General features: G+C 61.2%; 109 protein-coding genes and 2 tRNA genes (2 of these 111 cut by a window edge). 47 read left to right on the top strand and 64 right to left on the bottom strand.

Features of this window, described 5'->3' with window-relative positions; all coding sequences use genetic code 11:
* The 5 genes from AB1E33_RS12165 to AB1E33_RS12145 all read left to right on the top strand — a co-directional run.
* Positions 1–422: the final stretch of a sodium:solute symporter family protein gene (locus AB1E33_RS12165; protein ID WP_372577548.1), read on the top strand. The gene continues 1,369 nt to the left of window position 1, outside the view; only the last 422 of its 1,791 coding nucleotides appear in the window; its start codon lies beyond the left edge, outside the window; the stop codon is at positions 420–422.
* Between the two features lie 109 nt (positions 423–531).
* Positions 532–2,355, top strand: a complete 1,824-nt coding sequence (locus AB1E33_RS12160; protein WP_372577547.1) for a DUF294 nucleotidyltransferase-like domain-containing protein — start codon at positions 532–534, stop codon at positions 2,353–2,355.
* Positions 2,356–2,388: 33 nt separating this feature from the next.
* On the top strand, positions 2,389–2,910 hold the full coding sequence (locus tag AB1E33_RS12155) for a hypothetical protein (RefSeq protein ID WP_372577546.1): 522 nt from the start codon (positions 2,389–2,391) through the stop codon (positions 2,908–2,910).
* A complete protein-coding gene (locus AB1E33_RS12150; RefSeq protein WP_372577545.1) occupies positions 2,910–4,322 on the top strand; it encodes a 3'-5' exonuclease in 1,413 nt (470 codons plus the stop codon). Before AB1E33_RS12155 ends, AB1E33_RS12150 begins: the two co-directional genes overlap by 1 nt.
* 83 nt (positions 4,323–4,405) lie before the next feature.
* Entirely contained in the window at positions 4,406–5,248 is an 843-nt protein-coding gene (locus AB1E33_RS12145) for an alpha/beta fold hydrolase (protein WP_372577544.1), read from the top strand.
* Between the two features lie 78 nt (positions 5,249–5,326).
* Here AB1E33_RS12145 and AB1E33_RS12140 read toward each other — a convergent pair whose 3' ends face one another.
* From AB1E33_RS12140 to AB1E33_RS12100, 9 genes are all read right to left on the bottom strand, one after another.
* Entirely contained in the window at positions 5,327–6,388 is a 1,062-nt protein-coding gene (locus AB1E33_RS12140; protein ID WP_372577543.1) for an Mrp/NBP35 family ATP-binding protein, read from the bottom strand.
* Complete coding sequence (locus tag AB1E33_RS12135) at positions 6,385–6,582, bottom strand: DUF6494 family protein (RefSeq protein WP_372577542.1); 198 nt, start codon at positions 6,580–6,582, stop codon at positions 6,385–6,387. The genes AB1E33_RS12140 and AB1E33_RS12135 overlap by 4 nt, the downstream gene beginning before the upstream one ends.
* 142 nt (positions 6,583–6,724) lie before the next feature.
* Complete coding sequence (locus AB1E33_RS12130) at positions 6,725–7,492, bottom strand: inositol monophosphatase family protein (RefSeq protein WP_372577541.1); 768 nt, start codon at positions 7,490–7,492, stop codon at positions 6,725–6,727.
* 111 nt (positions 7,493–7,603) lie between these two features.
* The gene (locus AB1E33_RS12125) at positions 7,604–8,590 is read right to left on the bottom strand and encodes an ABC transporter substrate-binding protein (RefSeq protein ID WP_372577540.1); all 987 of its coding nucleotides are present in this window, start codon (positions 8,588–8,590) and stop codon (positions 7,604–7,606) included.
* Between the two features lie 64 nt (positions 8,591–8,654).
* Entirely contained in the window at positions 8,655–9,500 is an 846-nt protein-coding gene (locus tag AB1E33_RS12120; RefSeq protein WP_372577539.1) for an ABC transporter permease, read from the bottom strand.
* Positions 9,497–10,411 carry an ABC transporter permease gene (locus tag AB1E33_RS12115; protein ID WP_372577538.1) on the bottom strand — a complete coding sequence of 305 codons (915 nt, stop codon included), beginning with the start codon at positions 10,409–10,411 and terminating at the stop codon, positions 9,497–9,499. Before AB1E33_RS12115 ends, AB1E33_RS12120 begins: the two co-directional genes overlap by 4 nt.
* Positions 10,408–11,199 carry an ABC transporter ATP-binding protein gene (locus tag AB1E33_RS12110; RefSeq protein ID WP_372577537.1) on the bottom strand — a complete coding sequence of 264 codons (792 nt, stop codon included), beginning with the start codon at positions 11,197–11,199 and terminating at the stop codon, positions 10,408–10,410. The genes AB1E33_RS12115 and AB1E33_RS12110 overlap by 4 nt, the downstream gene beginning before the upstream one ends.
* Before the next feature lie 14 nt (positions 11,200–11,213).
* Positions 11,214–12,668, bottom strand: coding sequence for a dihydropyrimidinase (gene hydA / locus AB1E33_RS12105; protein WP_372577536.1), 1,455 nt, complete (start codon positions 12,666–12,668; stop codon positions 11,214–11,216).
* A 93-nt stretch (positions 12,669–12,761) separates the two neighbouring features.
* On the bottom strand, positions 12,762–14,012 hold the full coding sequence (locus tag AB1E33_RS12100) for a Zn-dependent hydrolase (protein ID WP_372577535.1): 1,251 nt from the start codon (positions 14,010–14,012) through the stop codon (positions 12,762–12,764).
* Between the two features lie 164 nt (positions 14,013–14,176).
* Here AB1E33_RS12100 and AB1E33_RS12095 point away from each other — a divergent pair, with 164 nt between their 5' ends.
* On the top strand, positions 14,177–14,785 hold the full coding sequence (locus AB1E33_RS12095) for a TetR family transcriptional regulator C-terminal domain-containing protein (protein ID WP_372577534.1): 609 nt from the start codon (positions 14,177–14,179) through the stop codon (positions 14,783–14,785).
* Positions 14,786–14,879: 94 nt separating this feature from the next.
* Here the strand turns inward: AB1E33_RS12095 and AB1E33_RS12090 are convergent, their stop codons facing one another.
* The 7 genes from AB1E33_RS12090 to AB1E33_RS12060 form a co-directional block, all read right to left on the bottom strand.
* The gene (locus AB1E33_RS12090) at positions 14,880–15,413 is read right to left on the bottom strand and encodes a hypothetical protein (protein WP_372577533.1); all 534 of its coding nucleotides are present in this window, start codon (positions 15,411–15,413) and stop codon (positions 14,880–14,882) included.
* 108 nt (positions 15,414–15,521) lie between these two features.
* Positions 15,522–15,740, bottom strand: coding sequence for a tautomerase family protein (locus AB1E33_RS12085; protein WP_372577532.1), 219 nt, complete (start codon positions 15,738–15,740; stop codon positions 15,522–15,524).
* A gap of 178 nt (positions 15,741–15,918) precedes the next feature.
* The gene (locus AB1E33_RS12080; protein ID WP_372577531.1) at positions 15,919–16,377 is read right to left on the bottom strand and encodes a carboxymuconolactone decarboxylase family protein; all 459 of its coding nucleotides are present in this window, start codon (positions 16,375–16,377) and stop codon (positions 15,919–15,921) included.
* A 32-nt stretch (positions 16,378–16,409) separates the two neighbouring features.
* Positions 16,410–16,901, bottom strand: coding sequence for an RrF2 family transcriptional regulator (locus AB1E33_RS12075; RefSeq protein WP_372577530.1), 492 nt, complete (start codon positions 16,899–16,901; stop codon positions 16,410–16,412).
* 119 nt (positions 16,902–17,020) lie between these two features.
* Positions 17,021–18,325 carry an NAD-dependent dihydropyrimidine dehydrogenase subunit PreA gene (preA, locus tag AB1E33_RS12070; RefSeq protein WP_372577529.1) on the bottom strand — a complete coding sequence of 435 codons (1,305 nt, stop codon included), beginning with the start codon at positions 18,323–18,325 and terminating at the stop codon, positions 17,021–17,023.
* 15 nt (positions 18,326–18,340) lie between these two features.
* Positions 18,341–19,177, bottom strand: coding sequence for a class I SAM-dependent methyltransferase (locus tag AB1E33_RS12065; RefSeq protein WP_372577528.1), 837 nt, complete (start codon positions 19,175–19,177; stop codon positions 18,341–18,343).
* A gap of 61 nt (positions 19,178–19,238) precedes the next feature.
* A complete protein-coding gene (locus AB1E33_RS12060; protein WP_372577527.1) occupies positions 19,239–20,573 on the bottom strand; it encodes an NAD(P)-dependent oxidoreductase in 1,335 nt (444 codons plus the stop codon).
* 283 nt (positions 20,574–20,856) lie between these two features.
* On the opposite strand from AB1E33_RS12060, the gene AB1E33_RS12055 reads away from it, so the two are divergent.
* Both AB1E33_RS12055 and AB1E33_RS12050 read left to right on the top strand, forming a co-directional pair.
* Positions 20,857–21,864 (top strand): GT-B fold glycosyltransferase domain-containing protein, encoded by a 1,008-nt coding sequence (locus AB1E33_RS12055; protein WP_372577526.1) that lies wholly within the window; start codon positions 20,857–20,859, stop codon positions 21,862–21,864.
* A gap of 106 nt (positions 21,865–21,970) precedes the next feature.
* Positions 21,971–23,263, top strand: a complete 1,293-nt coding sequence (locus tag AB1E33_RS12050; RefSeq protein WP_372577525.1) for an O-acetylhomoserine aminocarboxypropyltransferase/cysteine synthase family protein — start codon at positions 21,971–21,973, stop codon at positions 23,261–23,263.
* A 57-nt stretch (positions 23,264–23,320) separates the two neighbouring features.
* On the opposite strand, the gene AB1E33_RS12045 is transcribed toward AB1E33_RS12050, so the two are convergent.
* Positions 23,321–24,019, bottom strand: a complete 699-nt coding sequence (locus AB1E33_RS12045) for an SIMPL domain-containing protein (RefSeq protein WP_372577524.1) — start codon at positions 24,017–24,019, stop codon at positions 23,321–23,323.
* Positions 24,020–24,183: 164 nt separating this feature from the next.
* Here AB1E33_RS12045 and AB1E33_RS12040 point away from each other — a divergent pair, with 164 nt between their 5' ends.
* Entirely contained in the window at positions 24,184–26,370 is a 2,187-nt protein-coding gene (locus AB1E33_RS12040; protein ID WP_372577523.1) for a hypothetical protein, read from the top strand.
* A gap of 249 nt (positions 26,371–26,619) precedes the next feature.
* On the opposite strand, the gene AB1E33_RS12035 is transcribed toward AB1E33_RS12040, so the two are convergent.
* Both AB1E33_RS12035 and hppD read right to left on the bottom strand, forming a co-directional pair.
* Positions 26,620–27,279, bottom strand: coding sequence for a CHAP domain-containing protein (locus tag AB1E33_RS12035; protein WP_372577522.1), 660 nt, complete (start codon positions 27,277–27,279; stop codon positions 26,620–26,622).
* A gap of 276 nt (positions 27,280–27,555) precedes the next feature.
* Positions 27,556–28,650 carry a 4-hydroxyphenylpyruvate dioxygenase gene (hppD, locus tag AB1E33_RS12030; RefSeq protein WP_372577521.1) on the bottom strand — a complete coding sequence of 365 codons (1,095 nt, stop codon included), beginning with the start codon at positions 28,648–28,650 and terminating at the stop codon, positions 27,556–27,558.
* Between the two features lie 148 nt (positions 28,651–28,798).
* Here hppD and AB1E33_RS12025 point away from each other — a divergent pair, with 148 nt between their 5' ends.
* Positions 28,799–29,254: an Lrp/AsnC family transcriptional regulator gene (locus AB1E33_RS12025; RefSeq protein WP_372577764.1), complete on the top strand. Its 456-nt coding sequence runs from the start codon at positions 28,799–28,801 to the stop codon at positions 29,252–29,254.
* Between the two features lie 16 nt (positions 29,255–29,270).
* Positions 29,271–31,142, top strand: a complete 1,872-nt coding sequence (locus tag AB1E33_RS12020) for a monovalent cation:proton antiporter-2 (CPA2) family protein (protein ID WP_372577520.1) — start codon at positions 29,271–29,273, stop codon at positions 31,140–31,142.
* Between the two features lie 10 nt (positions 31,143–31,152).
* Here the strand turns inward: AB1E33_RS12020 and cobT are convergent, their stop codons facing one another.
* The gene (cobT, locus tag AB1E33_RS12015; RefSeq protein WP_372577519.1) at positions 31,153–32,166 is read right to left on the bottom strand and encodes a nicotinate-nucleotide--dimethylbenzimidazole phosphoribosyltransferase; all 1,014 of its coding nucleotides are present in this window, start codon (positions 32,164–32,166) and stop codon (positions 31,153–31,155) included.
* A gap of 79 nt (positions 32,167–32,245) precedes the next feature.
* On the opposite strand from cobT, the gene cobS reads away from it, so the two are divergent.
* Positions 32,246–33,010 (top strand): adenosylcobinamide-GDP ribazoletransferase, encoded by a 765-nt coding sequence (gene cobS, locus AB1E33_RS12010; RefSeq protein WP_372577518.1) that lies wholly within the window; start codon positions 32,246–32,248, stop codon positions 33,008–33,010.
* Here cobS and AB1E33_RS12005 read toward each other — a convergent pair.
* From AB1E33_RS12005 to AB1E33_RS11980, 6 genes are all read right to left on the bottom strand, one after another.
* Entirely contained in the window at positions 33,007–33,777 is a 771-nt protein-coding gene (locus AB1E33_RS12005; protein WP_372577517.1) for a potassium channel family protein, read from the bottom strand. The genes cobS and AB1E33_RS12005 overlap by 4 nt on opposite strands.
* A gap of 118 nt (positions 33,778–33,895) precedes the next feature.
* A complete protein-coding gene (locus tag AB1E33_RS12000) occupies positions 33,896–34,411 on the bottom strand; it encodes a CarD family transcriptional regulator (protein WP_372577516.1) in 516 nt (171 codons plus the stop codon).
* 308 nt (positions 34,412–34,719) lie between these two features.
* Positions 34,720–35,058: a ferredoxin FdxA gene (fdxA, locus tag AB1E33_RS11995; RefSeq protein ID WP_372577515.1), complete on the bottom strand. Its 339-nt coding sequence runs from the start codon at positions 35,056–35,058 to the stop codon at positions 34,720–34,722.
* A gap of 64 nt (positions 35,059–35,122) precedes the next feature.
* Positions 35,123–35,494, bottom strand: a complete 372-nt coding sequence (locus AB1E33_RS11990) for an Hsp15 family ribosome-associated heat shock protein (RefSeq protein WP_372577514.1) — start codon at positions 35,492–35,494, stop codon at positions 35,123–35,125.
* 6 nt (positions 35,495–35,500) lie between these two features.
* Positions 35,501–38,377 (bottom strand): helicase-related protein, encoded by a 2,877-nt coding sequence (locus tag AB1E33_RS11985; protein ID WP_372577513.1) that lies wholly within the window; start codon positions 38,375–38,377, stop codon positions 35,501–35,503.
* 28 nt (positions 38,378–38,405) lie between these two features.
* The gene (locus tag AB1E33_RS11980; protein WP_372577512.1) at positions 38,406–38,975 is read right to left on the bottom strand and encodes a tetratricopeptide repeat protein; all 570 of its coding nucleotides are present in this window, start codon (positions 38,973–38,975) and stop codon (positions 38,406–38,408) included.
* Positions 38,976–39,045: 70 nt separating this feature from the next.
* Here AB1E33_RS11980 and AB1E33_RS11975 point away from each other — a divergent pair, with 70 nt between their 5' ends.
* The 3 genes from AB1E33_RS11975 (at position 39,046) to AB1E33_RS11965 (ending at position 42,216) form a co-directional block, all read left to right on the top strand.
* Positions 39,046–39,336, top strand: a complete 291-nt coding sequence (locus AB1E33_RS11975; protein WP_372577511.1) for an SCP2 sterol-binding domain-containing protein — start codon at positions 39,046–39,048, stop codon at positions 39,334–39,336.
* Positions 39,336–40,301 carry an alpha/beta hydrolase gene (locus AB1E33_RS11970; RefSeq protein ID WP_372577510.1) on the top strand — a complete coding sequence of 322 codons (966 nt, stop codon included), beginning with the start codon at positions 39,336–39,338 and terminating at the stop codon, positions 40,299–40,301. The genes AB1E33_RS11975 and AB1E33_RS11970 overlap by 1 nt, the downstream gene beginning before the upstream one ends.
* A 94-nt stretch (positions 40,302–40,395) precedes the next feature.
* On the top strand, positions 40,396–42,216 hold the full coding sequence (locus AB1E33_RS11965) for a M3 family oligoendopeptidase (RefSeq protein ID WP_372577509.1): 1,821 nt from the start codon (positions 40,396–40,398) through the stop codon (positions 42,214–42,216).
* Between the two features lie 45 nt (positions 42,217–42,261).
* On the opposite strand, the gene AB1E33_RS11960 is transcribed toward AB1E33_RS11965, so the two are convergent.
* Both AB1E33_RS11960 and AB1E33_RS11955 read right to left on the bottom strand, forming a co-directional pair.
* Entirely contained in the window at positions 42,262–42,912 is a 651-nt protein-coding gene (locus AB1E33_RS11960) for a hypothetical protein (RefSeq protein ID WP_372577508.1), read from the bottom strand.
* An 85-nt stretch (positions 42,913–42,997) separates the two neighbouring features.
* Positions 42,998–43,267, bottom strand: a complete 270-nt coding sequence (locus AB1E33_RS11955) for a DksA/TraR family C4-type zinc finger protein (protein WP_372577507.1) — start codon at positions 43,265–43,267, stop codon at positions 42,998–43,000.
* Between the two features lie 139 nt (positions 43,268–43,406).
* Here AB1E33_RS11955 and AB1E33_RS11950 point away from each other — a divergent pair, with 139 nt between their 5' ends.
* From AB1E33_RS11950 to AB1E33_RS11940, 3 genes are all read left to right on the top strand, one after another.
* Positions 43,407–44,585, top strand: coding sequence for a dipeptidase (locus AB1E33_RS11950; RefSeq protein ID WP_372577506.1), 1,179 nt, complete (start codon positions 43,407–43,409; stop codon positions 44,583–44,585).
* Positions 44,586–44,635: 50 nt separating this feature from the next.
* A complete protein-coding gene (locus AB1E33_RS11945; RefSeq protein ID WP_372577505.1) occupies positions 44,636–45,751 on the top strand; it encodes a THUMP domain-containing class I SAM-dependent RNA methyltransferase in 1,116 nt (371 codons plus the stop codon).
* Positions 45,752–45,943: 192 nt separating this feature from the next.
* Positions 45,944–47,011, top strand: a complete 1,068-nt coding sequence (locus AB1E33_RS11940) for a fasciclin domain-containing protein (protein WP_372577504.1) — start codon at positions 45,944–45,946, stop codon at positions 47,009–47,011.
* A gap of 66 nt (positions 47,012–47,077) precedes the next feature.
* On the opposite strand, the gene rpoH is transcribed toward AB1E33_RS11940, so the two are convergent.
* Together rpoH and AB1E33_RS11930 are read right to left on the bottom strand one after the other, a co-directional pair.
* Entirely contained in the window at positions 47,078–47,974 is an 897-nt protein-coding gene (rpoH, locus tag AB1E33_RS11935) for an RNA polymerase sigma factor RpoH (protein ID WP_372577503.1), read from the bottom strand.
* Positions 47,975–48,119: 145 nt separating this feature from the next.
* The gene (locus AB1E33_RS11930) at positions 48,120–49,154 is read right to left on the bottom strand and encodes an RluA family pseudouridine synthase (protein ID WP_372577502.1); all 1,035 of its coding nucleotides are present in this window, start codon (positions 49,152–49,154) and stop codon (positions 48,120–48,122) included.
* Between AB1E33_RS11930 and AB1E33_RS11925 the strand changes: the two genes are divergently transcribed.
* Positions 49,153–49,455 (top strand): DUF6476 family protein, encoded by a 303-nt coding sequence (locus AB1E33_RS11925; protein ID WP_372577501.1) that lies wholly within the window; start codon positions 49,153–49,155, stop codon positions 49,453–49,455. The two genes, AB1E33_RS11930 and AB1E33_RS11925, sit on opposite strands and share 2 nt — an antisense overlap.
* 546 nt (positions 49,456–50,001) lie before the next feature.
* On the opposite strand, the gene AB1E33_RS11920 is transcribed toward AB1E33_RS11925, so the two are convergent.
* Together AB1E33_RS11920 and AB1E33_RS11915 are read right to left on the bottom strand one after the other, a co-directional pair.
* Positions 50,002–50,172, bottom strand: coding sequence for a hypothetical protein (locus tag AB1E33_RS11920; RefSeq protein WP_372577500.1), 171 nt, complete (start codon positions 50,170–50,172; stop codon positions 50,002–50,004).
* An 824-nt stretch (positions 50,173–50,996) separates the two neighbouring features.
* Positions 50,997–51,644 (bottom strand): LuxR C-terminal-related transcriptional regulator, encoded by a 648-nt coding sequence (locus AB1E33_RS11915; protein ID WP_372577499.1) that lies wholly within the window; start codon positions 51,642–51,644, stop codon positions 50,997–50,999.
* Between AB1E33_RS11915 and AB1E33_RS11910 the strand changes: the two genes are divergently transcribed.
* From AB1E33_RS11910 to AB1E33_RS11900, 3 genes are all read left to right on the top strand, one after another.
* Positions 51,609–52,091 (top strand): hypothetical protein, encoded by a 483-nt coding sequence (locus AB1E33_RS11910; protein WP_372577498.1) that lies wholly within the window; start codon positions 51,609–51,611, stop codon positions 52,089–52,091. The two genes, AB1E33_RS11915 and AB1E33_RS11910, sit on opposite strands and share 36 nt — an antisense overlap.
* An 88-nt stretch (positions 52,092–52,179) precedes the next feature.
* Positions 52,180–54,111, top strand: coding sequence for a sensor histidine kinase (locus AB1E33_RS11905; protein ID WP_372577497.1), 1,932 nt, complete (start codon positions 52,180–52,182; stop codon positions 54,109–54,111).
* Between the two features lie 99 nt (positions 54,112–54,210).
* Positions 54,211–57,741, top strand: coding sequence for a hypothetical protein (locus tag AB1E33_RS11900; protein ID WP_372577496.1), 3,531 nt, complete (start codon positions 54,211–54,213; stop codon positions 57,739–57,741).
* Positions 57,742–57,896: 155 nt separating this feature from the next.
* On the opposite strand, the gene AB1E33_RS11895 is transcribed toward AB1E33_RS11900, so the two are convergent.
* From AB1E33_RS11895 to AB1E33_RS11885, 3 genes are all read right to left on the bottom strand, one after another.
* Positions 57,897–57,974 (bottom strand) — tRNA-Arg (locus tag AB1E33_RS11895).
* Between the two features lie 248 nt (positions 57,975–58,222).
* Positions 58,223–58,299 (bottom strand) — tRNA-His (locus AB1E33_RS11890).
* Between the two features lie 47 nt (positions 58,300–58,346).
* On the bottom strand, positions 58,347–58,829 hold the full coding sequence (locus tag AB1E33_RS11885; RefSeq protein ID WP_372577495.1) for a GNAT family N-acetyltransferase: 483 nt from the start codon (positions 58,827–58,829) through the stop codon (positions 58,347–58,349).
* 77 nt (positions 58,830–58,906) lie between these two features.
* Between AB1E33_RS11885 and AB1E33_RS11880 the strand changes: the two genes are divergently transcribed.
* Positions 58,907–59,095, top strand: coding sequence for a DUF6324 family protein (locus tag AB1E33_RS11880; protein WP_372577494.1), 189 nt, complete (start codon positions 58,907–58,909; stop codon positions 59,093–59,095).
* 3 nt (positions 59,096–59,098) lie between these two features.
* On the opposite strand, the gene AB1E33_RS11875 is transcribed toward AB1E33_RS11880, so the two are convergent.
* Entirely contained in the window at positions 59,099–59,536 is a 438-nt protein-coding gene (locus tag AB1E33_RS11875; protein ID WP_372577493.1) for an MmcB family DNA repair protein, read from the bottom strand.
* A 115-nt stretch (positions 59,537–59,651) separates the two neighbouring features.
* Between AB1E33_RS11875 and AB1E33_RS11870 the strand changes: the two genes are divergently transcribed.
* Positions 59,652–59,972 carry an ArsR/SmtB family transcription factor gene (locus tag AB1E33_RS11870; RefSeq protein ID WP_372577492.1) on the top strand — a complete coding sequence of 107 codons (321 nt, stop codon included), beginning with the start codon at positions 59,652–59,654 and terminating at the stop codon, positions 59,970–59,972.
* Positions 59,969–60,409, top strand: coding sequence for an SRPBCC family protein (locus AB1E33_RS11865; RefSeq protein WP_372577491.1), 441 nt, complete (start codon positions 59,969–59,971; stop codon positions 60,407–60,409). Before AB1E33_RS11870 ends, AB1E33_RS11865 begins: the two co-directional genes overlap by 4 nt.
* Positions 60,410–60,646: 237 nt before the next feature.
* Here AB1E33_RS11865 and AB1E33_RS11860 read toward each other — a convergent pair whose 3' ends face one another.
* On the bottom strand, positions 60,647–60,955 hold the full coding sequence (locus AB1E33_RS11860; protein ID WP_372577490.1) for a hypothetical protein: 309 nt from the start codon (positions 60,953–60,955) through the stop codon (positions 60,647–60,649).
* Between the two features lie 92 nt (positions 60,956–61,047).
* Between AB1E33_RS11860 and AB1E33_RS11855 the strand changes: the two genes are divergently transcribed.
* Positions 61,048–61,806 (top strand): helix-turn-helix transcriptional regulator, encoded by a 759-nt coding sequence (locus tag AB1E33_RS11855; protein WP_372577489.1) that lies wholly within the window; start codon positions 61,048–61,050, stop codon positions 61,804–61,806.
* Positions 61,807–62,001: 195 nt separating this feature from the next.
* Here the strand turns inward: AB1E33_RS11855 and nusB are convergent, their stop codons facing one another.
* Genes nusB through ribB form a run of 3 tightly spaced genes read right to left on the bottom strand, consistent with a single transcriptional unit; the run spans position 62,002 to position 64,155 of the window.
* Positions 62,002–62,484 carry a transcription antitermination factor NusB gene (gene nusB, locus AB1E33_RS11850; protein WP_372577488.1) on the bottom strand — a complete coding sequence of 161 codons (483 nt, stop codon included), beginning with the start codon at positions 62,482–62,484 and terminating at the stop codon, positions 62,002–62,004.
* Complete coding sequence (locus AB1E33_RS11845; protein ID WP_372577487.1) at positions 62,481–63,032, bottom strand: 6,7-dimethyl-8-ribityllumazine synthase; 552 nt, start codon at positions 63,030–63,032, stop codon at positions 62,481–62,483. The genes nusB and AB1E33_RS11845 overlap by 4 nt, the downstream gene beginning before the upstream one ends.
* Before the next feature lies 1 nt (position 63,033).
* Entirely contained in the window at positions 63,034–64,155 is a 1,122-nt protein-coding gene (gene ribB, locus AB1E33_RS11840) for a 3,4-dihydroxy-2-butanone-4-phosphate synthase (RefSeq protein WP_372577486.1), read from the bottom strand.
* Between ribB and AB1E33_RS11835 the strand changes: the two genes are divergently transcribed.
* A complete protein-coding gene (locus AB1E33_RS11835) occupies positions 64,154–64,357 on the top strand; it encodes a hypothetical protein (RefSeq protein WP_372577485.1) in 204 nt (67 codons plus the stop codon). The two genes, ribB and AB1E33_RS11835, sit on opposite strands and share 2 nt — an antisense overlap.
* A 10-nt stretch (positions 64,358–64,367) precedes the next feature.
* Positions 64,368–65,453, top strand: a complete 1,086-nt coding sequence (locus AB1E33_RS11830; protein WP_372577484.1) for a phosphatase PAP2 family protein — start codon at positions 64,368–64,370, stop codon at positions 65,451–65,453.
* Positions 65,454–65,485: 32 nt separating this feature from the next.
* Here the strand turns inward: AB1E33_RS11830 and AB1E33_RS11825 are convergent, their stop codons facing one another.
* The 5 genes from AB1E33_RS11825 to AB1E33_RS11805 all read right to left on the bottom strand — a co-directional run bounded on the left by AB1E33_RS11825 (position 65,486) and on the right by AB1E33_RS11805 (position 71,256).
* Positions 65,486–66,529 (bottom strand): ABC transporter ATP-binding protein, encoded by a 1,044-nt coding sequence (locus AB1E33_RS11825; protein WP_372577763.1) that lies wholly within the window; start codon positions 66,527–66,529, stop codon positions 65,486–65,488.
* A 117-nt stretch (positions 66,530–66,646) separates the two neighbouring features.
* Positions 66,647–68,035, bottom strand: a complete 1,389-nt coding sequence (locus tag AB1E33_RS11820; protein ID WP_372577483.1) for a sodium:proline symporter — start codon at positions 68,033–68,035, stop codon at positions 66,647–66,649.
* A 243-nt stretch (positions 68,036–68,278) separates the two neighbouring features.
* A complete protein-coding gene (locus AB1E33_RS11815; RefSeq protein WP_372577482.1) occupies positions 68,279–69,145 on the bottom strand; it encodes an NAD(P)-dependent oxidoreductase in 867 nt (288 codons plus the stop codon).
* 209 nt (positions 69,146–69,354) lie between these two features.
* Positions 69,355–70,473, bottom strand: coding sequence for a YhaZ family DNA alkylation repair protein (locus tag AB1E33_RS11810; RefSeq protein WP_372577481.1), 1,119 nt, complete (start codon positions 70,471–70,473; stop codon positions 69,355–69,357).
* A 3-nt stretch (positions 70,474–70,476) separates the two neighbouring features.
* Positions 70,477–71,256 carry an SDR family oxidoreductase gene (locus tag AB1E33_RS11805; RefSeq protein ID WP_372577480.1) on the bottom strand — a complete coding sequence of 260 codons (780 nt, stop codon included), beginning with the start codon at positions 71,254–71,256 and terminating at the stop codon, positions 70,477–70,479.
* A 149-nt stretch (positions 71,257–71,405) separates the two neighbouring features.
* Here AB1E33_RS11805 and AB1E33_RS11800 point away from each other — a divergent pair, with 149 nt between their 5' ends.
* The 5 genes from AB1E33_RS11800 (at position 71,406) to AB1E33_RS11780 (ending at position 78,532) form a co-directional block, all read left to right on the top strand.
* The gene (locus tag AB1E33_RS11800; RefSeq protein WP_372577479.1) at positions 71,406–72,395 is read left to right on the top strand and encodes a Hint domain-containing protein; all 990 of its coding nucleotides are present in this window, start codon (positions 71,406–71,408) and stop codon (positions 72,393–72,395) included.
* A 142-nt stretch (positions 72,396–72,537) separates the two neighbouring features.
* Positions 72,538–74,145, top strand: a complete 1,608-nt coding sequence (locus AB1E33_RS11795) for a peptide chain release factor 3 (RefSeq protein WP_372577478.1) — start codon at positions 72,538–72,540, stop codon at positions 74,143–74,145.
* Between the two features lie 28 nt (positions 74,146–74,173).
* The gene (locus AB1E33_RS11790) at positions 74,174–75,853 is read left to right on the top strand and encodes a glycosyltransferase family 2 protein (protein ID WP_372577477.1); all 1,680 of its coding nucleotides are present in this window, start codon (positions 74,174–74,176) and stop codon (positions 75,851–75,853) included.
* 144 nt (positions 75,854–75,997) lie between these two features.
* Positions 75,998–76,954, top strand: a complete 957-nt coding sequence (locus AB1E33_RS11785; RefSeq protein ID WP_372577476.1) for a glycosyltransferase family 2 protein — start codon at positions 75,998–76,000, stop codon at positions 76,952–76,954.
* Positions 76,955–77,134: 180 nt separating this feature from the next.
* Positions 77,135–78,532, top strand: coding sequence for a DEAD/DEAH box helicase (locus tag AB1E33_RS11780; protein ID WP_372577475.1), 1,398 nt, complete (start codon positions 77,135–77,137; stop codon positions 78,530–78,532).
* 7 nt (positions 78,533–78,539) lie between these two features.
* Here AB1E33_RS11780 and AB1E33_RS11775 read toward each other — a convergent pair whose 3' ends face one another.
* The 3 genes from AB1E33_RS11775 to AB1E33_RS11765 are packed head-to-tail and all read right to left on the bottom strand — an operon-like array spanning position 78,540 to position 80,565.
* A complete protein-coding gene (locus AB1E33_RS11775) occupies positions 78,540–79,442 on the bottom strand; it encodes an EamA family transporter (protein WP_372577474.1) in 903 nt (300 codons plus the stop codon).
* Between the two features lie 21 nt (positions 79,443–79,463).
* On the bottom strand, positions 79,464–80,369 hold the full coding sequence (locus tag AB1E33_RS11770; RefSeq protein WP_372577473.1) for a fatty acid desaturase: 906 nt from the start codon (positions 80,367–80,369) through the stop codon (positions 79,464–79,466).
* Positions 80,362–80,565, bottom strand: a complete 204-nt coding sequence (locus AB1E33_RS11765; protein ID WP_372577472.1) for a DUF2061 domain-containing protein — start codon at positions 80,563–80,565, stop codon at positions 80,362–80,364. Before AB1E33_RS11765 ends, AB1E33_RS11770 begins: the two co-directional genes overlap by 8 nt.
* Positions 80,566–80,679: 114 nt before the next feature.
* Between AB1E33_RS11765 and AB1E33_RS11760 the strand changes: the two genes are divergently transcribed.
* Positions 80,680–81,543 (top strand): helix-turn-helix domain-containing protein, encoded by an 864-nt coding sequence (locus tag AB1E33_RS11760; RefSeq protein WP_372577471.1) that lies wholly within the window; start codon positions 80,680–80,682, stop codon positions 81,541–81,543.
* A 149-nt stretch (positions 81,544–81,692) separates the two neighbouring features.
* Here the strand turns inward: AB1E33_RS11760 and AB1E33_RS11755 are convergent, their stop codons facing one another.
* The 4 genes from AB1E33_RS11755 to bcoG form a co-directional block, all read right to left on the bottom strand.
* Complete coding sequence (locus AB1E33_RS11755) at positions 81,693–82,307, bottom strand: DUF6854 domain-containing protein (RefSeq protein WP_372577470.1); 615 nt, start codon at positions 82,305–82,307, stop codon at positions 81,693–81,695.
* A gap of 297 nt (positions 82,308–82,604) precedes the next feature.
* Entirely contained in the window at positions 82,605–83,366 is a 762-nt protein-coding gene (locus AB1E33_RS11750; protein WP_372577469.1) for an SDR family oxidoreductase, read from the bottom strand.
* Positions 83,363–84,829, bottom strand: a complete 1,467-nt coding sequence (locus tag AB1E33_RS11745; RefSeq protein WP_372577468.1) for a carnitine 3-dehydrogenase — start codon at positions 84,827–84,829, stop codon at positions 83,363–83,365. Before AB1E33_RS11745 ends, AB1E33_RS11750 begins: the two co-directional genes overlap by 4 nt.
* Positions 84,830–84,911: 82 nt before the next feature.
* Positions 84,912–85,823: a 3-dehydrocarnitine:acetyl-CoA trimethylamine transferase BcoG gene (gene bcoG / locus AB1E33_RS11740; protein ID WP_372577467.1), complete on the bottom strand. Its 912-nt coding sequence runs from the start codon at positions 85,821–85,823 to the stop codon at positions 84,912–84,914.
* 134 nt (positions 85,824–85,957) lie between these two features.
* Between bcoG and AB1E33_RS11735 the strand changes: the two genes are divergently transcribed.
* The gene (locus tag AB1E33_RS11735) at positions 85,958–86,938 is read left to right on the top strand and encodes a GlxA family transcriptional regulator (RefSeq protein ID WP_372577466.1); all 981 of its coding nucleotides are present in this window, start codon (positions 85,958–85,960) and stop codon (positions 86,936–86,938) included.
* Between the two features lie 80 nt (positions 86,939–87,018).
* Here the strand turns inward: AB1E33_RS11735 and AB1E33_RS11730 are convergent, their stop codons facing one another.
* The 3 genes from AB1E33_RS11730 to AB1E33_RS11720 all read right to left on the bottom strand — a co-directional run bounded on the left by AB1E33_RS11730 (position 87,019) and on the right by AB1E33_RS11720 (position 90,129).
* Entirely contained in the window at positions 87,019–88,065 is a 1,047-nt protein-coding gene (locus AB1E33_RS11730) for an aldo/keto reductase (protein ID WP_372577465.1), read from the bottom strand.
* Positions 88,066–88,136: 71 nt separating this feature from the next.
* Positions 88,137–88,991 carry an EamA family transporter gene (locus tag AB1E33_RS11725; RefSeq protein ID WP_372577464.1) on the bottom strand — a complete coding sequence of 285 codons (855 nt, stop codon included), beginning with the start codon at positions 88,989–88,991 and terminating at the stop codon, positions 88,137–88,139.
* Positions 88,992–89,196: 205 nt separating this feature from the next.
* Positions 89,197–90,129 (bottom strand): hydrogen peroxide-inducible genes activator, encoded by a 933-nt coding sequence (locus AB1E33_RS11720; RefSeq protein WP_372577463.1) that lies wholly within the window; start codon positions 90,127–90,129, stop codon positions 89,197–89,199.
* A 139-nt stretch (positions 90,130–90,268) separates the two neighbouring features.
* On the opposite strand from AB1E33_RS11720, the gene AB1E33_RS11715 reads away from it, so the two are divergent.
* Both AB1E33_RS11715 and AB1E33_RS11710 read left to right on the top strand, forming a co-directional pair.
* Positions 90,269–90,514 (top strand): DUF465 domain-containing protein, encoded by a 246-nt coding sequence (locus AB1E33_RS11715; protein ID WP_372577462.1) that lies wholly within the window; start codon positions 90,269–90,271, stop codon positions 90,512–90,514.
* A 134-nt stretch (positions 90,515–90,648) separates the two neighbouring features.
* Positions 90,649–90,837, top strand: a complete 189-nt coding sequence (locus AB1E33_RS11710) for a hypothetical protein (RefSeq protein ID WP_372577461.1) — start codon at positions 90,649–90,651, stop codon at positions 90,835–90,837.
* A 179-nt stretch (positions 90,838–91,016) separates the two neighbouring features.
* Here the strand turns inward: AB1E33_RS11710 and AB1E33_RS11705 are convergent, their stop codons facing one another.
* Positions 91,017–92,210: a phosphoglycerate kinase gene (locus AB1E33_RS11705; protein WP_372577460.1), complete on the bottom strand. Its 1,194-nt coding sequence runs from the start codon at positions 92,208–92,210 to the stop codon at positions 91,017–91,019.
* A 134-nt stretch (positions 92,211–92,344) separates the two neighbouring features.
* Between AB1E33_RS11705 and AB1E33_RS11700 the strand changes: the two genes are divergently transcribed.
* The 7 genes from AB1E33_RS11700 (at position 92,345) to AB1E33_RS11670 (ending at position 98,224) form a co-directional block, all read left to right on the top strand.
* The gene (locus AB1E33_RS11700) at positions 92,345–92,851 is read left to right on the top strand and encodes a peptidylprolyl isomerase (protein ID WP_372577459.1); all 507 of its coding nucleotides are present in this window, start codon (positions 92,345–92,347) and stop codon (positions 92,849–92,851) included.
* Positions 92,844–93,392 (top strand): peptidylprolyl isomerase, encoded by a 549-nt coding sequence (locus AB1E33_RS11695; RefSeq protein ID WP_372577458.1) that lies wholly within the window; start codon positions 92,844–92,846, stop codon positions 93,390–93,392. The genes AB1E33_RS11700 and AB1E33_RS11695 overlap by 8 nt, the downstream gene beginning before the upstream one ends.
* A gap of 170 nt (positions 93,393–93,562) precedes the next feature.
* Positions 93,563–94,525 (top strand): DUF3179 domain-containing protein, encoded by a 963-nt coding sequence (locus AB1E33_RS11690; RefSeq protein WP_372577457.1) that lies wholly within the window; start codon positions 93,563–93,565, stop codon positions 94,523–94,525.
* Between the two features lie 41 nt (positions 94,526–94,566).
* The gene (locus tag AB1E33_RS11685; protein WP_372577456.1) at positions 94,567–95,775 is read left to right on the top strand and encodes an MFS transporter; all 1,209 of its coding nucleotides are present in this window, start codon (positions 94,567–94,569) and stop codon (positions 95,773–95,775) included.
* A gap of 100 nt (positions 95,776–95,875) precedes the next feature.
* Positions 95,876–96,472 (top strand): YceI family protein, encoded by a 597-nt coding sequence (locus AB1E33_RS11680; protein WP_372577455.1) that lies wholly within the window; start codon positions 95,876–95,878, stop codon positions 96,470–96,472.
* An 81-nt stretch (positions 96,473–96,553) separates the two neighbouring features.
* Positions 96,554–97,822, top strand: a complete 1,269-nt coding sequence (locus AB1E33_RS11675; protein WP_372577454.1) for an MFS transporter — start codon at positions 96,554–96,556, stop codon at positions 97,820–97,822.
* A gap of 30 nt (positions 97,823–97,852) precedes the next feature.
* The gene (locus AB1E33_RS11670; RefSeq protein ID WP_372577453.1) at positions 97,853–98,224 is read left to right on the top strand and encodes a cupin domain-containing protein; all 372 of its coding nucleotides are present in this window, start codon (positions 97,853–97,855) and stop codon (positions 98,222–98,224) included.
* Positions 98,225–98,268: 44 nt separating this feature from the next.
* On the opposite strand, the gene AB1E33_RS11665 is transcribed toward AB1E33_RS11670, so the two are convergent.
* Together AB1E33_RS11665 and AB1E33_RS11660 are read right to left on the bottom strand one after the other, a co-directional pair.
* Positions 98,269–99,945, bottom strand: coding sequence for a flotillin family protein (locus AB1E33_RS11665; RefSeq protein ID WP_372577452.1), 1,677 nt, complete (start codon positions 99,943–99,945; stop codon positions 98,269–98,271).
* 33 nt (positions 99,946–99,978) lie between these two features.
* Positions 99,979–100,701, bottom strand: a complete 723-nt coding sequence (locus AB1E33_RS11660) for an OB-fold-containig protein (RefSeq protein ID WP_372577451.1) — start codon at positions 100,699–100,701, stop codon at positions 99,979–99,981.
* A 256-nt stretch (positions 100,702–100,957) separates the two neighbouring features.
* Between AB1E33_RS11660 and metG the strand changes: the two genes are divergently transcribed.
* A complete protein-coding gene (metG, locus tag AB1E33_RS11655; protein WP_372577450.1) occupies positions 100,958–102,676 on the top strand; it encodes a methionine--tRNA ligase in 1,719 nt (572 codons plus the stop codon).
* A 64-nt stretch (positions 102,677–102,740) separates the two neighbouring features.
* On the opposite strand, the gene AB1E33_RS11650 is transcribed toward metG, so the two are convergent.
* From AB1E33_RS11650 to AB1E33_RS11640, 3 genes are all read right to left on the bottom strand, one after another.
* A complete protein-coding gene (locus AB1E33_RS11650) occupies positions 102,741–104,066 on the bottom strand; it encodes an aspartate aminotransferase family protein (RefSeq protein WP_372577449.1) in 1,326 nt (441 codons plus the stop codon).
* Positions 104,063–104,827, bottom strand: a complete 765-nt coding sequence (locus AB1E33_RS11645) for a beta-keto acid cleavage family enzyme (RefSeq protein WP_372577448.1) — start codon at positions 104,825–104,827, stop codon at positions 104,063–104,065. Before AB1E33_RS11645 ends, AB1E33_RS11650 begins: the two co-directional genes overlap by 4 nt.
* 71 nt (positions 104,828–104,898) lie before the next feature.
* Complete coding sequence (locus AB1E33_RS11640; protein WP_372577447.1) at positions 104,899–105,855, bottom strand: GlxA family transcriptional regulator; 957 nt, start codon at positions 105,853–105,855, stop codon at positions 104,899–104,901.
* A gap of 215 nt (positions 105,856–106,070) precedes the next feature.
* Here AB1E33_RS11640 and AB1E33_RS11635 point away from each other — a divergent pair, with 215 nt between their 5' ends.
* Together AB1E33_RS11635 and AB1E33_RS11630 are read left to right on the top strand one after the other, a co-directional pair.
* Positions 106,071–107,249: an efflux RND transporter periplasmic adaptor subunit gene (locus AB1E33_RS11635; RefSeq protein WP_372577446.1), complete on the top strand. Its 1,179-nt coding sequence runs from the start codon at positions 106,071–106,073 to the stop codon at positions 107,247–107,249.
* Positions 107,250–107,252: 3 nt separating this feature from the next.
* Positions 107,253–110,405: an efflux RND transporter permease subunit gene (locus tag AB1E33_RS11630; protein WP_372577445.1), complete on the top strand. Its 3,153-nt coding sequence runs from the start codon at positions 107,253–107,255 to the stop codon at positions 110,403–110,405.
* A 121-nt stretch (positions 110,406–110,526) separates the two neighbouring features.
* Here AB1E33_RS11630 and AB1E33_RS11625 read toward each other — a convergent pair whose 3' ends face one another.
* The 3 genes in view from AB1E33_RS11625 to AB1E33_RS11615 are tightly spaced (at most 23 nt apart) and all read right to left on the bottom strand, a layout consistent with a single transcriptional unit that may run on beyond the window.
* Positions 110,527–111,441, bottom strand: coding sequence for a ribokinase (locus AB1E33_RS11625; RefSeq protein WP_372577444.1), 915 nt, complete (start codon positions 111,439–111,441; stop codon positions 110,527–110,529).
* A 3-nt stretch (positions 111,442–111,444) separates the two neighbouring features.
* The gene (locus AB1E33_RS11620; protein ID WP_372577443.1) at positions 111,445–111,891 is read right to left on the bottom strand and encodes an RbsD/FucU family protein; all 447 of its coding nucleotides are present in this window, start codon (positions 111,889–111,891) and stop codon (positions 111,445–111,447) included.
* 23 nt (positions 111,892–111,914) lie between these two features.
* Positions 111,915–112,345 carry the 3' portion of an ABC transporter ATP-binding protein gene (locus tag AB1E33_RS11615; RefSeq protein WP_372577442.1) on the bottom strand. Its footprint extends 604 nt past the window's final position, so only the last 431 of its 1,035 coding nucleotides appear in the window; its start codon lies beyond the right edge, outside the window; its stop codon occupies positions 111,915–111,917.

Below are 112,345 nucleotides of genomic sequence, written 5' to 3'. Positions count from 1 at the left end.
CCATCGTGGTTGCCACCTATCTGGGTCTCAACCCTCCGGGCTTTGCGGCACAGACGGTTGCCCTGGCCTTTGGTCTGGCGGCTGCCTCGATCTTCCCGGCGCTGATGATGGGTATCTTCTCGAAGAAGATTAACAATGTCGGTGCTGTCGCGGGTATGCTCGCGGGTCTGATCGTGACGCTGGTCTATATCTTCCTGCACAAGGGCTGGCTGTTCATTCCGGACACCAACTCCTTCACCGATGCCGATCCGCTGCTGGGTCCGATCAAGTCGACCTCGTTCGGTGCCGTCGGTGCTGCGGTCAACTTCGGTGTGGCCTATCTGGTCGCCGGCATGACCAAGGAGACCCCTCAGGAGATCAAGGATCTGGTCGAAAGCGTGCGCATCCCCCGTGGGGCAGCGGCCGCGACGGCGGATCATTGATATGCCGGGCGGGCCTTTCACCCTCCCTGTAACGGTTCGCCTGCATTAAACTGGTCCCGCCTGGCCTTGGCCCGGCGGGACTTTTTACATATTTCCAAGGCATTGCCTCATGTCCCTGACCCAAGATCAGATCATTCGCTTCCTCAGATCGGTGCATCCCTATGACGCGCTGCCGCCCGAGGTGCTGGCCGATATCGCCGTGCGGGCCGAGACCCGCATATGTGCTGCGGCTGAGGCGATCTACCGGTTTGGCGAAGCTCTGCCCGGCCTTTTTGTGATACATGACGGATCGGTCGACGTGGTCGACGAGAATGGCGCGGTGGTCTCGCATCTGGGGCTGCGCAACAGCTTTGGCGAGCGCGGCTTGCTGCGCGATGGCAAGGCCGCGACAAGCGCCACGGCAACCGCTGAGACCACCCTGCTGATGCTGCCCGCCAAGCTGATCGCGGATCTGCAACGCGACCACGCGGGTGTTGCCCGATTTTTCAACCGCGCGCGTCAGGACCGGGCACCCCGCAACGATCTGGCCACGAGCCCGATCGAGACGCTGATGGCCCGTGATCCGGCCACCTGTGCGCCAGACCTGCCGGTGCAGCACGCCGCACGGTTGATGCGCGACCGGCGCATCTCGTCGCTCTGCGTGGTCGAGGACGGGCTGCTGCGCGGGATCGTCACCATTCGCGACCTGTCCGGCAAAGTGGTGGGTGAGGACCTGCCCGGCACCACCCCGGTAGCTGACGTAATGACTGCAGAACCTCTGACGCTGCCGCCATCGGCCATCGGTTCTGACGTGTTGCACATGATGATGGAACATCGTATCGGCCACGTCCCGATCACCGAGGCTGGCAGATTGGCCGGTATCGTCACCCAGACCGACCTGACCCGTTTTCAAGCGGTGAGTTCGGCGGAACTGGTGACCGCCCTTGCCCGCGCCGACACGGCGGAAGAGATGGCCACTGTAACAGCTGAGATCCCGCGCCTACTCGTGCAACTGGTGGCGGGCGGCAACCGGCATGACGTGGTGACCCGTCTGATCACCGATATCGCCGACACTGCGACCCGGCGCCTGCTGGCCCTGGCCGAGGCCGAACTTGGACCCCCGCCAGTGCCTTACCTGTGGCTGGCCTGCGGCTCGCAGGGGCGGCAGGAGCAGGCCGGGGTCAGCGATCAGGACAATTGCCTGATGCTGGATGACAGCGCGACCGAGGCCGATTTGGTATATTTTGCGGCGCTGGCAAAGATCGTCTGCGATGGCCTCAACACCTGCGGCTATGTCTATTGCCCCGGTGAGATGATGGCGACCAATCCGCGCTGGTGCCAGCCGGTGCGGGTGTGGCGCGGCTATTTCGCGGGCTGGATCGCCAAGCCCAACCCCGAAGCGCAGATGCTGGCCAGTGTCATGTTCGACCTGCGCCCCATCGGCGGAGATTTCGATCTGTTCCGCGACATTCAGGCCGAAACCCTGCGCGCCGCCAGCGCCAATTCGATCTTTGTGGCGCATATGGTCTCGAACGCACTCAAACACAGCGTGCCGCTGGGCCTGTTCCGGGGTCTGGCCACCATCCGCTCGGGGGAGCATCGCGATACCGTGGACATGAAACATAACGGCGTCGTGCCGGTGGTTGATTTGGGTCGGCTCCATGCGCTGCGCGCGCAGCTCACGCCGGTCAATACCCGTGCCCGCCTGGATGCCGCCGAACGCAGCGGCGCGCTCAGCCCCTCGGGCGCGCGCGATCTGCGGGACGCTTATGATCTGATCGCCGACTCGCGGCTGGAGCATCAGGCCGCGCAGGTCAAGGCGGGTGTTGCCCCGGACAACTTCCTGTCTCCCAGCCGCCTGTCGGATTTTGAGAGAAGCCATCTGCGCGATGCGTTTGTGGTAATAAAGACAATGCAATCGGCCATCGGGCACGGCAAGGGCATGTTGGGGTAAGACGCGGTAGCGGGCTTGCATGGGAGGTAAGAGATGTTTCTGGAACTGATCGCAACGGTGTTTGCAGGGGTCGCAACGGCGGGTTTGGTGATGCTGTTGAACCGGGTGCTGGGCGGGCGGCTGCCGAAATGGCTGGCCCCGGTCGGGGCCGGTCTGGCGATGATCGCGGTCACCATCTCCAGCGAGTACAGTTGGTATGGGCGCACCAGCGCTGCCCTGCCCGAGGATGTCGAGGTGATCGAGACCGTAGGCAGCCGCGCGATCTACCGGCCCTGGACCTATGTCGCGCCATATATCGACCGGTTCGCGGCGCTGGATCGTGCCTCGGTCCAGACCAACCCGACTTTGCCCGACCAACGCCTGGCCGACCTTTATTTCTTTGGCCGTTGGGCGGCGGTGTCGAAATTGCCAGTTCTGGTGGATTGCGCCGGATCGCGGCGCGCCAATCTGGTGGATGGTGCACAATTTGGAGACGACGGCGCGGTGCTGGATGCCGACTGGGTCGCCGCCGATGAAGGCGATGCGGTGATCCGGGCGCTCTGCGAGGATGCGTGATGTTGCGCGGTCTCAGCCTGCGTCTGCGTGTGTTTCTTTTCTTTTGCCTGTTGGCGGTGGGCGGGCTGGGACTGACCGGCGTGGCGCTTTATCTGGGATCGGCGCGGGCACCCGTCTCAGGCGTGCCACAGGCGTTCGTCTTTTCGGGCCTGCTCATCGGCTTCGGCCTGCTGGCGCTGATTGCCGGTGTCTGGCTGCTGTTTGACGAAAACGTCGCCAAGCCGATCGAACGGCTCGCCGCGTCGCTGCGGGCCCGCGAGGCGGCAGTGCTGGATCTGGAGATCGACACCGACGCCGCGCGCTATCTGGGCGATCTGGCCCCCGCCGCCGCCGGGCTTGCGGGTCGGGTTTCCGAACAAACCTTGGCGACCGCCCAGGCCGTCGCATCGGAAACGGCGCGACTGAAGGCCGAAAAGGACCGCCTGACCGCATTGCTGACCGATATTCCGGTCGCGATGGTTCTGGTCAGCCCTACCCATCAGATCGTGCTCTATGACGGACAGGCCGCAGAGGTTCTAGCTCAGATTGCCCCGCCCCGCTTAAATGCCCCTCTCTTTGACTATCTAAACCGGGACGAGCTTGAGGCTGCCCATTCCCGCCTGAGCAAGACCGGACAGGATGTCAGCGCCCAGATCGCAAGCGTCGATGGCAGGCAAAGCTACGCCGCGCGCCTGCGCCCCCTGGGCGCGGCAGCCGGATACCTGCTGATCTTTGACGAAAGCGTGGCCCAGATCGCCCCGGAAGCGGCCCGCCCGCTGGTCTATGATTTCGATCTGCTCGAAACACCCGGAGACCTGGCCATCGAGGCGCGCTGTCTGGACGAGCTGTGTTTTGTCGTCTTCGACACCGAGACCACCGGATTGCTGCCGCACAAGGACGCGGTGGTGCAGATCGGAGCGGTGCGCGTGCTACGTGGACGGCTTGTCGCGGGTGAGGTCTTTGACACGCTGGTTGATCCCGGCAGGCCCATTCCGCCCGCCTCGACCCGGGTGCACCGTGTGACGGATGCGATGGTTCAGTGCGCGCCGGATTTCGCCGAAGCCGGGCGGCAGTTTCACCATTTCTCCCGCGATTCGGTGATCGTGGCCCATAACGCCCCGTTCGACATGGCTTTCCTGCGCCGCGACGCCAAGGCAATGGGAGTGGCATGGGATCATCCCATTCTGGATACCGTGCTGCTGTCGGCGGTGCTGTTCGGGGCCAGCGAAACCCATACTCTGGACGCTCTATGTGACCGTCTCGGCGTGACAATCCCCGAGAACCTGCGGCACACCGCTCTGGGCGACGCACGGGCCACGGCGGAGGTTCTGGTGGCGATGCTGCCGATGCTGAGGGCGCGCGGGTTCAACACCTTTGGCGATGTCATCGCCCAGACCCGCAAATACGGACGGCTGATTGAAGACCTCAACTAACGTCGCGGCGGCATTTTCAGAGCGTTTTCCCGTCAGATCATGTAGCCTTGCATCCATCCGATGCAAAAAAGGAAAGGTCCGGGATGTTCAAGATACTGACCCTCACGAGCTTTGTGTTGTCAGCAGGTGCGGCCTGCGCAGACGAAAAGTGGCTGACCCTTCCGCCAGCGCCGTCGATGCCCGAAGCTGCCGAATCTGGTGCCGCACCGGTGAACGGGATCGATATGTACTACGCGCTTTATGGCCCAGCAGAAGGAATACCGGTGCTGATGATCCATGGCGGGTTGGCGCATGGTGATATCTGGGCGGATCAGGTCGCGGAACTGTCCACGGATCATCGCGTTATCGTCGCCGATACGCGCGGTCACGGTCGGTCTTCGAATGACGGCAGCGCCTATTCCTATGATCTTCTGGCGCAGGATTATCTTGCATTGCTCGACAATTTGGGCGTCGACAAGGTGCATCTGGTGGGCTGGTCTGATGGTGCCAATATCGGTTTTGCGATCTCGACCTCAGCGCCGGAACGTCTGGCCAGCCATTTTGCGCATGCGGGCAATGTGACGCTGGACGGGATCGACCCTACGGTGGAAACCAATGAACTTTTTGGCACCTATGTCAGCATGATGGCGGCAGACTATGCCGCCATGTCACCCGCCCCAGATGGGTTCGATGCGTTTCTCGCAGGTGTCGTGGAAATGTGGGGAACCGAGAAGCCGGGCGGGTTCGAGGCTCTGGCAGATGTGACTGTGCCTACTGTTGTTGTTCAAAGCGAGCATGACGAGGCAATCTTGCCGGATCACGCCAAAAAGATAGCGGACACCATCCCGAAGGCCGAGTTGCTAACCCTGAAAGACGTAAGCCATTTTGCAAACTTGCAGGACCCCGACGCCTATTCGGCAGCGATACGCGAATTTCTGAGCCAGTAGACACCAGCCCCGCACCGGATGATATCCGAAGCCCTTGCAACAAAGTCGCGCTACCGTGCGCGGCCCTGTTGCGTTCGCTCAGGCCTGTCCTTTGGCGATCAGGTCGCGGGCGATCCTGCGGAAGCTCTCGGCCTGCGGGCTGTCGGGTTTGCTGACCACGATCGGCGCACCGCCATCGGCGGCGACCCGGATATCGAGATGCAGCGGGATCTCTCCCAACAACGGCACTCCCAGCGCCTCGGCCTCTGCCGCGACTCCGCCATGGCCGAACACATGCTCCTCATGGCCGCAATTGGAGCAAATATGGGTGGACATGTTCTCGATCATGCCATGGATCGGTGTCTTGAGCTGGCGGAACATGTCGATCCCCTTGCGGGCATCGATCAGCGCAACATCCTGCGGGGTGGATACGATGATGGCCCCGTCGACCACGAATTTCTGGCTGAGCGTCAGTTGCACGTCGCCGGTACCTGGCGGCAGATCGACGATCAGCACGTCCAGCGCGCCCCACTGCACCTGTCCCATCATCTGCTGCAACGCACCCATCAGCATCGGGCCGCGCCAGACCACCGCCTGATCTTCGTTGGTCATCAGCCCCATCGACATCATGGTCACGCCATGGTTGCGCAGCGGTAGGATGGTCTTGCCATCGGGGCTGGCCGGACGACCCGAAACCCCCAGCATGCGCGGCTGCGACGGGCCATAGACATCGGCATCCAGCAGCCCCACGCGCCGCCCCTCGGCGGCCAGAGCGCAAGCCAGGTTGGCCGAAACGGTCGATTTTCCGACCCCGCCCTTGCCGCTGGCAACAGCGATAATCTGGCCCACGCCCGCCACCGGTTGCGGTCCGGTTTGCGAGGGCTTGGGTTTTGGTTTCAACTCGGGGGGGGCTTTCTCGGCATGCGCGGTCAGCATGGCCGAGACGTTCTCTACGCCGTCAACTGCCTGCGCCGCGCGCTCGGCAACGGCGCGCACCGCCTCCATCTGCTCGGCCAGCTTGGGGTCAATCTCCATCACGAAGCGCACGGTGCCGCCATCGACGTTCAGCGCCCGCACAATGCCCGCGCTGACGATGTCCTGCCCCGAGACCGGATCGGTGATCTTCTTGAGGTTGGCCAGGACCGCGTCGCGAATGCTCATGCGTCGCCATCCTTGATGGTACCGGTGACCACATGTTCCACCTCAAGCCCGTCGACGGTCAGCACCATCTTGACCTCGAACGCGCCGCCTGTGGGCGTGCCCGCCTTGCGCAGGCCGTCCTCGATCGCCTGCTGGCTGGTCACGCCGACCTGCTTGAGGAATTTGCGCATCGACATGTTGTAATTGCCGCTCATGGCTGTGCTCTCCTTGATCGTGTGCGAAGCAAAACCCCCTGCCCGCCGGGCCGAGGCATCGGTCGCGCCCATATGTGCCTGACCCTCAAGCTGTTCACCACCCCTTCTCTGCATCAATGGGCAGAAAGGGCAGGTTGAGGCGTCAATTTCGGCAAAGGGTGGCAAGTCTGTCCATGTTGCGATTGGCAGCCATCACCTCACCGGGGGTTTGCAGGAAATCGGGAAAGGCCGGGGCGGAAACCGATCCGCCTGCGGCGCGGACAATCACAAGACCGGCGGCTGCGTCCCAAGCGTTCAGAGATGGTTCGTAATAGGCCTCGACCCGCCCTATGGCCACGGACATCAACCCGATGGTTGCCGCCCCCTGCCTGCGATATTCGCATCCCGATTCAAGCAGGCGGCCAATCCGATCGAGATGATCGCTCAGGCCAACCCGCTGCGAATAGCCCAGAACAACCAAACTGTGACCAAGATCAGAGCGATCCGAAACGCTGATCTGTGCGCCGTTCAGTCGCGCGGGCTGGCCGTTCCGCGCGCTGGCCAATGCCCCAAGATCCGGGGCGAAGATCACCCCATGGGTCAGTTCCATCCCGTCGAAATAGCCAATCGAGACCGCCCAATCGGGTATCCCACGCATATAATTCGCGGTGCCGTCAATCGGATCGATGATCCAGCAGGCAGCGGCGTCTCCGCTCAGGCCGCCCTCTTCGCCCAGAACCGCGTCTTCGGGAAAGCGGGCTGCAATCGCCTCACGGATCAGCGTTTCAACAGCAAGATCGGCGGCGGTGACGAAATCCTGCGGCCCCTTGGTGTCGATTTCCAACCCGTCCGGATGCTGCCGCAGATCAACCGCAAGCTGCCCCGCCTGTCGCGCGATGGCTTCTGCAAATTCCAGCCTTGTGTCGCCCATGAGGAGTTCCTTCCGAAGCGAGGTGCACCTGACAGGTGGCAAAACCATTGTCAGTGCCGCAATAGAAAACGGGGCCAGCTCGGCCCCGTTTCGTGTTGTATCAGAACCGTTTCAGTTCAACGCCTTGTCGGTGATGTCATGGGTCCAGGCCCCTTCCGGCGCCTTGGTGATCACCGGGTCCGAGCCACCGGCCAGAAGCGTGTTCACCGTGCGGTCGAAATCCGCCGGGTCCAGCGCGCCGTTGCTGCCCGCAGTCAGCTTGGCAATCTCACCCATCATCCGGACCTGATGCGCTTCGGTCTGGGCACCGGTCTCATCATTGTCCAGAACGATGCCCGCAGCTTCCTCGGGATGCTCCTCGGCATATTTCCAGCCCTTCATCGACGCCTTTACAAACCGCGCCATCTTGTCGGCAAACGCTGCATCGGCAAGGTTCTCCTCCAGCACGTAGATGCCGTCTTCCAGCGTGGCGACGCCCATGTCTTCGTATTTGAAGGTCACAAGTTCATCCTCGGAGACACCGGCATCCAGCACCTGACCGTATTCGTTATAGGTCATGGTCGAAATGCAATCGGCCTGCCGCTGCAACAGCGGATCGACATTGAAGCCCTGCTTCAGCACCGTGACTCCGTCGTCACCGCCATCGGTGGGGATGCCTTCCTGGCTCATCCAGCTCAGGAACGGGTATTCATTGCCAAAGAACCAGACGCCAATGGTCTTGCCCTTGAAGTCCTGCGGCCCAGTGATGCCGGTATCCTTCCAGCAGGTCAACATCAGGCCCGAGGTCTTGAAGGGCTGCGCGATATTCACCACCGGCAGGCCTTTTTCCCGTGCCGCCAGCGCCGAGGGCATCCAGTTCAGCATCGCATCCGCGCCGCCACCGGCCAGGACCTGCGGCGGGGCAATATCGGGGCCACCGGGCAGGATCGTCACATCCAGCCCTTCTTCCTCGTAGAACCCCTTGTCCAGCGCCACGTAATAGCCAGCGAATTGTGCTTGGGTCACCCATTGCAGTTGCAGCTTCACCTCATCGGCTGCCAGCAGCGGGCTGGCGGCCAGTGACAATGCCAGCGCGGCCCCACTCAGTAGCTTTTTCATTCTCTTCTCTCCTTGTTGAACTCTTTCGCCCCGTTTCCGAGGTCCTTTTCATTTTTTTCCCCGACTACCCACGCTGCGACGGATGCCAGAAGGTCACCGCCTTCTCGATCATCGCCACCGCCCCATAAAACAACGTCCCTGCCAATGCGGCCACCACAATCTCGGCCCAGACCATGTCCAGCGCCAACTGCCCCACACTGGTCGAGATGCGGAACCCCATGCCAACGGTCGGCGAGCCAAAGAACTCTGCCACGATCGCCCCGATCAGCGCCAGCGTGGTTGAAATCTTCAGCCCGTTGAAGATGAACGGCATCGCCGCAGGCAGGCGCAGCTTGAAAAAGCTCTGCCAGTAGCTTGCCGCATAGGTCTCCATCAGATCGCGCTGCATCGCGGTTGTCTCGCGCAGGCCCGCCACAGTATTCACCAGCATGGGAAAGAACACCATGACCACCACTACCGCCGCTTTCGACTGCCAATCGAAGCCGAACCACATCACCAGGATGGGCGCAGTGCCGACGATCGGCAGGGCAGCCACGAAATTGCCAACCGGTAGCAAGCCCATCCGCAGGAAATTCGACCGATCAACTGCAATCGCCATCACAAAAGCGGCGCAGCAGCCCAAGACATAACCGGTGAGCGCGCCCTTGACGAATGTCTGCACGAAATCCGCCCAGAGAATCTCAGTACTGCTCGCAAACCGCCCCGCAATCATCGTCGGCGGTGGCAGAATGACCAGCGGCACCTGCAAGCCGCGCACCAGCAACTCCCAGACGATCAGAATGGTCAGCCCAAAGATCAGCGGCACCGTCACCTGAATAGCCCGCGTTTGCGCATAAGGCCCCTCGGCCAGCCGCAGGTTCAGCCACCAGCCAAATGCCCAGAGAAGCATCGCGGCGAGGATCAACATCATGCTATCCCCATCCGTTTCAGCACCGCCCGCTCGATCAGCCCTAGCAGCCCGACCAGACAGGCTGCCAGGATCGCCGCTGCAAACAGCGCCGACCAGATCTGCACCGTCTGCCCATAGTAGCTGCCCGCCAGCAACCGCGCGCCCAGCCCGGCCACCGCACCGGTCGGCAACTCTCCGACGATGGCGCCCACCAGAGATGCGGCAATCCCGATCTTGAGCGAGGCAAACAGATACGGCATCGAGGCCGGCAGCCGCAGCTTCCAGAAGCCTTGGGCCTTGCTCGCGCTATAGGTCCTGAGCAGATCAAGCTGCATTGCATCCGGGCTGCGCAGACCTTTGACCATGCCAACAACCACCGGAAAGAAGCTCAGGTAAGCCGAGATAACAGCCTTGGGGATGATCCCCTGTACGCCAACCGAATAGAGGACGACAATGATCATTGGCGCCAGCGCAATGATCGGAATGGTCTGGCTGACAATCGCCCAGGGCATCACCGACATGTCCATCACTTTCGAATGCACGATCCCCACGGCCAGCAAAATGCCCAGCCCGGTGCCAATGGCAAATCCCAGCAATGTCGCGCTGAGCGTCACCCAGGCGTGATAGACCAGAGAACGTTTCGAGGTGATCTTCTTTTCAACCGTGGTGTCCCACAGCTCTTCTGCCACCTGATGCGGGGCCGGCAGGCGGGGCCGCTCCTGATCCCACGTTTCGTCAATGGCAAAGGGGTTGTCGATGATCAGCTCAAATTCACCGATCTGACGCCGATCTGCCGCTTTGGGAGGGTCAACGGCCTCGCCTGCTCGTTCGGCCTCGACCAGCACGCCCCGGATATTCATCGGCACGCTGGCGGCGTACCAGAAGGCAATGATCACGGTGACAACTGTGAGGACCGCGAGAAGTGGTTTCATTCCACGTGCCCCGCCCTCAAGCCTTCGCGTACCCGATGCGCCACCTCGATGAATTCCGGTGTATCGCGGATATCCAGCGGACGCTCTTTCGGCAGTGGGCTTTCGATCACATCGGTGATCCGGCCCGGACGCGGGCTCATCACCACGATCCGGGTGCTCAGATACACCGCCTCGGGGATCGAGTGGGTGACGAATCCGATGGTCTTTTCCGTCCGCGCCCAGAGCGCAAGAAGCTGTTCGTTCAGGTGATCGCGCACGATCTCGTCCAGCGCGCCGAAAGGTTCATCCATCAACAGGATATCGGCGTCAAAGGCCAGCGCCCGCGCGATGCTGGCCCTCTGCTGCATCCCACCCGAAAGTTGCCAGGGGTATTTGCCTCCAAATCCTTCCAGATCAACCAGTTGCAGAACGTTCCTGATCCGATCCTCCTGTTCGGATTTTGAGAATCCCATGATCTCCAGCGGCAGCTTGATATTGCGGGCAATCGTGCGCCACGGATACAGCCCCGCCGCCTGAAACACATAACCATAGGCCCGGTTCCGCCGCGCCTCATCCGGGGTCATGCCATTGACGCTCAGGCTACCACCCGTGGGCTGCTCCAACGCTGCGATACAGCGTAGAAAGGTGGTCTTGCCGCAGCCCGAGGGGCCAATGAAACTGACGAAATCGCCCTTGTTGATAGTCAGGCTCACATCCTTGAGCGCATGCACCGGTCCATCATTGGTTTCAAAAGTCAGATCAAGATTTTGCGCTTTGATAACGGCATCGGCGCCGGGGTGTTCAGTCATTCATTCTGCCTTGCTCATACGCCCGTTGCCGGAATCCCCGTCCGCTCCACCGGACGTGGTGCGGTCAGTTCTTTCCATGTACTCAGCGCCTTGTTCACCGTAGCATTCGCCTCGCGTGCGACGAACTTGCCGTGACCTTCCTGCGTACGGGTTTCGCCGTCATGCACCGCCACCTGTCCCCGTGTCAGAGTAAAGCGCGGCAGACCCTTGACCTGGTGACCTTCGAACACGTTGTAATCGATTGAGGATTGCTGCGTATAGGCTTGAATGGTCTTGGTTTTCTCCGGATCCCACACTACCAGGTCCGCGTCCGCCCCGATCAGCACCGCACCCTTCTTCGGATAACAGTTCAGGATTTTGGCGATATTGGTCGAGGTCACGGCCACGAACTCGTTTGGCGTCAGCCGCCCGGTGGCGACGCCATTGGTCCAGAGCATCGGCATCCGGTCCTCCAGCCCGCCGGTGCCATTGGGGATCTTGGTGAAATCCCCGACGCCAGAGCGTTTCTGATCGGTGGTAAAGGCGCAATGGTCGGTTGCCACGACGGACAGCGAGCCAGATTGCAACCCGGCCCACAGACTGTCCTGATGCTGCTTGTTGCGGAAGGGCGGGCTCATCACCCGGCGCGCGGCATGGTCCCAGTCTTGGTGGAAATACTCGCTCTCATCCAGCGTCAGATGCTGGATCAGCGGCTCGCCCCAAACCCGCTTGCCCTGCATCCGAGCCCGCCGGATCGCTTCGTGGCTGTCTTCACACGAGGTATGCACCACATAGAGTGGGACGCCCGCCATATCGGCGATCATGATGGCACGATTGGTGGCCTCGCCCTCGACCTGCGGCGGGCGGGAATAGGCGTGCGCCTCGGGGCCGGTATTGCCCTCGGCCAGCAGCTTGGCGGAAAGCTCTGCCACCACATCGCCGTTCTCGGCGTGCACCATCGCGATGCCACCCAACTCGGCCAGCCGCTGAAACGACGCATAAAGCTCGTCATCATTGACCATCAGCGCGCCCTTATAGGCCATGAAATGCTTGAACGTGTTGATGCCGCGGGTCTCGATCACCGTCTTGATATCGTCAAAGACCTGCTCGCCCCACCAGGTCACCGCCATGTGGAAAGAGTAATCGCAATTGGCGCGGGTCGACTTGTTGTCCCAGCGCTTGAGCGCATCCAGCAGGCTCTCACCGGGATTGGGCAGAGCGAAATCCACCACCATCGTGGTGCCCCCCGCTAGAGCCGCGCGGGTGCCAGATTCGAAATCATCGCTGGAGTAGGTGCCCATGAAGGGCATTTCCAGATGGGTATGCGGATCGATCCCACCGGGCATCACGTAACAGCCGGTCGCATCCAGTTCCTGATCCCCGCGCAGATCCGGCCCGATCTCGGCGATGACCCCACTCTCGACCTTCACATCCGCCTTATAGGTCAGATCGGCGGTAACGATGGTTCCGTTCTTGATGACCGTGCTCATTTTCATCTCCCTGTGCGGCAGGTGCCGCTTGCTTCATCTGGCAAAAAAAATATCCCCGGGGGAGTCGCTGCAAGGCAACGAGGGCAGCGCCCCCTATTCGACAATCTCCGCCGTCTCGACCACCGCATGGAACAGAACATCCGTTCCCGCTGCAGCCCAGTCCTTGGATATCTCCTCGGCTTCGTTATGACTCAGCCCGTCCACGCAAGGACACATTACCATCGCCGTGGGCGCCACCCGGTTAATCCAGCAGGCATCATGCCCCGCGCCTGAGATGATGTCGGTGTGCGAATAGCCCAGCCGCTCGGCCGCGTCCCGTACCGCTGCAACACAGCCTGCGTCGAAGGTCACCGGATCGAACCCGCCGACCTTCTCGAATTCCACGTTCAGACCCATCTCGTTCACGATATCCTCTGCGGCGACGCGCAGGCGGTTCTCCATATCGGTGATCACCGACAGGTCGGGGGATCGGAAATCAACCGTGAACACGACTTTGCCCGGGATCACATTGCGTGAATTGGGATAAACATCGATATGCCCGGCCGCGCCCACCGCATGGGGCGCGTGGCTGAGCGCGATCTCATCGACCTTCTCCAGTATCCGCGCCATGGCCAGCCCTGCATTCTTGCGCATCGGCATCGGCGTTGATCCGGTATGGGCATCCTTGCCCGTGACGGTGATCTGCGTCCAGCTCAGCCCCTGACCATGGGTGACCACGCCGATATCCTTGCCCTCGGCCTCCAGAATGGGCCCTTGTTCGATATGCAGCTCAAAGAACGCGTGCATTTTGCGCGCGCCGACCTCTTCCTCACCGCGCCAACCAATGCGCTGCAGTTCATCGCCGAATTTTAGCCCTTCGGCATCTTCGCGCGCGTAAGCCCAGTCCTGCGTGTGCATGCCCGCGAAAACGCCCGAGGACAGCATCGCGGGCGCATACCGCGTGCCCTCTTCGTTGGTCCAGTTGGTCGCCACGATGGGACGTTTGGTCTTGATGCCCAGATCGTTGAGCGTGCGGATGATCTCGAGCCCGCCCAAAACGCCCAGCACCCCGTCATACTTCCCTCCGGTGGGCTGGGTATCCAGATGCGAACCCACATAGACCGGAAGCGCCTCGGGGTCGGTGCCCTCGCGTCGGGCGAACATGTTGCCCATCTGATCCAGCCCCATCGAACAGCCCGCCGCCACGCACCAGTCCTGAAATAGGGCACGGCCCTCACCATCCTCGTCGGTCACCGTCTGGCGGTTGTTGCCACCAGCAACACCCGGGCCGATCTTGGCCATCTCCATCAGGCTGTCCCACAGCCGGTCCCCATTGATCCTGAGATTCTGCGCCGGAGCTGCCATGTCTTTCCCCTGTTGCTCGCGATTTGGCTCGCTTGATGGATCCTGATTTGACCAACTGGTCAAAGTCACGCTATCACGGGGGCCGCACCAGTCAAGAAATTGCATCACCTTCATCCCGGTCCAAACGAAAATCCGGCAACTTCGAGGAAAAAACAGACACGCCCATGCCTGCGGACCGCCCCCCCACGCGTATCCAGAAAAAGAACCGCGCCGCAATCTTGGAAGCGGCGCTGAATGTCTTTTCCGCACAAGGCTTTCGCGGCGCGACCGTCGACCAGATCGCAAGTGAAGCAGGCCTGAGTAAACCTAACCTGCTTTATTATTTCCCGTCCAAAGAGGCGATGCACAACGCCCTGCTTGAGCGGCTGCTCGACACATGGCTTGACCCGCTGCGGAAATTGGACGCCGAGGGCGAGCCGCTGGAAGAACTGATGGGTTATGTGCAGCGCAAATTGCAGATGAGTCGCGACTATCCCCGCGAGAGCCGGCTTTTTGCTAACGAAATCGTGCAAGGTGCGCCGCGCATCCATGCGGCGCTGACGCAGGAGCTGAAAGCGCTGGTCGATGAAAAGGTGTCGGTTCTGCAAGACTGGATGGATCAGGGCCGCATCGCCCCGGTTCACCCTTATCACCTGATCTTCTCGATCTGGTCGCTGACTCAGCACTACGCCGATTTCGACGTTCAGGTCCGGGCGGTACTGGGCGACGAAGACCCCTTCGCCACCGCTCCGGATTTCATGGAAACTCTGTACCGCCGCCTGCTGACACCTTGACGAGGCCGCTCTTGGAAGCGCGATAAATCTTACACCAAGACCCCAACCCGAAAAGCCGCATGCTGACGAAGCGGACGTTAACCGGACTAAGTTTCTAACTCGAAAACCGAGCCCGCACAGCGTCCATGTCGAGTTGGTGTTCTGTTAACCTCTCGGCCTCCCATTCACTTCTTTCCGCCTCGAAGAAGTCGCCGCCGTAAACGTGCAAAGCAGCGGTTAGTCTGGGGATTGGATTGGTGACAGAATGGATGATATCCGCGCCCATGGGGCAAACGTCGCCAGTCGACAGAGCCTTTGCACCCGCCGCTTCTATTAGCCCCTCTGGATGGTCCTTGATCCGCCGCCAAAAGATGTTGTCTTCCCGCCCTCCATAGATTCCAATAACAGCCCACATTTCGTGGTTGTGCGGTGGAATGGTCGTGGACGGCTTCCAAGCGAGATTAATGATTGTCAGCTTTGAGGATTGATAGAGCGGAGTGATCCCTGGCTCCGTCGGCTCTCCCAGCGATTCTAGTATTTTCGAAGGATCGGACATCGCGCGCCGCACTACCTCCGCAGCGGATTTGTGCGTCGGGTCTTTCTCCACGGCTTCGCAGCAGTCAGCAATGAAATTATCGACATCGAACATAGGCTATCCCCCCGTTCTTTACCTTATCACAAGCAAGAAAACGAGTCTGCTCCGGGCTCGAAGCGGTCATGAGCGGTTCGCCCACCCAAACACCATCCATTCTCCCGGCTACCCCTTCGCCTTGACTTCAAGTGCGCGGTTCGTTGTCCAAATGGACTCCGAACCTCCCCAATGGCCACTTTTTACCTCGTGGACGCGCACAGAAATCATCTGCTCCATTGTTTTCCCGGCTACCGCTCCAAAGGCTTTGGCTGTTCCAGAAATCATTTGGGCTTTCTCCTCATCGGAGAAAACTCCTTCAAGTACATGAATGTCGATCAATGGCATTTTAATAACCCCGCATTCTAGCTGTGATCTCGGTTTGTCTGGCACTTTATTAAGCCTCGCAAGCAATGTCTGCTTCGGGCTCAAAGCAGACCTAGGAGCATCCGACACATCATACCGCCTCGGAAATGCGATACCTCCCCTGCCAAAGCGGCGGCTTTGCGTGATATCGAGGGATGGGTCAGGCCGCCACGGAACGAGGCGCGGCATGGACCGCGCGGAACGCCACGGATAGCCGATTCCAAGTGTTAATCATGGTGATGATGGCGGTCAGCTTGACGATTTCATCTTCGGGAAACTGCGCCTGCGTCGCGGCAAATAGCGCATCATCTGGCGTGTGATCGCCCAATTTGGTCAGCGCCTCTGTGAACGCCAATGCGGCGCGTTCGCGGTCGGAATAGAGAAAGCTGTCATGCCAGGCGGAGACCAGATAAAGCCTCTGCTCGGTCTCGCCATCTGCGCGGGCCTCGCGTGTGTGCATATCGATGCAGAAAGCGCAGCCATTGATCTGCGAGGCGCGCAGTTTGACCAGGTGCATCAAGCTTTTTTCAAGCCCGCTGCCCTCGATCGTCTCGTTGAGCGCTACAAAGGCTTTCATCAGTTCGGGGGCCATGGCCCAATGGTTCAGACGCGGTTCCATTATTGGTCTCCTTCTTTTCGAAATGGACGGGATCAGGGTCGGCAATTTGCTTCGATAAAGCGACAGCCTCGGGCGATGTCGCGCGGGTCGCCGGTTTTGGCATAGCCGCGAATCAGGCTGCTGATCCGGGTTTCGGCCAGCGCCGCGCGATAGGCATCCTCGGCGCGCAGCATCGCCAGATTGATCCCGCAGGGGCTGGGAAAGGCCGCCGCATCGGGCGCGTCCGGCCCCCGACGCCGGATCTCGCGGCAGCGAAAGGCGGGCGCGTCCCCTTCAACCGCCAGCACGATGTCGAGCAGGGTTATGTCCTCTGGCGTCCTACTCAGCCGATAGCCACCTGTCGGACCGGAAATCGAGTCGAAGATACCGGCGGCCACGAGCTGTTTGAGGTGCTTGACCAGATAGCTCGCCGAGACGCCATGATAGGCTGCCAGGGCGCTTGCGGGCATGACCGCCCCGCCCTGCAACCCGGCCAGCATCGTCGTGCAATGAATGGCCGCCTCGACCCCGTCACCCAGCTTCATCCAGATCTCCTAATTCGTGGATATTATTTATCATGGATACGTTTTATCCGCAATAAGTTTCGAAAAAAGCGGCGCCGAAATTCGACGCCGCTCTCTCTGGATCAAACGTAGTTAGGCGCTTATTCCGCAGCTTTCGCCATCGGGTTGTTGGGATGCATGGTCCAATTGGCGTATTTCTCTTCAACCCGTTTGCCGGTGCGCGGATCTACCGAACCCGGCTGCATCTGCTCCATCGTGATGCACCCCTCAACCGGGCAAACATCAACGCAAAGGTTGCATGCCACGCATTCTTCGTCGATCACTTCGAACACCCGATCCGCGCTCATCGAAATCGCCTGATGCGACGTGTCTTCGCACGCCGCGTAACAGCGGCCACATTTGATGCACTGATCCTGATCGATCTTGGCCTTGGCGATGTAGTTGAGGTTCAGATACTGCCAGTCGGTGACATTCGGCACCGCCTGCCCGACGAAATCGCGCACATTGGTGTGACCCTTTTCGTCCATCCACTTGCTCAGACCGGTTGCCATCTCTTCGACGATCTTGAACCCGTAGGTCATCGCCGCCGTGCAAACCTGCACATTGCCACATCCCAGCGAGATGAATTCCGCCGCGTCGCGCCAGGTGGTGATCCCACCGATACCCGAGATCGGCAGGCCATGGGTGTCTGGATTGCGCGCGATCTCGGACACCATCGACATGGCAATGGGTTTGACCGCCGGGCCGCAATAGCCGCCATGGCTGCCCTTGCCGTCGATCGAGGGTTCGGGACTCATCGTGTCGAGATTGACGCCGGTGATCGAGTTGATCGTGTTGATCAGCGACACCGCATCCGCGCCGCCGTTTTTTGCGGCCGCCGCAGGTTTGCGAACATCGGTGATATTCGGCGTCAGTTTCACGATCACCGGGCGGTCATAGTATTTCTTGCACCAGCGGGTGACCATTTCGATGTATTCCGGCACTTGGCCAACGGCGCTGCCCATGCCACGCTCGCTCATCCCGTGGGGACAGCCGAAATTAAGCTCGATCCCATCCGCGCCGGTCTCTGCCACACGCGGCAGGATCGCCTTCCACGCGCCTTCCTCGCAGGGCACCATGATCGAGGCGATAAGAGCGCGGTCGGGGTAATCCGCCTTGACCCGCGCCATTTCCTCCAGATTGACCTCCAAAGGACGGTCGGTGATCAGTTCAATATTGTTCAGGCCCAGCAACCGCCGGTCCGCTCCATAAATCGCTCCGTAGCGTGGCCCGTTCACGTTCACCACTGGAGGCCCCTCGGCCCCCAGTGTTTTCCAGACCACACCGCCCCAGCCCGCCTCGAAGGCGCGGCGGACATTGTATTCCTTGTCGGTCGGCGGGGCCGAGGCCAGCCAGAAGGGGTTCGGAGATGTTATTCCTAGGAAATCTGTCGTCAGATCGGCCATGTAGCGGGCTCCTTTTCAGACTGGCTTGCGGAAGATCAATTCAAACGGAGCGATCAGCCCCGCCTGAACACAGGTGACATAGTTCTGAATTTTCTCGGCAGCAGTGTCGCGCATCAGCAGGTGGATGCCGACCGGTGGTGGTCCGCCAGTCTCTTCGATGCGGGCAAAGACCGCCTTGAAGAAGTCGAGCGCGAAATCCTTGCGGTTGCGGATCGACCGGAAGGCAAGCCCTGCCGCCTCGCCCGCTTCCATATAGGCGGCCGCAGGTTCGACGAAGGAAAAGGCAGGTTCCTCGGCCCATGGGAAGGGGAAGGTCAGACCGCCATCGGCGTCCATCCGCATCACGTCGAACAGCGCGAAGGTACCGCCGGGGGCCAGCACGCGATACACCTCGGAAAACAGCTTTGCCTTGTCAGGGACGTTCATGCCCACATGGAACATGGTCACCAGATCGATCGTGTCCTCGACCAGGGGCAGATCCAGAACGCTGCCGCGCAACAGCTTGACGCGGTCACTCATACCCACCAGGTCGTTGAGCCGGTTACCGGTTTCCACATAACTTGGGGTCAAATCTACACCGGTAACAAAAGCGCCTGATTTCAACGCAATATGCCGCGATGTTCCACCAATTCCGCAGCCAATATCCAACACCCGCGTATGCGGGGTGATGGTCAGTTGATCCAGCAACTCGTCGGTTGCTTTCACCCCGCCGGTATGAAACTCGTCAATCCCCTTGAGATCCTCTGGCGCGGGGGTATCCGGGTTGGCGCCGGCCGCGCGCAACCCGTCGCGAATCCGCTCCAGCAGATCGTCGGTGGTGTAATGCTCGGCGACGTCTTTCTCGATCGTCATCTTGGCCTCCTGCTGCTGCAATGGCTCATTGTAGCAGGTTTTGCATCGTGGGCGCAGGCGGTCAGGCCCGCAGCACCTCGTCGATATCCATGGCGGCGTCACGCCCCTCGGCCACCGCTGTCACGGTCAGATCCTCGCCGCCCGCGGCACAATCGCCCCCGGCCCAGACGCCCTCGACCGAGGTGCGGCCCGCGCCGATCACGGCGATCTTGTCACCAATCAGATGCAACGCATCGGGCACGCCTTCCAGCCTCTGGCCGATAGCCTTGAGAACCTGGTCCGCCGGAAGCCGTACACTCTCGCCGGTACCTTGCAGAGCGCCATCAACGCTCGCAGTGTATTCCAGTTCGATCTCTGTGGCGGCGTCCTCGCCATGCACCTGCTTGGGCTGAACGTTGAACATCAGCTTGACCCCTTTCGAGGTGGCCAGATCCTGTTCGAATTTGCTGGCACCCATCGCGCTCGCGCCCCGTCTATAGGCAACCGTGACATGTTCGGCACCCAGCAGTTTGGATTTCACCGCCGCATCTATCGCGGTCATGCCGCCGCCGATCACTACCACATGACGCCCCACCGGATGTTTGAGCAGATCATCGGCCTGACGCACCTCTGAGATGAAATCGACCGCATGGTGCACGCCGGGCTTATCCTCACCCTGGGCGCGCAGTGCGTTCACGCCTGCAAGCCCAACAGCGAGGAACACCGCATCGAAATCTTCGCGCAGCCCATCCAGTGTCAGACCCTTGCCCAGCGCTTCGTTACATTCGACGGAAATGCCGCCGATCTTGAGCAGCCACTCGACCTCGGCCTGGGCGAAATCATTCGTCGCCTTATAAGCCGCGATGCCGTATTCGTTCAGACCGCCGGGTTTGGGGTTGGCGTCATAGATGGTGACCTGATGGCCCAACATCGCCAGCCGATGGGCGCAGGCCAGACCCGCAGGCCCCGCCCCCACCACCGCCACGCGTTTGCCGGTCTCTTGCGCGCGCGAAAAGGGGTGTTCGCCGGTTTCCATCAGCACATCGGTGGCAAAGCGCTGCAACCTTCCGATCTCGACCGGTTTTCCCTCGGCCACCTCGCGCACGCAGACCTCTTCGCAAAGCGTCTCGGTCGGGCAGACCCGGGCGCACATACCGCCCAGAATATTCTGGCTGAGGATCGTTTCCGCCGCCCCTTCCGGGTTTCCGCCCTGGATCTGGCGGATGAAGAGCGGAATATCGATATCCGTCGGACAGGCAGTCACGCAGGGCGCATCATGGCAGAAGTAACAGCGGTCCGCCGCCACCGCCGCCTCATGCGGCGCGTAAGGCGGATGCAGGTCGCTGAAATTCGTCTCGATCTCTTCGCTGGATAGCCGCCCGGCCAGAATGCCGGGTGCTGTCTGGCCATGCGCCATGACGCTCTCCCTGAGTTGTTGTTCTTGTACCCAGACTGCCATATCTAAAAATTTTATCAATTGGTAAAATTTAGACAGGCACGAAAAACTGACCATTTCGGCGAAATCCGCGCCAAATTCAGCCAGCAAGGGTCAAAAACCAATCCCTCGCTTACGCGATTGACCCGTACAGCCCTCGACTCTTAACCGCAAATCGGGACTTTTGAGAGCCCGATCGCTTGCCTATAGTGCCATCAGGCAGCAAAAGCCGCGACAGCATCAAAACACGCGGCAGGGAATACGCATGGCAGGCAAGCAGTCGACAACATCGCAGACCTTCAACGTGGTGATCATCGGCCAGAACAACCGCCTGCAATATGAGGCGCTGCTTTTTGCCGCCTCCTTGCGGCACAGCTCGCCAGAACTCCTAGGTCGACTGTTTGTCGCCACACCGCAGCCCGGGCCACGCTGGTCGGGTGACCCGAGCCTGCGCAATCAGGCCATGCTCGAGGCGCTGGACCGGCTCGGTGCCGAAATCCTGCCATTCGAGAACAAAGTCTTTGGGCAGTCCTACCCCCATGGCAACAAGATCGAGGCGCTGATGGCCCTGCCCGAGGGTGAGCCGTTTGTCTTCTTTGACAGCGACACGCTGATCACCGGCGAGCTTGCCTCGGTGCCCTTCGACTTCGACCGGCCCGGCGCCTCGCTCAGATGCGAGGGCAGCTGGCCCGAGCCTACGCTTTACGGGCCGGGATACGCGGGGATCTGGAAATCGCTCTATGATCGGTTTGGACTGGATTTCGACAGCTCGCTTGATCTGAGCCAGCCGGATGAATACTGGCGGCGCTTTCTCTATTTCAATGCGGGCTTCTTCTACTACAAATGCCCACGCGCCTTTGGTGCGCGTTTTCTGGATTATGCGAAATCGATCCGCGATGACCCGCCGGACCAACTGATCTGTCAAAGCCTCGATCCCTGGCTTGATCAGGTCGCCTTGCCGCTGGTCATTCATTCCTTCGGTGGTGGCCGCGATGCCTTGCCCGAAGGTTATCTGGACGGCGCTGTCAGTTGTCACTACCGCCTTTTCCCGCTGCTCTACGCGCGCGAGGCAGATCGCGTGATCGAAGTGCTGGAAGAGGTTGCCGCCCCCAACAAGATCAAGAAAGTGCTCAAGCAATATGAGCCGATCCGCAAGCTGGTGTTTCAGCGCAAGGGCGCGAAAGTGCGGGCGCTCTTTGATCGCGACAACCTGCCCCGGCGCGAACAGGCCATGCGCAAGCGGATCAGGGAGGCCGGGTTGTGGCTGCGTTGAGCCGGGCCCTTCCCGCACCTGCCACAGGCAGGGCACAGCCGCGTTGTGCGAAGGGGAAGCATGGCCTACAGATTGCATCAACCAATTACCAAAGGGAGTTTATTCCATGTCCGACGGCCCCAGCTACGGCTTTGACACCTTGCAGATCCACGCGGGCGCGCGCCCCGATCCGGCAACCGGCGCGCGGCAAACGCCGATTTATCAGACCACCGCTTATGTGTTCCGCGATGCCGATCACGCCGCCGCGCTCTTCAACCTGCAGGAAGTGGGCTATATCTATTCCCGCCTGACCAACCCGACAGTGGCGGTTCTGCAGGAACGCATCGCCACGCTGGAAGGTGGCGCCGGGGCGGTCTGCTGTTCCTCGGGCCATGCGGCGCAGATCATGGCGCTGTTCCCGTTGATGCAGCCGGGCTGCAACGTGGTGGCCTCGACCCGGTTGTACGGCGGCTCGGTCACCCAGCTCAGCCAGACCATCAAACGCTTCGGCTGGTCGGCGACATTCGTGGATACCGACGATCTGGACGCGGTCAAAGCCGCCATCAACGAGAACACACGTGCGGTGTTCTGCGAGTCGATTGCCAACCCCGGCGGCTATGTCACCGATATCCGCGCCTTGGCCGATATCACTGACGCGGCGGGTCTGCCGCTGATCGTCGACAACACCTCGGCCACGCCGTACCTCTGCCGCCCGATCGAACATGGTGCCACGCTGGTGGTGCATTCGACCACCAAGTACCTGACCGGCAACGGCACCGTGACCGGCGGCTGCATCGTCGATTCCGGCACCTTCGACTGGTCGGCCAGCGACAAGTTCCCCTCGCTCAGCCAGCCCGAACCCGCCTATCACGGACTTAAGTTTCACGAGACCTTCGGGCCGCTGGCCTTCACCTTTCACGGCATTGCCATCGGGTTGCGCGATCTGGGCATGACCATGAACCCGCAAGGCGCGCATTACACGCTGATGGGGATCGAGACGCTGAGCCTGCGGATGCAGCGCCACGTGGAGAACGCCGAAACGCTCGCCGCCTGGCTCGAGGCGGATGACCGGGTTGATTACGTCACCTATGCCGGTCTGCCTTCGTCACCTTATGCTGACCGGGTCAAGGCGCAATATCCCAAGGGTGCCGGCGCGCTGTTCACCTTTGCGGTCAAGGGCGGCTATGACGCCTGCGTCAAGCTTGTCAACGCTCTGGAAATCTTCAGCCATGTGGCCAACCTGGGCGATGCGCGTTCGCTGATCATCCACTCCGCCTCGACAACGCACCGGCAGCTGACGCCCGAGCAGCAAGAGGCCGCCGGGGCCGGTGCCAATGTGGTGCGGCTCTCGATCGGGATCGAGGATGCGGACGACCTGATCGCCGATCTCGATCAGGCGTTGGCCAAAGCCACCTCCTGATCTGAATGCCTTGGCTTCTGCGGGTTAACCAAAAACCCGCAGAAGCCAGAGGTCGCATCATTCGCCGATGGCAAACACCATCGCGACAGAATTGTTGTAGCTGACCTCGCCCGCCGCAACCGGCACGCTGCCAGCATCAGCGGCAAACTCGGCACGCGCCATTATCGGACGGCCATTGCCGCCATGTTCGTTGATCGAAACCACTTCGCCCAGTTCGACGCCCGCCGCTTCTGCCAACTGGCGGGCCTTTTCCATCGCGTCTTTCACCGCTTCAGCCCGGGCCTGCGCCAACAGCGGCTCGGGATCGCTGACCGAGAAATTCAGACCGCGCAATTCGTTGCTGCCATCAGCCACCACGGCGCTGAGCGTCTGACCCAGACTGCCTAGATCGCGCACCCGCACTAGAACCAGGTTCGAGGCTGCGAAACCGGTCAGTTCTCGTTCCTGCTGCTGCGTCTCGCGGTTCACGATCGTGTTCCAGATCGGATGCAGCGACAGGTTCTGGGTCTGGATATCGCTCTTGTCGATGCCCAGCCCGGACAGCCGTTCCAGTACCACCGCCATCGCCTGCGAGGTCTGATCCATCGCCTCCTGCGCGGTATCGGCCTGATGGCTGACGCCCATCGTCACCGTTGCCACGTCGGGAGCCGCGGCAACCGTTCCTGTGCCAGTCACGGAAATCCGCCGCTCATCGGCCTGCGCCATTCCGGCGGTCGCGGCCATTAGCACCGCAATCAAAAAAACCAGTGTTCTCAAGGCTCTCTCTCCTCTTGATCCGGGGTCATAGATGGGTACGCGGTGCCCCGCTTGGCAAGAGGTGGCGGGGGTCTTTTTCTTTCCCTCGGCATGAACCTGCTCTAAACTCGCCCCGCAGGCCACCTCTTCGGCGGCAGAATCGAGCTGGACGGTATCGCCGAAACATGAAACCCGCCTTTGCGCTGTCATTGTCCTTCGAGGGCATTTCCCTTCTGCACCGGGCCACCGGTGGTTGGCGCGTGGTGGGCGAGGTCGCGCTAGATGTCCCGGATCTGGGTGCGGAGCTCGCCGCGCTGCGCGACGGGGCATTGCTGCTTGAGCCTGAGATTCTGTGCAAGCTGGTCCTGCCGGACGATCAGATCAAATATCTCAGCGTCGAGACCCATGGCTTCGAAGGCGATGCGCTGACCCACCTCATCGACGGGGCTGTGGACAGCGCCACCCCTTATGACATTGACGATCTGATTTACGACATTGCGCCCGAGGGCGAGGTCATCCATGTCGCGGCCGTCGCCCGCGAGACCCTCGCCGAAGCCGAAAGCTTTGCCGCCGAGCACGGGTTCACGCCGGTCAGTTTCGTGGCCGCCCCGCGCGATAGCAGCTTTCCGGGTGAGCCTTTCTTTGGCCTGTCGCACACCGCGCAGGACTGGACCGGCAGCCAGGCTGTCGAGACCGACGCAAGCGTGGTGGTCGATATCGGCCCGGTTACGCTGCCGGATCCCGCCTCCGAGGTGGAGGAAACCAGCCCTCCTGCTGATTCCGCTCCGGCAGCGGATCCCGCCCCACCACCCTCGGAGGAACCGAAACCGGAGCAGCCCGAGGCGGTCATGGTTGAAGAGGCCCCAATGGCCATCGATCCTGTCCCACAGCCTACCTCTGAGCCGCCTGTGCCGACGCGATCCGATCCGCCACCGGCCCCCGTCGCGCCGCCGAAACCGGAACCGGCACCGGACACCGAACCGAAGAAACCGCGCCCTCTTGGCCTGATCCTGACGCTGGCGCTGTTGGTTATTCTCGTGTTGGTGGGCCTTTGGGCAACGCTGTTTCTGGAAAAACCTATCAGCAGCCTGTTCCGGTCCGAACCCGACCCGGTTCATGCCGCCATCGAAGAGCCGTCACCGGACCTGACCGATGAGCCATCGCCCGACCTGATCGAAGTGCCGTCGTCGGACCTGATCGAAGTACCGTCACCGGACCTGCCCGAGGAACAGGCAGCAGCGACCGAACCGCTCGACAATGACGCAACAGTGGCCGCGGCGCAGATGCCCACGGCAACCGAAGAGGCCATCGCGGACCTGATCGACACTCTGCCCGCGCCGACCGAAATCCCAGAGTTGAGCGACACCGACACCGCCGTTCTGGATGCGTTGGCCGACCAAGACCTGCAGCCCGATGATTTCCCCCTGCCGGAAATTCTGGATACCGAGGCGCTTTATGCCGAAACGGGTCTGTGGTCCGGCTTGCCCGCCGGGCCCGAAGCACCCGCGCCGGTCACGCTGGACGATCTCTATGTCGCCTCCATCGACCGCACCGACCTTTCCCAAGACCCTATCGCGCTGCCGCCAGCGGCGCAGCTCGACACCGATCTCAGGGCCGTGGTGCAAAGCGCGCCCGCCATCGCCAATGCCGGGTTCGATCTGGACGCGCGCGGTCTGGTCGAACCCACGCCCGAAGGCGCCCGCAGCCCCGACGGCATTCTGATCTATCTGGGCAAGCCTCCGAAGGTGCCGCCGGAAACACCGCTGCGCTTCGAGGCCGAACCCGAGATCGACGAGACACGCGACGTTCTGGCCCAGAAGCGCCCGCGCCCACGTCCGGACAACCTGCTGGAGTTGAACGAGCGCGCCCGTCTGGGCGGCCGGTCGCGCGCGGAGCTGTCCGGCATCCGGCCAAAGTCGCGCCCGGACACGCTGAAGATACAGGAACAGGTGGACGAAATCGTGGCCTCGGTCGAACTGGTCGACCCGGTCCCGCGTCCCCGCCCGCGTCCGCAGGGACTTGCCAAGCACGGGCAGCAAAGCTCCAACCTCGGCTCGCTGGCCAATCTCGACCAGCAAACCCAGATCAGGACGGTTGCGCCCAAGGTGGTGAAGCCAAGCCGCCCCTCGCCGACTTCGGTTGCGCGGCAGGCCACGGTCAAGAACGCCATCAGCCTACGCAAGATCAGCCTGATCGGCATTTTCGGCACCACGTCCAACCGCCGTGCGCTGGTGCGGATGCCCAACGGGCGCTACAAGAAGGTGAAAGTGGGCGACAGGATCAGTGGCGGCCGCGTCATCGCCATCGGCGACAGCGAATTGCGGTACCAGAAAAGCGGTCGAAACGTGACGCTGAAAATGCCCAAGGGGTGATCTCTGCTGTTGCTCTCTCCGAGAGATCACTACGGCGCACTGGCTGTTTGGGCACACAAAGCCGGAGACTTCTACTTTCTTGCCGAGACCCGAATATGCGTCATTCGGAGCGCTGAACAATGGCGCCGGAGAACTGCCCGAGGAACATCGCCGCTGGTTTTTGAAGAAAGCAGCTGGGACAACTCGCTGATTAACACAAGACAAGTCGCCTGCGTCGCAATGCGGGACGATGCCGCCGTTCGGCTTCCCTCAACGGAAAGCTAGTGTCTGCGCTTCATGACCGAGGCGAGAATCGCCTGTGGCGCATTCCGCTGGTTCGCGGCAGGCACGATAGGACTTTGGGTTGGGCGACTCGTCGACATTCGGATATATGAACCCGTTCACCGGGTAGGAACTGCCATACCGGCCCGGCTGGCTTTCGACCCGCACCAGCGTCCAGTCATTGTTTTTGGACACGTCCTTGACGCCCATTTTCAACGATACCCTGTTGCGGTACCAGTTGGCGTGGTTCACGACGACTTCCCGGTCGGTGACAATATCGGACACGACCGCCACATGTCCCAGCGGCATCCCGCCGGTCGCCCGAAACGACATCACCGCACCGACAACCGGTTCCGGGCCCCGCTCAAACATATTATGCGCCTTGCCCCACCAGTCCTTGGCGTTGCCGCGAATTTCGATGCCGCTGAGGTTTCGTGCGTACGGCACGCACCACACCCTCTGCCCCCGGGCCCGCTTTTGCGCGACCTCGCGCAGCGCCATTGACTGACGTTCCGGATTGAGATCCGCTTCGGTCGGGCTTTGGGCACAGGCAGAGACAAGACCGCAAATCCCCAACGCAATCGCGGTTCGGGTGATGCCGGACAGGCGCGGCAATATCGTATTGGTTTTGCGGTCGCTGTTTTGCAAGAAGCTTCATTACCGGTGGCAGACTCACGGGGTTTTAAGGGGATTTGATCGGATATGAAAAGAGACTTACCAATTCCCCGGCAAGATTTTGCCAGTTCCCTGTGCCGCATTCAGGCCAAAGGCTGAGCCAAAAGACGCATACCCGCCCTTGGTGACGAACGTTGCGCTTGAACATGAGGTCTGCAATGGACTCAAAGCGGACCTAAATAATACGAACGAAAGTAAGGTTGAGTTTGCCGGCGGGCCGCTTTCGCGGTCCGCCAGCCCTCCCTCCCATCAGTCGGCGGCGAGCTCGCCCGCTGCGATCTGCTCGCGTTCGATGGATTCGAAGAGCGCCTGAAAATTACCCTCGCCGAACCCGTCATCCCCCTTACGCTGGATGAACTCGAAAAAGATCGGCCCGATCACGGTTTTTGAAAAGATCTGCAGCAGGATCCGTGTCTCGCCGCCATCCACCACCCCCTCTCCGTCGATCAGGATGCCGTGTTTCATCATCTTGTCCTTGGGCTCGTCATGGCCGCTAACCCGCTCATAGGAGAGATCATAGTAGGTCTCGTTCGGGCCGGGCATGAATTTAAGGCCCTTTGCGGCAATCGCATCAGTCGAGGCATAGATGTCGTCCGACCCCACTGCGATATGCTGGATGCCTTCGCCGTTGTATTTCTTCAGGTAAGACACGATCTGCCCGGTCTCGCCGCGATCCTCGTTGATCGGGATGCGGATACGGCCACAAGGCGAAGTCAGCGCGCGGCTGTAGAGCCCGGTGAACTTTCCCTGAATGTCGAAGAAACGGATTTCGCGGAAGTTGAACAGGCTCTCGTAGAACCGGAACCACTTGTCCATGTTGCCCTTGAAGACATTGTGGGTCAGGTGATCGAGATAGAAGAACCCGTCACCGCGCGGCTTGGATTGGGTTAGCCAATCGAATTCCTGATTGTAGGGCGACGTGTCGTAATACTTGTCGATGAAATAGATCAGCGAACCGCCGATGCCCTTGATCGCTGGCACATTCATGGTCTTGTCGTCGGCATCATAGGGCTCGGCCCCCTGCGACACCGCGTGCTCGTAAGCCGCCTGCGCATCCACCACGCGCCACCCCATCGACGGGGCACAGGGGCCGTGCTCCTCGACGAACCGCGACGCAAAGCTGCCCGGTTCGGCATTGAGGATGTAGGTCACATCGCCCTGCTGCCAAAGCTCGATATCCTTGCTCTTGTGACGGCCGGTCAGCGCATAGCCCATGCGAGTGAAGAGGTCGCGCAACTGCTGCGGCTCGGGATGGGCAAATTCCACAAATTCGAACCCGTCAGTACCTGCGGGGTTTTCATCGCTAATGATCGATTTCGGGGCATTGTGCGGGAAAGGACCCATGGCGCGTCTCCGATTTTTGCTGAATTTCCGTTCGCTTGAGCAAATATACGCCTGATTCCGTACAGTTTCTGCGCAAATTCACGAAGCATTCCCCCTTTCAATGCGGGGTCTACGCGCTATCCTGCAAAAAAACGAAAAGATGACGCATATGTTGGATGACACGGATTGCCGCCTTCTCTCGGCCCTGCAAAAGAACGCCCATTTGACCGCGCATCAATTGGGAGAGCTTTTGCACCTCTCGCCCAGCCAAGCCGGGCGGCGCAGACAGCGGCTGGAAAGCGAGGGCTATATCACCGGATATGCTGCGCGGCTCGATCCCGGGCGGCTGGGCCTGCATGTGCAGGGCTTTGTCCAGGTTCATTTGGGCACCCATGGTCCGGACCAGTCGGCGGGTTTCGCTCGCATGGTGAATACCAGACCGGAGATAATCAGCGCATGGACGATGACCGGAGAGGCGGATTACCTCTTGCAGGTTTATTGTGCGGACCTGCCTGCGCTGAACAGCTTGCTTCATGAGGTCATCCTGCCCCATCCTGCAGTGGCCCGCATCCAGAGCCAGATCGTGATGGATCAGCTCAAGCGCGACGCACCGCTGCCGACCTGACTGCGAAAGGACCGACATGGAAAACTTCCTCTACCAGGCCACGATCTATCTGGCAGCGGCGGTGATCGCCGTACCGCTTTCGGCGCGGTTGGGGCTGGGGTCGGTGCTGGGTTATCTGGCGGCGGGCATCGTAATCGGCCCCGTGCTGGGACTGGTCGGCGCCGAGACAGAGGATCTTCAGCACGTCGCCGAATTCGGTGTGGTGATGATGCTGTTCCTGATCGGGCTCGAGCTTGAGCCCAAGGCGCTTTGGGACATGCGCGACAGGCTGATCGGGCTGGGCGGGTTGCAGGTGGGTGTGTCGACTCTGGCCGTCATGGCGGTGGCGATGATTGCAGGCCAACCCTGGAGCATTGCACTTGCCGTAGGGCTAACCCTGTCGCTATCCTCGACCGCTATTGTCTTGCAGACCCTGTCAGAGAAGGGGCTGATGCAGACAACCGGCGGGCGGGCCACGTTCTCGGTCTTGCTGACGCAGGACATTGCCGTCATTCCGATCCTTGCCTTCCTGCCCCTGCTGGCGATGCAGGCAATGCCGCACCTGACCAGCGATGGCTCAATCACGCTTGGCGGCGAGGATGCTCATGCGGAGACCCTTTCGCTGGTGGCCGGGCTTCCTGGTTGGGCGGTGACGCTGGTGACTATCGGAGCGGTCGCATCGGTCGTGCTGGCGGGCATCTACCTGACACGGCCTGTCTTTCGCTACATCCACGCGACAAACCTGCGCGAAATGTACACCGCGCTGGCGCTGGTGATCGTCGTCGGCATCTCGTTCCTGATGTCTCTGGTCGGACTGTCCCCGGCTCTGGGGTCGTTTCTGGCCGGTGTGGTTCTGGCCAACTCCGAGTTCCGCCACGAAATGGAAAGCGATCTGGAACCGTTCAAGGGGCTGTTTCTGGGGCTATTTTTCATCACGGTTGGGGCGGGTATCAACTTCAACCTGTTCTTCCGCGACCCGCTGGACCTGATCGGGCTGGCCCTGCTGGTCATATTGGCCAAGGGGATCATCCTTTATGTTGTGGGTAGGGCTTTCAAACTGCGCGGACGCGACAGGTGGCTGTTCACGCTTGGCCTGGCGCAGGCGGGAGAGTTCGGCTTTGTGCTGGTGGCCTTTTCGGCGCAGCACAACGTGATCCCGCCGGGGCTGCAGCAGAAGCTGCTGATGATCATCGCCCTGACCATGCTGATCACGCCGCTTCTGTTCATCATCTTTGACCTTCTGTCCAAGAACATGCGTGACCACACCCCGAAGCAAGAACCCGACAAGATCGACGAGGAAGGTCCGATCATCATCGCCGGGATCGGGCGGTTCGGACAGATCGTGAACCGGCTGGTGCAGGCTAGCGGTTTCAAAACGGTCGTGCTGGACACGGATATGGAGACCATCCAGCTGATGCGGCGCTTTGGCTACAAGGGGTTTCTGGGCGATCCGACCCGGCCCGAACTTCTCAAGGCGGCCGGGCTGGCAAAGGCGAAGGTTCTGGTGGCCGCGATGGACGATGCCGCCGAGGTCACCAAACTGGTCGCCTATGCCCGCCGCCAGCGGCCGGAACTGCACATCGTCGCGCGGGCCTATGACCGCACCCATGTCTATGAGCTCTATCAGGCCGGGGCCAGCGACATCGTGCGCGAGATGTTTGACGGCTCACTGCGCGCCGGGCGTTACGTGCTTGAAAATGTAGGCCTGTCCGAGTTCGAGGCCGCCGGGGCCGAGCAGACCTTCTATCACCATGACCGCGGATCGCTGCGCGAACTGGCCGCGCTGTGGAAACCGGGTGTGCCTGCCAGCGAAAATCCCGAATATATCGAGCGCTCCAACAAGCTGCAGCGCGATCTTGAAACCGCGCTGGTGGAACTGGCCGAGGAACACGCGAAGAAATCGGCCTGAGCCGGGTGGCTCAACCGTCGGTCACACCGGCCTCGGCAAAGGTGGCCATGCCGGAATGGCAGGCCACTGCCGATTTCAGGATGTTGATCGCCAGCGCGCCGCCCGACCCCTCGCCCAACCGCAGGCCAAGCGACAGGAGCGGTTCCTTGTCCAGCGCCTGCAACAGTCTTGCATGGGCGCTTTCGGCGCTCTGGTGGCCTGCCACCGCATGATCCAGCGCGGTGCCCGAGACCCGCCCCAGGCACGCCGCCGCCGCCGTACAGATGAACCCGTCTAGGATGACCGGAATGCGCAGCACCCGCGCCGCCGCGATCGCTCCGGCTATCGCGGCAATCTCACGCCCGCCGAGGCAGCGCAGGATGTCCAAGCCGTCATCACTGCCGCCATGCAGCGCCACGCCCTCGGCCACCACTCGTGTCTTGTTGGCAAGCCCGACCTCATCCACGCCGGTGCCGCGCCCGGTCCAGTCGCTGGCCTCGCCGCCAAATAGCGCGCAGGCCAGGGCCGCCGCGGGGGTGGTATTGCCGATGCCCATCTCACCCACCACAAGCAGATCGACGGACGGGTCCACCGCCGCCCAGCCGGTGCGCAGAGCGTCCAGCAGGTCCGCCTCGCTCATGGCTGGGCCTTTGGTGAAGTCATCCGTGGGCCGGTCCAGATCCAGCGCATGCACATCCATGCGCGCGCCCGCTGCCCCGGCAAGCTGGTTGATCGCCGCGCCGCCGTGTTGGAAATTCGCCACCATCTGCGCCGTCACTTCGGCCGGAAAGGCCGACACGCCCTGCGCGGTGACCCCGTGATTTCCGGCAAAGACGACAACCTGCGGCGCCTCGACCTGCGGCCGCGCAACACCACGCCAGCCCGCATACCAGATCGCCAGATCCTCGAGCCGCCCCAAGGCGCCCGGCGGCTTGGTCAGTTGCCCATTTCGGTCTTGTGCAGCACTCAGCGCATCCCCGTCGGGACCCGGCGCCTGGTTTAGCGCAGTGCGGAATTCGGTCAGGTCGGTCAGGTCAGGGAGCATCAAGAGCCTCGTTGCATCAGATCGTTCCTGCGTGTTTAACCAATGCGCGTGATGCGACAAGACCAACAAAGGCCCGTGAATGACAAAAAGCGACATGCGCCCCGTCTCGAGCTGGGATATTCCGCTGGCTCTGGTCCTGCTGACCCGCCTGCCCCTTCCCCGCCTGCCCGAACCCGTCTTTGAGCGCCAGGCGATGGCGGTCTGGGCGTTTCCCTGTGTCGGACTGGTTCTTGGCACTCTGGCCTGGCTGTTTGGCGTCGCCACCCTGGCGCTTGGCCTGCCTGCAACGCTTGTCGCTGGACTGGTGCTAATCGTGCTGGTGGCGGGCACCGGTGCGATGCATGAGGACGGGCTGGCTGATACCGTGGACGGGTTTTGGGGCGGGTTCACCCGCGAACGCCGGTTGGAGATCATGAAGGACAGCCATATCGGCACCTATGGGGTGCTGGCGCTGATCCTGTCTCTGCTGCTGCGCTGGGGGGCGATCGTAGCCCTGATCGGCACGGGCGCGCTTGGGATGCTGCTGGCTGCGGCGATCTGGTCGCGCGCCCTGATGCCGGTGCTGATGGCCGCAATGCCAAATGCGCGCGGTGCGGGGCTGAGCCACGAGGTCGGCAGGCCCTCGGGCACGCACGTCGCGTTGGGGCTGGGGCTGGCGCTGGGACTGAGCGTGCTGATCGCAGGAGCGATCGTGCTGATCCCTGCCCTTGTATCCACCCTTGCCGTGGCCGGACTGGCGGCGGTTGCCAGGGCCAAGATTGGCGGTCAGACCGGGGACGTTCTGGGCGCAGCCCAGCAGGTTGGCGAGATCACATTTCTGCTGGTGCTCAGCGCCACGGTCTAACCCGCCCCGCCGGTCTCAATCTTGAGTAAACCGCCGCAATGCTTGCAATGCACCGCGTCGGGATCATGCCGAAACAGCCCACAGCCCCTGCATTTGTGACGCACCTTCTGCGGCATAAAAATTGCCTGTGCCAAGCGCACGAACAACGCCACGCCCACCACCATAATGAACACCGAAAACAGCTTGCCCGCAGGCGACGCCAGCGTGATGTCACCGAAACCGGTCGTGGTCAGCGTTGCCATGGTGAAGTACAGCGCGTCGATATAGGGCGTCTGGCTATTTTCAGGGATGAAATAGACCAGCACGGCGGTCGAAGTCGCGAACACAAAGACCATCAGGTTGACGGCGGCAATCACCGCATCCTCATGGGTTCGGAAGAACTGGCTGTCGCGGCGCAGATCGTGCAGCAGGTGATAGGAATGGATCAGGCGCAACGCCCGCAGGATGCGCAGAAACGCCAGATTGCCCTCAAGAAACGGATCCAGCAGCAACGATCCGACCACCACGATATCGGCGATCGTGTAAACCTTGCGCAACAGCGCCCACCGGTCCCGCGCAATCCACAGCCGCGCCGCAAGATCCAGCAGGATAATCAGCCCGACCAGCACGCTGGCCCGGGTCAGGCCGGGCCCATGTTCAAGGGGTGCGGTCGAGACGAAGAAAACAATTGTCGTCAAATCAAAGAGGATCAGCCCATATCGGAACCAGACCGAAACCAGTCCTCTTCCGATGTAAAGCATGCGCACGAAACGCTTCAAGCCGGTCATTCTCATCCTCCGCAGGCGTTGGGTAAGGATAAGCGCGGAAACCCGCATGACCGCAACCTTCGATGAACGAAAAAGGCCGCCCCAAAGAGCGGCCCCGATACTTTCAGACGATCACGGATCAGGCTGCGACGGCGCGCGAGGTCAGAACCTCGTCAACCTGCTTGGCGGCCATGATCTCGTCGCCGCCGGATACAGCGGCCACTTCGCGGATCAGACGTTCCAGCGCAGCCTCGTACAGCTGACGTTCGGAATAGCTCTGCTCGCGCTGATCATCGGTGCGGTGCAGATCGCGGACCACCTCGGCAATCGCGATCAGATCGCCCGAGTTGATCTTTTGCTCGTATTCCTGCGCACGGCGCGACCACATGGCGCGCTTGACCTTGGCCTTGCCCTTGAGCGTCCGCATCGCCTGGCTGATCACATCGGGCGAGCTGAGCGAGCGCAGGCCGGATTCGGTGGCCTTGTTGGTGGGCACCCGCAGGGTCATCTTGTCTTTTTCGAACGAGATCACGAACAGTTCGAGCGAGTATCCCGCCACTTCCTGTTCTTCGATCGAAATGATCTGTCCCACGCCATGCGCCGGGTAGACAACATAGTCATTGGGGCGGAACTCGAGCTTCTTCGACTTCGACATACAGATCTTTCCTTTGCTTGCGTCGGGATGTTTCGACGTCAAAACACCACTCTGGGACCCCGCTTCAGGCTCCCGATTGGTGGAGATAGTGACGTTTTTTCTAGCTCCGAGGTGTGAGGTCCAACGGAGTATATCCCGGTCATAACTTCAGTTGAGTTGTTAACTTACCATAATTTCGAAGAAATCGGAAGCCGCCGTAAGGTCACAAACCGCCTGCCCCATATATTTCAAGTGCTTATGAGGCCAAGTTAAACTCTGAACCGGAGAGTTCGGTACAAATAGGACCGAATCACTTACCCGTTTTCCGATCAGCCGCCTTCACCCGGTGCTTCCGAGAAATACTTCTCCATTTTGCCTTCTTCGCCGTCGCGCTCCTCAGCGTCCGGCATCGGGTCTTTCTTGGAGACGATGACCGGCCACATCTCGGAGTATTTGCGATTGAACTCGACCCATTTTTCCATGTCGGGCTCGGTGTCCGGGCGGATCGCATCGGCTGGGCATTCCGGCTCGCACACACCGCAGTCGATGCATTCGTCGGGGTGAATGACCAGGGTGTTTTCACCCTCATAGAAGCAATCCACCGGGCATACCTCGACGCAGTCGGTATATTTACAGGCGATGCAGTTCTCGGTGACAACATAGGTCATGTGGCGTAGTCCAGTTCTGTTCTGGCCGTTAGCTAGTTCAGACGGCGCGCGTCTTCAAGGCGGTTCAGTCTTCGGAGCGGCGAGAAAGATCAAGTAATCGCCTATCTTTCTTGGTCGGGCGACCTTTTCCCTCAAAGCCCGGGTTTTGCGGCGCATTGTCCTGCGGCGGGCTCAGATCCCGGTACAGTTGTTGCGCCTCGGGCGCCGGGCCGCGCCTCTCACCTATGGCCTCGATCCCGATCACCCGCACCACGCGCGCCTGCACGAAGGTCAGAACATCGCCCGGGCCAACGGGCTGCGCGGGCTTTTCAGCGCGGGTGCCGTTCACCCGTACCTTGCCCCCCGCCACCTGTTTGGCGGCGAGGCTGCGGGTCTTGAAGAAGCGGGCATGCCACAGCCATTTGTCCAGACGCTGCCGGGTGGGCGCCTGCGACATGGGCCGCTACTTACCCTCTTTCAGCGCCATCAGCGCCGCGAAAGGATTGTCCGGGTCGATGGGCTTGTCCGATTTGGGCGGGCGCGACGAGAAGGTCTTGGCCCCCTTCTTGGGTGCCCCGCCCTTTTTGCCGCCGGGTTTATGGCGCGGCTTGCCCTGCGGCTTGTCCCCGCGCGGTGCGCCCCGGCCTTGTTTCTGATCCCGCCGCGGCCCACGGCCTGCCTGACGATTGCGACCCCAGGTGAAAGTGAAGAACACTTCGACTTCGGGCTCGGTCGGCGCTGCGGTCTCACGGGTCTTGGCGGTCTCAACCGGTGCCTCTGCGGGTGCGGCCTCCTCAGGTTTGACGTCGGCAGCAATAGCGTCGGCACTTGCCTCGGGTTCGGCAACCGGCGTTTCTGCCGGGCTGTCTTCGGTCGAGGCTTCACTGACCTTGGCGGCCTCGGCGGGCGCCTCTGTTTTGGCGTCGGCCTCGGCGGGTTTCGCATCCACCTCGGGCTTTGCTTTCACCTTCTCGCGTTCGCCGCGTTCGGCGTTGTAACCCAGCCCCTGCATCAGGACGGAAAACTGTTCCAGCGTCATGCCGGTGATCGAGAGCATGTCGGGCTTGGCCTCGAACCCGCCCCGGCTGTCCTCGCTGCGCAGCATGTCGGCGAGTCGTTCCAGCATGTCGATGCGGATCGCGCGTTCGCCGGCGGTGCGATAGCCGCACATGGTGTCATAGCCTTTGGGTGCCGAAACATCCGCAGGCACGGTCACCAAGCCGGGTGGCGGGGCGTCAGGGAACATCTGAAGTCCCTGGCTGAGCGACCACAGCACCAGACGCAGGCGCGTCGGCGCGGGTTTCAGCAAGAGCGGCATGAAGATGGTGAACTGGCCGAACCGGATGCCGTGCTTGCGCAGCGCGCCGCGGGCGTCCTGATCCAGGTCCTTGACCTCTTGCGCCACTTGCGCGCGCGGCAGGATGCCCAGCGCCTCGACCATGCGGAAGGCAAAGCCCCGCGCCAGCCCGGTCAGTTCCTCGTCACGGGACAGGTTCAGCAGCGGCTCGAACAGGGCCGCAACCTTGCGGTCGATGAAATGCTGCAACCGGCGCTGCACCTTCTGTTCCACATCCGGACCGGCAGCCTCGTCGACAAACACCTCGACCTGCGGTTTCATCGGGTCGTCCCCGGCAACCAGCTTGCCGACCGCGTATTCGCCCCACATCAGGCCGCCCTGATCGGTGTAATCAATCTCGGTGTCGGGTGCATTGTAGAACCGGTCGGCCCGCAGATGGAACTGCGGTGCCAGCGCCTGCAACGACGCGGTTTTCAACGCCTTCGCCTCGGCGCCCTGCGCGCTTTTGTCCGGGCTGAACCGGAACCCTTCCAAACGGCCGACGAATTCGCCTTCGACGGTCACTTCACCTTTATCATTCACTTCGGCCAAAAGGGCCTCCTTCTGTTTGAGCCGGCGCAACAATACGGATGTGCGCCGATCCACAAATCGCTGGGTCAGACGGTCATGCAGAGCATCCGACACCCTGTCTTCTACAGCGCGCGTTTCGTCACGCCAATGTGATTCGTCGGCAACCCAGTTGTTCCGTTGCGCGACATAGGTCCACGTGCGGATATATGCCAACCGTTTCGACAATGTGTCGATATCCCCGTCCGTTCGGTCGATGCGTCGAATCTGGCGGGCCATGAAATCGTTCGGGATACTGCCGCGCTCATGCAGGTGGCCAAATATGACTTCCAGCAGGCTGGCATGTTCGGCGTGGCTGATGCCCCGGAAATCCGGCACCCGGCAAACATCCCATAGCAGCCGGACCGAGGCCACATCGCTGGCGCGGGCCATTATCTCGGTCTGTTGCGAGAGCGTTTTGAGTGCCAGCAGGTCATCGGCTGGACGCGCCTTGAGCAAGGTCTCGTCTTTCGGGGCCTGTTCCAGCGCGTCGATCAGTGCCTCGACCGAACCGAAGCGCAGATCGGGATTGCGCCAGTTGAGCTTTTTCAGCGGCGTGAAGCGGCTGTCCATGATCGCCTGCGCCATGCCTTCATCCAGCTTGGGGGCCTCGCCGGTGACGCCGAATGTGCCATCCGACATGCCCCGCCCGGCGCGGCCCGCGATCTGGGCCAGTTCGTTTGGGGCCAAGGGGCGCATCCGCCGACCGTCGAACTTGCTGAGCGCGGAAAAGGCCACATGGTCGATATCAAGGTTCAGCCCCATGCCGATGGCGTCGGTCGCCACCAGATAATCCACCTCGCCATTCTGATAGAGCGCCACCTGCGCGTTGCGCGTGCGCGGGCTGAGCGCGCCCATCACCACCGCAGCACCACCTTTCTGGCGGCGGATCAGTTCGGCAATGGCATAGACATTATCGACCGAGAACCCGACTATGGCGCTGCGCGGCGGCATCCGGCTGATCTTTTTCGAGCCGGAATAAACCAGTTGCGACATCCGGTCGCGGCGTACGAATTCCACCTCAGGTACCAGCGCCCGGATCGGACCGCGCATCGTGTCGGCACCCAGAAACAGCGTCTCATGGGTGCCGCGTGACCGCATCAGGCGGTCGGTAAAGACATGGCCTCGCTCGGGATCGGCGCAAAGCTGGATCTCGTCGATGGCGAGGAAATCGGCGCCCATCCCTTCGGGCATCGCCTCGACCGTGCAGACCCAGTATTGCGCGCGCGGCGGCACGATGCGCTCTTCGCCGGTGACCAGCGCCACGACAGACGGACCGCGCGCAGCAACGATCCGGTCAAAAACCTCGCGCGCCAGAAGCCGCAGCGGCAGGCCGATGATGCCCGTGCGATACCCCAGCATCCGCTCGATCGCGTAATGCGTTTTGCCTGTGTTGGTCGGGCCAAGAACGGCCACGATCCGGGATGACCCGTTCACCTTCGCCCCCTGCCCGGTTCGCCGGGCCTCAGAGTGACCGCCCCTCAACGTGGGATTGCAGTCGATTCATGGCAGTGGTTACTTGCTCGTGATGGGGATGTATAGCTAGCGCGCGCTCATAGGCCCGATAGGCCTGTTGCGGACGATCCAGCGCCTCGAATATCAGACCAAGTCCGAAAATCGCGTCATACTGGTTGGGGTTAAGCGCCAGCGCACGCTCCAGATCCGCCACTGCCGGTCCGAGCAGATCGGCGGCGAAATAGGCCGAGGCGCGGGCGTGCCAGGCTTCGGCGAAATCCGGCGCGTGATCGGTCAGCGCCGTCAGATGCTCGATCGCGGTATCAAGGTCGTCCTCCTCAAGCGCGTCACGCCCGCGCTGGAGCAGCAGATCCGCCGAGGGTGAGCCGGATTTCGACCATAGTGACTGCAATTGCCGGTTCAGGCGCCGGGCCTGCGACTCGTCGGCCAGCGCCAATGCCGCCAACAACTGCGATTCGTCGTTGATATCGGCTTCCTGTGAATGTCCAGACCCGGAAAACATCACTATGACGAAGATTGCCGCTACGATATCTTTGAGTATGGGGTATGCAATGGTCATAACAGTGTTCACTGTAGCGTCGCCCGTCACAATGTCCAACCACCGCACGGGCGCAAGATAAAGGAAGACCATGAGCGAATTACTTGACCAGGCCGTCAGCGTCCTGAACGAAAAACTTGCCGGTGGCGCGTTTTCCGCGACCGCGAAATTCGACATTGCCGATCTGGGCGCGATCATGCTGGACGGCAGCGGCGCCCGCATTGGCGATGATACCGCCGATGTGACCCTGCGCGCGGATGCCGAAACATTTCAGCAAATCGTTGGCGGCGATCTTGACGCGACCGGCGCCTTCATGTCCGGCCGCCTGACCGTTGACGGAGACATGAGCCTGGCCATGCAACTTGCCTCGGTTCTGGCCTGATGAAGATGTCGCCGGCCCCCCTCTTTGAAGATGTGGCCGGCGGTCCGACCGGGGGTCTGGCCCATTGGCTGACCACTGCGGACAATGTCTGCATCCGGATTGGGCATTGGCGGCCCGAGGGTGATGCGCAGGGCACCGTCCTGATGTTCCCCGGCCGCACCGAATATGTTGAGAAATATGGCGACGCGGCGCGCGAGTTCACAGCGCGGGGATTTGCGTTTCTGGCCATCGACTGGCGCGGACAGGGGTTGGCAGACAGGCCGCTGGATGACCGCCGCGTCGGCCATGTGGACCGTTTCGTGGATTACCAGCACGATGTGAAGGCAGTGTTCGACGCCGCCGCCGCGCTGGATCTGCCGCGCCCCTATCACATAATCGGCCACTCGATGGGCGGGGCGATCGGTCTGCGTGCCATCTATGAGGGGACCGCTGTTGCCAGTTGCGCCTTTACCGGGCCGATGTGGGGCATCTTCTTTACGCCCGTCATGAAACCGCTCAGCTGGGTGACCGCCTATTGGGGGCCGAAAGTTGGTCTGGGTCACAAGATTCCACCGACCACCACGCTGGACAGCTATGTCGCCTCGCAACCGTTCGAGGGCAACATCCTGACCCGCGACCCGGGCATGTACGAGATGATGAAGGACCAGTTGCGCGCGCATCCCGAATTGTCACTGGGCGCGCCTTCAACCATCTGGCTGCGCGAGGCACTGGATGAATGCCAGGATCTATCCGAACGCCCCGCACCCGACACACCCTGCATCGCCGTGCTTGGCAGCCACGAGCAAATCGTCGACCGCAAGGCGATCCGCGCGCGCATGGCAGGCTGGCCGAAGGGAGAGTTGATCGAAATTCCCGACGGCGAACACGAGGTTCTGATGGAGCCGCCAGAGGTGCGTGGCCCGGTCTATGACCGGCTGGCCAGTTTCTTCGCCATCAATGCGACATGCCCTATGCTGAGCACCTAAACTTTCCTTCACATTGCGCGCCCACACGGCGATCCGTCTTGTGATCGCCGGACCCGGCAACTAAATGTCGGGGAAAGCAGTTTGCGAGGCCCACATGCTCAACCATCCCTTTCCCGTTCGTGACGCAAATGCCGCCAGAGGCACCGACAATCTCGGCGATCTGCCGGAATGGGATCTGAGCGATCTCTATACCGGCGAAGATGCCCCAGAACTGGCCCGCGACCTGGACTGGCTGGAAGGCGAATGCGCCGGTTTTGCCACCGATTACGAGGGCAAGCTGAGCGATCTGGATGGCGCAGGCCTGCTGCGCTGCGTCGAGCGCAACGAAAAGATCAGCGCCACCGCCGGTCGGATCATGTCCTTTGCGGGCCTGCGCTATTACCAACTGACCACCGATGCGGACCGGGCGAAGTTCATGTCCGACATGCAGGAGAAAATCACCATTTTCACCACACCGCTGGTCTTCTTCACGCTGGAACTGAACAGGTTGGAGGATGACCATCTGGCAGCGCTGCTGGAGCAGAATGCCGATCTGGCCCGCTACGCACCGGTCTTCCGCCGCATTCGCGCCATGAAACCCTATCAACTGAGCGACGAGCTTGAGAAATTCCTGCATGATCTGGGCGTTGTCGGTGACGCCTGGGAGCGGCTTTTTGACGAAACTATCGCCGGGCTGACCTTCACCGTCGACGGCGACGAGTTGAACATCGAAGGCACGCTCAACCTGTTGACCGAACAGGATCGCGCCAAGCGCGAGGCGGCAAGCCGCGAACTGGCGCGGGTCTTTGGCGAGAACATCAAGACCTTTTCCCGCGTCCACAACACCCAGTCCAAAGAAAAAGAAATCGTCGACCGCTGGCGCGGAATGCCCACGGCGCAGACCGGGCGGCACCTGTCCAACGATGTAGAACCTGAGGTGGTCGAAGCGCTGCGCGAGGCGGTTGTGGCCGCCTATCCCAAGCTCAGCCATAGGTACTATGAACTCAAGCGCAAGTGGCTGGGGCTGGACGTTATGCAGGTCTGGGACCGTAACGCGCCACTGCCGATGGAAGACACAAGCATCGTCAACTGGGCGCAGGCCGAGAAAACGGTGATGGACGCCTATAAAGCCTTCGACCCGCGCATGGGCGAGCTGGCGGCGCCCTTCTTCTCGAAGGGCTGGATCGACGCTGCCGTGAAACCCGGCAAGGCGCCCGGCGCTTTTGCCCACCCCACGGTGACCGAAGTGCATCCTTATGTGATGCTCAACTATCTGGGTAAACCACGCGACGTGATGACCCTTGCCCATGAGCTGGGCCATGGCGTGCATCAAGTTCTGGCCGCAGATCAGGGCGAGATGCTGTCCTCGACCCCCCTGACGCTGGCCGAAACCGCGAGCGTGTTTGGCGAGATGCTGACCTTCCGCAAGATGCTGGATGCAGCGGAAAGCCCCGAGCAGCGCAAGATCCTGCTGGCGGGCAAGGTCGAGGACATGATCAACACCGTGATCCGCCAGATCGCGTTCTACGATTTCGAATGCAAGCTGCACGCCGCCCGGCGCGAGGGCGAGTTGACGCCGGATGACATCAACGCGCTCTGGATGTCGGTGCAGGCGGAATCGCTTGGTCCGGCATTCGAGTTCATGGAGGGCTATGAGAGTTTCTGGGCCTATATCCCCCACTTCGTCCACTCGCCCTTCTACGTCTATGCCTATGCCTTTGGCGACGGCTTGGTGAACGCGCTCTACTCGGTCTATGCGGACGGCGCGGACGGCTTCGAAGAGAAGTATTTCGACATGCTGAAAGCCGGCGGCTCCAAGCACCACAAAGAGCTTCTGGCACCGTTCGGTCTGGATGCCAGCGATCCGAAATTCTGGGACAAGGGGCTCAGCATGATCTCGGACATGATCGACGAACTGGAAGCGATGGAGGGCTGAGCGCCTCAGCAGTAACCGGCCCCGTTTGCAGGGGCCGGCCCAGATTCACTCGTTGGTCGCAAAACACATGAACAGACCGGCACCACCGGTTTGTGTCAGAGCCTCTTGCGAGCACCCGCGAGAATTATGCGCCGCATTCCACGAGGTATTCCCACCGCCATGGCGGTCATGGTGACCGACCGTGGCACTGCCTTCGTCTGAACTGGTCCAGTTGCTGCAGGTCCGGTCGGCTTCCTCACGCGGGAAATAGGCGGTGCCGTCAGACATCGTGCCCGTCAGGATGTCATGCTCGTTTGGCGAGTCGCCGCGCCCTTTCACCAGATCGCCATTTTCGTCCAAGGCGGTCGATTTGACAATATTGGGGTTCAGATGCAGCTCGTCCAGATTGGTCGCGATCAGAACACCCTGCGCATTGTGCCAGGGCCCTGCCCCGATCCGGTCCCGCGCCGAGATGCCGCGCTTGCCCTGTTCCTGCGTACTCAGATAGGCCCTCCAGGTCTTGCCGGTGGTGCCCGCCGCCTCAGCAAGCTGGGAGCAATAGGCATCCGCACCCTCAAGCCCGCCAAGATCACCGCCCTTGCCCAAGCCAACACTGGTGATGAAAAAGCTCATGCTGGTGTCTTGCGCGACGGCGATTGGTCCGGACATGCCCAGAACGGGAATGGCCAGCAGTGCGGCGGTAATCATACTTTTCATTCGAATATCCTCTCTGTTGGTCCATATCCGCCAAGCATATCCGGGTCGGGCTTCCGCGTCTGCACCCGCAGCGGATGGGGCCGGATCACTTCAACTGACTGTCCTTCGATCCACGCCGGTTGATCCCCGCGCGCGGCTTGAAGGACGCATCGCGATCCTGCTGGCATTCGATGCACAGTTTGACGCCCGGCAGCGCCTGCCGCCGGGCTTCGGGGATGGGTTCTTCGCAATCGGCGCAATGGGTCAGGCTGTCGCCAACGGGGCGTTTGGCGGCTTTCATCCGCGCCAACTCGTCCGAGATCGACGCCTCAATCTGTTCGCTCACCGCACCGTCACGCGCCCATCCGCCCGCCATGTCAAACCTCCGTTTCAGGTCCGCTATCATAGCGGTTTCTGCGATCTCCGCCAGCACCGCCCCGACCAACTCAACACCGGGCTTTCCTTTGCGTCCCGTCCAGCTTCGCTGCGCCTGTCACAGCAGGGAGAGAGACAAGATGCTGAGGGTGCAGAAGTGCGTGATCGGGCTTGTGTTTATAGCCGTGGTTGTTGGTGCGATCGCGGTGTTTTGCTATGCGCCGGCCTATGTCGAGGCAAGCCGGAACAACGTGATCGAGCATGCCCCCTACCCGGTCTCTGGCCCTGCTGCCGCTCTGCATGAGACCCTGATCGTGGGCGACCTGCATGCCGATCCCCTGCTCTGGAACCGTGACCTGACCCAGCGCGGTAGTCGGGGTCGGGTCGACATCCCCCGTCTGATCGAGGGCAATGTGGCGCTGCAGGTCTTCACCGCCGTCACCAAATCCCCCGCCGGTCAGAGTTACGACCACAACGACGCAGAGGCCCGCGACAACATCACCCTTCTTGCCATCATTCAGCGCTGGCCTTTACGGACCTGGGAGAGCTTGAAGGAACGCGCGATCTATCAGGCCGAGAAGCTGCACAGGGTCGAGGCCGACTCTGATGGTCGCCTGAAGATCATCAGGACACGTGCCGATTTGGACGCGGTTCTGGCCGCCAAGGCAAACGGAGAAGAGATCGTTGGCGGTATTCTGGGAATCGAGGGCACGCATCCGCTTGAGGGGGACATGGCAAATCTCGACCCGATCTTTGATGCGGGGCATCGGGTCTATGGGTTGCAGCATTTCTTCGACAACGCAGCGGGCGGGTCATTGCATGGTCAGGAAGACAGCGGGCTGACCGATTTCGGGCGCGCACTGGTGGCCGAACTTGCAACGCGGCCGGTGGTGATCGACCTGGCCCATTCCAGCCCGCAGGTTGCGCGCGATGTGATCGCGATGACCGACATACCGCTTATCGTCAGCCATACCGGGCTGCATAGCTTCTGCCCGGTCAAGCGGAACTATCCCGATGATCTGATGATCGAGATCGCCCAGACAGGCGGCGTTATCGGCATGGGATACTGGGCCGATGTCACCTGTGGCGACATCACGCCCGCGGGCATTGCCAAGATGATCGTGGCGGCAGTGGATGTGCTGGGCGAAGATCACGTCTCGCTGGGGTCCGATTTCGACGGCTCGGTCGAAACCGCCTTTGACACGTCGGAACTGGCCGCACTGACATCGGCCCTGATGGATCAGGGGCTGAATGAGGCGCAGATCCGCAAGGTGATGGGCGAGAACATGGTGCGCGTCTTGCGCGCGCGCCTGCAATGAGGGCGCAGAAACCGGTCGAACCCGCCCCGCTTTGCCGATAAGCAGGGCGGATGGACAAGACCGAGCCTTTCGAGATTTTTCTGGTGGTGACGCCGGGACTGGAACAGCCGCTGGCCGAGGAAGCGCGCGCGCTTGGCTTTGACGCCCCCATCGTCTCGCCCGGCGGCGTGACCGTTCAGGGGCATTGGCCCGATGTCTGGCGCGCCAACCTGTGGCTGCGCGGGGCCACCCGTGTGCTGGTGCGCATCGGGGCTTTTCGCGCCTTTCACCTCGCCCAGCTCGACAAACGGGCGCGCAAGTTTCCCTGGGCCGAGACGCTGCGCGCTGATGTCCCTGTGCGGGTCGAGGTGACCTGCCGCAAATCGAAAATCTACCACGCCAAGGCCGCCGCACAACGGATCGAGCGCGCCTTGTCAGAGGTACTTGGAGCCCAAATCGACCCCAAGGCGGACCTGGCCGTTAAAGTCCGGATCGAGGATGACCTTTGCGCCATAAGCCTCGATACTTCTGGCGAAAGTTTGCACAAGCGGGGCCACAAACCTGCCGTCGGCAAGGCCCCGATGCGCGAGACCATGGCCGCGATGTTCCTACGCCAATGCCGCTTTGACGGCAGCGAGCCGGTCTATGACCCGATGTGCGGCTCGGGCACTTTCGTGCTGGAGGCCGCAGAGATCGCCATCGGGCGCGCACCGGGCCGCTCGCGCAGTTTTGCGTTTGAGAAACTGGCAAGCTTTGATGTCCAGATCTGGGACGAAATGCGCCGCGCCGAGACGCCCAATTCCACCGACAGGCGCTTTTATGGCTCGGACCGCAATGACGGGGCCATCGCCAACAGTATACGCAATGCCGAAGCCGCTGGTGTCGACGGTATCACCCGTTTTCACCGGGCGGCAATCAGCGATATCGTTCCGCCCGATGGGCCACCGGGCCTTGTGATCGTCAACCCGCCCTATGGGGCACGGATCGGCAACAAGAAACTCCTGTTTGGGCTGTACGGTGCGTTCGGGCAGGTGATGAAAGAGCGGTTCTCGGGCTGGCGCGTGGGCGTGATCACCAGTGATGGCGGGCTGGCGAAGGCCACCGCGCTGCCCTTTCAGTCACCCGGCCCGCCGGTAGCCCATGGCGGGCTGAAGGTCAAACTCTACCAGACGCCGAAACTGTCCTGAGGACCTGCTCGGCAGCCTTGCGCCCGTGACCGGCAGGGGGCCGCCGATCACGGCTTCGTGTAGAGCCCACCCCTGATCCACGACGCCTCCCGCGCCGTAAACCTGTCATCTTCCCAACGCAAAGACGCGCCACTCACACGCGGTCGTTCATCAGCAGGGAAGCACAAAAAACAGGGTTGGAGGTTCCCAGACATGGACACGACACAAACACTGACCGGGATTGTACTGAACAGCGGTGCGCCCGGAACATACGACACGGATAATGGCGATTTCGATCTGCTGCGCGACGCGGTGATCACCGCCGGGCTTGCCGACGATCTGGACAGTGATGCAGTATCGCTGACCGTCTTCGCCCCCACCGACGCCGCCTTTATCGGGCTGGCGCAGGCGCTTGGCTATGGCGGGTCGGACGAGTCCGGATCGCTGGCCCATATCGTCGATGCGCTGACCCTGCTTGGCGGCGGTGACCCGATTCCGCTACTAACCGATGTTCTGACCTATCACGTGGTCAATGGCGCCTTTGACCTGGAGGCCGTGGCCGGACTGGGCAACGGGGCCGAGATCGGCACACTTCAGGGCGGCTCGGTGACGCTGAACCTCGAAAGCGTTCCACCCAGCCTGGGCGATGCCGACGACGGTATCGCTGATCCCGGTCTGGTCGCCTTCGACATCAAGGCCACCAACGGAATCATCCATGTTCTGGACGGCGTGCTGCTTCCGGTCTCGGTGACCGGGATCCTGTCCCAGCCCAATACCGATTTCATTCTGGATGATGACGGCAGTTCTTTCAACTTCACCGGTCGGGGAAACGACTTCATCGACGGCAATGGCGGGCGCGACATCATCTGGGCCGGCAATGGGCATGACATCGTGCTTGGCGGCTCCGGAAACGATGTGATCGGTGGCGGTTGGGGCAAGGACATCCTGCGCGGCGACGAGGGCCATGACAAAATTTTCGGCGGAGGCGGCAAGGACGTGATCGATGGCGGCGATGGCAATGACTACATCTTCGGCGGCTGGGGCAAGGACAATTTTGTCTTTGAGAACGGCGACGACCACGACACGATCCTGGATTTCCGCGTTGGCCGCGACAAGATCGATCTGACCGGCTATGAGGGGATCGACAATTTCCACGACATCGAGGACCACATCAGTGGTCGGTTCTTTCGGACCGTGATCGATCTGGACGATGGCGACCGGCTCAGCCTTATCGGCGTGCGCGCGCATCAACTGGACGCGGATGACTTCCTGTTCGCCTGATACCGTGGCTCGAAACGCAACAGCCCGCCGGGATCGGCGGGCTGTTTTTCGTTTCTTAGCAACGCATCACGCCGTGGCGAGCATGCCCTTGTTGCGGGCCAGTTCGCGCATCTTCTTCTGCAGTTTCTCAAAGGCGCGTACTTCGATCTGGCGAATGCGTTCGCGGCTGACATTGTACTGGCCGCTCAGTTCTTCCAACGTGACCGGCTGGTCCATCAGGCGGCGTTGAGTCAGAATGTCCTTTTCCCGGTCGTTCAGAACCGAAAGCGCCTCGGATAGCAATTCGCGCCGCGCTTCAAGCTCGTCACGCGCCTCGTAATCGCCAGCCTGGTCGGCATCCTCATCCTCCAGCCAGTCCTGCCATTGCATGGTGCCTTCGCCTTCGGAACCGACCGTGGCGTTCAACGAGGCGTCACCACCGGACATGCGCCGATTCATGCTGACCACCTCAGCTTCGGTCACGCCCAGATCATTGGCGATCCGCGCAACATTCTCGGGCCGTAGATCACCCTCTTCCAGCGCGCCGATACGGGCCTTGGCCTTGCGCAGGTTGAAGAACAGCTTTTTCTGGGCCGACGTGGTCCCCAACTTGACCATCGACCACGAGCGCAGAACATATTCCTGGATCGAGGCGCGGATCCACCACATCGCATAGGTCGCCAGACGAAAGCCCTTTTCGGGGTCAAACTTTTTGACCGCCTGCATCAGGCCCACATTGGCCTCAGAGATCACTTCAGCCTGCGGCAGCCCATAGCCACGATAACCCATCGCAATCTTCGCCGCGAGACGCAGATGCGAGGTCACCATCTTGTGGGCGGATTCGGTATCCTGCTCTTCGACCCAGCGCTTGGCGAGCATGTATTCCTCTTCCGGTTCCAGCAGGGGAAATTTGCGAATCTCCTGCATATAGCGGTTCAGACCGCCTTCAGGGGTGGGTGCGGGTAGATTTGCGTAATTTGACATATCCGTTGTCCCTCCGGAATGATGTTTATCCTCTTAACATAGCATATGGGTCACCTATGCTGTCCGTTCAAGAGGGTGTTACCAGTTTCCGATTAACTTACTGTTAAGGAAAGGTGAGAAGGCCTTTCTCACGGTGTTTTGCGAATTATGAGAGCGGCGCGCGCAATGCGTCGGCCAAGTCTGCCATATCGTCAGGCATATTTGCCTCAAAGCGCAGTTTTTTACCGCTCAGAGGATGATCAAACCCCAAAACGGCCGCATGCAGGGCCTGTCTTGGGAATCCTTGAACCGCCTGTTGGGCCTGTTCCGATAGCGCTTTGGCAGCAAGTTTCCGCCGCCCGCCATAGACCGGGTCGCCGATCAACCCATGGCCCGCATGGGCCATATGCACCCGGATCTGATGGGTGCGCCCGGTTTCCAGCCAGCACTCCACCAACGCCGCGACGGAAGGCTGCCCGAAACGTTCGATCACCCGTGCGCGGGTCACGGCATGCCGTCCGCCGTGGAAAGTGACCGCCTGTTTCTGGCGATCGGTCTTGTGGCGAGCCAATTGCGTCGTCATCCGCAGGATATTGCCTGCCTCGAAACTTGCCCCTTTGACACCGCGCAGGCGTGGGTCGCTGGCATCGGGCACGCCATAACAGAGTGCCTGGTAGTACCGCTCGACACTATGCGCCTCGAATTGTGCCGCCAGCCCCTGATGTGCCGCATCGGATTTGGCAACCACCAGTAACCCGCTGGTTTCCTTGTCTATCCGGTGCACGATGCCCGGCCGCTTGACGCCTCCCACGCCTGAAAGCGCGTCACCACAATGATGCAGCAAGGCGTTCACCAAAGTGCCGCTGGGTGAGCCCGGCGCCGGATGCACCACCATACCAGCGGGCTTGTTCACGACGATCAGATCATCATCTTCCCAGATCACATCCAGCGCGATCGCCTCGGGCCCTATATGGCTCTCCCCGGCGGCCTCGACAGTGATCGAGATCACGGCCCCCTCCGCAACCCGCGCCTTGGCATCGGTGGTGACAGCCCCGTCCACACTCACTGCCCCCTCGCCGATCAACCGCGCCAGTCTGGTACGCGACAGCGCCGCCTCGTCTGGCACATCCCTCGAAAGCGCCTTATCAAGGCGGGGCGGTGGTGCTGCCGCGATCACGAAGTCAATCTGGCGGGTGCCCATGTCTGTTCCTTCCGAACCCGAAATACCGCAGGAAACACCGCAGCTCAGGCTGCTCAGACGGATGGTCATGGCGTTGACGGCAGTTATGATCGGCGGGGTTCTACTGACATTCGCGCTGATTGTCATCCGCCTGAGTGACCGCACCCCCACTTTGCCCGAAGATGTCGAACTGCCCGACGGTGCACGCGCGCAGGCCGTCACCATTGGCCCGAACTGGTATGCGGTCGTCACCGACGATAACCGCATTCTTATCTTCGACAAGACCACCGGCAAGCTGCACCAGACAATCAATGTGGAGTGACTATTTGTTGTGGTTGGCGGGTGGATTCAGTACCGCTCAGAGCGGGCTAAAGGTGCGCATTCGTCGCAAAACTGCTTGACTGAGACAACGCTGTTTCCGAAGTCCTGACCATGGCGTTCGCATGGCCATGACTTTCACGAACGCTAGAAACGAAACCGCATATTCAGCCGCGACGTCTTGTGGTGAGAATTTCAACCCTGAGGCCTGCGCGGCAATGCGCGGATCGAAACTGTCGGCAAGTAACCAGCCTTGTATTTGCGCTGGGCTGAACCGCTGAGCGCCCAACTGCCACTCGAAATGCAAGCCGGGGCCGATACGATCTTTGGATCGGGCAGTATTACGCCCCACAGAAATCCTCCCAAGTATAGTTTGAACTTACCCAAACAGGACGGTGACATTCATCACGTCCATAGGGCGCTGATTGTGCGGAGATCCCACTTTCGACTTTTTGTTGATGTCGCGGTCGAGTCAGCAGAGTTTCTCACAGCAGACACTCCAATGCCGCCAAGGTGCTGGCGCAAAGCCCTTGGGGCCGTTGACCCATCTTCAGTCGGTCATGCGCGCATGTTGGGCATGCGAAAGCACGTTGTTGTGCGCCAACCAGATGCAGAAATGGCGACAGGCCGCATTCCGGTTGTCCAGCGCCACCTTTTTCGCAAAGGCTTCGGGCTCCACGTCGATCAGCACAGTAATCGCCGACTTGAAACCATGTATCATGGCCGCGCCGCCTACATCTGCGCTTACTGCGAAGATCGAAGCCTCGTCGCACATCACATTCGGCGTCCCGGCAACGGCCTATTGGCATTCTGTCGAACCGCTGCCCGGCACCGTCGACGAGCCTGTCCGAAGTGTCATCATGACCCATTGCAGCGACCAGGTAACTGGCGGTCGCACACGATCCGGCGACCGGTACAAAGCCCGGCCCAGCCGCTACTGCGCCTTTGCGATGCAACCAGCCACAGGCGTATTGTATAAGCAGGTTCTGCGACGCATCCGATAGCTGGTACAAATCAGCGCGCTATTCTTCGGCTGCCCGTTCCGCAATGATCGGGCAGTTCAAACTGGCCCAGCGAACTGCCCATGACGCAGGTTCCAAATATCGAATGTAATTGTGTTGACCTGTGCCAACGTGCCGGATCAAACCCGAACTGATCTCAGATTAGACATTGATCGACCCCAGAAGGGCAAAATGACAAGCAGACATCAGCAGCCCTCTATTGATTGGGGGTTACGATTTGGATCCGATGGACCGATTGGTGCCCGTCGAGAAATGCGGCTAGCCCGATCCTCCAAGTACTCTTGAGCGCAACCGGCACTGTCCGAGTCCTTTTTTGCAAGAATCAAGTGCTCTCACGGACACGCAGGTCGCAATGCCGGATCTGGCAGTAAAGTAGAAGCGCGCTGCAGTGATGAATTGGGATTGCAAAACAGGAAACGCTTTTCTCCAGCGAAGATACTCTCTTGGCAGTCCAGAAATCGACCAACCTCCTGACGGCGTCCATATAAATGGACATCCTTTGCACAGGCCGCTTTTTCGCAGTTCACAATTCGGCAGTCGGGTCGATCAGGCCTTCCTGCAAGGCGAAGGCAATCAGTTGCGCAACAGAGTGCACGTTCAGTTTCTGCATCAGGTTGGTGCGATGCCGATCAATGGTTTTCGGGCTGATGCCCAGCAGTTCGGCCATCTCCTTGTTGCTCCGTCCGGCGACAATGAGATTGAGCGTTTGGCGTTCCCGGTCTGTCAGTGAAATGCTATCCGGCGCGGCTTCCAACAGGCCCAGGAAATATTCCGAGACGTGGCGCCCTCCGCGCAAGATGAGCGGCAAGGCACGATAAAGTTCGGCGTTTTCGGTGGCCTTTGAAAACAACCCGTCCACGCCGGTATCCAGCAACTCGGAAATTTTCCCGATCGCGGAGATGCCGGTCAGCACTACGATCTTTGTATCCGGCGACCAGCGGCGCGTTTCCAGGACAACCTCGGTCCCGCCTGCCAGCGGCATCTGCACGTCCAGCAGCAACAGATGCGGTTTGTGCACACGTACTGCCGCGATGGATTCCAATCCGTTCGCAGCCTCTGCAGCCACGCTCAGACCACTGGGTTCAATCAGGCCTGGTGTTTCAAGCGCTGCACGCAGTCCGGAACGGACAATGGCATGATCGTCGGCAATGATCGCGGTATATGTTCTCAAGATACGGTGCCTGACCTTCAGCCTGCTCGCGGAAAACTGACGGAGACACGCGGTCGTTGTCAAGCGAGCGTGGCGACCCTAAGCTCGGCCCTCATGGATTGGGTGAGCCATCTTCGGTCTGGGGTTTTCCTGTTGAGTGGCGCGGCATTGGTGCCGGTCGGCGCGTCGGCACAGTCATCTGGGCTCAAACCAACACCCACGGAGATTGATGCTTTCCTGGCTGCGGATGCCAATCAGGATGCGCTACTGCAACTTTCCGAGTTCAAGACTTTCATCAGGCTGATGGCGGATGCCGGGCAACCAACGGCCAGGCAGGTCCGCATGTTCGCGGCCTATCGCTTCGCCTTCCGGATCACGGACAAAAACAGGGATCTTGTCGTCAGCCCCGACGAATTGCGCGCTGCGGATGATGCGCACCAGCGTGGCGAGGGGGCGGGTCACAACTGAGGTCGATCCCCCAATTTCGCGGTCAACACCTTGTCACGGTGTGGGATTATCCGTCTGATGGGACGATCCTTGTCCGGAGTTCTTTACGATGCGTCCCAGCCCGAAACTTGCGACCGGCCTGATCGCGTTATTGCTGTCAATCTGGGCTGCCGCCTCCACCGCTCTTGATGTGGAGAGCGATGAGGCGGTCGTCGATCTTGTTCCGTTTATGGTGTTCGCGCGCGGCACCGCCGCAGAGCCGGACACCATGCTGGAGGCCTACCGCGCCGGGCAGTTCGCCCGCGACGTGCCGCTGAAGCGCTTCGAAGGTGACCATGCCGCCGAGTTGTGGGGAGCGGTCGAGATCACGTCGCCTACGACGATTTCCCGCAAGGTCGTCGTTGGGGTGCCGATGATCAGCGAAGTCGACATCTACGCCTATGGCGAAGGCCCGGCGGATCACATCCTGAGCTATTCGATGTTCCGACCCTTTCAGGCAGACCAGCATGCAGGCGCGCAGCTGCAATCACATAGCTTCGACCTGCCTGCCGGGGCAACGCGAACCTTGCTGGTTCATTTTAAGTTCGGTCCGGTGCAGACACTAGATTTCACTCTCGCAAGCGAGGCGTTTCTGGCGCAGAGCATCGCTCGGGACGTCGCGGTTCAGGCGGCGTTTTATGCCTTTGCACTAGCCGCGATCTGCGTGTTCCTTGCCTTTTTTGCGGCGTTGCGCGACGGCATGAGCTTGCTCTACGCCCTGCTCTTCCTGACGGGTCTCGCGTTTTTGGCCTATATGGACGGTCTGCTTTTCCGGTTTCTTTACCCCAACATTCCCCAAGTCCAGTCCGCGCTCGGCTTTTTTCTGTTCCTAGCCATATCGGGTTTCGGCTTCGTCCTAGCCGGTATCGGGTTTCGGCACAGCGCTTCTTTCTTGGCCTCGCGGCTGTGCCGGGGTTTGGCCGGGGCAAGCGTAGCGCTCTACGTCTTTTCACTGCTGGCGCCGGGCCCGGTTGCCGCCGTTCTTGCAAATATCCTGTTGATCGGGATGTGTGTTGCCGTAGCCGCCGGCACGCGCCTTCCCGCTGGAAAATCCACGGTCAGCCGTCGTTTGGCGCGCGGTCTGAGTCTTTGCGTGTTGAGCGGCGTTCTGATTTTGCTTGCACCCCTCATCGTCCCCGTCATCCCGGCTCCCTTCGGGCTGCTCACAACGTCCAAGCTGCTCTATCTGGTGCTCATCCTTGGCGGGTTGACCAACCTCACGGCGCAGATCCTTGCGGTGCGACAGGCGCAGGACGAGGCGCTGCAGGCCGAGATGGCAGCCCTCACCCGGGAAGCGGAGCTGAGCCGGGAACTGGCTGGATCAGAAAAGAACTATGCCAAAGCACAGGCGCTTGCAGCACAGCGGCAGAGGACACTTGCAACAGCCGCGCATGACATTCGCCAGCCGGTTCAATCCCTGCGCCTCAGGCTCGACAGCCTGACCGGTTCGTTGCCGCAAGACACCGAGGAGCGCCTGCGCGAAGCCTTGGATTACATTGAATCCCTGACCTCGAACTACATGGAAGACGGCAGCCTTGACGCGGACACTGAAGACGACCCACCCGCCGACGAGACCTATGACGTCTCGATGATCTTTGCTTCCGTTGAACGCATGTTTGCCCCCGAAGCCGCCAAGAAAGGCCTCGAACTCCGCATCGTTGAAACCTCGTTACGCACGAACCTGCCCGCTGCGCCTTTGATGCGAATTGTCTGCAATCTTGTGGTCAACGCGATCAAGCATTCGCAGCAGGGCGGCGTGGTGCTGGGTGTTCGGCGCCGTGCGGGCGGCGTATGGCTCTGCGTGGCCGACACGGGCGCGGGCTTCACCCCAGAGGAATTCGAGCAATACAAAAATCATGGCACAAAAACCGAAGGCTCTGACGGGCACGGGTTCGGGCTCGCCGTCTGCGTCCAACTAGCCGAAGAGCTCGGGATTACCCTGACCGCAGACTCGGTTCCAGGCCGGGGAACGATCTTCTATTTGGGCCTGCCGACGGTCTAATTGGGGGATCGACCCCATAACCCCGCAACACCCTCCTTCTTAGTTTGAAGTCACAGACACCGGGACAAACCGGTGGGTTCAAGCAGAAGAAGGAATTGGATGATGGGCCTCTTCAAGAAAAAAAGCATTCACGAGACGATCAAGAAATACGGCTGGAGCAGCAAGGCGGATGGTGGATCTGGCAATGACAAGATCTACGGCTACAGCGTTGACAAGAACACGCTCTATGGCGGGTCCGGCAATGACTATGTCGAGGGCTGGGGATCGCGGAATTACCTCTATGGTGGCAGCGGCAGCGATACGATCAAAGGTAAAGGCGTCTACAACTACCTCGTTGGCGGCACCGGATCCGACAAGCTCTATGGCTATGGCGCGACCAACAAGCTTTATGGCGAAAGCGGCTATGACGCCCTCTATGGTTATGGTGCCTATAACCGGCTGAGCGGTGGCGATCATAACGACGTGCTCAAAGGGTATGGCGCGCGCAATGTGCTTTATGGCGGCAACGATCAGGACAAGCTCTATGGTTACGGCGCCAGCAACCACCTTGATGCCGGCTCGGGCCATGACACGATCTACGGCTATGGTGCCGACAATGAGATGCACGGACATTCCGGCAATGACTACATGGTCGGCACCGGCGCCTCGAACCGGATGTATGGCGGTTACCATAATGACACGATGATCGGCAAAGGCGCCGTGAATGTCATGAAAGGCGGCACCGGCAATGATGTGATCGAGGCGCGTGGTGTGACCAATGTCGCCCATGGTGAAGAGGGCAACGACACGATCAAGGGGATCGGCGGCACCAACAACCTCTATGGCGATAGCGGCGACGATGTCATTGTCGCAACCGGCGGTGTGAACACCGCCAAAGGCGGCACCGGTAATGACAGGATGAGTGCCGAAGGCGGGGTCAATACGTTTTTTGGCGAAGCGGGCAATGACCGCATGGATCTCAGCGGTGGCGTCAACACCGCCAAGGGTGGCAGCGGCAACGACACGATGGTTGCCGAGGGTGGCGTCAACACGCTGTTTGGCGAAGAAGGCAATGACCAGATTGAAGCGGTTGGCGGTGTGAATACTGCCTTTGGTGGTGCGGGAGAGGACACGATGGTTGCCGAGGGCAGCGACAACGTCCTTTTGGCGGGCAAGACGGTCAACACGTTCTTTGGCGGCGACGGCGATGACCGTATCGAGCTGAAGGGCAGCATCAACACCGCCTCCGGCGACGATGGAGATGACCACATCACCGCGAAGGGTGGAATCAACACGATCTTCGGCAAAGACGGTGATGATCTGCTGGAGGCCATCGGCGGCATCAACACCGCCTCGGGTGGTGACGGCGATGACGTGATCCAGGGCCTCGGCGGGGTCAACACGTTCTTCGGTGGCAACGGCAACGACCAGATGGAGGCCGCAGGTGGGGCCAACACCATGTTCGGCGGGGCTGGCAATGACAAGATGACGGCCGCGTCACTGACGATCACCGCGCAATCGGGCGAAGAAGGTGACGACACCATGATCGCCATCTCTGCTGGCAACAGCCAGTGGGGCGGAGCCGGGGCAGACACGATCCTTGGCGTTGGGGCCGCCAACCTGCAATGGGGTGGCAGTGGCAACGACGTGCTGGGAGCCGGTGGCAGCACCAATGTACAATTCGGTCAGGAGGGCGATGACAAGCTGTTCGCCTTGGGTCAGCAGAACCTGCAATTTGGCGGCGATGATGCAGACCTGCTGGTCGGTGTGGGCCTGCAGAATATCCAGCACGGCGGAAAGGACGGCGATGTTCTGGTCGGCGCAGGCAGTTCGAACATCCAGATCGGTGCAGAGGGCGACGACTGGATGGTCGGCGCGGGCGCATCCAACGTCCAGTTCGGTGCGCATATCTGGTCAGCCATTCCCGAGGATTTCGAGCTCGGATCGCTGGATATCGACGCCGCACGCGATGCGATCGAAGAGTATTTCGAGGTGTCCGCAACAGAGGACGGTATGAACAAGATGCTGGCCGGTGGCTACGGCAACCTGCAGGTGGGCGGCTCGGACGCCGACGTCATGATTGGCGGCGGTCGTGGCAATCTACAGGTTGGCGGGGCGGGCAATGATGTCCTGCTCGGCGGCGGTCAGGCAAATGTCCAGTCCGGTGGCGCGGGCAGCGACGCAATCGTTGGGCTTGGCCAGATCGGCGTTCAATCAGGTGGGGACGATGGCGATGTGATGCTGGCGATGAAGGTTGGCGGCAAGGTCGGCCTGCAGGTGCAACACGGCGGCAGCGGCAGTGACCTCATGGCTAGCGAAGGCGACCCGGTGGCCTGGGCCTCCAGCACCTGGAGCACCCTCAAGGAGATCGTGACGGACGCGGTCGAGGACAAGACAGACACTGACAGCGCGCCCGATGGCACGGATGCACAAAGCGTGCAGGACAATCAGGATGCGGAACTGGCCGACACCGTCAAGGACATGATCAAGGATGAGTTGCCCACGGCCTTCAACGTCCAGTTTGCGGGCGACGGCAACGATCTCTTCCATGTCGGTGGCGATCTGGGCTTCCAACTGGGACAGGACGGCAATGACATCTTCCTTGGTGGCGGCAGCTTCAACCTGTCCCTGGGTGGCGCCGACAGCGACCTGATGCTTACCTCGGGGGACACGCTCAACTTCTCATTCGGGCAAGAGGGTGCGGACTGGATGATCGACACCGACACTTTTGGCGATCTGTTCATGTCCGCGGTTCTGCCGGATCTGCCCTCGTTCGATGTCTCCAATCTGCTCGGCGTGGATGTCTTTGCGCCCATCAACGAGATGATCGACTTCGCCCATAATGTGAAAGACACGATTGCCGATCTCAACCCGCTTGATGATCTGATCGACGCCGCAGGTGACGCCATCCAGAGCGTGACCGACGAGGTTGCCGATGCCACTGCCAATATCCGCTCTTTGCTGGATTATTCCGGCACGCAGATGTTCGGCGGCGCGGGCGACGATATCCTGTCTTCGACGGGTGACATGATCGGTGGTCTGGGCGCAGACACCTACGTCTTCAACTTCGACGACGACGGCACCATCGACGAGGCAGGCTTCGATGCTTTGAAAGACGCGGGCCGGCTGGTTGATCTGGCCGAAGACGGGATCGACGCTCTGACCGGTGGCGCCGGGGGTGCCGACACGATCGAGTTGCGCGATGCCGGAGGCCTCGATGCTGGTGATCTGCGGTTCTGGGTCGATGGCGGCAAGGATCTGGTGATCGTCAATGACGGTGCCAGCCTGCGGATCAAGAACATGTCGGACGCTGACAAGGCGGTCGAAACCCTGACGATCTGGAACGGTGAATCCGGGCAGAGCTTCGACATATCCGATGCCTTCACCGACGGCGCGTTCACGGCCAGGTCCGAGTTTGGTGCCTTCAACACCGGCGCGGTTGATCTGGCCGAATATGCGACGGGCATGGTGATGCAAAGCACCGTCGACCAGCAATTCGCCGTCGCCTTCGACGGCTGGATGGCCACGCTGTCGGATGTGACGGGAAACATCCCCGTCATAGGCAACGGCCTTTCCAATGCGGTCGATGTCGTGGACGGATTCCTCGACATGGAGGTGGTTCTGCCCACGGATGTCTTTGAGCTTGTCTGAAGCCCAACATCATCGAATGAGGCCGCGATCCCCGATCGCGGTCTTTCCATTGCAAAGTGTTGAAGTTGTTCATGTTTACGGCACAACGTTTCTTGTTCAGCCAGCCAAGGCAGAGCTTCACCTTCCTAAAGGGACGTCAGCTGTCAGGAATGGTCTGGCGGGCCCTGGAGGACTCGAACCCCCGACCTGAGAATTAGAAGTTCCCTGCTCTAATCCAGCTGAGCTAAGGGCCCGCACTTACCGGAGTGACGTCTAATTCACTCTGTGAAAGCAAGTCAACACGGTTCCAGGGGTGCACTACCCAGTAATTCGAGACGGATATTCCCCGCTAATGACAGGAGGTTACCAGCCTGACCATTCCTGGAAGGAAGCCGTTAGTGCATTGGCAGATAATCGGTGCGCCGTCCTTGAATCCTACCATGCGCCGGAAAAAAAGGCCTGAAAAATTTCCGGCTGGAGCTTCATCTACGTTGAAGAAATATGGTACCGCCTGCTGGATTCGAACCGGCGACCTCTGGATCCACAATCCAGCGCTCTAACCAACTGAGCTAAGGCGGCACTCGTGAAGGGCGATGTACCCAAGCCGACTTGAGAATGCAAGAGGGTCAGAGCGCAATTTTCCAGCTTTGCTCGACCAGATCGACCCCGAAGGAGCGCACCGGTTTGCTGTCCAGCAGCTCCCACCCGTTGGCGGCATAGAGCGCGCAGGCAGCGCGGTGGCTTTCATGGGTCCAGAGCCGCATCTCGCGATATCCCTGCGCCCGCGCGAAGCCCATACATTCAAAAAGCATATGCTTACCCAGCCCCCTGCCCCGCGCCTCGGGCAGCAGTAGGAACAAGCGCAGCTTTGCGGTTTTTTCGTCCAATTTGACGCAGAAGATGCTACCCAGCGGCTGGCCGTTTTCCTCCGCGATCCAGCCCTTTTCGCAATCAGGGTCGTGTTCATTGATGAAGGCCTCGAGGATTTCGGCTACCAGCACACCAAAGCTCGTGTCGAACCCTTCGTCGTTTGCATAGAGACGCCTGTGCTGCTCAACCAGCCACTCCGCATCTGCCGCCTCGAATCTGCGCAAGGTAATGTCGGTCATGACCCATCTCAGACCGAACCGCGCTTGATTCTCAAGCCTTTGCAGGCTAGCAGAGGCGTTCATTCACGGAGGTGATCATGGGCATCAATACCGAGCGCGACATTGTGGCCAACCTGCAGATCGGCCCAACCGATGAAGGCATGGTCCGGTTATTCATCGAGGCCGATGGTGTCGAGATCCCAATGGATTTCGAACCTGAAGAAGCCGAAGACATCGCCGAGGAAATCCGCGCCGCTGCACAAGCAGCACTTGCTCAGAAGCGGTAACCGCTAACGTCCCGGCCCCGGATCGCGCAGCATCTGCAGGCGACGTGCGGCATGGACCGCGAATTTCTGGATCAAAACCTTGCGCCGCGCGGCGGCCAGCTTAACCTCAGGTGCCATCCGGATGATCTCGCCACCATAGGCGTCGGCAATGATTAGGCCAGATTCGTCGGGTAGCAGATCGGTGGGAAACTCAGTATCGACGGCCCAGAAATAGCGGTCGCACCAGTCCAGATAGCCCTGCCACTTGCTGTCGGTCTGAAAATCCTCGCGACTGGATTTACACTCGATCACCCAGATCTCGCCCTTCGGCCCCAGCCCCATCACATCGACGCGCAGCCCGCGCGTCGGCACGAATTCCTCAATAGAAACAAATCCATGGCTGGTCAGGTGCCGGGCGACGCCGCGGGCCAGTTTCCGTCCGGGTTGCAGATCGAGCATCATGGTTGGGATGGTGAACAATTCGTGAACAAAAATCAAGACCCACAATCAGGCTTGACGTGATACCTTTTGGTATCCTATCTATGTGATACCTTTTTGTTTCACAAATGGACTGCCGATGACCACCACACCACAACCTGCCTTTCGTGCCCTGTCGGACCCGACCCGGCGCGAGATCCTGGTGATGCTGTCCGAACAGGACATGACCATCGCCGAGGTCTCGGACCACTTCGACATGACCCGCGCCGCCGTCAAGAAGCACCTGACCGTGCTGAGCGACGGCGGACTGATCACCGTCGAGCCGCGCGGTCGCGAACGCATCAACCGCCTGAACCCGCAGGGCATGTCCCCGGTCCGCGACTGGATCGCCTATTTCGACCGGTTCTGGGATGACCGCCTTGCCACACTCAAAACCGCCATCGAAGGAAAATTTGAATGAATATCGCTGTTTCGTCCCCCGCCGTCCTGCACAAATCCATCTATCTGCGCGCCGACCGCGAGACGGTCTGGGCCTATCTGACCGAACCAGACAAGCTGGCCGAATGGTTCCACAAACCCGAACGCCCACTTGAAGCCGGTGCCAAGTTGGAGATGTTCGGACGCGAAAGCGGTGATCTGCTGATCTGGGGCGAGGTCAGGGCCGCGCGCAGGCCGGACTACCTGGAATATTCCTTTACCGTCAAACCGATGGGCGACGCGGTGAGCATCGTGAAATGGACGTTGGAAAGCGTCGAGGGCGGCACAAGGTTGCGTCTTGAACACGAGGGGTTGCCGCAGGGTGCCGAGGCCTTTGGTCTCATTCTGGCGCTCGACAAAGGCTGGGACGAACATTTCGGCGAGATGCGCGCAGCGATCAACGAGGTTGTTCCGGCCTGATCTTCGCCTGCCCCCTTGCCATGACCCGCCGCGCACCCTAGTTAGGCGTGTGGCGGGCTCTGCCCCTCTCGTGACAGGCAGCATTCTGGTGGCCTTAAGCAAATCCGAGGGAGCTGGCTCTGTTCGGGTCCTGGCCCGTTTACCTGGCGCCCACCTGTAAATACAGGTCCTCGGGAATCAAAGCCTAACGGTTGATCCTTGGTGGTCCCGCCACATTTTCCCTACCGGATCAAAGTGTTAATGCGCTTTCTTGCCCGCATTTGCGGTGGCCCGCACCGGAACAAGATCAACCGCAACACGCGATCCGCCTTTCGGTGTGTCGTCTTTCTCGGCCAAGCTCATCACGGCCCAGGCGAATTGCACCCCGGCAAAGACGATCCCATTCATGAACCACAAAATGCCGATGGCCAGAACCGCCACATCCGAGCGCTGAATCAGCGTCCAAAGATTGGCGACATCCAACCAAAGCAGCAGGCCGACGAATATCGCGGCGATACCGAACCCAATCAGAACCTGCGTGATGTAAAGACGAATCAATTTCGGCATGTTCTGCTCCCTTGCAAATCATGCTCAGCATAGCGCATGGTCGCCGGGATTGAACTGCGGCCAATGCGCCAAAAAGTGATTTCGGAGTACGAGTGAACAATCTCATTCCCTTTGCCGTCAATCTTTTGGATTGCCTCTCGGAATTGCACGATGATGAAGACCGATGGGAGCTGGTTTTGACCCAACTAGCAAGCGTCGGGTTCAACGCGCTGAACATACTCTGCTTTTCGCCGGAAAGCGGCGATATTCACTGGGTTCGCAGCTCGATGTCGAAAGACTGGCTGGAACTCTATGATCGAAGCGGTTCCGCCAACGGAGACCCCATGCTTGCACAGGTCCGAAACGGCACCGAGAGCCTATATGTTCGGGCCGCAAGCCTGCGAAACGGAGGCCGCCATTCAGAAAAGGTCGTCGCGTTGAACCATGGCCTCAAATCCGCGGGCTACATGCATCTCTACTCGCTGGTGGTGCCCTGCCCCGAAAACGAAGCGAAGCTGGTAGTGATCTCATCCGACCGTCCCGATGCCGACGACGTGATGCGACACCAACAGCGCGAGATGCGAATTCTCGCGACCGTGCTGGCCACCAATCTCGGCGCGGACATGCCAAGCGACCATGGACGCGTCTACGATATCGCCGATGTCCTACTGGACGGCCCGCGGTTGACCAAACGTGAGATTGAGGTGCTAGGCCATCTGGCGCAGGGACACCGCAACGATCGCATCGCGGAGATGCTTGGCCTGTCAGAGATCACCGTCCGGACACATATCCGCAGCGCGCGCGACAAACTGGACGCGCCAACGCGCGAAGCCGCCTTGGTCCGCGCGGTTCAACTGGGGCTGATCGGTTGAATTCCTATCGGAATCGATAGCTGGCGATTACGGCGTGGCCGAATATGATACGCGCGTCCGAGCAACTGTTGTGAGTGACGGTCGCCCCGGACGTGTTTGAGAGTACCCATTTTAGCATTTCAGACGCGGAACATGCCTGTCATGTCCGCGTCTTTTTCTGTTCACCTCTGACCGGTCCCGAAATGGCCCCGCGGCTCAGAACGCCTCGGGTTTGGCCTCGCGCGCCATGTGATCGAGCACGGCGTTCACGAAATTGGCCTCGCGCCCTTCGGGAAAGAAGGCACGGGCGATATCGACAAACTCGGTGATTACCACCTTGGGCGGCGTTTCGCTTTGCTGCAGCTCGGCACCGGCGGCGCGAAACAGCGCGCGCAGGGTCGGATCGATCCGCGCGATGGGCCATTTGGCAACCAGCGCCCTATCGGTCATCTGGTCAACGGGGGCCTGGTAATTCACTGCATCTTCCACCAGTTGACGGAAGAGATCGGCGTTGCCCTCGGCCATCTCCTGATCTTCATAGACAGCGCCGAACCGGTGATCGAGAAACTCGGCCACAACCGCCTCGACGGTCTGACTGGACTGTTCCATCTGAAACAGCGCCTGCACCGCATAGAGGCGGGCGGCCGACTTCATCTGGCGTTTCCGGTCAATCGGGCGGATCTTGGGTTGCGTGGTCATGCGGTTTTGGGTCCGTTGCTGTCGCCAGCCAGAAGGATGTTCTCGGAAGGCGGTTTGAAGCCGACACCTTTGGTCGAAGCGCCCCATTTACGGCTGAGCGCGATCAGATGCAAGGCCGCAGCGGCGGCCCCCCCGCCCTTGTTCATTTCGGCCGGATCGGCGCGCACTTCGGCTTGGGCACGGTTTTCCACGGTCAGGATGCCGTTGCCGATGCACAGACCCTGCAGACCCATCAACTGGATCGCGCGGCTGCTGTCATTGCAGACGGTTTCGTAATGCGTGGTCTCGCCCCGGATCACGCAGCCCAGCGCCACATAGCCGTCGAAATTGCACTGCCGGTCGGCCATGGCGATGGCGGTGGGCACCTCCAGCGCACCGGGCACTTCGACCACCTCGCAGGAACCGTCGGCGGCCTCGACCTCGGCCCGTGCGCCGGCAATCAGGTTGTCGGCGATGTCGCGATAGAACGGCGCCACCACGATCAGCAGTTTCACCGGTTTGTCGAATGTCGGGCGTGCCAGCCCTTCTGCGCTGTCGGGTTTGGCCATGTCAGGCGTCCTTCAGAATGGGTCGGGTATCGACGATGGTCAGCCCGAAGGCGTCAAGACCCAGATATTTGGTTTCCGGGCTGTCAGTGAGCAGGATCAGCTCCTGCAGACCCATCTTGGACAGGATCTGCGCGCCCAGACCGGTCTGTTTGATCGTGCGCACACCGTCATCGTCGCTGGCATATAGCGAATTGCGCGGCTGCCGGAACAAGCAGACGACGCCACGTCCCTCTTTGGCGATCAGTTCCATCGCGCGCGGCAATTCGCGCGGCGATTTCGGGCCCAGACCCAATACGTCCGAGGCCTCGTGCAGCGCATGGGTACGGGTCAGCACCGGCGCACCGTCAAAGATATCGCCCTTGATCATCAGCACATGTTCGATGCCATGGGTCTGGTCGGTGAAGATGCGCTGTTCCCACTCGCCGCCATATTCCGAGGTGACCGTCGCGCGCGCGGTTTCGACCACCAGATTATCGTTGCGCGACCGGTAGGCGATCAGATCGCTGATCGTACCAACCTTGAGCCCGTGTTCGGCCGCAAACTCCACAAGATCGGGCAGCCGCGCCATGGTGCCGTCGGGTTTCATGATCTCGCAGATCACGCCGGAAGGATTCAGCCCGGCCAGCCGCGAGATATCGACCACAGCCTCGGTATGGCCGGCGCGCACCAGCACCCCGCCCCGTTTGGCGCGCAGCGGAAAGACATGACCGGGCGTGGCGATCTGAACCATCGTGTTCTGTTCGTTGATCGCGGTGGCTACGGTCAGCGCCCGATCACCGGCTGAAATGCCGGTGCTGACACCTTCGCGCGCCTCGATCGACACGGTGAACGCCGTCTCATGCCGCGAGGAGTTGTTCACCGCCATCATTGGCAGGCCCAGCCGGTCGATCCGTTCGGCGGTCATCGGCAAGCAGATCAGACCGCGCCCATGGGTGGCCATGAAGTTGATCGCGGCGGCATCGGCAAACTCGGCGGCGATGCACAGATCGCCCTCGTTCTCGCGATCCTCGTGATCGACCAGGATATACATTCGGCCCTGGCGCGCCTCCTCGATGATCTCTTCAATGGGGCTGATCGCATCGCGCAGCCGGGACTCGACCGGGCCGGGATTTTCAAAGCTCATGGGGCAGCCTTTCGCAGGAGCATTTTCCCGCCCGCAGATAGACCACCTGCAGGGCAAACACCAGACCTGCAATCCCTGTCCAGCCACCGCGAAAAAAGACGGGCAAGGTTCATCTTTCTTAAAAAAGCCAGATTCGGGCCGTTCGCTGGTCAAACTCAACGGGCAGTTTGCCGCGCAGGTACGGAAGTTTCGCTGGTTTTGACGGGGCATATATGAGTTTGCAAATTGACATTTCGGCAGAGCGGTCAATCCTCGAAACCGCGATCTGGCGCAATCGTTTGCTGCTGGGGATCGTGCTCGCGCACCTACTGATAGCGCTATCGATCAGCAATGTCGCGGATACGCCTTTCTGGAGCGGCGCGGCGGTGGTGCTTCTGGACATCCTGCAGAGATTGCTGACGGTTGCAGCGGTTTGCCTGATCGCATGGCGGCTCGCCTACGGCATGATTTACGCGAAGCCAAAAAAACCCATTCAGTGGCTTTTGTCTGACCTCAAGTCTTTCGTTCTGGATTTCGACAAAATTTTGGACCGGTTGATCTGCATTGTTGCAATCACGGTGATGGCAACGTCGTTCACATTCCTGAAAGACATCGTTCCGACATTGAACCCCTATGGGTGGGACCCATTATTCGCTGCGCTCGACAGGGTACTGCATTTTGGTAGCGACCCCTGGCAATGGTTGTGGCCAGTTCTGGGAACGCCGCCGGTGACCCGGTTTCTGGATATCACCTACGGGCTTTGGTTTGTCCTGCTCTATATCGGCCTCTTCGCCGCGATCTTCGATCCCAGGTCGCCAGCCCGCAGCATGGTGTTTCTTGTCGCATTCTCATTGACGTGGATTCTTGGCGGGAACCTGTTGGCCACGGTTTTTTCTTCTGCGGGGCCGGTCTATTTCGAAGCCTTCGGGTTCGGGTCCGAGTTCAGCGAACAGATGCTGCAATTGAGCGCGATCGACCAGGCTACACCGCTCTGGAGTTCGGACGCGCAGCAGCTTCTGCTGACGAATTACGACAGCCCCGGAAAGATTCGAGGGATTTCGGCAATGCCCAGCATGCATGTAGCGACAAGCGTGGTTCTGACGATGTTCGCCTTCAGCTATGCCCGCTGGCTCGGCTGGATCATGGTGGCATTCACCGGGCTCATCCTGATCGGATCGGTTCATCTGGGGTGGCATTATGCCGTTGACGGATATGCGTCGATCCCGCTCACGGTGGCCATCTGGTTCATGTCAAAAGCGCTGGTCCGGCGTTTTGGTCCGACCTCGGATCAGACCGACCCGTTTGCGAACAACCGGTAGAGGGACGCGACCCTTTTCGAACGTTCCGGCCGCTATTCAACTGAAAAAATGAAACAACGGTCGCGACGCACAGTCAGCCACATGGCGCGACCGGGTTCAGGCATGAAGACATTGGGAACCGTAGCCTTCAGCCGCGCGCCGTCTATATCCATGCGAAACTCGACCAGACTTTCATTGCCCAGAAAACGGGCACGTTGCACCACGCCGCGAGCCGCGACACCGGTGCTGGCGGTGGGCAGCGGGCCCGCACCGTTGCGGTCGAAATCCAGCTTTACATGCTGCGGGCGGAAAACGATCTCGACATCGGTGCCATCAGGCACGCCGGGGGCCAGAAACTGCCCGAATGGCGTGTCAGCCAGAGCGCCGTTCACCTGCGCCTGCAGCACGTTCACATCGCTGAAAAAAGCGACTGCCGCCTTGTCGGCGGGGCGCGTGTAGACATTGTAGGGCGCGCCTTGCTGCACGATCCTGCCCCGGCGCATCAGCGCAATCTCGTCGGCCATCCGCATCGCCTCATCCGGCTCATGGGTGACCAGCAGGACGGCGGCGTCCTCTTCCTTGAGCAAGCTCAGCGTGTCGTCGCGGATGCCGTCGCGCAGCCGGTTGTCGAGGCCCGAGAACGGCTCGTCCATCAGCATGATGCGGGGACGCGGCGCCAGCGCGCGTGCCAGAGCGACGCGTTGCTGCTCGCCCCCTGACAATTCGTGCGGATAGCCGTCGATGAACCGCTTCAGGTGCACCTTGTTCAGCAACTCCTCAACCCGCGCGCGCTTGAGGTCACGCGCGCCCTTGAGGCCAAAAGCCACGTTGTCCGCGACGCTCAGATGCGGGAACAGCGCGAAGTCCTGAAACATCAGGCCGATCTGGCGCCGTTCGGGCGGGACACGGAACACGGTGTCGCAGATCAGCTTGCCATCCACGTAGATCTCACCGGAATCCTGCATTTCAACCCCGGCGATCATCCGCAGCGTCGTGGACTTTCCGCAGCCCGACGGCCCCAGCAGACAGGTCACCTGCCCGGCCTCGATGCTGAGCGAGACATCGTCGACCACCGCACGCCCCTCGAAGCGGCGCATGAGGCTGCGCACCTCTAGCCGGGGGGCGGGTTTCGGGTCGTCCTGTGCGGTCACGGATGGAGCCTCTTGCCAAGTCCGATCAAATTCATCGGAATTCGGCGAGATTTAGCAGCCCCCCTATTCGCCCGCAACCCTATCGGGCACACGCTGCGATCCGATCCAGACCGCCATGCAGCCCACGACCAGCACACAGACGCAGATCTGCAGCAGCTGTTCGTATTTGTGGCCGTCATAGAGCAGTGCTGCAACGAATTCGTTACTCCGGAACAGATAGGCCATGGCCCCCAGCATAGCCGCCCCAAAGCTGACCAAATACGCCCAAAGCGCCACCTGCCGCCCGCCGACCAACCCGGCCAGCAGCACCGGGGTCAGGAACATCGAGGCCGTGCCCGACACCGCCACCGCGTCAAACAGCGTCTGGTTGCCCCAAAGCGTTAGCACCGCGCCCGCCACGGCAAATACCGCCATGGCGATGCGCCCTCCGGTCAGGTTGCGCGGCGCGAGGCACAGTTCCTCGACCACCAGCCGCGCCGCCGCAGCCAGCGCGGAATCGAGCGTCGAGAGGGCCGAGACCAGTAGCGAGACCAACAACGCGATGAATACCCAAGCGGGCAAGGACTGCGCCCATGTCCCGATCAACTCGCCCTCATACGCCGCACCGTCCAGCGCGGCCTGAATGCCGAAGAAACCAAAACAGATGATGCACAGCGCCGAGATCCAGAACGCGTGCAGAAAGCTCTTTCGCGTGGTGTCCCGGTCGGCGAGAAACCCGCGATCCATCATCACCGGGTCATGCACCGGATAGGAAAAGACCTGCAGGAACGCCACCAGCAGCAACACCCAGCCATTGTGCGCCCCGGATACGCCGTCGGCGCTCAGCAGCGTGCCAAGATCGAAGCCGGGGCTGAGCACGAACGCGACAAAGGCCACTGCGAATACCACCAGAAATACCGACATCTGCAGTACATCCGTGCGCAGCGCCGCGCCCAGACCGCCCCATGCGGAATAGGCCAGCGCCAGGCTCCCGACGGTGACAATGGCAATTGGACCGGCGCTGTCAGTGTCGGGCGTCACGGCGGAAAAGATCAGCCCCACCACGATCAGGTTGGCAAAGACCTCGGACAGAAGCCGTAGCGCGATCACCAGATTGTAGCAGCCGGTGCCAAGCGTGCCGAACCGGTCCCCCAGCCAGTCCTGAACCGAGCGCGCGCCCCCCGCTCGCAGGCGCTGTACCACAAAGCCCCCGGTCAGGAACGAGCCGTAATAGGCGGAATAGGCCAGCACCCCCGCGATGCCATAGAAATAGCCCAGAATGGCGGAGTTCATCAGCGAGCGCGCAAAAATCCATGTAGTCACCTGGCTTAGCACCAGCACCCACAGGCCCGGCGCGGCGCCCTCGGCGCTCGTCCCGCCAAAAAAACCCGAGACCGTGGCGCGCCTGGGCGCGACCCACAAGCTTGCCAGAATGATGGCGCCAAAAAGGGCAATGATCACGGATACCTGCATGGAACCTCCTGCTGCTGTCTTGCGGCGCAGCTAGCAGCAGGGTGTGGCAACGACCACTCAATTGGACGTGAGGTCACGTGTAGAAACTCGCGCGACTCTGATTTGATGCGGCGATATTCTTGGTCAAGCCCTGCCGATCGATCAGACAAATACGAGCCCATCACCAGGCAATTTTGATCCAGACCGGAGCCGTGCTTGCAATTCTGATCGACGGCAACGCGGACGAAGCGGACAATTGTCGCCTCAATTCTTCCGGAGTGCTTTGATGATTGCTGCAGTTTCCTGTTTTCCAAAGCCAGCGTCCTGCGCACGTTTGACCCAATTGCGCATCAAGGTCGGTAGTTCAGTATTGATACCCATAGAAACAGCGTGATCGTACAAGCCAGTGACCGCCTCTCCTGCCACATCAACTGATGCGCCGCCGCCAGAAATCTCGTCGAAAGAACCTGCATGGATTGCTTCGGTAAGCGGGATAGCCCTGTCACCTGGTGGAAGGATGGACGTGAACTCAGACACAGGCAATCCCTCTGCTTCGCAGACGAGCGATCCGTGAATACTCCCAAATATTATTCCAAGGAGGCGCGAAAGAAACGCAAGCTCCAATGTCGCTGCCGAGCGGACGTTCGAGCCCAAGTAGCGTAAATCGCCAGCGAGTACACCAAGGTCTGCCTTGCTATCTGCAAATGCGATTTCATCTCCAGCGATCGCTATCCGGCCGGTTGACGTTCCGATATCACCTGGCCAACACATGATCGTGCCGTCGAGGTAACCTGCGCCCCAATTGTTAAATTGCTTTCTACTGTCCTCGGATTCTTGCGGCGACGAAGTGCCAAGCTGAATAATGTTGCTACCGGCGGCAGCCTTTGAAACTGGACGAGTATCAAAAAGAGCGTTTGTGGTGGAATAGTTGAGAAGGCAGATCAATGTCCTGGGACTTGCCGAAATGGCCTCATCCAAATCATCGGCGCCCCGCGCACCCCGCTCCACCATGGATTTCATTTTTTCATGTGTGCGATTCCAGACGGTAACGTTACGCCCGGTGTCCAAGAGCGCGGTTGCCAGAGCAGTTCCCATTGCGCCCAGTCCAACAACTGTAATGTCGCTCGTCATCCCAATTCCCCCAATGTACTCCGCTTACCAACCGCAAGCCTGTAAACGATATCACGGATGACTGGTGAGAGCCGGGGAATCTAATTTTCCAATTTGGGCTCTATGCAGACCTTCGCAACTTGTCGCACCTGCAGTAGCCGCCCCCAATCCCCCCAAATGCGGCTGATACATGACGTGAAGGTCGAAGCTATCTTACCATCGACACTACATTACCGTTCCGGCAGCAGGTCGAACGTGGCGCTGGCGCGGGTGCGCCCGTTGATCTGAACTTCGATCAGGTGGCTGCCCGGCACCAGTTTGAAGGTCGTGGCATTGCCCTTAAGCTTGTGCTTTTTCGACAGGCTCAGCTCGCCCGTCTCGATACGGGTCTGCTTCAGCTTATGCACCTTGGGCGACACCTTGCCGCCGGGGCGCTGGAAGTGAATAACGTAATCGACCAGAACCGGCGTCGGGCGCGAGGCGGTCAGATCGACCGTGAAGGCCAGCGCTTCACCGATGCGGGCCGTGCCCGGCAAGTGCAGCACAGCGCTCAGCTTCGCATCCGGGTCATAGCCCAGTTCCTTCATCGCACCAGGATGCCCCTGCTTGACCAGACCGCGCAGCGCGTGGCCGGTCATCCAGCGCAATTCTTCCGCCTCCTGCTGACCGCGCGCGCGCCATCCCGAGACACGCCCGAGCACCAGATCGGCATCCTTCTTGGCGATATCGTTCAGATGATTGGCGACCGAGCGCGTCACATATCTTGTGGGATCAGCGTGCAACCGATCGAGCAATGGCAACGGATCGGTCAGATCAAGCGAGACCGCCTGACCCCATGGCAGGCGCGGCCGTGTGCCCTCGCTGACCAGTCGGCGGACATGATAACTGTCGTGATCGCACCACGCCTCCATCCGGTCCAGAACCCGGCTCGGACCGGCGTTCAGAAACGGCCGGATCGCCCATTCCATCGAAAACCGCTGGGTCAGTTCCGCGAGCACATCCAGCGAGAGATCCAGGTCATCGGCACCAACCCGCGCCACCCATTCGCCCAGAGGCGCGAAGATGAAATCGCCGAAATCGTCATCGCTGAGGGTCGGATCAAGCGGGTCCGGTAGCGCGCTGACGATCACCGGTGCGACGGTCTGCAGATCGCCCGGCACCGCCTCGGCCAGACAGTCCGCGATCCAGTCGATGCGCTCTTTCAGTTCCAGCTCGGGCAGGCGCGCCATCACGCGCGACTCGAACCCGCGCCGGTCGAACGCCCCGGAGGCCTCACCGAACAGCCCCGCCAGATAGGCAATCTTTTCGGCGTTGAACAGTTGATCCTTCAGCGAATACCCCTGCGCCATGGCTCAGATCGTCGCGTTCACGTTGCCGCCGTCCAGCAGGATGTTCTGACCGACCATGAAGCCTGCATGCTGCGAGCACAGGAACGCGCAGGCTGCACCGAACTCTTGCGGTTTGCCATCGCGTCCGGCGGGGATTGTTGACTGGCGGGCCGCACGGGCCGCGTCAAAGGAAATCCCCTCACGCTCGGCGGTAGAGCGGTCCAGCGCGTCGATCCGGTCGGTGGCATGGCTGCCGGGCAGCAGGTTGTTGATGTTCACGCCATAAGGCGCAACCTGCCGCGACGTGCCAGCGACATAGCCGGTCAGCCCGGTCCGGGCCGCGTTCGACAGCCCCAGAATAGCCACTGGCGCCTTGACCGACTGCGAGGTGATGTTGACCACCCTGCCCCAGCCCTTGTCGATCATGCCCGGCAGCAGCGCCGTCATCATCGCAATCGGCGCGAGCATATTGGCATCCAGCGCCTTGACGAAATCCTCGCGTTCCCAGTCCGACCAAAGCCCCGGCGGCGGGCCGCCCGCGTTGTTGACCAGAATGTCCACATCCCCCGCCGCAGCGATCAGCTGCGCCTGCCCCTCGGGGCTGGTCACGTCGCAAGCAACGGTTTCCACCGACACGCCATGGGCGGCGCTTATCGTCTGGGCGGTGTCCTCAAGCGCCTGCGCCCCGCGCGCGTTCAGGACCAGATCGACGCCAGCAGCAGCCAGCGAATCGGCACAGGCGCGCCCCAACCCTTTGCTGCTGGCGCAGACAAGGGCACGTTTGCCCGAAATTCCCAGTTCCATCTCTCTCTCCCTTTGTTAATCCCCGCCGACGCCACGTCACCTTGATGAAATCGCCCGCAACCCGACCTATCTGTGCCACATTCTCGCACCACCCAAGATGTAGTGTGTGCGTTAGTAGTAAGAAACCTTGTTCGAGTAGAAGACCCGTTATGCATGTGACCATCAACAGCCCAGTTCAATCCCTTCTCGCCTATCGCGCCGACGATTTCACCGTGGTCGAAGGCGTGAATCATGGAGACACGCTGTCGCCAGCCGACGACCTGGTTCTGGATGATGTCTACCGGCTGCGCCCAGGGTCCGAACGACACCGGCTTGCGCTGCATCTCGACCCCGGTGGCGGCTTCACCGTCGCGATGGAGACCGCGATGGGTCATCCCGGCGGGACGGTGCATCTGGACAGCGCCCTGAGCCTCGTCTCGTCCGAAGGAACAAGCATCGAGGCGGTGCTGTTGGTCGAGGTCGACGTCGCCGGGCTGATCGCCGATATCTACCTGCTTCCGTTGGTCCCGCTCCGCGCCCACAGCACCTATACGCTTGTCGGGCTGAACCGCCACGCGGCGCGCGAAACGCTGGCGCGAACCCCCTCGACCGCCTTCACGCGCGGCACGCATATCACCTTGGCCTCGGGCGCGCAGGCACGGGTCGAAACACTCAAGTCCGGGGACCGAGTCCTCACCCGAGACCACGGACCGCAAGAGGTCCTTTGGGCCGGTCGGTCTGCGGTGCAAGCCGCCGGGGATCTTGCGCTGGTGGTAATCCGAAGCGGTGCGCTTAACAATGAAAACGATCTGATCGTCAGCCCCAATCACCGGCTTGCCGTCCCGCAGCGCGCCGATGCGCCTGAGTTGCTGGTCAATGCCCGCCATCTGGTCGATGGCGAGAACGTGTTCGCGATCGAAGGCGGCTGTGTCGAGTATTTTCAGCTCCTCTTTGATCGTCCACATCAGGTCTATGCCGAAGGAATCGCCGCCGATCTGCTGCCTATCGATTCGCGCGTCAAACCCGCCCTGCCACAGGACCTTCTGAACAAGGTCAGTCCGCTGTTGCATCTGCGTGATAAAAGCAGCCCGGACATGACGCGGGCGCTGTTGCACAGGCCCGATGCGATCAACCTGCTGCGCCGGGCGGTCACCGGCTGATCTGACACGCCCGCAAACCGACAGAGGTCTCGCGCCGCGAGCCGTCTGGACAACAGTCCGGCTGCGTCCAAGATGGTGGCGGCATCTGTACGTCCACCCCTTTTTCTTGCACCCGGTCAGAGCCTCACCTATACGCCCGCACATGTTGGACACCGCCACAAACCGCCCCGCTCTGCCGCCCGAGATCGCGCGCCGCCGCACATTTGCGATCATCTCGCACCCGGATGCGGGCAAGACCACGCTGACCGAGAAATTCCTGCTTTACGGCGGTGCCATCCAGATGGCCGGTCAGGTGCGCGCCAAGGGCGAGGCAAGGCGCACGCGATCGGATTTCATGCAGATGGAAAAGGACCGAGGGATTTCGGTTTCAGCCTCGGCGATGTCGTTCGATTATGGCGCCTTTCGCTTTAATCTGGTGGACACGCCCGGTCACAGCGATTTTTCCGAAGATACCTATCGCACGCTGACCGCCGTGGATGCCGCCGTGATGGTGATCGACGGCGCAAAAGGTGTCGAAAGCCAGACCCAGAAGCTGTTCGAAGTCTGCCGCCTGCGCGACCTGCCGATCCTGACCTTCTGTAACAAGATGGACCGCGAAAGCCGCGACACGTTCGAGATCATCGACGAAATTCAGGAAATGCTGGCCATCGACGTCACCCCCGCCGCGTGGCCCATCGGAGTCGGGCGTGATTTCATCGGTTGCTATGACATGCTGCGCGACCGGCTGGAGCTGATGGACCGCGCCGACCGGAACAAGGTTGCCGAAAGCATCGAGATCAACGGGCTAGACGACCCGAAGCTGGCCGAACATGTCCCGGCTGAATTGCTGGACAAGCTGCTGGAAGAGGTCGAGATGGCACGCGAATTGCTGCCAAAGCTCGACCCGCAGGCGGTACTTGAGGGGCACATGACCCCGATCTGGTTCGGCTCGGCGATCAATTCTTTTGGCGTAAAGGAACTGATGGAGGGTATCGGCGCTTATGGCCCCCAACCCCAGATCCAGTCGGCAGAACCGCGCCAGATCGCGCCGGACGAAAAGAAGGTCGCGGGATTTGTCTTCAAGGTGCAGGCCAACATGGACCCCAAGCACCGCGATCGGGTGGCCTTTGTCCGGATGGCTAGCGGTCACTTCAAGCGCGGTATGAAGCTGACCCATGTGCGGTCCAAGAAACCGATGGCAATCTCGAACCCAGTGCTGTTCCTCGCCTCAGACCGGGAACTGGCGGAAGAGGCCTGGGCTGGTGACATCATCGGCATTCCCAACCACGGTCAGTTGCGCATCGGCGACACCCTGACCGAGGGTGAGGCGATCCGCGTGACCGGCATCCCCTCTTTTGCGCCGGAACTGCTGCAGGGCGTGCGCGCAGGCGACCCGATGAAGTCCAAGCATCTGGAAAAGGCGCTGATGCAGTTTGCCGAGGAAGGCGCAGCCAAGGTCTTCAAGCCTTCGATCGGGTCGGGCTTCATCGTTGGCGTGGTCGGAGCATTGCAATTCGAGGTGCTGGCCAGCCGGATCGAGATGGAATACGGGCTGCCCGTCCGGTTCGATAACTCGCAATTCACTTCGGCCCGCTGGGCCAGCGGCGACAAGCAGGCGCTGGACAAATTCATCAACGCCAACAAGCAGCACATCGCCCATGACCATGATGGTGACATCGTGTATCTGACTCGGCTGCAATGGGATATCGACCGCATCGAACGTGACCATCCCGATGTGCGCCTGACCGCGACGAAAGAGATGATGACCTAGGCGGCAAAGCCGGTTAGCTCTCGGGTGTATGGAAGACGACGCGATATATCCCGACGGCTTTGCAAGCCTTTTGCACACCTTCGAACGCAAGCTCGAGCCCTATCGGGGGGTCGAGGCCGTATTGCCCGATCCGGATGTGGATCTGGACCAGCTTCACCGCGACAACGTGAAAGCACCGGTGCTGCCGTCTTCGTTCGACCACCAACATAACGCGGCGCGAAAATACCAGATTCTCCTTCAGGAATTCGACGGACAAAGCACGCTCTGGGCGGTGCATGCGATGTGCATCGCCATCCTGCGCCGCCGCGACCCACCCGAGGCGGTGCGCCACCTGTTCCTGCGGATCTGGCGCGAAAAGGGCAACCAGCTTGTGCGGGAATTGCCGATACGCTGGCTGATATCGGCGGCGACCACCTTTGCAGATCAGGGCGAGACTCCGGCGCAGCGGGTGGGTGGCATGGGCCTGTCGGTGCTGTTCGACATGATCAAGCTGCATGACAGCGAACGCCGCGTTTCGGGATGGCGCAACGATATGGCCTTTCCGCGCCGCGACGGCGGATTGCGCCATGAACTGGCCTTCGGGATGGAGGGGTATTCCCTCATCAGCGGCGACCTGGATCGCAACATGCTGGCGCGGCTCTGGCGGCTGGCCGAGGGCGATGGCGCGCTGCGCCCGCTGGGGCTGCATTTGCTTGGGCTTGTGGTCTCGGACCCGAACACGGTCTTTGCACGCGTGCGCCACTATCGGGGCGAGAAACCGCGGGCTGAGGCGCAAACCGACAGCTGGGCCGTCTGCACAACCACTGACGCATCGACTCCGGACATTCTGCGGTTTGTCGCTCACCATCTCGAGCTCGGCGCAGAACGGGTTCACGTCTATCTCGACGATCCGCAATCCCCGGCTTTCGACCACCTCGACCCGCACCCGAACGTCACCGTGGTGATGTGCGGCGAAGACCACTGGCGCCGCCTCGGGCATGGGCGACCCTTGCGCCTACTGGTGCGCCACAGCTTCAACAACGACCACGCCTATTATGCCACCGAAGCGCATTGGCTGTGCCATCTGGAGGTCGATGAATTCCTGTGGTCCCAGACCCAAGTCTCGGACCGGTTGCGCGCCCTGAGTGGCGATGTGCACTGCGCCCGCATCCGCCCGCTCGAGGCGCTGGCCGGAGACGGGTCATCGTTCAAGGCACCGGTTCCACCGGGACCAGGGCGCGCCGAGCTGACCACCCGCGCCTATCCCGGCCATGGGTGGATGACCCATGGCGGTCTGGTGAGCGACACAACCGGCAAGCTGTTTGCGCGCACCGGGTTGAAGAACATCAACTTCAGGATTCACCGCTTTTATGGCGCGGATGAGCGACCGCTAGCCTCTGTCGAGCTCGACGGCGTGGATATGTGCAGCATGGCTTCGGCGCAGCGCGATATCTGGGTCAAAAAGATCAGCGACCGCCTCAGAAAGGCGCCGAGACGGCGCAAAATGTCGGCGGCGGCGGCAAGGAAATCCGTGCATGAGCAGCTCAGACAGCTTGAGGCAGAACGCGGCAGGGCCGGATTGGAAGGCTTTTATGACGAGATTTTCGGCGCAGAACCAGCCGCGCGCGATCGGCTGCGACAGTTGAACCTGATCCGGCACCGGGAGCTAGGCCTGGATGACAAATTGAAGAATCATTTCCCCGGCCAGGACGGCTCCACCGACATATAAGGGAGGTTCAGCCGCATCGATATTGACCGCACTGACAAGTACCTGCCTGCGACAACGAAGAGAGGATGACCTGAATGCTTCAGTGTCCTAACCTGCGCTGGTCGGGGCCGCCACCGGGCCGCCTTGAGCGGAGTTATTTTGGACATGTCTGACGGTAAGGACAGCTGGGGTGTTGTCACGACAATCAAGGCCCCCGCTAAGGACATCCTGAACTTCGCGGCCTATCACATCGAGCTTGGCGCGAAGATGGTATATGTCCACCTCGATGAGCCCTGCCCTAGAGTCTGGGACCTCTTGCGAGCGCATCCAAAAACTCAGGTGACCGTTTGCACCAATGATTACTGGCTAAACCGCATTGGCAAAAGCAAGCGCCCGGCCACGCATCAGTTCCGCCAATCCCTCAATGCGACCCGCGTCTATCGCACCGACCCTCAACTGGACTGGCTGGCGCATATCGATGTGGATGAGTTTCTTTGGCCCGACAGGCCTCTTGGCGATGTCCTTGCTGCGGTGCCACAATCGGCGAAAGGTGCCCTTGTTCGCCCGAACGAAGTGATCGAGGGGGACGGCACCCAGTTCAAGGGTTTCATCCCGTCAGGTCCCGAACGGGCCAGGACCGTTGAGCGTCTTTATCCCAATTTCGGACTCCACCTGAAAGGCGGGTTCCTCAGTCATGTGGTTGGCAAAGTTTTTGTGCGCACCGGGTTCAAAAACATTCGAATCGGCCTTCACAGCTACGTTCTGGGCGAGAAACGCAATCCGGACATGGTTGAACTTGAGGACGTCGTGCTCTGTCATTGCCATGCAACAGGATGGGAGGATTGGCTGGCACAGTACCGCTACAGGCTGGAAAAAGGCTCCTACCGGGAAGAGATGTCGCCCGCCAGACCGAAAGAGGAAGGCGGTGTAACCATCCATGAGCTGCTAAACACGCTGGAAAAGAATGAAGGCGAGGCAGGGCTCAGACGGTTCTATGATGAAGTATGCGGCGATACGGACCGGTTGCGAGATGCGCTCGCAGCCGAAGGGTTGCTTAGTCACCGCGATCTTGGACTGGGCTGGAAACGCCGGAGACATTTCCCCGAATTTATGCCGAATTGACGCGATCCAACAAAGAATCCCATCTGTTTCGGGCGGCGGGGCATGTTTGTTTGACCCTTGCCCGCCTTTTTGTTATGCCGCCGCACAAGCCGATGCGCGTGAACCGCGCTGGTCATCCGGACCCGGCACCCAAAGTAAGACGCGCGGGCCAGGTATAGTGTCCGCATATATCGGACACATATGACAAAGTTTAACGATCTGAACCTGAACCCGAAGGTCCTCAAGGCTATTGCCGAGGCCGGCTATGAAACTCCAACCCCGATTCAGGAAGGCGCGATTCCCGCAGCCCTCGACGGGCGCGATGTGCTGGGCATTGCCCAGACCGGAACCGGCAAGACCGCCAGCTTCACGCTGCCGATGATCACGATGCTCGCACGCGGACGGGCGCGGGCGCGGATGCCGCGGTCTCTGGTGCTCTGCCCTACGCGCGAACTGGCCGCACAGGTGGCCGAGAATTTCGACACCTATGCCAAGCATGTGAAACTGACCAAGGCGCTGCTGATCGGCGGTGTCTCGTTCAAGGAACAGGACGCGCTGATCGATCGCGGCGTCGACGTGCTGATCGCCACGCCCGGTCGCCTGCTGGACCATTTCGAGCGCGGCAAGCTGCTGCTCACCGGCGTGCAGATCATGGTGGTGGACGAGGCCGACCGGATGCTCGACATGGGCTTCATCCCAGATATCGAACGTATCTTCTCGCTGACGCCCTTCACCCGCCAGACGCTGTTCTTCTCGGCCACCATGGCGCCCGAGATCGAGCGGATCACAAACACCTTCCTCAGCGCGCCTGCGCGGATCGAAGTTGCCCGCCAGGCCACCGCCTCGGAAACCATCGAACAGGGCGTGGTGATGTTCAAAGGCTCGCGCCGCGACCGTGAGGCCAGCGAAAAACGTAAGTTGCTGCGTGCGATCATCGATACCGAGGGTGATAAGTGCACCAACGCGATCATCTTTTGCAATCGCAAGACCGATGTGGATATCGTTGCGAAATCGCTCAAGAAATACGGCTATGACGCCGCGCCCATCCATGGTGATCTGGATCAGAGCCAGCGGACAAGAACGCTGGACGGATTCCGCGACGGCTCGCTGCGATTCCTTGTGGCCTCGGATGTGGCGGCGCGCGGGCTGGATGTGCCGAATGTGAGCCACGTGCTCAACTTCGACGTCCCCGGCCACCCCGAAGATTACGTCCACCGGATCGGCCGCACCGGCCGCGCAGGCCGCGACGGCAAGGCGATGATGATCTGCATTCCGCGCGACGAAAAGAACTTGGGCGCCATCGAGAAACTGGTGCAAAAGGACATCCCGCGCATCGACAACCCGCTGAAAACCGAAGCGCCAAAACCCGCAGCGGTGGCCAAATCCGAACCTGAACCCTCGCCCGAAAAGGCCGCTGAGGCAGAAACCGGCGGCAAGGATCGCGCGGCGGAGGCCAAGGGCAAGAAATCTGGCGACAGCAAAAGCCGATCGCGCAGCCGCGATCACAAGGGCCGCGACAAGGTTGTCGGCATGGGCGATCACATGCCCAGCTTCATCGCGCTCAGCTTTGACGAACGGCGCGAGCAGTCGGTCGCCTGAACGCCCTTCAGATTGACAGAACCAGCACCAGAATGGACAGCGCGAGAATGCCGATCCCGGCGATCTCGCGCCCGCTGATACGCTCATGAAAGAATAGCGTCGAAGCCAGGATGCTGAAAGCCAGTTCGACTTGCCCCAGCGCCTTTACATAAGCCGCGTTCTGCAGTGTGAAGGCCAGAAACCAGCAAAATGACCCACCCATACTGGTCAAACCGACAAACAGCCCGGTCCGGCGTGTATCCCAAACCGCGCGCAGTTCGGCCCTGTTGTGCCAGGCCAGCCACAAACCCATGCCGATCATCTGCAGGCTGGTGACCGCCGCCAGCGTGACACCCGCACGAAAGGCCGGATCGAGATCGCCGAGATCCAGCGAAGCACCGCGATAGCTGACCGCCGAAAAGGCGAACAGGATGCCAGAGCCCAATCCCAACACCGAGGCGCGATTGGTCAGGTGCCGCCACCAGGGACCTTCTCCGCCCGGCGTTTTTGACAGCAGGAATACCGCCGCCAGCCCCAGCAGGATGGCGGCGAACCCGCCCCAAGACACGCCCTCACCCAGTATGACCAACCCAACCAGAGCGGTCTGAATCACCTCGGTCTTTTTGAAGGTGATACCAACCGCAAAATTGCGCTGCTTGAACAGCGCCACCACGCAGATCGTGGCAAGTATCTGCGCTGTGCCGCCGATGGCGGCAAATATCCAGAACCGCGTGGAAAGCGACGGCAGCGGTGTGCCTGTGATCGCCAGATAAGCCACAAGCCCCAGCACCACGAGCGGTGCGGAATAGGCGAAGCGCGCAAATGTCGCCCCGGCGGGAGTCAGGCGCACGGTGCTCAGGGATTTCTGCAGCATGAACCGCACGGTCTGAAACAGCGCGGCAGCGATTGTGACGGGTATCCAAAGGCTCATGCCGCCCGGTATGGCGCGAATTCAGCCCTTCGGCCAGAGCGGATGCGGCACCGGGTCCTTGGCACGCAGGAAATAGCGGCGAAACACCTCACCATAGGAGCGATAGACATAGGCATCGTTGCTGGTCTGGTACCGGCTGCGCCCGTCGCGATAGAGCGCGGGCAGCTGATACCACGCGGCCTTGGGGTTCATGTGATGCACCACATGCAGGTTGTTATTGAGGAACAGGAAGGCCAGCACCCCCCGATCCTCGATGATCACCGTGCGACCGCGCGCCTTTTCATGGGCGCGATGTTCCAGAAATGTACGGATCTTGAGCAGCGACAGGCCCAGATAGGCCGAAATCAGATAGGCCCAGACCGGCATCGGCGACAGGATCACCAGCCACAAGATCACGGCCACACCCGGCAGGTGCTGCATCCAGGCGCGCCAGACTTCCCGGTCGCCCCTCAGCGCTGCGCGTCCTTCATCGACAACAAACACCGCCTGTCCTATGGCCGGACCGACCAGAATGCGGCCCAGAAGCGTGTTGTTGAAACTGTACAGGACCTTCAGGACTCTTGACATCTTCGACCATCTGACCGGGTCCAGATAGTTCGATTCCGGGTCGTCATAAGGATCGGTCAGATTGGCGTCGCGGTGGTGCGCCAGATGCAGGTCGCGAAAGCGGTTATAAGGAATGCACAGGTTCAGCGGCAGCGCCATCAGCGCCTCATTGATCCATTGCTTGCGAAACGGATGGCCGTGCAGAACCTCATGGGTCAGCGAGGCGTGGAACGCCACCAGCCCCCCCGCCGCGATGATAGCGACAGGTATGGACAAAGCTGAGAGCCAGAAAATCGTAATCGCCCAGAACAGGTAGCAGATCACGATCAGGCCGAAGGTGCCCCATTCGGGCTTTGAGGCAGAGGCACGCGGTTCAGACATTGCGGCCCCACCGGATGCCGGCCCAGATCCGCTCGTAAAGGATATACATGGTCAGCCCGATCGCGGTGTTCGCCACAGCCAGCGTACCGCCCACCGCCGCCGACCCGGTTGCGACAAGACCCACCAGAGTCATCATGGCAAGACCCATCAGGTTCCACACCAAAGCCTTCACAACAGATCGCTGTCGCGTCTCCATTCCACTCTCCGTACCGCTTTTCTTATTTTTCACGGAAATGGTACAGATCAGGCTAGGCGTGGAGAATTCTGAATATGATTAACATTATTCTGCAATTGTGATATTATTAATCAAATGATGGATAATATTGACAAACGCGACCGCGCCGCCCAGTTCCGGCGGCGTCTGGCGCGTGCGATGGAGGAGCGACATATCAGCCAAAGCGCGCTGTCGCGGCGGGTTGGGGTCGACCGCTCGACAATCTCGCAACTGCTGACGGATGAGGGTGCCCGCCTGCCCAACGCCCATGTGGTCGGGGCCTGCGCCACGGCGCTCGGAGTGTCGTCGGACTGGCTGCTGAGCCTCTCGGACCGACCCGAAAGCGCTGCCGAATTGCTGGCCGGAGCGCTCAGCCTGACCGAAGCACCGCGCGCGCTGGTGGATGAGCGCATATTTCAGTGGCATCAGGAAGCGGCTGGCTACAAGATCCGCCATGTCCCCGCCGCCCTGCCCGACATGCTAAAAACCCGCGCGCTGCTGGAATGGGAATACGCCCCGCATCTGGGCCGCACCGCCGATCAGGCCATCGGCGCGTCGGAGGATCGGCTGAGTTTCATGCGCAGCGCGCAATCGGATTACGAGATCGCGCTGCCGCTCTATGAGCTTGACAGTTTCGCCCGCGCCACCGGCTATTACGAGGGCCTGCCCGCCGAAATCCGGCACCAGCAGATCGATCGGTTTCTGGAACTGTGTGAACAACTCTATCCACGCCTACGCATCTACTTATTCGACGCCAAACGCCTGTACTCGGCCCCGATCACCATTTTTGGACCGCTGCTCTGCGTGTTTTATGCAGGCGGGCATTACCTGGCCTTCCGCGACCGGGACCGGATCGAGACCTTCACCACGCATTTCGACATATTGATACGCGAGGCCGAGCTTACGGCGCGCCAATTGCCAGAGTATCTGCGGACGCTGCAGAAGGAAATCCAATCGTAATCCCAACGAAATGCCATCAGACCGAAGCGCTGCGTTCGCAATTCGGATAGTGCGACGTCCCTCTGGGTCGCATTGCCGGGACGGGCTATGCCGCAAATGCAACGCCGATCGCGAAGGGCCCCGATGGCACTGCGCGATCGTCGAAGCCATCAGCCAGCTATCCGGACCATGTTCCTGCTGACGATTTCCACATCTGCCACATAGGACTGATACTCCGTATTGGACGTCAAATCCGCATAGGTTTTCTCAATTGCATCCATCGAAGGATACGCCACCCCCAAGACACGAACACCCGCCATCGGCCCAGCGATCGATGTGCCATATCGGGCCAGCATCGCACCATTCTCCTTAAATACCGGAAGAAGTGCCCGCAAACGATCCGTCATCGGGTCAGCTGATTTCCATCTGGTCAATACAAGGTATCCCGGCGCCTCGGTGGACATTGGCTCGATAGAAGCATTTTCGAGTTTCAATATAGAGCGCAAGCTGACATTGACTTTGCCACTATTGATAAGCGCACCATAGGTCGCAGAGCCCGCGTAGAGATCAATTGCCCTCTCGATCCCGGCAATCTCAGTATAGGTCTGCGCAAGAAACAGACTCCCGACGTGATGACCGGTGATAACCGTTCCTGCGCGGGCGCCAATGGAACCGGCTTTTTCAATCAACTCACCTGCCAGCTTGACCGTAAGCGGCACCGCCTCTGCAATGAAACCAGGATCGCACGCGGCGACTGTAATCATCGTGTACTTTGCTTCAGACATAATGGACTCCCACCAAAAAGGCCCGCGGCACAATTGCTCGCGGCTGATCGCAGGTCCTGCCTGGCGCCCCAACAAAAAAATCTCACAAAGAAACGGAAGGCCTGCTTTTTCTTAGCATCCCGATCGTCAACAATTTGGCGCTTGGCATATCATGAAATACCGCATTCGATCACTTAAATGTGCCCGCATTCGGAATCTCGCCCGGATCCGCTACGCAAATGTTGCGCCTTTTCTGACACTTGGGGCCAGTCCCGATTTGATCCAGCCGTTGCGAAACTGCCTTTCAGAGACGTCTGGTTAGACCTGCGGATCGGGGTTCACCGTATGCCCGTCAACCGCAATCACCTGGCCCGAGACCAGCCGCGCTGCGTCCGAGGCCAGAAAGACCGCCATCTCGGCGATGTCGCGGCCCTCGATAAACTGGCCCATCGAGGTGCCCGAGGCATATCCCTGATAGACCTGATCGCGGGTCATGCCCTTGGCCTGCGCTTCGCGTGCGAGGATCTGCTCCATCCTGGGCCCTTCCACCGCGCCGGGGCAGATGACATTGGCGCGGATGCCATTGGGTCCAAGCTCCATCGCCAGCGTCTTGCCCAGACCCACAACCGCCCATTTCGCCGCCGCATAGGGCGCACGTCTTGGGTAGCCGTATTGACCCGCCGTCGAAGAGGTCAGCAGCATGACACCCGATCCCTGAACTTTCATCATGGGGGCTGCATGTTTGGCGCACAAAAACGCGCCATCCAGATTGACCGCAAGACAGGCGCGCCAATCGTCCAGTTCCACGTCCTCGATCAGAGCGGTCGGCCCGGCGATGCCGGCATTGGCGCAGAGCACGTCCAGCCCGCCCCAGTCCCGCGCGATCTTGGCAAACATCTCTGAAATCTCTGCCGCGTCCGAGACATCCACGCGCGTGCGTCTCCAGCCCTGCGGACAGGTTGAGAGCGCTTGCGCATCGACATCCGCCACCCAGACCTGCGCGCCCGCCTCACCAAATGCCTCGGCCACCGCGCGGCCAACACCAGAGGCTCCGGCGGTGATCAGAACACGCTGGCTCATGCCGGTTTCCGGATCGCGCTGCCTGCACCCTCGGGATAGGGCAAGGCGGCTTGCGCCTCGGCAATTCTGGCCATCGCCGCTTCGATCTCAGCGGAGGGCGCGCAGGGCCGCCTCGTGTCCAGATCGACATGCAGCAGAAAGCTCTCGCCAGTGGCCAGCAAGGTCTCGCCCTCATACATACGATGGAACAGATGCAGCTTCTTGCCCTGCCCGAGCAGCATCTGCGCGCGCACCTCGATCCGTGAACCCGCATGGGTCTCATCGAGATGCCGGATATGCGTTTCGGCAGTGAAATAGCTGCCGCCCGAGGCGATATAGTCGGCATCGCAGCCGATCAGTTCCATGAACCGGTCAGTCGAACTGGCAAAAGCGTCGAGGTATTTCGACTCGGTCATGTGACCGTTGTAATCCGTCCAGTCCAGCGGCACCGCGCGCGACAGCGTCAGGATCGGTTGCGACAGGTCGTCGATCTCGTCGACATGGCCGGGCATCGAGGATTTGATCCGCTGATCATGCTGGTTCAGAACCTTGCCCGCACCCCAGTTCTGATGCTTGAGCGCGCGCATCATTCCCACCAGATTGTTGTCGCGAATGCGTTCCAGATCGCGGATCTCGTGATGCCCCGACTGCGCATCGGATTGCGCGGCGATCAGATCGACCAGCTCATCCGTGAATTCCGGCACATCCATCAGTTTGGTCCAGGGCCATTCCAGCGCCGGGCCGAATTGAGCCATGAAATGGCGCATCCCCGCCTCGCCACCTGCCACACGGTAGGTCTCGAACAGACCCATCTGCGCCCAGCGGATACCAAAGCCCATGCGGATCGCCTCGTCGATCTCTTGGGTGGTGGCGATGCCGTCCTTGACCAGCCACAGCGCCTCGCGCCAGACGGCCTCAAGGAAACGATCGGCGATATGCGCGTCGATTTCCTTCTTCACATGAAGCGGGAAAAGCCCGAGCTCGGTGAGGATATCCTTGGCGCACGCGATATGGTCGGGATGGTTGGCCGGAGAGGTTACCAATTCGATCAGCGGCAGCAGGTAGACAGGGTTGAACGGATGTGTCACCACGATCTGCTCGGGGCGCAACGCGCCCTCCTGAAGTTCCGAGGGTTTGAAGCCGCTGGTCGAAGAGCCGATGATGGTCACCGGATCACAAACTTCCTGCAACTGTCTGTAAACACGCAATTTCAGGTCCAGTCGCTCGGGCACGCTTTCCTGTACCCAGATGGCGCTCTGCACCGCCTCGCCCAGATCGTCGTGAAAGCTCAACTGCCCTTCGGGCGGCAACGGTACATCGCTCAGCCCGGGCAACGAACGCCGGGCATTGTCCAACACCTCCCCGATCTTGCGTTCCGCTTCGGGGTCCGGGTCGAAGACCCGCACGTCCCAGCCATTGAGCAGGAACCGCGCGGCCCAGCCGCCGCCAATCACACCACCGCCGATAATGGTAGCTACTGCCATTCTCATCTCTCCGACACACGCCGCGCAGCGGCGAAAAAGGGGTGGGCGGGCGGGGCCCGCCCCTCAAATCAAACCCATCAAATCAGGACTGCGGCGCCTGCTTTACCAGACCCAGCTTCTCGCGCACTTCCGCCGGGCCGATCACCCGCGCGCCCATGTTTTCGATGATGTTGCCCGCCCGCTCGACCAGTTGCCAGTTCTGCGCCAGTTCACCCTTGCCGAGCCACAGGTTATCCTCCAGCCCGACCCGTACATTGCCGCCCGCCAACACCGAGGCCGCCACATAGGCCATCTGGTTGCGTCCGAGCGCAAAGGCGCTGAAGGTCCAGTCCTCAGGCACATTGTTCACCATCGCCATGAAGGTGTTCAGATCATCCGGGGCGCCCCAAGGCACGCCCATGCACAGCTGCACCAGCGCGTTGGACTCCAGCACTCCGTCCTTGACCAGTTGCTTGGCATACCACAAATGGCCGGTGTCAAACGCCTCGATCTCGGGCTTCACGCCCAGATCGGTCATCATCTTGCCCATGGCGCTCAGCATGCCAGGCGTGTTGGTCATCACGTAATCGGCCTCGGCGAAATTCATGGTGCCGCAATCCAGCGTGCAGATCTCGGGCAGGCAGTCGGCCACATGGGCCACCCGCTCGCTCGCACCGACCATATCGGTGCCCGCAACGGTGGGCAGCGGGGTCTCGACCCCGCCAAAGACCATGTCGCCCCCCATCCCGGCGGTCAGGTTCAACACCACATCCACATCCGCCGAGCGGACGCGATCAGTCACCTCGCGATACAGCGCCAGATCGCGCGATGGTACGCCGCTTTCTGGATCGCGCACATGGCAATGCACCACCGCTGCCCCCGCCTTGGCGGCGACAATCGCGCTGTCGGCAATTTGGGCAGGCGAGCGCGGCACATGCGGGCTGCGATCCTGGGTGCTGCCCGATCCTGTGACCGCGCAGGTGATAAAGACGTCTCGGTTCATTTGCAGAGGCATTTTGGGTTTTCCACAGCTTTTACCGGGGTTGGTTGGGTCATATCCCCAGCCTTCTCCCCCGATTCCGATTTGATTCACCCTCAACTCTGGCGCAGCCTGAGCCGAACCACTTGTCAGAATGCGAATCGAACTTGATGAAACCCGCAAAAAACATCCTCCAGCCCGAACATCGCGCCCTGAAAACCGGTGTGCTGGTGCTGGACGAGTGCAACACGCTCAGCTTTGCCGCTGCTGTCGACCCGATGCGCGCGGCCAATCGGCTGGCCGACCGCCCGGCTTTTGACTGGGATTATGTCACCGCCACGCCGACACCCGCGGAACTGACCAGCGCGCTGCAGGTGCCAGGTATTCCACTGGCGCGGTTTGCGGGCTGCGAGTTGCTGATCGTGGTGGCCGGGTTTCACCTGGCCCGGCATGCCACGCCCAGCCTGCTGGCCGGTCTGCGCCGCATCGCAAATGGTGGCGCGGCCCTGGCCGGGATCGATGGCGGACCGTGGCTGCTGGCCGAGGCGGGGCTGCTGGACGGCCATTCCGCCACCACCCACTGGGAGGACCTGGAAAATTTCGCCAGCCGCTTCCCCGAGGTCGACATGCGCCCCGACCGGTTTGTGGTCTCGGGTCAACGCCTGACAAGCGGCGGCGCGGTGCCCGCGATCGAGATGATGCTGCACATCATCTCAGCCCGCCATGGCGCAGGCTTTGCCTCGCGCGTTGCAGGCCTCTTCCTGCATGACGGTCCGCAACCGCACAGCCGCCCGCAGACCCGACTGGGCAGCGACAAGCACAATATGCTGACGGCGCGCGCCCATGCGCTGATGGAGGCCGCTCTCGATGATCCGTTGCCTCTGGCCGAGATCGCCAGACAACTCGGTACATCGCCACGCAGCCTGCAGCAACAATTCCGCCTGCGCCTGAACACCACGCCGCAGGACCACTACCTGCACCTGCGCCTGTCCGAGGCCCGGCGGCTGGTCACCGATACCGATCTGCCCCTGCTCGAAGTGGCTCTGGCCACCGGTTTCACCTCGCAATCCAGCTTCGCCCGCGCCTTTCGCACTGCCCACGGTTTGTCGGCCCGCGACTTGCGTCAAAGCCGCGCCACCGCCGCCGAATGAAATCCGCCTGCTTCATCTGACAATGAGTTTCCCGGGGTAGCCGCCGAGAGGGCGGCGGAAGCAGCGCCCCCTGTGCAGTCTCAATAGGGCATCGGATGCGCCTTGTGCGCGGCATTGATCTCGCTCACGACCTCGTCGGGCAATAGCAGGTCAACCCCGGCCAGCACGTGTTCCAACTGTGCCATCGTGGTCGCACCAAAGATCGCCGACATCATGAAGGGCCGCGTCTTGCACCAGGACAGCGCCATATGCACCGGGTCCAGGCCATGTTTGGCGGCAATCTCCAGATAGGCGCCTACCGCGTCATAGACCCGTTCGGAATGCCGACCACCCATCGCAGGCGTAATCGATCGGCGCGAGCCTTCGGGGATCGCCCCGTTCTGGTATTTGCCGGTCAGCAGACCGGCGCCCAGGGGCGAGAACGCCATCAGCCCGACATCCTCCAGCACGCTCAACTCGGCCAGGTCGGTGTCATACAACCGGCAGAGCAGCGAATATTCGTTCTGGATTGATGCCACCCGCGGCCCCAGACCCTGCTCGGACAGACGCAGCCACTGCGCGGTGCCCCAGGCGCTTTCGTTGCTCAGGCCAAAGGCGCGGATATTGCCCTTGTCGACCTGGCTCTGCAACGCACCAAGACAGTCCTGCATATTGTCCAGAACTTCGTCGCGGGACTTGCCTGACGGGTCATAATGCCAGTTCTGCCGGAACATGTAGCTGCCGCGATTGGGCCAGTGGAACTGGTAGAGATCAATGTAATCAGTCTGCAACCGCCGCAGCGAGCCTTCGATTGCCCCGGCGATGGTCCCGGACGAGATCGCCGCGCCGTCACGCACATAGCCCAGCCCCGCGCCGGAATGTTTGGTGGCCAGCACGTATTCGCCCCGCCGTGCGGCGTTGGCCGCGTTCCAGGTGCCCAGAATTTCCTCGGTGCACCCGATGGTCTCTTTCGAGACCGGATTCACCGGATACATCTCGGCGGTGTCGACGAAATTAATGCCCGCGCCCAGCGCAACATTCATCTGCGCATGCGCCTGCGCCTCGGAGGTCTGAGTGCCGAATGTCATCGTCCCCAGGCAAAGCTCCGAGACTTCGATGCCCGTCCGGCCCAGCGGATTTCGTTTCATGACCTGTCCCCAATCCCAACGCGTTCCCGCAGAACCTAATGGTCAGGGCGGGCGCGGCAAGCCCCTTTGCGTCAGCCCAGCGCAAGGGCCACGACACCGCAGAGGATGATGCTAGACCAGAACAGGCGGGTTTTCAGATGCCCCTCACCCAGCAGCAGGCTGCCCATCAGAACCGTCAGCAACACGCTGACCTCGCGGATCGGGGCAACATAGATCACCGGTGTGAAGGTCATCGCAACCAGTACCAGGATATAGGCCAGCGGGCAGAACACCGCGATCACCAGAACCTCGGCCCGGTGTTGCGCCCAGAGCCGCGCCACTGCCTGCCTGCGCCGCCATGCTACCGGCGCCAGCAGAACAATCCTGCCAATGCTCGAGGCATAATCCAGCAGCAAAGGCGGCACCAGAAGAACCGAGACCGCATAGGCGTCCCAGGCGGTATAGCTGCCGATCAGCAGCCCCGCCCCGACACCAAACGCCACCGAGACCAGAGCCCTGCCGCCACCCCGCCTGAACCCGCCGGTCAGCATCAGCACGCCAAAGACGATCGTGACCCCTCCCAGCACGGTCTGCGCGGTCACAGCCTCACCCAGGAACAGCACGGCAAAACAGGTCGCCAGCAGAGGCCCGGTGGAGCGCGCCGTGGGATAGACCAGCGACAGTGCGCCATGGCGGTAGCCAGACTGCAACAGCAGGAAGTATCCCAGATGGATCGCCACGCTGCCCAGCACGAACAGGATTTGGCTGCCATTGAACCCGTTGAAACCGGATGCGGCATAAAGCGCCAGCGGCAGGTAGATCACCGCAGAGACGACCGAGAAAAGCCAGACCAGTTCCGCCCCCGCATTCAGGCGTTTGACAAAGAAATTCCAAGTGGCGTGACAGACAGCAGCGGTCAGGACCAGCACAAGACCAAGGATGGACATGGATCACCTCAAAGACGGTTTCGACAAGACGTGCCAAAGCACGCCCGTCCATCCCCCCTGGTTTTTTCGTCTTTTGGGTGTCCGCCCGTACACGGGCTCATAACGGCGCTCGGTCCGGACCTGCGATGCAGCGGAACCCTAGCCGCACATGGATGGGCGGCGTCAGGTTACGCAAGACCGGGCGGAAAATCAAAGTCAGATGCTGTCAACTGACCGGCGTGACGGAATCCGGGTAGTCCTCGGCCACGACCTGCCGGATCACGTCACGGAACAGAAAAAAGGCGCGGGGGTTGCCGCTGTTCCTGCGCCACGCCAGTCCAACGGTTCGGTGCAATCCCGGCTGCAGATGCAAGACCGAGACGTCTCCGTCGCGCTGCCGCACCTCGGATTCCACATAGAGCGACGGCAGCAGGGTGACCCCCATATCCAGCGAGACCATCTGGCGCAAAGCATCCAGACTGGTGCCTTCGAACTCTTCCAGCAAGGTGGCGCCGGTTGCCTCGCACAGATCCGCGATCTGCCGGTGCAGCGCATAGGCCGGGCTGAGGCTGAGCACGTTCTGTCCCCCCAAATCCCCGCGCCGGGCCTTGTCGCGGCCCGCCAGCGGATGGGACTGGGCCACGCCCAGCAGCAAAGGTTCGCGAAACAGCGGCTGCATCTGCACGTCGTCGCTGTGCAACGGCAATTGCGTCAGGATGATATCGTGCCGCCCCGCGACCAGATCCTCGGTCAAGTCGCGCAGGGCACCGTCGCGGATGACCAGCTTCAGGTCCGGATAGGCCGCATGCAGTCGCCGCAGCACGCGCGGCAGAAGATAGGGGCCGATCGTCGGGGTCGAACCAAGGCGCAGCGTGCCGCTTAGGCTGGCCTGCAACGGGCTGGCATAGTCTTCGATCTGCGCCACCTCACGCAGCACGCGCGCCGCCAGACCGGCTATGTCGCGGCCTTCGGGTGTCAGGATCAGCCCGCTGCGCCGACGCTCCAGCAGGCGTACGCCAAGCGTTTCTTCCAGCGCGCTGATCTGCAGGCTAAGCGATGGTTGGCTGATGCCCAGTTGTCGCGCCGCACGCCGGTACTGCCCGGCGGTGGCAAGCGCCGCAAAATAGCGGATCTGGCGCAGGGTGATGTCGTTGGCCATGATCCGTTCTGCCTTGCTTAGATTGGTTTTTCCTATCTTACTTAGTCATACCATTGCCTTCTTTCGAGATCCCCTCTCCCCATATCGAATGCGAGGGCTGGGAAAGATCACCAGCCCTGTCGCAAACTGGAGGTATCACATGAACAAAAGCCCGCGTGTTAAAGCCCTTTCCCTCAGAATCCGCATGGCTGAGTTGAAAAACCGGCATCACGAGTTGAAGGCGCGTATCGCCAAGGAGCTCAAACGACCCCTGCCCTGCAGCCTTCAGCTTCGCAAGTTGAAGCGCCGCCGCCTGTTGATCAAGGACGAACTGGCCCGCCACGAGGGGCTGCTGCGCATGCTCGACGCCATGCCGCGGCCCGGCAAGCTTGGCAACCCGGCCTGAAGAAAAACCCAATCCCAAACGTGCGATACGGAACCCTGCAATACGGAGATCAAGGTAATTTGCGCGTCAAAACAACACCCTAGAGCATGGGCCGTGATGTAGAAGGTCACCGCACACGCTCAGAAGGAGAGGACATGTTCGGATTTCTGGATATGAAACAAGCCGTTAATATGGTACACAGTACCGATCTCGACGACATGCGCGACGCGATCCTGAGAGATGACGAAGACGGGCCAGATGGCGGAAGCCCATGCGCCCGTGAAGAAGAGGTGCGAAGACAACAAAATCACGATCAGCATATTGCGATGCCGCAATGTGCATGACTACAAGGCCCGCAGAGCTACCTGTTCAACAGGGCGACTAGCTCCAAGGCCTGCTTCAAGGACTCCGGGCGGAGGTACACTCACGGACGACCCAGCCTTCGCCCATTTGCCGCCGGACGGCCTCGGGTATCACTTCCCGGATACCCGGTCCCGAGAGCCTCTGAGCGTGCAGCCCGGCGTTACCCCCCAGACAGGACGGCGACGCCGGGCAGTGCCTTGCCTTCCATCCACTCCAGAAATGCGCCGCCCGCTGTCGAGATATAGGTGAAATCCACCGCCGCGCCCGCCTTGTTCAGAGCGGCGACAGTATCACCACCCCCCGCAACCGAAATGAGCGATCCTGCGCGGGTCAGGTCCGCCGCCTTGCGGGCCGCGGCATTGGTGGCCGCGTCAAACGGCTCGATCTCGAAGGCACCCATCGGGCCGTTCCAGATCAGCGTCTTCGCGCCCTCCAGCACTTTTGAGATTTGTGCAACGGTCTGAGGCCCGGCATCGAGGATCATCGCATCCTCGGGACACGCATCGGCGGGCACGGTTTCATTCGCTGCCCCCGCCTTGAATTCGCGGGCCACAACCACATCGACGGGCAACAGGATCGCGCAGCCGGTCGCAGCGGCCTTGGTCAGGATCTCGGACGCGGTTCCGGTCATGTCGTGCTCGCACAGCGACTTGCCCACCGAAATCCCTTGCGCCGCAAGGAAGGTGTTCGCCATGCCGCCACCGATGACAAGGTGATCGACCTTGGCCACCAGGTTGCCCAGCAGTTCCAGCTTGGTCGACACCTTGGCCCCACCCACAACCGCCACCACCGGGCGCTGCGGTTTGCCCAGCGCGCTTTCCAGCGCCTCTAGTTCCGCCTGCATCAGACGACCCGCACAGGCGGGCATCAGCCGCGCCAGCGCCTCGGTCGAGGCATGGGCGCGATGGGCGGCGGAAAACGCGTCGTTGCAATAGATGTCGCCCAGCGCCGCCATCCCGGCGGCAAGCTCGGGGTCGTTCTGTTCTTCACCTGGATGGAAACGAGTGTTTTCCAGCAGCAAAACAGTGCCTTGGGCAAGGCTGTCCACCGCCGCCTGTGCTGCGGGACCCCGGCAATCGGCACAGAAGGTGACCGGCGCGCCAAAGGCTGTCTCCAGTGCGGGTACCAGCGGACGCAGCGACATCTCGGGCACCACCTTGCCTTTGGGCCGGCCGAAATGGGCCAGCAGAATCGGCGTGCCCCCGGCCTGCAGGATATCGGCCACGGTAGGTGCGATCCGGCGGATGCGGGTATCGTCAGTGACCTTCCCGCCCTCGACCGGGACGTTGATATCGACACGGACAAGCACGTGCTTGCCCGACAGGTCCAAGTCATCCAGTGTTTTCCAAGTCATTCCCGGTCTCCGCAATAAATGGCCAATGCTTGGGCGCCTGTTTTCCCGGAAACAGCCGTCAGGTCAATGCGTGTCTTGGCTTTCCGGCGGCTCGCGCTTAGGTATGCGTCCATATCCAGAAACAGGAGGGCCAGATGGCCGAGATCAAGGACCCGGAAAACACCATCATCATCGAGCTGACCGGCGGCAACGTGGTTATCGAACTGCTGCCCGACGTGGCGCCCCAGCACAGCGACCGGATGAAGGAATTGGCCCGTGGCGGCGAATATGACAACGTCGCCTTCCACCGGGTGATCGACGGTTTCATGGCGCAGACCGGTGATGTGGAACATGGCGACATGGAAGACGGGTTCAACCTGAGCCGGGCGGGAACCGGCGGCTCATCGATGCCGGACGTCCCGGCCGAGTTCTCAAAGCTGCCCCATGACCGCGGTACATTGGGTGCGGCGCGCTCGGCCAATCCCGACAGCGCAAATTCTCAGTTCTTCATCAACTTCAAGGACAACCATTTCCTCAATGGTCAGTACACGGTCTATGGCCGGGTGATCGACGGGATGGAACATGTGGACGCCATTGTGCGCGGCGAGCCGCCCGCAAGCCCCGACCGGATGATCAGCGTCAAGGTGGCCGCAGATGCGTAAGCTGGCCGCCGTATTTGCCCTGATGGCCAGCCCCGCCCTTGCAACCGGTTTGGAAATCGAGGTCGAAGGTGAAGGCGCCAATGGCACCATCACCATCGACTTGCTGGACGACGTGGCCCCCAAGCATGTGGAGCAGATCGCCGCCCTGGCAAAGGACGGCCAGTATGACGGCGTGGTGTTTCACCGGGTAATCGACGGCTTCATGGCGCAGACCGGCGACGTCCAGTTCGGCAAGCTGGGCGGCGACATGCGCCGCGCTGGCACCGGAGGCTCGACCCGCGACGATCTGCCGGCAGAGTTCTCGGACCTGCCCTTTGAGCGCGGCGTGATCGGCATGGCCCGTGCGCAGGATCCCAACAGCGCCAACTCGCAATTCTTCATCATGTTCGATCCGGGCCCGTTCCTGAACGGGCAATACACGGTTGTCGGCAGGGTGACGGATGGCATGGATGTGGTCGACGCGATTAAACGTGGCGATGGCCCCAATGGTGCTGTCACCGGCCAGCCCGACGTGATGAAAAAGGTCACCGTGACCGAGTGATCCCGTTAACCGGGACAGAAATACTCCGCGCCGGGGCCCAACCGGCGCGGTTTTTGTTGCCGGCTGGCAAGGCGGGAACGAACCTTCCTGAACTCTGTTCACAACCCCGTGGCGGTGCTTTGCGGCGGTGACGGTCCGGGCCATCATGCGGTATCCGAAAGGACCTGCTGATGTACCGTCTTGTCCTGATCCTAGTGCTTCTTGCTGCGGAAACGGCGCTGGCCAATCCCGACCGCTGGCGCGCGGAATGGCCCGGGACCGATTTCAGCCGCACAACCATATCCGACTGGGGTGAGATTCAATCGGGTGGGCCGCCCAAGGATGGTATCCCCGCAATCAGCGAGCCCACCTTCCTGCACGCCTCGGACGAGACCCGGCTAGGAGGGCGCGAGCCGGTTATCACGGTCGAGATCGACGGGGCCGAGCCGCGCACCTATCCGATCCGTTACCTGATCTGGCATGAGGTCGTGAATGACAGTATCGGTGGCATTCCCGTTGCGGTGACCTATTGCCCATTGTGCAATTCCGGCCTGACCTTCGATCGGCGTACGGCTGCGGGGACGCTTAGCTTTGGGGTCTCAGGGAAGCTGCGGCATTCCGATATGGTCATGTTCGACCGCGAAACCGAAAGCTGGTGGCAGCAGGCCATCGGCACCGCCATCGTCGGCAGGCTGACAGGCACCGAACTCAACGCCCTGCCCAGTTGGATGGAAAGCTGGGACGATTTCCGCACCCGCCACCCCGACGGACTGGTGATGGCAGAGCCCGCCTATAATCGGGACTATGGCCGCAACCCCTATCGCGGGTATGACCGTTCGGCGCGACCTTTTCTCTATTCCGGCGAGAACCCACCCCATAGCGTCAACCCTCTGGCCCGCGTTGTGCGGGTGGGCGACAGCGCCTGGACGCTGGAGCGGCTGCGCCGCGAAGGTGAAATCACCGAAACCGGCGTGACGCTGTCGTGGCACGGCGGACAGGCCTCGGCACTGGACAAGGCCCGGATCGCGCGGGGGCGCGACGTAGGCTCGGTTCGGGTGCGCGACGCCTCGGGGCGGGATGTTTCCCATGACGTGATGTTCGCCTTTGCCTTTCATGCCTTCTGGCCCGATGGCAACTGGATGCTGGCACGCTGAGCGCACTGGTCAAGCGCCGCGGGGCACTCTAGCGTGCGCGCATGGGGCACTCCGTTCATGACAGCCGCTATTCCTGGTTCCGCCTGCTGATCACCGTGCTGATCGGCACAGTAGCGAATGTCGGCATCTGGGCGGTGATCGTCATCATGCCGGCGGTCGAAGCGGAGTTCGGCGCCAGCCGCGCGGATGCCTCTCTGCCCTTTACTCTGACCATGATCGGCTTCGCGCTAGGTAACCTGTTTCTGGGCCAAATGGTGGACCGGCTGGGCGTCACCCGCGCGCTGATCGGCGCCGCCTGTCTGAGTGCGGCCTGTTACACGCTGGCTAGTTTCGCGCCCTCGATCGCCGCCCTATCGCTGATCCATCTGGGTCTGGGATTTGGCACCGCGATTGGCTTTGGCCCGCTCATCGCCGATATCTCGCACTGGTTCCAGAGGCGGCGCGGGATCGCGGTGGCGCTTGTGGCCAGCAGCAACTACCTGTCCGGCGCGATCTGGCCCACCCTGCTGGCAGGAATGCTGCGCGACAGCGGTTGGCAACAGGTCTATCTGGCGCTTGCGATGGTGACGCTGATCACCGTCATTCCGCTGTCACTACTCTTGCGACGTCAAATGCCCGAAGAGGACCTGCGCTCTGCCGCCGCGCAGGTCCAGGTCAACGCCCGCAGCGCAGGCATGTCACCGCGCATGCTGCAGTTCGCCCTGGGATTGGCGGGCATAGGGTGCTGCGTGGCGATGTCGATGCCGCAGGTTCATATCATCTCCTATTGCGTCGGGCTGGGGTACGGGCCTGCTGCGGGTGCGGAGATGCTGTCGCTGATGCTGCTGGGCGGGGTGGTGAGCCGGGTGATCTCGGGGCTGGTCGCGGACAGGCTGGGCGGGTTGCGAACCTTGCTGATCGGATCGGCCCTGCAGGGTACCGCGTTGTTTTTGTTCCTGCCCTATGACGGGTTGGTCCCGCTTTATGTGATCAGCGCGCTGTTCGGGCTGTCCCAGGGCGGGATCGTGCCCAGTTATGCGCTGGTGGTGCGCGAATACCTGCCCCCGCGCGAAGCGGGCGCGCGGGTGGGCTTTGTGCTGATGATGACCATCTTCGGCATGGCGATTGGCGGCTGGATGTCCGGCTGGCTCTATGATGTCACCGGCAGCTATACGGCAGCCTTCGTGAACGGCATCGCCTGGAACGGACTGAATCTGGTCATCCTTCTGGCGCTGCTGCACCGCAGCCGACCGCGCCCACTTGTCGCCTGAGTCTTTGACGTCACACATGCGCTGACATTCGGGTGACCAAGACCCGAAATCCCTCCAAACGGTGCTAGGTTTGGGTCATCCCGGCGTCTCAGGAGCCGACATGACACCGCTATCCCGCCGCGCCTTCGTGATCGCCAGCGTCGCAACGTTGGCCGCCCCTGCCCTGGGTGCCGCACCACAGCCCTATCTGATCGACAGGTCGGCCTCGCAAGTCGGGTTCATCTTTACACTCGCCGGAAACGCCCAGCGCGGCACCATGCCGGTGAGCGCAGCCGACATTCGGATCGATACCGACAATCTGGCGGCCAGCACCGTCGATGTGAGCGTCGACGCCGCGCGCGCGCGTACCGGTCTGTTCTTTGCCACCCAGGCCATGAAAAGTCCCGAAGTGCTGGATGCCGGCACCTACCCGACCATCCGCTTCGTTTCAAAACAGGTGGTGCTGGGCGGCGGAGGACGCCTGTCAGACGGCGCGCAATTGCACGGAGATCTCACCCTGCGCGGCGTGACGCGGCCCGTTTCCTTCGCAGCGTTCCTCTATCGCAAACCCGGCAGCGCGGAATCCGATCTGAGTGAGCTCAGCATCCAGCTGAGGGGGCAGATCAGCCGTTCGGCCTTTGGTGCCTCGGGCTATACGGATCTGGTGCCCGACCCGATCCTTCTGGACGTTCGGGCGGTGATACGGCGCAGTCGCTAATGTCGGGGAAATGCCAAAACCGACCTCACAACGTCGAGAATCCGCGCGCATCACCACAATGATCCGGCATGGTGGCGAATTATGCGCCTGATCATTTCGTTCACAGCCCTGTTTCTGTCGGTCATTCTGCTGCAGCTCTCGACCGGGGGCGTCGGACCACTGGATGCGATCTCGGGGCTGACGCTGGGTTTCACCACCGCTCAAATCGGCCTGCTGGGCTCGGCGCATTTCTTCGGGTTCTTCGTCGGCTGTTGGTGGGCCCCGCGACTAATGGGCAGCGTCGGCCATTCCCGCGCCTTTGCCGTCTGCACCGCGCTTGGGGCGATGGGACTTATCGGGCATACGCTGACGGACGACCCCCGGATCTGGGCGCTGCTGCGGATCGCCTCGGGCACCTGTGTGGCGGGCTGCTACACGGTGATCGAGGCCTGGCTGAACGCCAAAGTCACCAATGAGAACAGGGGCCGCGCGACAGGAACCTACCGGATCGCCGATCTGAGTGCATCGCTGGGCGCACAGTTGATCATCGCGGTGCTGCCGCCCGCCTCTTACGTGTCCTACAACTTGCTGGCTATTCTGTGCTGCGCGTCGATTCTGCCGCTGATGCTGACGCGGGCGAGCCAGCCGCAAACCCCGGACGCGCCGCGTCTGCGCCCAAAACTGGCCTGGCACTGTTCACCGCTGGCGGTCGCGGGTGTGATCGTGGCCGCGCTCAGTTCCGCCTCGTTCCGCATGGTCGGGCCCGTTTATGGGCAAGAGGTCGGGCTGGACATCAACCAGATCGCCTTTTTCCTGGCCGCTTTCGTTTTGGGCGGCGCGCTGGCGCAATACCCCATAGGTTGGCTGGCCGACAAATACGACCGCCGCTGGGTGCTGATCTGGCTGTCCGGCGTGGCGATCCTGAGTTGTGGCATCACCATGATCGCCAGCGGGATGGGCACGATCGGCATCATGGTGAGCGCGGGTTTCTTCGGCTTCACCACCTTTCCGATCTTCTCGATCTCGGCGGCCCATGCCAACGATTTCGCCACCTCCGAGCAACGGGTCGAGCTGGCGGCAGCGCTGATGTTCTTCTATGCGCTGGGGGCGATTGCCAGCCCCTATATCTCGTCGAACCTGATCGGTGCCTACGGCCCCGGCGCGCTGTTTGCCTTTGTGGCGATCGGGCATCTGTTGCTGATCGTCTTCGGCCTGTTGCGGATGCGCAGCCGGTCCGCGCCCCAGGAACGTACCCGCTATGTCTATGCGCCACGCACCTCGTTCACCATCGGGCGGCTGACCCGCAGGCAGCGCGACCAAGCATTACGCACCGAGGCAGAAGAGCAGAAAGATCCCGAACAGAGCGGTTAAACTTACCCGGCGACAGCAAGAGGCAAGCAGATGCGCATATACAAACCGGGCTGTGATGTTGGCGAACTAATACCCTGGCCCTTCGACAATCCAGCTAGCAATTACGTGATCCGGCGCGGCGCGCCCAAAACCTCGGGGCGGATTGATCAGGGCGGGCCAGGTCACAGCACCCGGGTCGGTATCTGGCACTGTACTGCGGGCGCGTTCGACTGCACCGAACAAGGTGACGAGTTGATGTCGATCCTGTCAGGACGCTGCCGGATCACCGATCTTGGCACAGGTGAGACAATGGAACTTGCCACGGGCGACAGCCTGTTCATCCGCGATGGCAGCCGGGTGACATGGGACGTGATCGAGGATGTGACGAAAGTGTTTTTTGGCCAGAAACCCGGCGGGTACTAAAAAGGGGCCGGAAACCCGGCCCCTTTCCTGTTTTGATCTTCGACTTAATGCTCGACGCGGTCGTCGTCGGTTTCCACCTCGGTCTCCGCTGCCTGCACCTCTTCGGGTGCAATCAGCGCGCCATTGGCAAGGCCACCGACACCGTTTTCCATCGACAGGCCCAACTCCTCGCCCAGTTTCTTGAGCGCGGGCATCTGCACCGCCATGCCCATGATGGAATCAAGCGCCTGGTTCACCACCGGCTTATCGCCATTGGCCGCCGTTCCCGGCGTCCCTGCCCCACCGATGCCGCTGACCTGATGGATCTTGATCGAGTCGATCTTTTCGGCAGGTTTGACCATCTGGGTGATGATCTCGGGCATGGTGTCGATCCGGGCCATATCGACCTTCATGCGGATCAGTTCCGGCGACAGCACATTCTCGGCTTCGACAATCGCGCGTTTGCCTTCGGCTTCGGCCAGCATGTCGTTCTTCTTGGCCTCGGCCCGAATATTGAGCGCGTCGGCCTCGGCCTGCGCCTCTTCGCGGCGGGCGGCGGCGTGATCGGCGGCGGCGTCCTTGGCGGCCTCGGCTGCCAGACGGATCGCGGTTGCCTGACGCTCGGCCTCACGGGTGGCTTCGATCAGCACGATCTGCTTTTGACGTTCGGCTTCGGCCACCTGACGAGCGGTTACAACCGCTTCGGTCGCCTTGGTCGCTTCGGCGCGGGCCAGATCGGCAGAGGCACGGGCGCGGCTTTCCTCTTCGGATTTCTGCGCGATGATGATCTGACGCTCCTGCTCGGCCACTTCCAACTCACGTTCCTTGGATATCTCGGCATCGCGGATCTTGCGCTCGCGTTCGATCTCGGCTGCGCGGATGGCTTCCTCACGGGCAATCCGCGCGCGTTCGGTTTCGCGCACCGAGTCCTCCGTCCGGGCGGCGATCTCCGCTTCCTGCGCAACCCGCAGTGTTTCGACCTTTTCAACCTGAGCAATGCGCGCCTGCTCTTCGTCCTGCTCGATCAGCAGTTTCTGGCGTTGCGCTTCCATGGCGGCGCGTCGCACTTCGACCTCGGCATCGGCATCAATCTGCGCGCGCTCTTTCTTCGAAGTGGCAATCACCTCGGCCAGCTTGCGCATACCAACGGCGTTGAACGCGTTGTTTTCATCCAGCGCCTCGAACGGCGTCTGGTCGAGCGCGGTCAGCGAGACCGATTCCAGCGACAGGCCGTTTTTCAACAGATCTTCAGAGACCGCATTCTGCACCTCTTGCACAAAGTCGGCGCGGTTTTCATGCAGCCCGTCCATGGTCATCTGCGCGGCCACGGCGCGCAGACCGTCGATCAGCTTGCCTTCGATCATCTCGCGCAGCAGTTCCACGTCGAATGTGCGGCTGCCCAGCGTTTGCGCGGCGCGTGCGATGCCTTCGTCGGTGGCCATGACCGAGACGTAGAATTCCACACCCACATCAACCCGCATCCGGTCTTGGGTAATCAGGGCCGCCTCGCCACTACGTTGCACCTCAAGGCGCAGGGTCTTCATGTTCACGGGGCTGACCTCATGCAGCAGCGGCACGACGATTGTACCGCCATCCATGATCACTTTTTTTCCTCCGGCACCGGTCTTGACCAGGCTCACCTCGCGGGTGGCGCGGCGGTACAACCGGCCTAGGACAAGGCCGATGAACAACAGGAACACCAGGACGGTGACCACGGATATCAAAAGGAATTGAAATTCCATAAATACGTCTCCTTTTTAGAGTTTTGAATTGAGTTATTCGGACATGCCGATCAGGACGAAATCACCGCTGCGCCTGTCGCGCAGCACCAGAACTTCGGTGCCTTGCGATAGGCTCTCGCCATCGCGCATCGGCTCGGCGCGCAGGTAATGCGCATTGCCGAAGCGGTCGGTGACGCGGACCTCGGCCGGGCGGCCTTTGCTGGCGGTGCCCTGCGTGATGACACCACGGCGGCGGGACAGGCGGCGAACGGATGTCGCCTCGGTCTCGGTGCGCGGCAGTAGCCGGGCAAAGACCGCGCCAAAGCCGCGCGCGAACCAGATGCCAAAGGCGGCAGCTGGGATCGCAGCCAGCCAGCCGGGCAAGTTGAGACCAATGAGATCGCGCAGGGCAAGTTGCAGACCCATGCCGCTGAGGCCGAAGCCCATCAGCAGAGTGGCAAGCCAGATCATCGTGGGCATCTTGCCCAATCCCAGCCAGCTTGCCGGGCCGACCGCTTCGGCAGCGGGTACCTCCAGTTCGGCCTCGGCCAGATCAACCGGGTCGAGATCAATATCGACATCCAGATCAGCGTCAATGTCGAGGTCGAACCCGTCAAGATCCGGCACCTCACCAACATCCAGATCAACCTCGCCCTCGCCCGCCATCAGGCTGCCGCCAACCATCAGGGCCACCAGTTCCAAAACCAGCAGGCCCAAAAGCAAGGCAAGCGCCAACGTAAAGGGCGCAAATGCGCCCTCGAGCAGGAAGTCAAACATCAATGGATGTCCCTCATTTTTTGTATGCGGTAGTATACATTCATATGGGGAGTTATTCCCGATTTTCAAGAACCCGTGAGGTCATTAGTCAACCGGAGGGTATGCAGAGGTCAAATCGCAGCGCAACGCGAATGCGCGTTGAAAGGCAAAGTAATGTCGCCACGTCACCGCAAAATGGCAAGGCGGCAACAGCTGCCCTTTTGCTGCCGCGCCACATGGGGTAGACGGGCGCGCAGACAGACACGCGGACGGGTACATGGCACGAATCCTCATCACCTCGGCGATCCCCTATATCAACGGGATCAAGCACCTCGGCAATCTGATCGGCTCGCAATTGCCCGCCGATCTTTATGCGCGCTACCTGCGTGGCCGGGGCAACGAGGTCATGTTCCTCTGCGCCACCGACGAACATGGCACCCCCGCCGAACTGGCTGCAGCCAAGGCCGGTCAGCCAGTGGCAGAATATTGCGCCCGGATGTATGGGGTTCAGTCGGAAATCGCCCAGCGGTTCGGCCTGAGTTTCGACCATTTCGGTCGCTCTTCCAGTCCGCAGAACCATCACCTGACCCAGCATTTCGCGGGCCGTCTGGCCGATGCCGGGCTGATCCGCGAAGTGACCGAGAAACAGGTCTATTCCAACGCCGATGGCCGGTTTCTGCCGGACCGCTATATCGAGGGCACCTGCCCCAATTGCGGCTATGAGCGCGCGCGCGGCGATCAATGCGAGAATTGCACCAAGCAGTTGGACCCGACCGATCTGATCGAACCGCGCAGCGCAATCAGCGGCTCGACCGATCTGGAGGTGCGCGAGACCAAGCATCTCTACCTGCGGCAATCCGCGATGAGCGAACAGTTGGACAAGTGGATCGACAGCAAGTCCGACTGGCCGGTGCTGACCACCTCCATCGCCAAGAAGTGGCTGCATGACGGCGACGGGCTGCAGGATCGGGGCATCACCCGTGATCTGGACTGGGGTATTCCGGTCAAGAAAGGTGATCAGGACTGGCCGGGAATGGAAGGCAAAGTCTTTTATGTCTGGTTCGACGCTCCCATCGAGTACATCGCCTGCGCTGCGGAATGGGCCGAGGCCAACGGCAAATCGGACGCAGAGTGGGAACGCTGGTGGCGCACCGACAAGGGCGCCGAGGACGTGCGCTATGTCCAGTTCATGGGCAAGGACAACGTGCCCTTCCACACGCTCAGCTTCCCGGCGACCATTCTGGGCTCGGGCGAGCCGTGGAAGATGGTCGATCACCTGAAATCCTTCAACTATCTGAACTATGATGGCGGCCAGTTCTCGACCTCGCAGGGCCGTGGTGTCTTCATGGATCAGGCGCTGGAGATCCTGCCGGCGGATTACTGGCGCTGGTGGCTGCTGAGCCATGCGCCAGAGAGCAGCGACAGCGAGTTCACCTGGGAGAACTTCCAGCAATCGGTGAACAAGGACCTGGCCGACGTTTTGGGCAATTTCGTCAGCCGGATCACCAAGTTCTGCCGCTCGAAGTTTGGCGAAGAGGTTCCCGCGGGCGGCGCTTATGGAGAACAGGAACAGGCGCTGATCGCCGACCTGACCACTCGCGTGCGGGCCTATGAGAGCCATATGGAAGCGATGGAAGTCCGCAAATCGGCGCAGGAACTGCGGGCGATCTGGGTCGCGGGCAACGAATACCTGCAAAGCGCCGCGCCATGGGCGGCCTTCAAGACCGACCCAGAAAAGGCCGCGGCACAAGTGCGTCTGGGCCTGAACCTGATCCGGCTTTATGCGGTGCTCAGCGCGCCGTTCATCCCCTTCGCCTCAGCGCGGATGCTTGAGGCCATGGGCGTCAGCGACACTGCATGGCCCGAAGATGTGGCCGCCAGCCTGTCGATGCTGGAGCCAGGTCACGGCTTTGCTGTGCCCGAGGTTCTCTTTGCAAAGGTCACCGACGAGCAGCGCGAGGATTGGGAGACCCGCTTCGCTGGGACGCGCGACTAACAACCAACGTCAAGATGGGCAAAGATGACAAGGCGTCTCGAAGCGCCTTGTCCCGGTGGCTGACCTACATGTCTAGAACCTGGTCGATCGCCGCAGACAGCCGGTCGGCGATCAGGCCCGCGTCGCTCTCGGCCATCACAAAGGGCGGTGCCAGCAAGACATGATCGCCTTGCCTGCCGTCGCGAGTGCCCGGCATCGGGTAGCAGATCAGCCCTTGCGCCATTGCCGCCGCCTTCAGCTTGCCTGCCGTGCCCAGCGCCGGATCGAACGGTGTCTTGTCGGCACGGTCCTGCACGAGTTCCACGCCGCGGAACAACCCGCGCCCCCTTATGTCGCCAACATGCGGGTTCTGGCCCAACCGGTCGCGCAGGGCGGCATCAAGCTGAGTGCCGCGCTCTTGCACCTGCGGCATCAGGTCCCGCTCCAGCATCTCGGAGAGCACTGCATGCCCGGCAGCTGTGGCGACCGGGTGGCCGATATAGGTGTGACCGTGCTGAAAAAAGCCCGACCCGTCTGCAATCGCCTGATAGATCTGCGCCGAGCACAACATCGCCCCGATGGGCTGGTAACCGGCCCCAAGGCCCTTGGCGATGGTCAGGATGTCGGGCCGCACGCCGTCACCATTGCAGGCAAAGAGATGCCCGGTCCGGCCCATGCCGCACATCACCTCATCAAGGATCAAAAGCACGCCATAAGCATCACATATCTCACGGATACGTGCGAAATACCCCTCGACCGCCGGCACCGCGCCCAGGGTTGCGCCCACGACCGGCTCGGCAATGAATGCCATGACAGTTTCGGGTCCGAGGCGCAGAATCTCCGCCTCAAGCTCATCCGCGACACGGCGTCCGTATTCGGCTGGTGTCTCAGCCTCGCGACGTTCGGCATATTCGTAACAGGGCGCAATATGGCTGACCCCGATCAGCAGTGGATCGAATTGCTGCCGCCGCCACGTGTTGCCGCCCGCTGCCAGTGCGCCCAACGTATTGCCATGGTAGCTCTGACGCCGCGCGATCAGATTGCACCGTTCGGGCTGCCCGATTTCAAGGTAGTATTGCCGGGCCAGCTTGATCGCGGATTCCACTGCCTCGGAACCGCCGGAAACGAAATAGACCCGTTCGATGCCTTCAGGCGCATGCGCGATCAGCAGATCGGCCAGTTGCTCCGCAGGCTCGGAGGTGAAGAAGCCGGTATGGGCAAAGGCCAGTTGATCCACCTGATCCTTTACCGCCTGCCGCACTCGCGCATTGGAGTGCCCCAGACAAGAGACCGCCGCGCCGCCCGAGGCATCGAAATATCGCTTGCCCTGCGCGTCGATCAGGTAGCAACCCTCGCCCGCCACAGCGGTGGGCAGTTGCGCGCGGCAATGGCGCGGGAAGACATGGCTCATGAGAGTACCCTTTCCAACTCGGCCTTCAATGCAGCGACCGCAGCTGCATTGTCAGGCCATTCCGATCCGTCCGGCGCGTGCAGGTTGTTTTCGAACCCGACCCGCAGATATGCGGCCCCTGCCTGCGCGGCAGCGATCAGGCAGTTCTGTTCCTGCGGCCCAAAGGCGCAGAGGCTGAAACGCAAACCCGTCATTTCCGGCAGGAGCGCGGCAAGCTCATCAGGATGGCCGTGTCGCGCCGGACTGTAGGCGCCCAGCACGCAGATCACCTCATCCTGTTCGGGCCGCACGATTCCTGCATCGCGCCAGGATCGCAGCAAGGCCAGATCCTGCGCATCATAGACGATATGCTGAACTCGCGTGCTCTGTTCGGCACAGAGCGTGTAGAGCGGTTCCGCGATCTCGGAGTTGCGGTTGATTTCGCGTACCGAGACGCTGGCCCAGCTCGGCGCAAGATCTTGTAGGCAAGCAAATTGCTCCGGTGGGTCGTACCGCCCGGCGGCTTCGGTAGTTACCTGCAACTCCAGCCCCTCCACCTCCTGCAGCGCGACCAGAGTCTCGCGATACAGACCGGCATCCAGCGAATGTCGACCAGCCGCGTCGCGCACATGCAGATGCAACGCATCCGCCCCGGCCGCGCGGCAAGTCCGGGCGGCATGCGCGATCTCATCCGGCGTAAGGGGCAAGATGGGGTGATCAGATTTTCCGCGACGCGCCCCGTTGGGGGCCACCATGATGCGAGGTCGGGTCATATTCAGCATTCTCCGTTTCCCAGCACTTATGTCATGACGTAGGGTCACGCCTGCGCGAAACCGACATCAAAGACCCGGCACTACGACATTGCCCGCTTTCGATCATCCGATGGAAGAACGCCGAACAACCGTTTGTATACACGAGAGAATGTCACCGGCTTATAACCGTAGTCCAGCGCGATCTCGGTCAGGTCGCGACGACCCGACAGCACATCCAGCCGCGCATCCTCAAGCCGCAACTGCGCATAAACGCGGCCAGGTGACTGGTCGAATTCCTGAACAAAAAGCCGCTCCAACTGGCGTTGGGAGATCCCCAGATCACCTGCGATCCGGGCAATGGACAGCGGCGCAAACAGGTTGGCCCGCATTTGACGCAGCGTGGCAAAGACCAGGTGATTGGCGGTCTCGAACTGCATCTCGGAACTGCGCCGTTGCGGCGCGCGCCCGTCCCGCACCGCGTCGATGACCAGCCGCGCGGCAATCTCGTCAGCGGTCTCCGACCCAAACTCAGAGCGCACCAGATGCAGCATCAGATCGCTGGCCGCACTGCCCCCCGCGCAGGTCGCGACCTGACTGTCATAGGTGAACAGCGCGGTGGTCACCTCGATGTCGGGAAATGCCTGCCGCAGATAGGCAAAATCCTCCCAATGGGCGCTGACGGATCGGCCCGTCAGCAATCCTGCCTGCGCCAGCCGCACCACGCCCGAGGAGATGCCCCAGATAGGATGCCCGCGCCGGGCCCAGTCGCGTAGCCTTGCTACCAATGCAGGTGCGGCCACCTTGCTGGCCTCGGCTCCGGCAACGACAATCAGGGTCGCACGTGGCGGTACCTCGGACAGGTCGAGATCGGGGATCAACGCAAAACCGTTCGAGGCCCTGACCGGAGCACCGGTCAGGGCAAGCGCCTTGTATCTCAGCCCTGCCTCAGGCCGGACCCGATGCAGCAGGCGCAGGACTTCGACCGCCGACGAGAATGCCTGCATCGTGAAGCCCGCATCCAGAACGAATACGAAAAGCCGGTCTGATGAAGCGACCATCTCTGCCTTCCCAACCATAACCACCTCAGGGTAACCGCGCGTCGACAAGACAAGAAAGTCAAAAAACGCAATGACGCCAATATCTAGCCTGAGAACCTGACGCTTGAGATATTCCCGGAATGCGGCCATCCTGCGTGGAATGCCAGTGACTCGGGATGCCGCATCCGACATCGCACCGCTGGCTCTAATTTTAAAACTTGAACGAGGCTCTTCGCATGCCGCCGCTTTCCTCCTGCCTGTCCTTTCCTGCCCGGTCGCCGCTTGCGCTGCGGCCCTTCGTGACCGGGATCGCCCTAGCGGGCGCCCTTTGGACTGCGCCTGCCCTCGCGCAGGAAGCCGAGCCGGCCCCGCCGAAAGTGTCCATCGCTGCGGCCTATTCGCAGGAAATCACCGATGAGGCCGTGTTCATCGGCCGCGGCGAGGCGATCGATCAGGTCGATATCATCGCGCGCGTCAGCGGCTTTCTCGAAGCGCAAAAAGTCGCAGATGGCGCAAATGTCGAAAAGGGAGATCTGCTTTTCGAGATCGAACCAGACCTCTATGAGGCGACGCTCGCGGCGCGCAATGCCGATCTGGACAAGGCCGAGGCCAATCTGGAACTGGCCAAGCTGGAATTGGCGCGGAAGGAAGAATTGCTGCGGCGTGACGCGGTGCCCGTTTCGGAACGCGACATAGCGCGCGCAAATGAACTTGAGGCCCAAGCGCAGATCAAATCCGCCAAAGCCGCGATCCAACAGGCCGAGCTTGATCTGAGCTATACCCAGATATCCGCCCCCTTTCCCGGGCGTTTGGGCCGGGTCACCACAAGCGTCGGCGATATTGTCGGTCCCACAAAGCCGCCCCTCGTTTCGCTGGTGCGCGAAGCACCGATCTATGTGAGCTTTGCCATCAACGAGAAACTGCTGCTCAACGTGCTGCAGCAATCCGGCGAAACCACCGCGACGTTGGCCAGTTCGGACCAGAAACCGGATGTTTTTGTGGAATTGCCCAACGGGTCCAAGCTGGATGAAACCGGGCATATCATCTTTGTCGACAATCAGATCGACCCGCTGACCGGGGCCATCACCATCCGGGCCGAGTTCGAGAACACCTCACGCTTGCTGGTGGACGGAGCCTTCGTGCATGTCAGCATCCAGGCGCTGGAGCCGACCTTGCAGGTGCTGATCCCGCAGGCCGCGCTGCAACGTGACCAGCGCGGCGAGTTCGTGCTGGTGGTCAATAACAAGCAGATGGTCGAGCAGCGCTATATCCAGACCGGGGATGTGGTCGATACCGCCATTATCGTGACCGAAGGGCTTGTCGAAGGCGAAAGCGTGATCGTCGAAGGGCTGCAACGGGTCCGACCCGGCGTGGCGGTTGACGCCGTCGTCGCCTCTGACGCGCCGGGGGAATAACGCATGTTCTCAGCCCTGTTCATCAGCCGGCCGAAGCTGGCGCTAGTCATTTCGCTGGTGCTGACGATCCTGGGAGGCATCGGCTATATGGTGCTGCCGGTCGCCCAGTTCCCCGACATCACCCCGCCCGTGGTCAGCGTAACTGCCGATTACACTGGCGCAAACGCGGAAACCGTTGAAAACACCGTCGCCGCCCCGATCGAGGCGCAGGTGAACGGCGTGGATGACATGATCTACATGACGTCCACCTCGGCCGACAATGGCAATTATTCGTTGAACGTGACCTTTGAGGTGGGCACCGACCCCGATATCGCCTCGGTCAACGTGCAGAACCGGGTGGCGCAGGCCATGGCCTCGTTGCCGTCCGAGGTGACATCCTCGGGCGTTGTGACGCAAAAAGCCTCGACCAACATGTTGCTGCTGATCACGCTGACCTCGCCGGAAGGTACCTATGACAGCGTGTTCCTGTCGAACTATGCCTCGATCAACATCAAGGACGCGCTGGCGCGGATTCAAGGCGTTGGCAAGGCCGATGTTCTGACCAATTTCGAATATGCCATGCGGATGTGGATGGACCCGGACAAGATGGCAGGCCTGTCGATCACGCCCGGCGATCTCATTGCCGCCATCCGCGAACAGAATATCGAAGTGTCGGCGGGGTCCATCGGCGCGCCGCCCGCGCCTGAAGGCCAGACCTTTCAATACACGATCACGACCAAGGGCCGCCTGACGTCGGCAGAAGAGTTCGGCAATATCGTCGTGCGCACCGGTGACGCCGGTGCCATCGTGCGGGTGCGCGACATCGCCCGCGTCGAACTGGGTGCTCAGTTCTATACGGCTTCGGGCTTTTATGGCGATGTTCCAGCAACGGTTCTGGCCATCTATCAGGCCCCCGGCGCGAACGCCTTGAGCGTCGCCGAGCGGGTCGAGGCAGAGATGGACCGGCTGTCACGCGCCTTCCCCGATGACGTCGAATATGTCGTGCCCTTCGATTCGACCAAGTTCGTTGAACAATCGCTCAGTGACGTGGTCACGACGCTGATGCTGACCTTCGTTCTGGTGATCTCGGTCGTGTTCGTCTTCCTCGGCAGCTGGCGCGCGACGATCATCCCGGCGGTGGCGATCCCGGTCTCGCTGATCGGCACCTTCGCCTTTCTGTTGGTTTTCGGCATGTCGCTCAACACCATCTCGCTCTTCGCGCTGGTGCTGGCCATCGGCATTGTGGTGGATGACGCCATCGTGGTGGTGGAAAACGTCGAGCGGATCATCGCCGACGAAGGGCTGAGCCCGCCCGAGGCCACCCGCAAGGCAATGGGCCAGATCACCGGCCCGGTGATTGCGACCACTCTGGTGCTACTGGCGGTCTTCGTGCCGGTCACCTTCATGCCCGGCATCACCGGACGGCTCTATTCGCAGTTTGCGGTCACGATCTCGACCGCCGTCGTGATCTCGTCGATCAACGCGCTGACCCTGTCGCCGGCCTTGTGCGGGCTGGTCCTGCGGCCCCGGTCGGGCCCACCCAAGGGCTTGCTGGGGATGTTCGAGAACGTCATCGGCAGCGTGCGGACCGGATATGTCGGAATCGTCACCCGGATGCTGCGCATCCCGCTGATCGCGTTGGTCATTATCATCGCCATCGGTGCCGGGGCTGGAACGATCTTCACAAAAACCTCGAAAGGGTTCCTCCCGCTCGAAGACAACGGCTATCTCTTTGTCGATGTGCAATTGCCGGATGCCGCGACGCTCTACCGGACCGAAGAGATAACGGCGCGGTTCAACGAAAAGTTGCAGGCCATTCCCGGTGTTGCCAGCACGGTTCTCGTCAATGGCTACTCGCTGCTGAACGGGCTGTCGCCCAATGGTGCGATGATCGTCGTGAACCTGACCGGCTGGGATGAACGGCAAACCGACGAACTCAGCGCCGATGGTATCCTCAACCAGGTGCTGGGGCTGGCCTACCAAGAATCGGCGGCCTCGATCGTGGCGTTCAACCCACCGCCCATTCAGGGCCTGGGTATGTCTGCGGGCGTCGAAATGGAGGTGCAGCAGACCGGTGGCGGCTCGCCGCAGGATCTGGCCTCGGCCGTCGGCTCGTTTGTCTATGCCGCCAACCAGAGTCCGGACATCGCGCAATCCTACACCACGTTCCGCGCCAACGTGCCGCAGCTCTTCGTCGATCTGGACCGCGAAAAGGCCAAGACGCTGGAAGTGCCGATCTCCGAAGTCTTCCAGACCATGCAGGCCTATCTTGGGTCCTATTACGTGAATGACTTCAACCTGTTCGGGCGGGTTTATCGCGTGATGATCCAGGCCGAGGGCGAGTATCGCGACAAGGTCGAGGATATCGGTAACCTCTATGTCCGCTCGAATGCGGGCGAGATGGTGCCGCTGGGCACGCTGATCGATATCGAGAACGTGCTGGGCCCGGTCCTGCTGAAGCGGCACAATCTGTTCCGGTCTGCCACGGTGACAGCGGTGCCCGCAGCGGGCCTGTCCAGCGGCGACGCGATTGAGGTGATGACTGAGACTTCCACGACCGCCCTGCCCCCCGGCTATGCCTTTGAATGGACAGGCACCGCTCAGCAGCAGCTCGCCTCTGGCGGGCTGGTGCAAGTGATCATGATTTTGGCAGTCATGTTCGCCTACCTGTTCCTTGTCGGTCAGTATGAAAGCTGGTCGATGCCGGTCTCGATCCTGCTATCTGTGATCGTGGCGCTGTTCGGAGCGGTGGCGGCGGTTGCCGTCGTGGGCAGCGATATCAACCTCTATACTCAGATCGGAATCATCATGCTGGTGGGGCTTGCCTCGAAGAACGGCATTTTGATCGTCGAATTTGCAATGGAGCAGCGCGCTATGGGTCTCAGCATCCGTGAGGCCGCCGCCGAAGCCGCGCGGCAACGGTTCCGCGCCGTGATGATGACAGCGCTTTCCTTCCTGCTGGGTGTGGTGCCGCTGCTGACCGCAAATGGCGCAGGCGCGGCCAGCCAGAAGGCAATCGGCATCGCGGTCTTTGGTGGCATGCTGGCGGCAACGGTGCTGGGCGTGATCCTGGTGCCGGTGCTTTACGCCGTGATGCAGGGCCTGCGCGAATGGATCAAAGGGACCAAGGGTCAAGACCCCGATCCACCCGAAGATGCCGAAGCCACCGCCGGATAAAACAGCGCCCCGCCAATGGCGGGGCGTTCACGTTCCGGGTTCGGCCCTTTGCGGCGAAAGCAATTCTGGCTGCGTTTGCCGCTGCTTTCGCTCGCAGGTGGCTCAGCGCATCAGACCCGTTTCAGCCAAGGGACCGGATCAGGTTTTCGACGGATTCCCGCGAAGGCATGGAGGGGGCCGTTCCAGCTTTGGTGACCGACAAGCCGGCGGTCGCGCACCCGTATCTCGCGGCCTCTTGTGGCGTATTTCCGTCCGACAGTGCCGCAGCAAATCCGCCGTTGAAGGCATCGCCCGCGCCGGTCGTTTCAACAACCGGCCCCGCGTTCACTGATGGGATGAGCCCGTGACCATCCAGATACGCCCCCTGCTCTCCGAGCGTGATGATCGGTGTTTTTACACCAAGCGAACGCAACGCATCGCATGCTTTGGCGGCATCCGCTTCAGTTTCGACCGCTAGGCCAGTCAGAGCCTCACATTCAGTTTCGTTCGGAGTGACGAAATCACAAAGGCCAAGTAGACCCTCGGGCAGCGACGCGGCAGGTGCCGGGTTCAGAATTGTCGTGATACCGGCATTGTGAGCGATCTCCAGCGCCCGGACTGCAGCACTCATTGGTTGTTCCAACTGGGTCACGAACACGTCTGCGCTGGCAATCAGGTCCGATTGCGCTTCGACCGTTTCTACATCAATCAGAGCAGCTGCGCCTGGTGCGATGATAATGGCATTATCGCCGGTTTTTTCTTCTACGAAGATATGCGCGGCGCCGGTGTAGCTGTCAGCAACCTGATCTGCATGGGGGGTTACCCCCGCTTCAGCCCATGTATCAAGGGCGAGCTTCGCAAAATCGTCCTGTCCCAACTTGGTGATGAAATGCGTGTCCGCCCCCATGCGTGCGCAGGCAACTGCCTGGTTCGAGCCCTTACCGCCGGGCCCCAGAGCAAAGGAGTTGCCCATGATGGTTTCGCCCATCTTCGGCATGCGGTCGGCCCGGTAGGCAGTGTCAGCGACGAAGACCCCCAGAATGACAACCTTGCCCATGCCTCACTCCGCGTCCGGTGGAACGACGCCTTTGCGGAATGCAAAGCAACCGTAGAACCTGCGTTCACCGGTCTGTATGACGGCATAGGCCTGCTTTGCACGCTCATAAAAGGCGTAGCGCTCGATGCCAATCATTGTTGGCCCCCCGACGGCGCTGACCTGCGCCTGCATCTCTTCCATCACTGGCAAGATCGTGTCGGGTTCATCAACCACCTCCATCCGTGCGGCCGCATCGTCAACGAAGGTGTCGAGCGGATAGACGGAAAGGACCGCTTTTGCGACCTCTGCGGCGGGGCGATCAACACGCAACACTTCGCCCAGCGTGGTCTCGCGCGCGACACTGTCCGAGGGAAAATTGGTATCGGCGATGATCAGGTCATCACCATGCCCCATGGCGCGCAGCGCATAGAGCACGTCGGCATTCAGAATCGGATCAATACCTTTGAGCATTTTGGCCTCTCAACAATTGGGTTTCACAATCTCGCACCGGTGTCGGCGTCAAACACATGCAGGTGATCCGGATCGGGTTTCAGATGAATGGTCTGGCCCGGTTCGAATTCATGACGCTCCCGGAAAATGGCGGTGATGTCCTGGTCTTCAAAGCGCGCAAAAACCATCGTTTCCGCGCCGGTTGGCTCGACAACCTTGACCTGCATGGGCAAGCCATCATCCGCCAGGATCAGATGTTCGGGTCTTACCCCTAGCTTGACCTGCCCTTCCCCGGTCGGCCCGCGGAACTGAAACCCGCCGACGGTCACCTTGTCGCCAGACAAGTCTCCGGACAGCAGGTTCATCGATGGCGCACCTATGAAAGTGGCGACAAACTCGTTGCTCGGATTGTCATACAGGTCCAGCGGGGTGCCGATCTGTTCGATGACGCCGCTTTGCATCACGACAATCCTGT

This window comes from Ruegeria hyattellae, assembly GCF_041537925.1.
GTDB lineage: Bacteria > Pseudomonadota > Alphaproteobacteria > Rhodobacterales > Rhodobacteraceae > Ruegeria_C.
This window is presented reverse-complemented; position numbering and strand designations above follow the sequence as displayed.

Excerpts from the sequence above, each read along its gene's own strand:
- AB1E33_RS12160 (WP_372577547.1), top strand. The coding sequence starts at position 532 with ATGTCCCTGACCCAAGATCAGATCATTCGCTTCCTCAGATCGGTGCAT.
- AB1E33_RS12155 (WP_372577546.1), top strand. The coding sequence starts at position 2,389 with ATGTTTCTGGAACTGATCGCAACGGTGTTTGCAGGGGTCGCAACGGCG.
- AB1E33_RS12150 (WP_372577545.1), top strand. The coding sequence starts at position 2,910 with ATGTTGCGCGGTCTCAGCCTGCGTCTGCGTGTGTTTCTTTTCTTTTGC.
- AB1E33_RS12145 (WP_372577544.1), top strand. The coding sequence starts at position 4,406 with ATGTTCAAGATACTGACCCTCACGAGCTTTGTGTTGTCAGCAGGTGCG.
- AB1E33_RS12140 (WP_372577543.1), bottom strand. The coding sequence starts at position 6,388 with ATGAGCATTCGCGACGCGGTCCTGGCCAACCTCAAGAAGATCACCGAT.
- AB1E33_RS12135 (WP_372577542.1), bottom strand. The coding sequence starts at position 6,582 with ATGAGCGGCAATTACAACATGTCGATGCGCAAATTCCTCAAGCAGGTC.
- AB1E33_RS12130 (WP_372577541.1), bottom strand. The coding sequence starts at position 7,492 with ATGGGCGACACAAGGCTGGAATTTGCAGAAGCCATCGCGCGACAGGCG.
- AB1E33_RS12125 (WP_372577540.1), bottom strand. The coding sequence starts at position 8,590 with ATGAAAAAGCTACTGAGTGGGGCCGCGCTGGCATTGTCACTGGCCGCC.
- AB1E33_RS12120 (WP_372577539.1), bottom strand. The coding sequence starts at position 9,500 with ATGATGTTGATCCTCGCCGCGATGCTTCTCTGGGCATTTGGCTGGTGG.
- AB1E33_RS12115 (WP_372577538.1), bottom strand. The coding sequence starts at position 10,411 with ATGAAACCACTTCTCGCGGTCCTCACAGTTGTCACCGTGATCATTGCC.
- AB1E33_RS12110 (WP_372577537.1), bottom strand. The coding sequence starts at position 11,199 with ATGACTGAACACCCCGGCGCCGATGCCGTTATCAAAGCGCAAAATCTT.
- hydA (WP_372577536.1), bottom strand. The coding sequence starts at position 12,668 with ATGAGCACGGTCATCAAGAACGGAACCATCGTTACCGCCGATCTGACC.
- AB1E33_RS12100 (WP_372577535.1), bottom strand. The coding sequence starts at position 14,012 with ATGGCAGCTCCGGCGCAGAATCTCAGGATCAATGGGGACCGGCTGTGG.
- AB1E33_RS12095 (WP_372577534.1), top strand. The coding sequence starts at position 14,177 with ATGCCTGCGGACCGCCCCCCCACGCGTATCCAGAAAAAGAACCGCGCC.
- AB1E33_RS12090 (WP_372577533.1), bottom strand. The coding sequence starts at position 15,413 with ATGTTCGATGTCGATAATTTCATTGCTGACTGCTGCGAAGCCGTGGAG.
- AB1E33_RS12085 (WP_372577532.1), bottom strand. The coding sequence starts at position 15,740 with ATGCCATTGATCGACATTCATGTACTTGAAGGAGTTTTCTCCGATGAG.
- AB1E33_RS12080 (WP_372577531.1), bottom strand. The coding sequence starts at position 16,377 with ATGGAACCGCGTCTGAACCATTGGGCCATGGCCCCCGAACTGATGAAA.
- AB1E33_RS12075 (WP_372577530.1), bottom strand. The coding sequence starts at position 16,901 with ATGAAGCTGGGTGACGGGGTCGAGGCGGCCATTCATTGCACGACGATG.
- preA (WP_372577529.1), bottom strand. The coding sequence starts at position 18,325 with ATGGCCGATCTGACGACAGATTTCCTAGGAATAACATCTCCGAACCCC.
- AB1E33_RS12065 (WP_372577528.1), bottom strand. The coding sequence starts at position 19,177 with ATGACGATCGAGAAAGACGTCGCCGAGCATTACACCACCGACGATCTG.
- AB1E33_RS12060 (WP_372577527.1), bottom strand. The coding sequence starts at position 20,573 with ATGGCGCATGGCCAGACAGCACCCGGCATTCTGGCCGGGCGGCTATCC.
- AB1E33_RS12055 (WP_372577526.1), top strand. The coding sequence starts at position 20,857 with ATGGCAGGCAAGCAGTCGACAACATCGCAGACCTTCAACGTGGTGATC.
- AB1E33_RS12050 (WP_372577525.1), top strand. The coding sequence starts at position 21,971 with ATGTCCGACGGCCCCAGCTACGGCTTTGACACCTTGCAGATCCACGCG.
- AB1E33_RS12040 (WP_372577523.1), top strand. The coding sequence starts at position 24,184 with ATGAAACCCGCCTTTGCGCTGTCATTGTCCTTCGAGGGCATTTCCCTT.
- hppD (WP_372577521.1), bottom strand. The coding sequence starts at position 28,650 with ATGGGTCCTTTCCCGCACAATGCCCCGAAATCGATCATTAGCGATGAA.
- AB1E33_RS12025 (WP_372577764.1), top strand. The coding sequence starts at position 28,799 with ATGTTGGATGACACGGATTGCCGCCTTCTCTCGGCCCTGCAAAAGAAC.
- AB1E33_RS12020 (WP_372577520.1), top strand. The coding sequence starts at position 29,271 with ATGGAAAACTTCCTCTACCAGGCCACGATCTATCTGGCAGCGGCGGTG.
- cobT (WP_372577519.1), bottom strand. The coding sequence starts at position 32,166 with ATGCTCCCTGACCTGACCGACCTGACCGAATTCCGCACTGCGCTAAAC.
- cobS (WP_372577518.1), top strand. The coding sequence starts at position 32,246 with ATGACAAAAAGCGACATGCGCCCCGTCTCGAGCTGGGATATTCCGCTG.
- AB1E33_RS12005 (WP_372577517.1), bottom strand. The coding sequence starts at position 33,777 with ATGACCGGCTTGAAGCGTTTCGTGCGCATGCTTTACATCGGAAGAGGA.
- AB1E33_RS12000 (WP_372577516.1), bottom strand. The coding sequence starts at position 34,411 with ATGTCGAAGTCGAAGAAGCTCGAGTTCCGCCCCAATGACTATGTTGTC.
- fdxA (WP_372577515.1), bottom strand. The coding sequence starts at position 35,058 with ATGACCTATGTTGTCACCGAGAACTGCATCGCCTGTAAATATACCGAC.
- AB1E33_RS11990 (WP_372577514.1), bottom strand. The coding sequence starts at position 35,494 with ATGTCGCAGGCGCCCACCCGGCAGCGTCTGGACAAATGGCTGTGGCAT.
- AB1E33_RS11980 (WP_372577512.1), bottom strand. The coding sequence starts at position 38,975 with ATGACCATTGCATACCCCATACTCAAAGATATCGTAGCGGCAATCTTC.
- AB1E33_RS11975 (WP_372577511.1), top strand. The coding sequence starts at position 39,046 with ATGAGCGAATTACTTGACCAGGCCGTCAGCGTCCTGAACGAAAAACTT.
- AB1E33_RS11970 (WP_372577510.1), top strand. The coding sequence starts at position 39,336 with ATGAAGATGTCGCCGGCCCCCCTCTTTGAAGATGTGGCCGGCGGTCCG.
- AB1E33_RS11965 (WP_372577509.1), top strand. The coding sequence starts at position 40,396 with ATGCTCAACCATCCCTTTCCCGTTCGTGACGCAAATGCCGCCAGAGGC.
- AB1E33_RS11960 (WP_372577508.1), bottom strand. The coding sequence starts at position 42,912 with ATGAAAAGTATGATTACCGCCGCACTGCTGGCCATTCCCGTTCTGGGC.
- AB1E33_RS11955 (WP_372577507.1), bottom strand. The coding sequence starts at position 43,267 with ATGGCGGGCGGATGGGCGCGTGACGGTGCGGTGAGCGAACAGATTGAG.
- AB1E33_RS11950 (WP_372577506.1), top strand. The coding sequence starts at position 43,407 with ATGCTGAGGGTGCAGAAGTGCGTGATCGGGCTTGTGTTTATAGCCGTG.
- AB1E33_RS11945 (WP_372577505.1), top strand. The coding sequence starts at position 44,636 with ATGGACAAGACCGAGCCTTTCGAGATTTTTCTGGTGGTGACGCCGGGA.
- AB1E33_RS11940 (WP_372577504.1), top strand. The coding sequence starts at position 45,944 with ATGGACACGACACAAACACTGACCGGGATTGTACTGAACAGCGGTGCG.
- rpoH (WP_372577503.1), bottom strand. The coding sequence starts at position 47,974 with ATGTCAAATTACGCAAATCTACCCGCACCCACCCCTGAAGGCGGTCTG.
- AB1E33_RS11925 (WP_372577501.1), top strand. The coding sequence starts at position 49,153 with ATGTCTGTTCCTTCCGAACCCGAAATACCGCAGGAAACACCGCAGCTC.
- AB1E33_RS11930 (WP_372577502.1), bottom strand. The coding sequence starts at position 49,154 with ATGGGCACCCGCCAGATTGACTTCGTGATCGCGGCAGCACCACCGCCC.
- AB1E33_RS11920 (WP_372577500.1), bottom strand. The coding sequence starts at position 50,172 with ATGATACATGGTTTCAAGTCGGCGATTACTGTGCTGATCGACGTGGAG.
- AB1E33_RS11910 (WP_372577498.1), top strand. The coding sequence starts at position 51,609 with ATGATCGTCGGCAATGATCGCGGTATATGTTCTCAAGATACGGTGCCT.
- AB1E33_RS11905 (WP_372577497.1), top strand. The coding sequence starts at position 52,180 with ATGCGTCCCAGCCCGAAACTTGCGACCGGCCTGATCGCGTTATTGCTG.
- AB1E33_RS11900 (WP_372577496.1), top strand. The coding sequence starts at position 54,211 with ATGATGGGCCTCTTCAAGAAAAAAAGCATTCACGAGACGATCAAGAAA.
- AB1E33_RS11885 (WP_372577495.1), bottom strand. The coding sequence starts at position 58,829 with ATGACCGACATTACCTTGCGCAGATTCGAGGCGGCAGATGCGGAGTGG.
- AB1E33_RS11880 (WP_372577494.1), top strand. The coding sequence starts at position 58,907 with ATGGGCATCAATACCGAGCGCGACATTGTGGCCAACCTGCAGATCGGC.
- AB1E33_RS11875 (WP_372577493.1), bottom strand. The coding sequence starts at position 59,536 with ATGATGCTCGATCTGCAACCCGGACGGAAACTGGCCCGCGGCGTCGCC.
- AB1E33_RS11870 (WP_372577492.1), top strand. The coding sequence starts at position 59,652 with ATGACCACCACACCACAACCTGCCTTTCGTGCCCTGTCGGACCCGACC.
- AB1E33_RS11865 (WP_372577491.1), top strand. The coding sequence starts at position 59,969 with ATGAATATCGCTGTTTCGTCCCCCGCCGTCCTGCACAAATCCATCTAT.
- AB1E33_RS11860 (WP_372577490.1), bottom strand. The coding sequence starts at position 60,955 with ATGCCGAAATTGATTCGTCTTTACATCACGCAGGTTCTGATTGGGTTC.
- nusB (WP_372577488.1), bottom strand. The coding sequence starts at position 62,484 with ATGACCACGCAACCCAAGATCCGCCCGATTGACCGGAAACGCCAGATG.
- AB1E33_RS11845 (WP_372577487.1), bottom strand. The coding sequence starts at position 63,032 with ATGGCCAAACCCGACAGCGCAGAAGGGCTGGCACGCCCGACATTCGAC.
- AB1E33_RS11835 (WP_372577485.1), top strand. The coding sequence starts at position 64,154 with ATGGGGCAGCCTTTCGCAGGAGCATTTTCCCGCCCGCAGATAGACCAC.
- ribB (WP_372577486.1), bottom strand. The coding sequence starts at position 64,155 with ATGAGCTTTGAAAATCCCGGCCCGGTCGAGTCCCGGCTGCGCGATGCG.
- AB1E33_RS11830 (WP_372577484.1), top strand. The coding sequence starts at position 64,368 with ATGAGTTTGCAAATTGACATTTCGGCAGAGCGGTCAATCCTCGAAACC.
- AB1E33_RS11825 (WP_372577763.1), bottom strand. The coding sequence starts at position 66,529 with ATGCGCCGCTTCGAGGGGCGTGCGGTGGTCGACGATGTCTCGCTCAGC.
- AB1E33_RS11820 (WP_372577483.1), bottom strand. The coding sequence starts at position 68,035 with ATGCAGGTATCCGTGATCATTGCCCTTTTTGGCGCCATCATTCTGGCA.
- AB1E33_RS11815 (WP_372577482.1), bottom strand. The coding sequence starts at position 69,145 with ATGACGAGCGACATTACAGTTGTTGGACTGGGCGCAATGGGAACTGCT.
- AB1E33_RS11810 (WP_372577481.1), bottom strand. The coding sequence starts at position 70,473 with ATGGCGCAGGGGTATTCGCTGAAGGATCAACTGTTCAACGCCGAAAAG.
- AB1E33_RS11805 (WP_372577480.1), bottom strand. The coding sequence starts at position 71,256 with ATGGAACTGGGAATTTCGGGCAAACGTGCCCTTGTCTGCGCCAGCAGC.
- AB1E33_RS11800 (WP_372577479.1), top strand. The coding sequence starts at position 71,406 with ATGCATGTGACCATCAACAGCCCAGTTCAATCCCTTCTCGCCTATCGC.
- AB1E33_RS11795 (WP_372577478.1), top strand. The coding sequence starts at position 72,538 with ATGTTGGACACCGCCACAAACCGCCCCGCTCTGCCGCCCGAGATCGCG.
- AB1E33_RS11790 (WP_372577477.1), top strand. The coding sequence starts at position 74,174 with ATGGAAGACGACGCGATATATCCCGACGGCTTTGCAAGCCTTTTGCAC.
- AB1E33_RS11785 (WP_372577476.1), top strand. The coding sequence starts at position 75,998 with ATGTCTGACGGTAAGGACAGCTGGGGTGTTGTCACGACAATCAAGGCC.
- AB1E33_RS11780 (WP_372577475.1), top strand. The coding sequence starts at position 77,135 with ATGACAAAGTTTAACGATCTGAACCTGAACCCGAAGGTCCTCAAGGCT.
- AB1E33_RS11775 (WP_372577474.1), bottom strand. The coding sequence starts at position 79,442 with ATGAGCCTTTGGATACCCGTCACAATCGCTGCCGCGCTGTTTCAGACC.
- AB1E33_RS11770 (WP_372577473.1), bottom strand. The coding sequence starts at position 80,369 with ATGTCTGAACCGCGTGCCTCTGCCTCAAAGCCCGAATGGGGCACCTTC.
- AB1E33_RS11765 (WP_372577472.1), bottom strand. The coding sequence starts at position 80,565 with ATGGAGACGCGACAGCGATCTGTTGTGAAGGCTTTGGTGTGGAACCTG.
- AB1E33_RS11760 (WP_372577471.1), top strand. The coding sequence starts at position 80,680 with ATGATGGATAATATTGACAAACGCGACCGCGCCGCCCAGTTCCGGCGG.
- AB1E33_RS11755 (WP_372577470.1), bottom strand. The coding sequence starts at position 82,307 with ATGTCTGAAGCAAAGTACACGATGATTACAGTCGCCGCGTGCGATCCT.
- AB1E33_RS11750 (WP_372577469.1), bottom strand. The coding sequence starts at position 83,366 with ATGAGCCAGCGTGTTCTGATCACCGCCGGAGCCTCTGGTGTTGGCCGC.
- AB1E33_RS11745 (WP_372577468.1), bottom strand. The coding sequence starts at position 84,829 with ATGGCAGTAGCTACCATTATCGGCGGTGGTGTGATTGGCGGCGGCTGG.
- bcoG (WP_372577467.1), bottom strand. The coding sequence starts at position 85,823 with ATGCCTCTGCAAATGAACCGAGACGTCTTTATCACCTGCGCGGTCACA.
- AB1E33_RS11735 (WP_372577466.1), top strand. The coding sequence starts at position 85,958 with ATGAAACCCGCAAAAAACATCCTCCAGCCCGAACATCGCGCCCTGAAA.
- AB1E33_RS11730 (WP_372577465.1), bottom strand. The coding sequence starts at position 88,065 with ATGAAACGAAATCCGCTGGGCCGGACGGGCATCGAAGTCTCGGAGCTT.
- AB1E33_RS11725 (WP_372577464.1), bottom strand. The coding sequence starts at position 88,991 with ATGTCCATCCTTGGTCTTGTGCTGGTCCTGACCGCTGCTGTCTGTCAC.
- AB1E33_RS11720 (WP_372577463.1), bottom strand. The coding sequence starts at position 90,129 with ATGGCCAACGACATCACCCTGCGCCAGATCCGCTATTTTGCGGCGCTT.
- AB1E33_RS11715 (WP_372577462.1), top strand. The coding sequence starts at position 90,269 with ATGAACAAAAGCCCGCGTGTTAAAGCCCTTTCCCTCAGAATCCGCATG.
- AB1E33_RS11710 (WP_372577461.1), top strand. The coding sequence starts at position 90,649 with ATGTTCGGATTTCTGGATATGAAACAAGCCGTTAATATGGTACACAGT.
- AB1E33_RS11705 (WP_372577460.1), bottom strand. The coding sequence starts at position 92,210 with ATGACTTGGAAAACACTGGATGACTTGGACCTGTCGGGCAAGCACGTG.
- AB1E33_RS11700 (WP_372577459.1), top strand. The coding sequence starts at position 92,345 with ATGGCCGAGATCAAGGACCCGGAAAACACCATCATCATCGAGCTGACC.
- AB1E33_RS11695 (WP_372577458.1), top strand. The coding sequence starts at position 92,844 with ATGCGTAAGCTGGCCGCCGTATTTGCCCTGATGGCCAGCCCCGCCCTT.
- AB1E33_RS11690 (WP_372577457.1), top strand. The coding sequence starts at position 93,563 with ATGTACCGTCTTGTCCTGATCCTAGTGCTTCTTGCTGCGGAAACGGCG.
- AB1E33_RS11685 (WP_372577456.1), top strand. The coding sequence starts at position 94,567 with ATGGGGCACTCCGTTCATGACAGCCGCTATTCCTGGTTCCGCCTGCTG.
- AB1E33_RS11680 (WP_372577455.1), top strand. The coding sequence starts at position 95,876 with ATGACACCGCTATCCCGCCGCGCCTTCGTGATCGCCAGCGTCGCAACG.
- AB1E33_RS11675 (WP_372577454.1), top strand. The coding sequence starts at position 96,554 with ATGCGCCTGATCATTTCGTTCACAGCCCTGTTTCTGTCGGTCATTCTG.
- AB1E33_RS11670 (WP_372577453.1), top strand. The coding sequence starts at position 97,853 with ATGCGCATATACAAACCGGGCTGTGATGTTGGCGAACTAATACCCTGG.
- AB1E33_RS11665 (WP_372577452.1), bottom strand. The coding sequence starts at position 99,945 with ATGGAATTTCAATTCCTTTTGATATCCGTGGTCACCGTCCTGGTGTTC.
- AB1E33_RS11660 (WP_372577451.1), bottom strand. The coding sequence starts at position 100,701 with ATGTTTGACTTCCTGCTCGAGGGCGCATTTGCGCCCTTTACGTTGGCG.
- metG (WP_372577450.1), top strand. The coding sequence starts at position 100,958 with ATGGCACGAATCCTCATCACCTCGGCGATCCCCTATATCAACGGGATC.
- AB1E33_RS11650 (WP_372577449.1), bottom strand. The coding sequence starts at position 104,066 with ATGAGCCATGTCTTCCCGCGCCATTGCCGCGCGCAACTGCCCACCGCT.
- AB1E33_RS11645 (WP_372577448.1), bottom strand. The coding sequence starts at position 104,827 with ATGCTGAATATGACCCGACCTCGCATCATGGTGGCCCCCAACGGGGCG.
- AB1E33_RS11640 (WP_372577447.1), bottom strand. The coding sequence starts at position 105,855 with ATGGTCGCTTCATCAGACCGGCTTTTCGTATTCGTTCTGGATGCGGGC.
- AB1E33_RS11635 (WP_372577446.1), top strand. The coding sequence starts at position 106,071 with ATGCCGCCGCTTTCCTCCTGCCTGTCCTTTCCTGCCCGGTCGCCGCTT.
- AB1E33_RS11630 (WP_372577445.1), top strand. The coding sequence starts at position 107,253 with ATGTTCTCAGCCCTGTTCATCAGCCGGCCGAAGCTGGCGCTAGTCATT.
- AB1E33_RS11625 (WP_372577444.1), bottom strand. The coding sequence starts at position 111,441 with ATGGGCAAGGTTGTCATTCTGGGGGTCTTCGTCGCTGACACTGCCTAC.
- AB1E33_RS11620 (WP_372577443.1), bottom strand. The coding sequence starts at position 111,891 with ATGCTCAAAGGTATTGATCCGATTCTGAATGCCGACGTGCTCTATGCG.